The organism is Cellulomonas sp. ES6 (assembly GCF_030053835.1).
Lineage (GTDB): Bacteria > Actinomycetota > Actinomycetes > Actinomycetales > Cellulomonadaceae > Cellulomonas.
Genome location: NZ_CP125655.1, coordinates 396261 through 511603, shown reverse-complemented (window position 1 = coordinate 511603; position 115343 = coordinate 396261). Strand labels below are relative to the sequence as shown.

At 75.4% G+C, this 115343-nt stretch carries 101 protein-coding genes (2 of these 101 cut by a window edge); 66 read left to right on the top strand and 35 right to left on the bottom strand.

Annotated features, from left to right (window positions below; translation table 11 throughout):
- The 5 genes in view from P9841_RS02435 to P9841_RS02415 are tightly spaced (at most 52 nt apart) and all read left to right on the top strand, a layout consistent with a single transcriptional unit that may run on beyond the window.
- Window positions 1–936: the 3' portion of an ABC transporter substrate-binding protein gene (locus P9841_RS02435; protein WP_283320531.1), read on the top strand. The gene continues 768 nt to the left of window position 1, outside the view; 936 of the gene's 1704 nt are visible here — the last part of the coding sequence; its start codon lies off the left edge, out of view; it ends in the stop codon at window positions 934–936.
- Window positions 937–988: 52 nt separating this feature from the next.
- A complete protein-coding gene (locus P9841_RS02430; RefSeq protein WP_283320530.1) occupies window positions 989–1978 on the top strand; it encodes an ABC transporter permease in 990 nt (329 codons plus the stop codon).
- 9 nt (window positions 1979–1987) lie between these two features.
- A complete protein-coding gene (locus tag P9841_RS02425) occupies window positions 1988–2980 on the top strand; it encodes an ABC transporter permease (RefSeq protein WP_283320529.1) in 993 nt (330 codons plus the stop codon).
- Window positions 2977–3888 (top strand): ABC transporter ATP-binding protein, encoded by a 912-nt coding sequence (locus tag P9841_RS02420; protein WP_283320528.1) that lies wholly within the window; start codon window positions 2977–2979, stop codon window positions 3886–3888. The genes P9841_RS02425 and P9841_RS02420 overlap by 4 nt, the downstream gene beginning before the upstream one ends.
- Window positions 3885–4781 carry an ABC transporter ATP-binding protein gene (locus P9841_RS02415; protein ID WP_283320527.1) on the top strand — a complete coding sequence of 299 codons (897 nt, stop codon included), beginning with the start codon at window positions 3885–3887 and terminating at the stop codon, window positions 4779–4781. The genes P9841_RS02420 and P9841_RS02415 overlap by 4 nt, the downstream gene beginning before the upstream one ends.
- Before the next feature lie 53 nt (window positions 4782–4834).
- Here P9841_RS02415 and P9841_RS02410 read toward each other — a convergent pair whose 3' ends face one another.
- Together P9841_RS02410 and nhaA are read right to left on the bottom strand one after the other, a co-directional pair.
- Window positions 4835–5938 carry an acyltransferase family protein gene (locus tag P9841_RS02410; RefSeq protein ID WP_283320526.1) on the bottom strand — a complete coding sequence of 368 codons (1104 nt, stop codon included), beginning with the start codon at window positions 5936–5938 and terminating at the stop codon, window positions 4835–4837.
- A 53-nt stretch (window positions 5939–5991) separates the two neighbouring features.
- Window positions 5992–7320, bottom strand: a complete 1329-nt coding sequence (gene nhaA / locus P9841_RS02405) for a Na+/H+ antiporter NhaA (RefSeq protein WP_283320525.1) — start codon at window positions 7318–7320, stop codon at window positions 5992–5994.
- Window positions 7321–7556: 236 nt separating this feature from the next.
- Between nhaA and P9841_RS02400 the strand changes: the two genes are divergently transcribed.
- The 3 genes from P9841_RS02400 (at window position 7557) to P9841_RS02390 (ending at window position 13226) form a co-directional block, all read left to right on the top strand.
- Entirely contained in the window at window positions 7557–9062 is a 1506-nt protein-coding gene (locus tag P9841_RS02400) for a DUF3375 domain-containing protein (RefSeq protein WP_283320524.1), read from the top strand.
- A gap of 82 nt (window positions 9063–9144) precedes the next feature.
- On the top strand, window positions 9145–9858 hold the full coding sequence (locus tag P9841_RS02395) for a DUF4194 domain-containing protein (RefSeq protein WP_283321831.1): 714 nt from the start codon (window positions 9145–9147) through the stop codon (window positions 9856–9858).
- Complete coding sequence (locus P9841_RS02390; RefSeq protein ID WP_283320523.1) at window positions 9855–13226, top strand: ATP-binding protein; 3372 nt, start codon at window positions 9855–9857, stop codon at window positions 13224–13226. The genes P9841_RS02395 and P9841_RS02390 overlap by 4 nt, the downstream gene beginning before the upstream one ends.
- A 50-nt stretch (window positions 13227–13276) precedes the next feature.
- Here the strand turns inward: P9841_RS02390 and P9841_RS02385 are convergent, their stop codons facing one another.
- Window positions 13277–14527 carry an MFS transporter gene (locus tag P9841_RS02385; protein ID WP_283320522.1) on the bottom strand — a complete coding sequence of 417 codons (1251 nt, stop codon included), beginning with the start codon at window positions 14525–14527 and terminating at the stop codon, window positions 13277–13279.
- A 120-nt stretch (window positions 14528–14647) separates the two neighbouring features.
- Here P9841_RS02385 and P9841_RS02380 point away from each other — a divergent pair, with 120 nt between their 5' ends.
- Entirely contained in the window at window positions 14648–15526 is an 879-nt protein-coding gene (locus P9841_RS02380; RefSeq protein WP_283320521.1) for an SDR family NAD(P)-dependent oxidoreductase, read from the top strand.
- 112 nt (window positions 15527–15638) lie between these two features.
- Window positions 15639–15869 (top strand): hypothetical protein, encoded by a 231-nt coding sequence (locus tag P9841_RS02375; RefSeq protein WP_283320520.1) that lies wholly within the window; start codon window positions 15639–15641, stop codon window positions 15867–15869.
- 131 nt (window positions 15870–16000) lie between these two features.
- On the opposite strand, the gene P9841_RS02370 is transcribed toward P9841_RS02375, so the two are convergent.
- Window positions 16001–16456 (bottom strand): universal stress protein, encoded by a 456-nt coding sequence (locus tag P9841_RS02370; protein WP_283320519.1) that lies wholly within the window; start codon window positions 16454–16456, stop codon window positions 16001–16003.
- A 152-nt stretch (window positions 16457–16608) separates the two neighbouring features.
- Here P9841_RS02370 and P9841_RS02365 point away from each other — a divergent pair, with 152 nt between their 5' ends.
- Window positions 16609–17829 carry a coiled-coil domain-containing protein gene (locus P9841_RS02365; protein WP_283320518.1) on the top strand — a complete coding sequence of 407 codons (1221 nt, stop codon included), beginning with the start codon at window positions 16609–16611 and terminating at the stop codon, window positions 17827–17829.
- Window positions 17830–18127: 298 nt separating this feature from the next.
- On the top strand, window positions 18128–19342 hold the full coding sequence (locus tag P9841_RS02360; RefSeq protein ID WP_283320517.1) for a M15 family metallopeptidase: 1215 nt from the start codon (window positions 18128–18130) through the stop codon (window positions 19340–19342).
- A gap of 62 nt (window positions 19343–19404) precedes the next feature.
- Here P9841_RS02360 and P9841_RS02355 read toward each other — a convergent pair whose 3' ends face one another.
- The 3 genes from P9841_RS02355 to P9841_RS02345 form a co-directional block, all read right to left on the bottom strand.
- Window positions 19405–20466 (bottom strand): YihY/virulence factor BrkB family protein, encoded by a 1062-nt coding sequence (locus P9841_RS02355; RefSeq protein WP_283320516.1) that lies wholly within the window; start codon window positions 20464–20466, stop codon window positions 19405–19407.
- Between the two features lie 105 nt (window positions 20467–20571).
- Entirely contained in the window at window positions 20572–21081 is a 510-nt protein-coding gene (locus P9841_RS02350; protein ID WP_283320515.1) for a winged helix-turn-helix domain-containing protein, read from the bottom strand.
- A 349-nt stretch (window positions 21082–21430) separates the two neighbouring features.
- Window positions 21431–23263, bottom strand: coding sequence for a metallophosphoesterase family protein (locus P9841_RS02345; RefSeq protein ID WP_283320514.1), 1833 nt, complete (start codon window positions 23261–23263; stop codon window positions 21431–21433).
- A 157-nt stretch (window positions 23264–23420) separates the two neighbouring features.
- Between P9841_RS02345 and P9841_RS02340 the strand changes: the two genes are divergently transcribed.
- Window positions 23421–24767, top strand: coding sequence for a cytochrome P450 (locus tag P9841_RS02340; protein WP_283320513.1), 1347 nt, complete (start codon window positions 23421–23423; stop codon window positions 24765–24767).
- Between the two features lie 394 nt (window positions 24768–25161).
- Here P9841_RS02340 and P9841_RS02335 read toward each other — a convergent pair whose 3' ends face one another.
- A complete protein-coding gene (locus P9841_RS02335) occupies window positions 25162–25926 on the bottom strand; it encodes a fructosamine kinase family protein (RefSeq protein ID WP_283320512.1) in 765 nt (254 codons plus the stop codon).
- Between the two features lie 35 nt (window positions 25927–25961).
- Between P9841_RS02335 and P9841_RS02330 the strand changes: the two genes are divergently transcribed.
- Window positions 25962–27002 (top strand): aminoglycoside phosphotransferase family protein, encoded by a 1041-nt coding sequence (locus P9841_RS02330; protein ID WP_283320511.1) that lies wholly within the window; start codon window positions 25962–25964, stop codon window positions 27000–27002.
- A 21-nt stretch (window positions 27003–27023) separates the two neighbouring features.
- Here P9841_RS02330 and P9841_RS02325 read toward each other — a convergent pair whose 3' ends face one another.
- Complete coding sequence (locus tag P9841_RS02325) at window positions 27024–27530, bottom strand: Lrp/AsnC family transcriptional regulator (protein WP_283320510.1); 507 nt, start codon at window positions 27528–27530, stop codon at window positions 27024–27026.
- Between the two features lie 122 nt (window positions 27531–27652).
- Between P9841_RS02325 and ald the strand changes: the two genes are divergently transcribed.
- The 4 genes from ald (at window position 27653) to P9841_RS02305 (ending at window position 33125) form a co-directional block, all read left to right on the top strand.
- A complete protein-coding gene (gene ald, locus P9841_RS02320; RefSeq protein WP_283320509.1) occupies window positions 27653–28765 on the top strand; it encodes an alanine dehydrogenase in 1113 nt (370 codons plus the stop codon).
- A gap of 110 nt (window positions 28766–28875) precedes the next feature.
- Window positions 28876–29433 (top strand): GNAT family N-acetyltransferase, encoded by a 558-nt coding sequence (locus tag P9841_RS02315; RefSeq protein WP_283320508.1) that lies wholly within the window; start codon window positions 28876–28878, stop codon window positions 29431–29433.
- A 66-nt stretch (window positions 29434–29499) separates the two neighbouring features.
- Complete coding sequence (locus P9841_RS02310) at window positions 29500–31575, top strand: M3 family metallopeptidase (protein ID WP_283320507.1); 2076 nt, start codon at window positions 29500–29502, stop codon at window positions 31573–31575.
- 200 nt (window positions 31576–31775) lie between these two features.
- Window positions 31776–33125 carry a M20/M25/M40 family metallo-hydrolase gene (locus P9841_RS02305; RefSeq protein ID WP_283320506.1) on the top strand — a complete coding sequence of 450 codons (1350 nt, stop codon included), beginning with the start codon at window positions 31776–31778 and terminating at the stop codon, window positions 33123–33125.
- A gap of 27 nt (window positions 33126–33152) precedes the next feature.
- On the opposite strand, the gene P9841_RS02300 is transcribed toward P9841_RS02305, so the two are convergent.
- Entirely contained in the window at window positions 33153–33401 is a 249-nt protein-coding gene (locus P9841_RS02300; RefSeq protein ID WP_222172403.1) for a DUF5703 family protein, read from the bottom strand.
- Between the two features lie 63 nt (window positions 33402–33464).
- Between P9841_RS02300 and P9841_RS02295 the strand changes: the two genes are divergently transcribed.
- Entirely contained in the window at window positions 33465–33779 is a 315-nt protein-coding gene (locus P9841_RS02295) for a primosomal protein (RefSeq protein ID WP_283320505.1), read from the top strand.
- Between the two features lie 45 nt (window positions 33780–33824).
- On the opposite strand, the gene P9841_RS02290 is transcribed toward P9841_RS02295, so the two are convergent.
- A complete protein-coding gene (locus P9841_RS02290; protein WP_283320504.1) occupies window positions 33825–34787 on the bottom strand; it encodes an aldo/keto reductase in 963 nt (320 codons plus the stop codon).
- Between the two features lie 82 nt (window positions 34788–34869).
- Here P9841_RS02290 and P9841_RS02285 point away from each other — a divergent pair, with 82 nt between their 5' ends.
- Complete coding sequence (locus P9841_RS02285) at window positions 34870–35751, top strand: undecaprenyl-diphosphate phosphatase (RefSeq protein ID WP_283320503.1); 882 nt, start codon at window positions 34870–34872, stop codon at window positions 35749–35751.
- Here P9841_RS02285 and P9841_RS02280 read toward each other — a convergent pair.
- Together P9841_RS02280 and P9841_RS02275 are read right to left on the bottom strand one after the other, a co-directional pair.
- Window positions 35717–35908: a hypothetical protein gene (locus P9841_RS02280; protein ID WP_283320502.1), complete on the bottom strand. Its 192-nt coding sequence runs from the start codon at window positions 35906–35908 to the stop codon at window positions 35717–35719. The genes P9841_RS02285 and P9841_RS02280 overlap by 35 nt on opposite strands.
- 56 nt (window positions 35909–35964) lie before the next feature.
- The gene (locus tag P9841_RS02275) at window positions 35965–36945 is read right to left on the bottom strand and encodes a CorA family divalent cation transporter (RefSeq protein WP_283320501.1); all 981 of its coding nucleotides are present in this window, start codon (window positions 36943–36945) and stop codon (window positions 35965–35967) included.
- Window positions 36946–37073: 128 nt separating this feature from the next.
- Between P9841_RS02275 and mshC the strand changes: the two genes are divergently transcribed.
- Window positions 37074–38327, top strand: coding sequence for a cysteine--1-D-myo-inosityl 2-amino-2-deoxy-alpha-D-glucopyranoside ligase (mshC, locus tag P9841_RS02270; protein ID WP_283320500.1), 1254 nt, complete (start codon window positions 37074–37076; stop codon window positions 38325–38327).
- A gap of 27 nt (window positions 38328–38354) precedes the next feature.
- Here mshC and P9841_RS02265 read toward each other — a convergent pair whose 3' ends face one another.
- Window positions 38355–39218: a PAC2 family protein gene (locus tag P9841_RS02265; RefSeq protein ID WP_283320499.1), complete on the bottom strand. Its 864-nt coding sequence runs from the start codon at window positions 39216–39218 to the stop codon at window positions 38355–38357.
- A gap of 50 nt (window positions 39219–39268) precedes the next feature.
- On the opposite strand from P9841_RS02265, the gene P9841_RS02260 reads away from it, so the two are divergent.
- The 4 genes from P9841_RS02260 to P9841_RS02245 are packed head-to-tail and all read left to right on the top strand — an operon-like array spanning window position 39269 to window position 43514.
- Window positions 39269–40963, top strand: coding sequence for a bifunctional 3'-5' exonuclease/DNA polymerase (locus P9841_RS02260; protein WP_502848293.1), 1695 nt, complete (start codon window positions 39269–39271; stop codon window positions 40961–40963).
- A 60-nt stretch (window positions 40964–41023) separates the two neighbouring features.
- On the top strand, window positions 41024–41638 hold the full coding sequence (locus P9841_RS02255) for a TetR/AcrR family transcriptional regulator (protein WP_283320497.1): 615 nt from the start codon (window positions 41024–41026) through the stop codon (window positions 41636–41638).
- A gap of 41 nt (window positions 41639–41679) precedes the next feature.
- Entirely contained in the window at window positions 41680–42606 is a 927-nt protein-coding gene (locus P9841_RS02250; RefSeq protein ID WP_502848290.1) for a DMT family transporter, read from the top strand.
- Window positions 42603–43514, top strand: coding sequence for a 3-methyladenine DNA glycosylase (locus P9841_RS02245; protein WP_502848288.1), 912 nt, complete (start codon window positions 42603–42605; stop codon window positions 43512–43514). Before P9841_RS02250 ends, P9841_RS02245 begins: the two co-directional genes overlap by 4 nt.
- A 33-nt stretch (window positions 43515–43547) precedes the next feature.
- Here P9841_RS02245 and P9841_RS02240 read toward each other — a convergent pair whose 3' ends face one another.
- Window positions 43548–44741 carry an ROK family transcriptional regulator gene (locus tag P9841_RS02240; RefSeq protein ID WP_283320495.1) on the bottom strand — a complete coding sequence of 398 codons (1194 nt, stop codon included), beginning with the start codon at window positions 44739–44741 and terminating at the stop codon, window positions 43548–43550.
- 115 nt (window positions 44742–44856) lie between these two features.
- Here P9841_RS02240 and P9841_RS02235 point away from each other — a divergent pair, with 115 nt between their 5' ends.
- The 6 genes from P9841_RS02235 (at window position 44857) to P9841_RS02210 (ending at window position 52464) form a co-directional block, all read left to right on the top strand.
- The gene (locus tag P9841_RS02235; protein WP_283320494.1) at window positions 44857–46389 is read left to right on the top strand and encodes a sugar ABC transporter ATP-binding protein; all 1533 of its coding nucleotides are present in this window, start codon (window positions 44857–44859) and stop codon (window positions 46387–46389) included.
- The gene (locus tag P9841_RS02230) at window positions 46386–47438 is read left to right on the top strand and encodes an ABC transporter permease (protein WP_283320493.1); all 1053 of its coding nucleotides are present in this window, start codon (window positions 46386–46388) and stop codon (window positions 47436–47438) included. The genes P9841_RS02235 and P9841_RS02230 overlap by 4 nt, the downstream gene beginning before the upstream one ends.
- 91 nt (window positions 47439–47529) lie before the next feature.
- Window positions 47530–48594: a substrate-binding domain-containing protein gene (locus P9841_RS02225; RefSeq protein ID WP_283320492.1), complete on the top strand. Its 1065-nt coding sequence runs from the start codon at window positions 47530–47532 to the stop codon at window positions 48592–48594.
- A gap of 103 nt (window positions 48595–48697) precedes the next feature.
- Window positions 48698–49840: a Gfo/Idh/MocA family protein gene (locus P9841_RS02220; protein WP_283321829.1), complete on the top strand. Its 1143-nt coding sequence runs from the start codon at window positions 48698–48700 to the stop codon at window positions 49838–49840.
- Window positions 49841–49909: 69 nt separating this feature from the next.
- Window positions 49910–50914: a sugar phosphate isomerase/epimerase family protein gene (locus tag P9841_RS02215; RefSeq protein WP_283320491.1), complete on the top strand. Its 1005-nt coding sequence runs from the start codon at window positions 49910–49912 to the stop codon at window positions 50912–50914.
- Between the two features lie 80 nt (window positions 50915–50994).
- Window positions 50995–52464 (top strand): RNB domain-containing ribonuclease, encoded by a 1470-nt coding sequence (locus tag P9841_RS02210; protein ID WP_283320490.1) that lies wholly within the window; start codon window positions 50995–50997, stop codon window positions 52462–52464.
- A 63-nt stretch (window positions 52465–52527) separates the two neighbouring features.
- On the opposite strand, the gene P9841_RS02205 is transcribed toward P9841_RS02210, so the two are convergent.
- Complete coding sequence (locus P9841_RS02205; RefSeq protein ID WP_283320489.1) at window positions 52528–52743, bottom strand: hypothetical protein; 216 nt, start codon at window positions 52741–52743, stop codon at window positions 52528–52530.
- Between the two features lie 501 nt (window positions 52744–53244).
- Here P9841_RS02205 and P9841_RS02200 point away from each other — a divergent pair.
- Together P9841_RS02200 and P9841_RS02195 are read left to right on the top strand one after the other, a co-directional pair.
- Window positions 53245–58650, top strand: coding sequence for an FG-GAP-like repeat-containing protein (locus tag P9841_RS02200; protein ID WP_283320488.1), 5406 nt, complete (start codon window positions 53245–53247; stop codon window positions 58648–58650).
- A gap of 200 nt (window positions 58651–58850) precedes the next feature.
- Window positions 58851–59528: an HAD family hydrolase gene (locus tag P9841_RS02195; protein ID WP_283320487.1), complete on the top strand. Its 678-nt coding sequence runs from the start codon at window positions 58851–58853 to the stop codon at window positions 59526–59528.
- Between the two features lie 82 nt (window positions 59529–59610).
- Here the strand turns inward: P9841_RS02195 and P9841_RS02190 are convergent, their stop codons facing one another.
- Complete coding sequence (locus tag P9841_RS02190; RefSeq protein ID WP_502848283.1) at window positions 59611–60525, bottom strand: RecB family exonuclease; 915 nt, start codon at window positions 60523–60525, stop codon at window positions 59611–59613.
- Between the two features lie 63 nt (window positions 60526–60588).
- On the opposite strand from P9841_RS02190, the gene P9841_RS02185 reads away from it, so the two are divergent.
- From P9841_RS02185 to arc, 3 genes are all read left to right on the top strand, one after another.
- Window positions 60589–61704, top strand: a complete 1116-nt coding sequence (locus P9841_RS02185; protein WP_283320486.1) for a site-2 protease family protein — start codon at window positions 60589–60591, stop codon at window positions 61702–61704.
- 11 nt (window positions 61705–61715) lie between these two features.
- Complete coding sequence (locus tag P9841_RS02180) at window positions 61716–62780, top strand: tRNA (adenine-N1)-methyltransferase (protein WP_283320485.1); 1065 nt, start codon at window positions 61716–61718, stop codon at window positions 62778–62780.
- A 141-nt stretch (window positions 62781–62921) separates the two neighbouring features.
- Window positions 62922–64550: a proteasome ATPase gene (gene arc / locus P9841_RS02175; protein ID WP_283320484.1), complete on the top strand. Its 1629-nt coding sequence runs from the start codon at window positions 62922–62924 to the stop codon at window positions 64548–64550.
- 63 nt (window positions 64551–64613) lie between these two features.
- On the opposite strand, the gene P9841_RS02170 is transcribed toward arc, so the two are convergent.
- The 9 genes from P9841_RS02170 to P9841_RS02130 all read right to left on the bottom strand — a co-directional run bounded on the left by P9841_RS02170 (window position 64614) and on the right by P9841_RS02130 (window position 72468).
- Window positions 64614–65459: an ABC transporter permease gene (locus P9841_RS02170; protein ID WP_283320483.1), complete on the bottom strand. Its 846-nt coding sequence runs from the start codon at window positions 65457–65459 to the stop codon at window positions 64614–64616.
- Window positions 65459–66211, bottom strand: a complete 753-nt coding sequence (locus P9841_RS02165; protein ID WP_459349134.1) for an ABC transporter ATP-binding protein — start codon at window positions 66209–66211, stop codon at window positions 65459–65461. The genes P9841_RS02170 and P9841_RS02165 overlap by 1 nt, the downstream gene beginning before the upstream one ends.
- A 53-nt stretch (window positions 66212–66264) precedes the next feature.
- The gene (locus P9841_RS02160; RefSeq protein WP_283320482.1) at window positions 66265–67107 is read right to left on the bottom strand and encodes a DUF4097 family beta strand repeat-containing protein; all 843 of its coding nucleotides are present in this window, start codon (window positions 67105–67107) and stop codon (window positions 66265–66267) included.
- A 106-nt stretch (window positions 67108–67213) separates the two neighbouring features.
- Window positions 67214–67738, bottom strand: a complete 525-nt coding sequence (locus tag P9841_RS02155) for a histidine kinase (protein ID WP_283320481.1) — start codon at window positions 67736–67738, stop codon at window positions 67214–67216.
- 120 nt (window positions 67739–67858) lie between these two features.
- Window positions 67859–69049, bottom strand: a complete 1191-nt coding sequence (locus P9841_RS02150) for an ABC transporter permease (protein WP_283320480.1) — start codon at window positions 69047–69049, stop codon at window positions 67859–67861.
- Window positions 69046–69747: an ABC transporter ATP-binding protein gene (locus tag P9841_RS02145; RefSeq protein ID WP_283320479.1), complete on the bottom strand. Its 702-nt coding sequence runs from the start codon at window positions 69745–69747 to the stop codon at window positions 69046–69048. Before P9841_RS02145 ends, P9841_RS02150 begins: the two co-directional genes overlap by 4 nt.
- A complete protein-coding gene (locus tag P9841_RS02140; RefSeq protein WP_283320478.1) occupies window positions 69744–71108 on the bottom strand; it encodes a peptidoglycan-binding domain-containing protein in 1365 nt (454 codons plus the stop codon). Before P9841_RS02140 ends, P9841_RS02145 begins: the two co-directional genes overlap by 4 nt.
- 2 nt (window positions 71109–71110) lie before the next feature.
- On the bottom strand, window positions 71111–72019 hold the full coding sequence (locus P9841_RS02135) for a hypothetical protein (protein WP_283320477.1): 909 nt from the start codon (window positions 72017–72019) through the stop codon (window positions 71111–71113).
- 86 nt (window positions 72020–72105) lie between these two features.
- Complete coding sequence (locus tag P9841_RS02130) at window positions 72106–72468, bottom strand: peptidase inhibitor family I36 protein (RefSeq protein WP_283320476.1); 363 nt, start codon at window positions 72466–72468, stop codon at window positions 72106–72108.
- A 428-nt stretch (window positions 72469–72896) separates the two neighbouring features.
- Here P9841_RS02130 and P9841_RS02125 point away from each other — a divergent pair, with 428 nt between their 5' ends.
- From P9841_RS02125 to P9841_RS02050, 16 genes are all read left to right on the top strand, one after another.
- Window positions 72897–73622 (top strand): DUF4956 domain-containing protein, encoded by a 726-nt coding sequence (locus P9841_RS02125; protein WP_349306920.1) that lies wholly within the window; start codon window positions 72897–72899, stop codon window positions 73620–73622.
- Window positions 73619–74404, top strand: a complete 786-nt coding sequence (locus P9841_RS02120; protein ID WP_283320475.1) for a VTC domain-containing protein — start codon at window positions 73619–73621, stop codon at window positions 74402–74404. Before P9841_RS02125 ends, P9841_RS02120 begins: the two co-directional genes overlap by 4 nt.
- A 75-nt stretch (window positions 74405–74479) precedes the next feature.
- The gene (locus tag P9841_RS02115) at window positions 74480–76363 is read left to right on the top strand and encodes a carbohydrate-binding domain-containing protein (protein ID WP_283320474.1); all 1884 of its coding nucleotides are present in this window, start codon (window positions 74480–74482) and stop codon (window positions 76361–76363) included.
- Between the two features lie 59 nt (window positions 76364–76422).
- Entirely contained in the window at window positions 76423–78027 is a 1605-nt protein-coding gene (gene dop / locus P9841_RS02110; protein WP_283320473.1) for a depupylase/deamidase Dop, read from the top strand.
- Window positions 78028–78162: 135 nt separating this feature from the next.
- A complete protein-coding gene (locus P9841_RS02105; RefSeq protein ID WP_222172431.1) occupies window positions 78163–78366 on the top strand; it encodes a ubiquitin-like protein Pup in 204 nt (67 codons plus the stop codon).
- Window positions 78367–78369: 3 nt separating this feature from the next.
- Window positions 78370–79221, top strand: coding sequence for a proteasome subunit beta (prcB, locus tag P9841_RS02100; protein WP_283320472.1), 852 nt, complete (start codon window positions 78370–78372; stop codon window positions 79219–79221).
- Window positions 79218–79934 (top strand): proteasome subunit alpha, encoded by a 717-nt coding sequence (prcA, locus tag P9841_RS02095; RefSeq protein ID WP_283320471.1) that lies wholly within the window; start codon window positions 79218–79220, stop codon window positions 79932–79934. Before prcB ends, prcA begins: the two co-directional genes overlap by 4 nt.
- A gap of 15 nt (window positions 79935–79949) precedes the next feature.
- Window positions 79950–81311, top strand: a complete 1362-nt coding sequence (gene pafA, locus P9841_RS02090; protein ID WP_283320470.1) for a Pup--protein ligase — start codon at window positions 79950–79952, stop codon at window positions 81309–81311.
- A 70-nt stretch (window positions 81312–81381) separates the two neighbouring features.
- Window positions 81382–82275: an FKBP-type peptidyl-prolyl cis-trans isomerase gene (locus tag P9841_RS02085; protein WP_283320469.1), complete on the top strand. Its 894-nt coding sequence runs from the start codon at window positions 81382–81384 to the stop codon at window positions 82273–82275.
- A gap of 3 nt (window positions 82276–82278) precedes the next feature.
- Complete coding sequence (gene hisF / locus P9841_RS02080) at window positions 82279–83049, top strand: imidazole glycerol phosphate synthase subunit HisF (RefSeq protein WP_283320468.1); 771 nt, start codon at window positions 82279–82281, stop codon at window positions 83047–83049.
- A gap of 70 nt (window positions 83050–83119) precedes the next feature.
- The gene (gene coaE / locus P9841_RS02075; RefSeq protein WP_283320467.1) at window positions 83120–83749 is read left to right on the top strand and encodes a dephospho-CoA kinase; all 630 of its coding nucleotides are present in this window, start codon (window positions 83120–83122) and stop codon (window positions 83747–83749) included.
- A complete protein-coding gene (gene pcp, locus P9841_RS02070) occupies window positions 83746–84402 on the top strand; it encodes a pyroglutamyl-peptidase I (protein WP_283320466.1) in 657 nt (218 codons plus the stop codon). The genes coaE and pcp overlap by 4 nt, the downstream gene beginning before the upstream one ends.
- Window positions 84403–84505: 103 nt before the next feature.
- Entirely contained in the window at window positions 84506–86611 is a 2106-nt protein-coding gene (gene uvrB / locus P9841_RS02065; protein ID WP_283320465.1) for an excinuclease ABC subunit UvrB, read from the top strand.
- 37 nt (window positions 86612–86648) lie between these two features.
- Window positions 86649–87098, top strand: coding sequence for a VOC family protein (locus P9841_RS02060; protein WP_283320464.1), 450 nt, complete (start codon window positions 86649–86651; stop codon window positions 87096–87098).
- 194 nt (window positions 87099–87292) lie between these two features.
- Complete coding sequence (locus tag P9841_RS02055) at window positions 87293–88333, top strand: TerC family protein (RefSeq protein WP_283320463.1); 1041 nt, start codon at window positions 87293–87295, stop codon at window positions 88331–88333.
- A 4-nt stretch (window positions 88334–88337) separates the two neighbouring features.
- Window positions 88338–89342, top strand: coding sequence for a TerC/Alx family metal homeostasis membrane protein (locus tag P9841_RS02050; RefSeq protein ID WP_283320462.1), 1005 nt, complete (start codon window positions 88338–88340; stop codon window positions 89340–89342).
- Window positions 89343–89382: 40 nt separating this feature from the next.
- Here the strand turns inward: P9841_RS02050 and P9841_RS02045 are convergent, their stop codons facing one another.
- A complete protein-coding gene (locus P9841_RS02045; RefSeq protein WP_283320461.1) occupies window positions 89383–89679 on the bottom strand; it encodes a YciI family protein in 297 nt (98 codons plus the stop codon).
- Window positions 89680–89817: 138 nt separating this feature from the next.
- Here P9841_RS02045 and P9841_RS02040 point away from each other — a divergent pair, with 138 nt between their 5' ends.
- The gene (locus P9841_RS02040; protein WP_283320460.1) at window positions 89818–90975 is read left to right on the top strand and encodes an acyl-CoA dehydrogenase family protein; all 1158 of its coding nucleotides are present in this window, start codon (window positions 89818–89820) and stop codon (window positions 90973–90975) included.
- Between the two features lie 64 nt (window positions 90976–91039).
- Here the strand turns inward: P9841_RS02040 and P9841_RS02035 are convergent, their stop codons facing one another.
- From P9841_RS02035 to P9841_RS02025, 3 genes are all read right to left on the bottom strand, one after another.
- Window positions 91040–92332, bottom strand: coding sequence for a DUF4190 domain-containing protein (locus P9841_RS02035; RefSeq protein ID WP_283320459.1), 1293 nt, complete (start codon window positions 92330–92332; stop codon window positions 91040–91042).
- 148 nt (window positions 92333–92480) lie between these two features.
- The gene (locus tag P9841_RS02030) at window positions 92481–93206 is read right to left on the bottom strand and encodes an MBL fold metallo-hydrolase (protein WP_283320458.1); all 726 of its coding nucleotides are present in this window, start codon (window positions 93204–93206) and stop codon (window positions 92481–92483) included.
- Complete coding sequence (locus P9841_RS02025; RefSeq protein WP_283320457.1) at window positions 93203–95125, bottom strand: glycoside hydrolase family 15 protein; 1923 nt, start codon at window positions 95123–95125, stop codon at window positions 93203–93205. Before P9841_RS02025 ends, P9841_RS02030 begins: the two co-directional genes overlap by 4 nt.
- 100 nt (window positions 95126–95225) lie before the next feature.
- On the opposite strand from P9841_RS02025, the gene uvrA reads away from it, so the two are divergent.
- Window positions 95226–98087 carry an excinuclease ABC subunit UvrA gene (uvrA, locus tag P9841_RS02020; protein ID WP_502848268.1) on the top strand — a complete coding sequence of 954 codons (2862 nt, stop codon included), beginning with the start codon at window positions 95226–95228 and terminating at the stop codon, window positions 98085–98087.
- Here uvrA and P9841_RS02015 read toward each other — a convergent pair.
- Entirely contained in the window at window positions 98077–98607 is a 531-nt protein-coding gene (locus P9841_RS02015) for an OsmC family protein (protein ID WP_283320455.1), read from the bottom strand. The two genes, uvrA and P9841_RS02015, sit on opposite strands and share 11 nt — an antisense overlap.
- Before the next feature lie 173 nt (window positions 98608–98780).
- On the opposite strand from P9841_RS02015, the gene uvrC reads away from it, so the two are divergent.
- The 9 genes from uvrC (at window position 98781) to P9841_RS01970 (ending at window position 108116) form a co-directional block, all read left to right on the top strand.
- Window positions 98781–100940 (top strand): excinuclease ABC subunit UvrC, encoded by a 2160-nt coding sequence (uvrC, locus tag P9841_RS02010; RefSeq protein ID WP_283320454.1) that lies wholly within the window; start codon window positions 98781–98783, stop codon window positions 100938–100940.
- Window positions 100937–101884 carry an RNase adapter RapZ gene (gene rapZ, locus P9841_RS02005; protein ID WP_283320453.1) on the top strand — a complete coding sequence of 316 codons (948 nt, stop codon included), beginning with the start codon at window positions 100937–100939 and terminating at the stop codon, window positions 101882–101884. The genes uvrC and rapZ overlap by 4 nt, the downstream gene beginning before the upstream one ends.
- 4 nt (window positions 101885–101888) lie before the next feature.
- Window positions 101889–102887: a gluconeogenesis factor YvcK family protein gene (locus P9841_RS02000; RefSeq protein ID WP_283320452.1), complete on the top strand. Its 999-nt coding sequence runs from the start codon at window positions 101889–101891 to the stop codon at window positions 102885–102887.
- A 69-nt stretch (window positions 102888–102956) separates the two neighbouring features.
- Complete coding sequence (gene whiA / locus P9841_RS01995; protein ID WP_283320451.1) at window positions 102957–103937, top strand: DNA-binding protein WhiA; 981 nt, start codon at window positions 102957–102959, stop codon at window positions 103935–103937.
- Between the two features lie 247 nt (window positions 103938–104184).
- Window positions 104185–105189 (top strand): type I glyceraldehyde-3-phosphate dehydrogenase, encoded by a 1005-nt coding sequence (gap, locus tag P9841_RS01990; protein WP_222172452.1) that lies wholly within the window; start codon window positions 104185–104187, stop codon window positions 105187–105189.
- Window positions 105190–105337: 148 nt separating this feature from the next.
- Window positions 105338–106525: a phosphoglycerate kinase gene (locus P9841_RS01985; RefSeq protein WP_283320450.1), complete on the top strand. Its 1188-nt coding sequence runs from the start codon at window positions 105338–105340 to the stop codon at window positions 106523–106525.
- Window positions 106526–106529: 4 nt separating this feature from the next.
- A complete protein-coding gene (gene tpiA, locus P9841_RS01980; protein WP_283320449.1) occupies window positions 106530–107318 on the top strand; it encodes a triose-phosphate isomerase in 789 nt (262 codons plus the stop codon).
- Between the two features lie 188 nt (window positions 107319–107506).
- Window positions 107507–107749: a preprotein translocase subunit SecG gene (gene secG / locus P9841_RS01975; protein WP_222172455.1), complete on the top strand. Its 243-nt coding sequence runs from the start codon at window positions 107507–107509 to the stop codon at window positions 107747–107749.
- A gap of 10 nt (window positions 107750–107759) precedes the next feature.
- Complete coding sequence (locus P9841_RS01970) at window positions 107760–108116, top strand: RNA polymerase-binding protein RbpA (protein ID WP_222172456.1); 357 nt, start codon at window positions 107760–107762, stop codon at window positions 108114–108116.
- A gap of 287 nt (window positions 108117–108403) precedes the next feature.
- Here the strand turns inward: P9841_RS01970 and pgl are convergent, their stop codons facing one another.
- From pgl to tal, 4 genes are read right to left on the bottom strand one after another with little or no spacing between them, the layout of a single operon-like run.
- Window positions 108404–109183, bottom strand: coding sequence for a 6-phosphogluconolactonase (gene pgl, locus P9841_RS01965; RefSeq protein WP_283320448.1), 780 nt, complete (start codon window positions 109181–109183; stop codon window positions 108404–108406).
- Window positions 109180–110097, bottom strand: coding sequence for a glucose-6-phosphate dehydrogenase assembly protein OpcA (locus P9841_RS01960; RefSeq protein WP_283320447.1), 918 nt, complete (start codon window positions 110095–110097; stop codon window positions 109180–109182). Before P9841_RS01960 ends, pgl begins: the two co-directional genes overlap by 4 nt.
- The gene (gene zwf, locus P9841_RS01955) at window positions 110094–111635 is read right to left on the bottom strand and encodes a glucose-6-phosphate dehydrogenase (protein WP_283320446.1); all 1542 of its coding nucleotides are present in this window, start codon (window positions 111633–111635) and stop codon (window positions 110094–110096) included. Before zwf ends, P9841_RS01960 begins: the two co-directional genes overlap by 4 nt.
- Window positions 111632–112750 (bottom strand): transaldolase, encoded by a 1119-nt coding sequence (gene tal / locus P9841_RS01950; protein ID WP_283320445.1) that lies wholly within the window; start codon window positions 112748–112750, stop codon window positions 111632–111634. The genes zwf and tal overlap by 4 nt, the downstream gene beginning before the upstream one ends.
- A gap of 328 nt (window positions 112751–113078) precedes the next feature.
- Between tal and P9841_RS01945 the strand changes: the two genes are divergently transcribed.
- The 3 genes in view from P9841_RS01945 to P9841_RS01935 are tightly spaced (at most 29 nt apart) and all read left to right on the top strand, a layout consistent with a single transcriptional unit that may run on beyond the window.
- Complete coding sequence (locus tag P9841_RS01945) at window positions 113079–114035, top strand: heme o synthase (protein ID WP_283320444.1); 957 nt, start codon at window positions 113079–113081, stop codon at window positions 114033–114035.
- 26 nt (window positions 114036–114061) lie between these two features.
- The gene (locus P9841_RS01940) at window positions 114062–115165 is read left to right on the top strand and encodes a site-specific tyrosine recombinase XerD (protein ID WP_283320443.1); all 1104 of its coding nucleotides are present in this window, start codon (window positions 114062–114064) and stop codon (window positions 115163–115165) included.
- Window positions 115166–115194: 29 nt separating this feature from the next.
- A protein-coding gene (locus P9841_RS01935; RefSeq protein ID WP_283320442.1) for a ParA family protein crosses the window boundary here: on the top strand, window positions 115195–115343 show its start. Its footprint extends 718 nt past the window's final position; only the first 149 of its 867 coding nucleotides appear in the window; it begins with the start codon at window positions 115195–115197; its stop codon lies off the right edge, out of view.

The following is a 115343-nucleotide window of genomic DNA, read 5'->3' as shown; positions in this document are numbered from 1 at the left end:
GACTGGCAGACCGGCCCGGTGCCCGACATCCAGAACGTCGCCGACAACTACCCGGGCTACGACGCCCTGACCGCGCACCAGAACCAGATGGTGCTCGCGACCTGCTCCAACGCCGACCTCGGCTGCACCGGGCCGCAGACCGACCCGGCCGTGCGCCACGCGCTGTACCTGGCGATGAACCGGGACCAGCTCAACAACCTCGCGTTCCAGGGCACGGCGGCCGAGATCTCGCCGACCTTCGCGCTGGTGCCGAGCCAGGAGCAGTGGATCGCCGACTCCGTCGCCGAGCCCGTCTCGTCCGGCAGCGCCGACCCCGACGCGGCCGCCGCCGTGCTCGAGGACGCCGGCTACGCCCGGGGCGACGACGGCGTCTACGCCAAGGACGGCCAGCGCGTCAGCCTGAACATCGAGGTCGTCACCGGCTGGACGGACTACATCACCGCGGTCGACGCGATCGCCGCCCAGGCGAAGGAGGCCGGCATCGAGGTCGTCTCCACGCAGTCGTCCTGGAACGAGTGGACGGACAAGCGGCTCAAGGGCAACTTCCAGCTCGCGATCGACTCGCTCTGGCAGGGACCCGCGCCCGACCCGTACTACGTCTACCAGTACTTCTTCACGAACCCGACGCCCGTCGGGGAGTCCGCCGGCAACGCCTACGCGCGGTTCAGCGACCCGGCGGTGGACGCCGCGATCGAGAAGCTCCAGACGCTCGACTTCGACGACCCCGCCCGCACGGACGAGTTCGCGACCATCCAGGACGCGATCGTGGAGGACATGCCGTACATCCCGATCATGACGGGCGGCACGACCAGCGAGTGGAACGTCCAGAAGTTCAGCGGCTGGCCCACCGAGGACGACATGTACGCCTTCCCGGCGGTCTGGTCGGCCCTCGACGCCGCGCAGATCTTCAAGGCCCTCACGCCGACCGGGGAGTAGCAGCGATGACGTCGTCGTCCCCGAGCCGGACCACCCCGAGGGAGGCAGTGTCGTGAGGTACGTCCTGCGCAAGCTGGGCTTCTACGCCGTGGCCCTGTGGGCCGCCCTGACCCTGAACTTCCTCATCCCGCGGCTGCTCCCGGGCAACCCGGTCGACATCCTGCTGGCCAAGCTCCAGCAGCGTGGCGGCACGGTGACCCCGGAGACCCGCGAGGCGTACGCGCTCCTGCTCGGGGGCGACGACTCCATCCCGCTCCTCCAGCAGTACGGGCTGTACCTGCGCAACCTGCTGCACGGCGACCTCGGCGTCTCCGTGTCGTACTACCCGGCGTCCGTGACCGACGTGATCTCGACGTCCATGCCCTGGACGATCACGCTGGTCGGGATCGCGACCGTGATCGCCGCGGTGATCGGCGTGCTGCTCGGGATGTTCGCCGGCTGGCGGCCCGGCACGTGGCTCGACTCGCTCGTGCCGGGCACCACCCTGCTGGCCGCCGTGCCGTACTTCTGGCTCGCGCTGATCCTCGTCTACCTGCTGTCACGGACCTGGGGCCTGCTCCCCGGGCAGGGCGGCTACGACGTGGTACTCGACCCCGGGTGGAACGCCGAGTTCATCGGATCGGCGATCTACCACGGCACGCTGCCGGCGCTGACCATCGTCATCGCGTCGCTCGGCGGCTGGCTGCTCGGGATGCGCAACATGATGGTCTCGACGCTGTCGGAGGACTACATCCTCACCGCGCGGGCCAAGGGCCTGACCGACGGCCGCATCCAGCGGCACTACGCCGCGCGCAACGCCGTGCTGCCGTCCATCGCCGGCTTCGCGATCTCGCTGGGCTTCGTGGTGTCGGGGTCGGTGATCACCGAGCAGATCTTCTCGTACCCCGGCATCGGGTCCCGGCTGCTGAACGCCGTCACCAACAACGACTACGCGCTGATGCAGGGCGTGTTCCTGTTCATCACGCTGGCCGTGCTCGGCGCGAACCTGCTGGTGGACCTGCTGTACGGACTCATCGACCCCCGCACGCGGGCCAAGGGCTAGGAGACGCGCGTGACGAACCTGACCCCGGCCACCGAGCCGGACATCGCCGACGCCACCGAGCAGCGAGCGCAGGTGGAGGCCGAGGAGGGCCACCGCCGCACGTCGTCCTGGCGGCTCATGCTCCCCACCATGACGCCGTGGCTGGCCGTCGGCCTGGTGCTCGTCGTCGGCATCGCCGTCTTCGGCATCGTCGGGCCGTCGCTCGTCGGCGACCCGAGCACCATCCGCGACATCGGCCTGACCGGCCCGTCCGGCGAGCACCCGCTGGGCACCACGCAGACCGGCCAGGACGTGCTGTCCCAGCTCGCGTGGTCCACCCGGGGCTCGCTGCAGATCGGCCTGCTCGTGGGCGTGCTGGCGACGCTGCTGTCCACGCTGGTCGGCATCTACGGCGCCTACCTCGGCGGCATCGCCGACGAGGCGTTCTCCCTGCTGTCGAACGTGTTCCTCGTGATCCCCGGCCTGCCGCTCGTGATCGTCATCGCGGCGTTCGTCCCGCGCGAGGCCCGCGGGTGGTGGACGATCGGCATCGTCCTGGCGCTGACCAGCTGGGCCGGCTCGGCCCGGGTGCTGCGCGCGCAGACGCTGTCGGTGCGCAGCCGCGACTACGTCGCCGCCTCCCGGGTGTCCGGCGAGCGCTCCTGGCGGGTCATCACCGTGGAGATCCTGCCGAACCTGCTGCCGGTCATCGCCTCGCAGTTCGTGTTCGCGGTGATCGCGGGCATCCTCGCGGAGGCCGGCCTGTCGTTCATCGGGCTCGGGTCGTCCGGGTCGCAGACCCTCGGGACGATGCTGTTCTACGCCCAGAACGGCTTCGCGCTGTCGCTCGGCGCGTGGTGGTGGTTCGTGCCGCCCGGCCTCATGATCGCGCTGTTCGGCATGGGCCTGTCGCTCATCAACTTCTCGATCGACGAGGTCATCAACCCCAAGCTCAAGACCGTCCGGCTGCACCGCAAGCAGATGCGCCGCATCGCCCGCATGGAGAAGGAGGGCCGGGCATGAGCATGCCGACGCCGGTCACCGGCCGCCACGCCGACGGGGCCACGGGCCGCCGCACCGTGCTCACGGTGCGCGACCTCGACGTGGTCTACGAGGTCACGCCGCCCGTGCACGCCGTGAAGCACGCCGACCTGGAGCTGCACGCGGGGGAGATCCTCGGGCTCGCCGGGGAGTCCGGCTGCGGCAAGACGACCCTGGCGTACGCGATCAACCGGCTGCACCAGCCGCCGGCGCGGATCGCGGCGGGCGAGGTGACGTTCCACGACCGGGACGGCACCGACGTCGACATCCTGGGCCTGTCCGACGAGGCGCTGCGGCGGTTCCGCTGGGAGACGCTGTCGATGGTCTTCCAGGGGGCGATGAACGCGCTGAACCCGGTGACGTCCGTCCGGGCGCAGCTCGCCGACACCATGCGGGCGCACCGCCCGGGGATCGGCCGCAAGGAGGTCGAGGCGCGGTCGGTGGAGGTGCTCGAGCGCGTCGGCGTCGACCCGCGCCGCCTGTCGTCCTACCCGCACGAGCTGTCCGGCGGGATGCGGCAGCGCGTCATGATCGCCATGGCGATGCTGCTCGAACCGCAGATCATGATCATGGACGAGCCGACCACGGCCCTCGACGTCGTGGTCCAGCGCGACATCCTGCGGGAGATCGTGCGCCTGCGCGACGAGCTCGACTTCGCGGTCGTCTTCATCACGCACGACCTGCCGCTGCTCCTGGAGATCAGCGACCGCATCGCCGTGATGCTGGGCGGGGAGATCGTCGAGCTCGACAGCGCCGACCGGCTCTACACCCAGGCGCAGCACCCGTACACCCGCCGGCTCCTCGGCTCGTTCCCGAGCCTGTCGGGCGAGCGCGGCGACTTCATCCGCACAGGCGTGCTCGACGACGAGCAGGACGGAGCCAGCGCATGACCAGCGTCGAGGTGGTCGACCTGACCAAGGACTACACGATCCGCGAGGGGCTGCGGCGCTCGACGCTGCGGGCCGTCGACGGGGTGAGCTTCGACCTCGTGCCGCGGCGCACCGTCGCGCTGGTGGGGGAGTCGGGGTCCGGCAAGTCCACGATCGCGAAGCTGCTCACGCGCCTCGAGAAGCCGACGTCGGGGGAGATCCGGGTGACGCTCGACGACCGGACGCCGGTCGTGGGCTCGGTGTACCGGCGGCACGTGCAGATGGTGTTCCAGGACCCGTTCGCGTCGCTCAACCCGTTCCACACCATCGAGCACCACGTCGCCCGCCCGCTGCTGCTGCACCACCGGACGCGCGGCGCCGAGCAGACCCGGGAGCGCGTGGCGCAGATGCTCGAGCGCGTGAACCTCACGCCCGCGCACGCGTTCGCGCAGCGCCGGCCGCACGAGCTCTCCGGCGGGCAGCGGCAGCGCGTGGCGATCGCCCGGGCGCTGGCACCCGGGGCGCAGGTGCTGATCGCCGACGAGCCCGTGTCGATGCTCGACGTGTCGATCCGGCTCGGCGTGCTCAACCTGCTGGCCCGGCTGCAGCGGGAGGACAACCTCGCGGTCCTGTACATCACGCACGACCTGGCGACCGCGCGGCACTTCTCCGACGAGATCCTCGTGCTGTACCGGGGCCGGGTCGTGGAGCGCGGGCCGTCGGACGCCGTGATCCTCGACCCGCACCACGACTACACCCGGCTGCTCGCCCAGGCGGCGCCCGACCCGGAGCGCGTCGGCAAGGTCGTGGCGTCCGAGCTGGGGTTCGACCGCACCCGGATCGACAACTCGCGCTGCTACGACCACACCACCGGCGAGTGGACGGTGCACCCGGGGGCGCGCGAGGCGGCCTGAGGGGCGTGACGGGGCGGGCCCGGACGCGGCGCCGACCGCGACCGGGCACGGGGTCACGCGCGCAGGGGGACGGCGGCGCCCGCCGGCGCGGGGTCCCGCGCCTCCCACCGGCGCCGCAGCGCGGCGGCGGGACGCTCGACCGCCCACCAGCTCACCGTCGCGGCAGCGAGGGTGAGCGCGGCGCCGAGCAGGCCGGCGCCCGGGCTCCGGGGGTCGCCGAGCCACTGCTGGATCGGCAGGTTCCACAGGTACGCGGCGTACGACACGGTGCCGAGCGCCACCAGCAGCCGCAGCGGCGCGCGCGCCGGACCGGACGGCAGGGCGGTGGGCCCGGACGCGAGCAGTATCAGCGCCGCCGACACGGCCGCCGTCAGCGGGATGACGAGCAGGTACATCGCGGCGGAGGCGCTCAGCCCGGGAAGCAGCGCGAGCGCCGCCAGCACGGCGAGCAGCGCGACGCCCAGCCCCCGGCGCGTCCCGGCGGTGCGGGGCAGCAGCCGCGCAACGCGCTCACGCCCCAGGCGCAGCCCGCAACCGGCGAGCAGGGCCACGGACCAGGAGGTCGGCAGCGCGTACACGCGCGCCACGTCCGGCCACTCGTAGCCGATCGTGGCGGCGCACGCGGCGAGCGAGCCGAGCATCCCGACCAGCACGACCGCGCGCGCGGCCCGGTGCCGCCACGCGAGGGCGAGCACGAGCGGCCACAGCAGGTAGAACTGCTCCTCCGTGGCGAGCGTCCACAGGTGGAAGAACGTGCCGCTGCCGTGAGGGAGCAGGGGCAGGTTGCTCGTGTACGTCAGGGCGGCCAGGACGGTCTGCCCCAGCAGCTCCCGGCGCCCGAGCAGCCCGACCGCCCCCTCCACCACGAGGTAGCCCGAGAGCACCAGCAGCAGCGGGGGCAGCAGCCGCAGCGTCCGGGCGCCGAAGAACCGGCCGTACCGGATCCGCCCGTGCCGCTCCAGGTCGCGCAGCAGCAGCCCGGTGATGAGGTAGCCGGAGAGCGTGAAGAACAGCGTCACTCCCACCATGCCCGCGGAGCCGAACGTGCGGGAGTCGGCGTGGGTGAGCATGACGAGGGCGATCGCCACGCCGCGCAGCGCGTCGAGCATCGGCCGTCGCGTGCCCGTGATGCCGTCCGTGCCCCCTGCATCCCTCACGCTGCGTCACGTTATGCCCCGGATGTCCGAGTTGTGTGTATATGCCCGCTAGTTCACCCGTGCGGCGGACGGGGAGCGCCCGGGCCGCCGTGCGACTCGGCCGGCCGCACGCCCGGGCCGGTCGTCCCGCCGCCCACCGCGGGCTGCACCGCGTCGACCACGCCGTCGGCGTTCTCGTCGCGGGCCCGAGCCCGCCGCGCGTCCCGGCGCAGCAGCACCGCGGCGGCCGTGGCCGACAGCGCCGTGCCCGCGAGCACGGCGATCTTCGCGGCCCCGGCCCGGCCGTCGTCCCCGGCGAACGCGAGCTCGGCGATCAGCAGCGAGACGGTGAACCCGATGCCGGCGAGCAGCCCGACGGGCAGCAGGTCGCGCAGCCCCACGCCGTCCGGGAGCCGCAGCGGCGACACCCGGGTGACCACGGCGACCGCCCCGACGATGCCGACCACCTTGCCCAGCACCAGGCCCAGCACGACCCCGGGCACCACCGGGTCGCCCAGGACGCCAGCGAGGCCCGCGCCGCCGACCAGGGTCACGCCGGCGGCGAAGAACGCGAACAGCGGGAGCGCCACGACGGCCGACCACGGCCGCATCGCGTGCTCGTAGCGCTGCACCCGGGTGACGTGCTCGGCGTTCACCGGCCGCGCGGGGACGGTCAGGCCCAGCAGCACGCCGGCGATCGTCGCGTGCACCCCGGAGGCGTGCATGCAGGCCCACGCCACCAGGCCGAGGGCCCACAGCAGCCACGGGTGCACGTACGGGGACCGGGCGACGAGCGCGAACAGCACCACCGCGCCGACGGAGCCCGCGAGCGGGCCCGCCGCCACGCCGTCGGAGTAGGACACCGCGATCACGACGATCGCGAGCAGGTCGTCCACCACCGCGAGCGTCAGCAGGAACGTCCGGATCGCCACCGGCAGGCCGCGGCCGAAGATCGCCAGGACGGCGAGCGCGAACGCGATGTCGGTCGCGGTCGGCACCGCCCAGCCCGCGCGGGACGGCGCGTCACCGGCGACGCCGACCACCGCGAGGTACACCGCCGCCGGCACCAGCATGCCGCCGACCGCCGCCACGACCGGGACGGCGGCCCGCCGCGGGTCCCGCAGGCTCCCGGCGACGATCTCGTGCTTGAGCTCCAGGCCGACCACGAAGAAGAACACCGCGAGCAGGCCGTCCGACGCCCAGTGGGCGAGGTCGAGGTCGAGGTGCCACGCCTCGATGCCGACCACCAGCGACGACACCTCGTGGTAGGCGTCGCGCCACGGCGAGTTCGCCCAGACCAGGGCGAGCACGGCGGCGGCGATCAGCAGGGCCCCGCCGGTCGTCTCGGCGGACGCCCAGCGGCGCAGGCCGGTGGGGGCGGGCAGGTGCGTCGGGTGCGGCATGGGGTGCTCCTGGGGCGCGTCGCGTCCCCGCGTGGAGGGTCGCCGCGCGGGGAGCCGACCAGACTTCCCGGCACACCGAGAGTCCAGGCTAGAGGGCGGGCCGCCGGGGCGCACCGGGAGTCCGCGAGCCGGACGGAGCCCGAGCGCGCCGGAGACGGCCCCACGGGACCGGGACGGCGGCCGGACGGCGGCCGGGTGTCACGACGTGCGCTCCGCCTCACCTACGCTGTCCGGCGATGATCACGCGAGCCGAAGGGGCGTACCAGGGCGCCGTCCGGGCCTTCCAGAACCCGATGCTCGACCTGCTGCACAAGCGCCACGCCCCGCTCGTGGTGTCGCTGCTGTCGCTCGTGTTCACCCCGGAGCGCCCGCAGGTGCCCGTCGCGGACGCCCACACCGAGGTGGCCGACGCGCTCGACCAGCTCCGCGCGGCGGGATACGGGGACGACCTGCCCGTCGGCACCGCGCGCGACCTGTGCCGGCAGTGGGCCGACGCCGGCTGGCTGGTGCGGCAGGTGCTGGACGACGACGTGGAGACGTACCGGCTGTCCGCGCACGCCGTCGGCGCGCTCGAGGTCGCGGGCCGGGCCGGTGGCGGACGGGCCCGGGTCTCGCAGTCGCGCGTGCGGACGCTGCTGGACGCCGTCGAGCACCTCGCGCAGGAGGCCGACCCCGACGTCCTGGTGCGGCTGTCGCGGCTCGAGGCGGAGATCGCCCGGCTGCGCGCCGAGGCCGAGCGCATCGAGCGCACCGGCGAGGTCGAGCGGGCGGACGACGAGCAGCTGCTCGAGGAGGCGGAGAACGTCCTGCACCTCGTGCGGGAACTCCCGGCCGACTTCGCCCGCGTCGCGGAGTCGATCAAGGCGATGCAGCGCGACGTCGTCACCGCCCTGCGCCAGGACGAGCGGCCCACGGGCGCGGTGCTGCGCGAGTACCTGGAGCGCGGCGAGCACGTCATGGAGTCCACCGTGGAGGGCCGGGCGTTCTCCGGGGCGCTGCGCCTCATCGGGGACCCGCAGCGGCTGGACACGCTGTCCGCGCAGCTCGACGTGGTGCTGCGCCACCCGTTCACGCGGATGCTCCCCGCGCCCCAGCGCGCCGAGCTGCGCGACCTCGGGCGGCGCATCGAGCGCGGGCTGGAGCAGGTGTTCGCCGCCCAGCGTGAGGCGTCGGCCGTCATCACCGCGCAGGTGCGCCACCACGACCCGCTGCGGGACCGGCAGGTCGACGAGCTGCTCCGCGACGTGATGACCGGGTTGCAGCACTGGCTGCCGGGCTCCCGCCGCGGGCAGGCCGTCGAGCCGCTGCGGCGCCTGCCCGTCGCGGAGGTCGAGCACCTGCGCCAGTCCGCCGGGGACCTGCGCCCGCCCGAGCCGCCCGCGCCGCTGCACGCCTGGGAGGACGACGAGGACGACGACGCGTCCGCGACGCTGGCCCGCGCGTGGGGCGGTCCGCACTACGCGGAGCTGCGCGCCCACCTGGCGGCGTGGGCCGCACGGGCCGGCGGCGGGGCGGACGGCGGGGTGGAGCTGGACCTGGCCGCCGCGTTCGGGGCCGCGCCCGCGGACCTGCGCCGCCCCGTGGACCTGCTGGGCCTGCTCGAGATCGCCGACGCCCACGGCATGACGGACACCGGCGCCGTCGCGTACGTCGAGGCGGTGCGCCCGGACGGCAGCCGCCGGCGGTTCGCGTTCGAGGGTGTCACCACACGGATGGAGGACGGCAGCGATGACCGGCACTGACACGAGCGCGCCGATCGAGGTCGGCGTCACGGACCTCGACGGGGAGCGCGACGCGTCCGGCGGCTTCATCCCGCCGGTCGCGATGGAGGACGACCCCGCGGAGCTGTTCGCCGGCGACTCCGGCACGCTCGACGCCGACGTCCGCCGCGTCCTCGTGCGGCTGCTCCAGCGCCGGTTCCTGCTGGCGGAGCGGAACCCCGCGCAGTGGCGCACGCTGCTCGCGCACCAGCAGGTGATCGAGTCGCGGCTGCACGACCTGTTCGTGCACCTGGTGGTCGACCACGACCGCGGCATCGCCTACAAGCGGCAGGTCCGCTCGGCGGAGCTCGACGTGCCCGTCCTGCTGCGCGACGAGCCGTACAGCCGCGCCGAGACGCTGGTGCTGGTGCACCTGCGCACGGTCTTCCAGCGCGAGCGCGGGGCGGGCGAGAGCTCGGCGCGCGTGGACGTGGAGGAGCTCGAGCAGACGGCCCTGACCTACTACGACCCCGACGACACGAACGTGGCCTCCCGCCAGCGCGAGATCCGGGGCGCGGTCGCCCGGCTCGCCAAGGAGGGCGTCATCGAGGAGGAGTCCGAGGGGCGCTACCGGGTGACCGCCCTGGTCGAGATCGTCCTGAGCAACGAGCGGCTCACGGAGCTGCGCGCGTGGCTGCGCAGCCCCGCCGCGACCGTGCCGCAGGACGGGACGCCGGAGCCGGCGGACGAGGACGCCCCGGACGACCACGCCGCACCGCAGGACGACGCAGCGCCGCAGGACGACGCCGCACCGCAGGACGAGGAGCCCGCCCGATGACCATGGTCGACACGCTGTTCGGCCTCATCCCGGCCGCCTCGACGGGCCAGCAGTGGCTCGCCCGGGACCTGCAGCTCGTGAACTGGGGCGGGTACGACGGCCACCACCGGGTGCGCCTCGCGCCGACGGCGACGCTGCTGTCCGGCGGGTCGGGCTCGGGCAAGTCGACGCTGATGGACGCGTACATCGCGCTCCTCATGCCCCACACCACGCCGTTCAACGGCGCGTCGAACGGCGGCGTCGTGGGCCGGCCCCGCGGCAAGGACCAGCGCAACATCCTGTCCTACGCCCGCGGCAAGCTCGACGAGTCCCGCACCGAGGACGGCACCCGCCAGCGGGTGCTGCGCGGCGACGGCCAGGACACCTGGTCGGCGATCGCGATGACGTGGGCGGACCAGTCGGGCCGCGAGTTCACGGCCGTGCGCGCCTGGTACGTCCCCGCGGCGGCGCGGACCCTGGAGGACGTCACCGCGGTGCGGGCGACCCGCGAGGGCGGCTTCGACCTGCGCGACCTCGAGCCCGCGGCGGCCGACCGGTTCGGACGGGCGGCCGTCGCGGCGGCGGGCCTGGGCGCGTTCGACACCGACCGCGAGTTCACCGCGCGGCTGCACTCGACCCTCGGGATCGGTGCGACCGGCGACGGCGGCAAGGCCGTCGGGCTGCTCGGCCGCATCCAGGCCGGCCAGCAGATCACGACCGTCGACGCGCTCTACAAGGCGATGGTGCTGGAGGAGCCGAGCACGTTCGCGACCGCGGACGCGGTCGTCGAGCAGTTCGACAAGCTGTCCGGCACCCGCGAGCAGATGATCACCGCGCGGCAGCAGGTCAAGGCGCTGGAGCCGATCCGCGCGCACCGCGCCGCCGCCGAGGAGGCCGCCGAGCGGCTGCGCGTCATCGCGTCGGTCGGTTCGTTCGACGACGACGCCTCCCCGGCCGCGCTGTGGCGGCACGACCGCCGCCTCGGCCTGCTGCGTGCCGTCGAGGCCGACCTGCAGCACCGGCACGACGGGGCCCGGCGGGAGGCCGACGAGCTCGCGGCGCGCATCGCGGCCGCCCGGGCGGAGCTCGAGGGCGTCAAGGAGACCCTGTGGGTGTCCGGCGGCGACCGGCTGTCCCGCGCCCAGCGCGAGCTGCGCGCCACCGACGACCGGCACGCCCGCGTCTCCGTGGCCCGCGCCCGGCTCGACGAGGTGCTGGCCGACGTGCTCGGCGTCGGGGTGCCGACCGCGGCCGACTTCGAGGCGCTGGCCGAGCAGGCCCGCACCGCGCTGGCCGACGACGGCGCGAAGCAGGACGCGCGCGAGCGCCTCGGCGCGGCCATGGCCGAGCGCAAGGACGCCCGCGGCGAGCTCGCCGGCCTGCGCGCCGACCGGGCGGAGGCGGAGCGGCAGCAGGGCAGCATCCCCGGCGACCTGCTGCGGGCGCGCGCCGCGCTCGCCGAGGCGGCGGGGCTGACCGCCGACGAGCTGCCCTTCGTGGGCGAGCTGCTCGAGGTGCGGACCGAGCACGAGCCGTGGCGCGACGCGTTCAACCTCGCGCTCGGCGGCTTCGCGACGACGCTGCTGGTCGACGCGGCGCGTCTGGGGGCGTTCCGCCGGGCGATCGACGCCGTGCGGCTCGGGAGGCGCCTGCGGTACCAGGGCGTCCCCACCGGGCAGCGCTCCGACGTCGCGCTCGACCCGCGGACGCTGCCCGGGCGGCTCGAGCTGCGGTCCGGGCCGTTCAGCGGCTGGCTGCGCAACGAGCTCGCGGACCGGCACGCCTACGTCTGCGTGGACACGCCCGGCGAGCTCGCGCAGCACACCAAGGCCCTGACGCGCGCCGGCCAGGTCTCCGAGGGGCTGCGGGGTGCGCACGGCGGCCAGGGACGCGCGAACGTCCTCGGCTTCACCAACACCCGGCGGCTCGCGCAGCTCGACCGGGAGATCGAGCTGGCCGAGCGGCGCGTCGAGCTCGCCGAGCGCGACGTCGAGGCCGCGTCAGCCCGCCTGGACGAGCAGGACGCCCGCCGCCGCGCCTACGAGGCCGTGGTCGCGGTCACCTGGGAGCAGGTGGACGTCGCCGCCGTGGACGCCGAGCGGGCCCGCTGGACGCAGGTCATCGAGGACGTCACGTCCGGCAACCCCGAGGTGGTGCGCCTGCAGCGGCGCGCGGACGAGCTCGACGTCACCGTCGCCGCGCTCACCGAGAAGCTGGGCCGCGCCAAGGGCGACGCCGAGCGGCTCACCGCCTCCTGGTCGGACACCACGGACGAGGTCGACCGCGCCCAGCAGGCGCTCGACGACGCGCAGGACGCGGGCACGACAGCCGAGCCGGAGCAGCGCGCCTACCTCGAGCAGCTGCTCGGCGGTGCCGGGGCGGACGTCCCGGCCGACGCCGCGCCCGTCCAGGCGCTCGCCGCGTTCGACGGCACGGTGGCGCACGCCGCCGAGCTGCTCCGGGCCGACCGCCAGGCGGCCGAGGGCGTGGTCGGCGCGTCCCGGGACGCGCTGCGCCGCACGTTCGAGACCTTCGTCGAGCGGTGGCCGGACCCGAACCTCGGCACCGACCCCGAGGAGTCGTACGGGGACTTCGAGCGGATCCTCACCGAGCTCGAGACCAGCGCGCTGCACGAGCTCGAGGGGGAGTGGCGCCGGAGCCTGCTGCGGCTGTCCGGCAACGACCTGACGGACCTGCACAACGCGCTCGCCCGGTCCGTGCGGGAGATCAAGGAGCGCATCCGGCCGGTCAACGACATCCTCGCGGACCTGCCGTTCGCCGACGACGACCACCGCCTGCGCATCGACGCCCGCGACACCCAGTCCACCGTCGTCGCCCGGTTCCGCAAGGAGCTGCGCGACCTGCGCGAGGAGCTGTCCACCGAGGCGACGGACGCGGAGCGCGAGCGCCGCTACCTGCGCATGGCGAAGGTCGTCGACCGGATCCGGCGCACCGCCCCGGACTTCGCGGACCTCGTCGACGTGCGCCGGCACGTGCGGCTCAGTGCCGAGAAGACCGACCTGGACGGCAACCACGTGGCGCTCTACGACCACATCGGGGAGAAGTCCGGCGGTGAGTCCCAGGAGCTCGTGGCGTTCATCGTCGGCGCCGCGCTGCGGTACCAGCTCGGCGACGCCGGGGCGGAGCGCCCGCGGTACGCCCCGGTGTTCCTGGACGAGGCCCTCATCAAGGCCGACGCGCGGTTCACCGGGCGGGCGGTCGGCGCGTGGCGGGGCCTGGGGTTCCAGCTCGTCATCGGCGCGCCGAACGACAAGTTCAGCGCCCTGGAGCCGCACGTCGACCTCAAGTACGTGGTCCTGAAGGACGCCGCGGGTCGCTCGCGCACGAAGCCGATCGCAGGGCTCGCGGACACCCCGGCACCCGCCTGACGCCGCGGGGCGTGCGCGTGCCCGGGGACGGGCCCGCGCGTCGGGCGGGGTCAGCCCTCCGGGAGGGGTGCCTCGCGCTCGTCCGCGTGCGCGACGTGCCGGAGCTGGCGCCAGATGAGCGCGACGAACAGGGCCGACCCCGCGAACGCGAACCAGAACGGCGCCGCCACGCCGTACCGCTCCGCGAGCACCCCGCCCAGCCCGGACCCGAGGACGAGGCCGCCGAAGACACCCACCGTGTTGACCGCGCCGACGCGACCCTGGAGCGCGCGCGGGACGGCGCGCTGCCGCACGGTGACCGACGTGGTGCCCCAGACGAACGCGTGCGCGCCGAAGACGAAGAAGATGGCGAGCGCCACGGCGGGCTGCCGGGTCAGCGCGAGGCCGAGGTGCGTGAGGGTCTCGACGACGAGCCCGATCCGCATGAGGTTCCCGAGCGAGACGCGTCGCGTGATCCACCCGTAGGCCGCCGTGCCGGCGAGCCCGCCGACGGCGCTGACGGTGGTGAGCAGCCCGAAGCCGACGGACCCGAGCCCCAGGCGCTGCGTGGCGTACAGCACGAGCACCGACCAGGCGGCCCCGAAGGTGATGTTGAACGTGAAGATCGTCAGCACCAGGGTCCGCACGGCGGCGTGGTGGCGCACCCAGCGCAGCCCCTCCACGATGTCCCGGCCGAGGTGCTGCCGGGCGGCCGGGTCGGGCCGGTGCGGCGGCAGGACGATCCGCGCGACGAGCACGGCCGCCGCGGACACGATCAGCGCCTGGCCCGCGGCCGGCCACGCGGCCCCGGCGGCGAACAGCGCGGCGCCCACGGGCGGGCCGGCGAGCTGGTTGAGCGTGATGAAGCCCGTCTGCAGGCGGGCGTTCGCCACGGCCAGGTCGTCGCGCGCCACGAGCATCGGCAGGAACGTCTGCGCGGCGTTGTCGGCGAACACCTCGGCGGTCCCGAGGAGGAACAGCAGGCCCAGGACGAGGCCGACGGTGGCGTGGCCGCCGGCCACCGCGACGGCGAGCGTGGCGAGGACGACCGCGCGGGCCACGTTGACGACCAGCACGATCCGGCGGCGGTCCCAGCGGTCGGCCAGAGCTCCCGCGAGCAGGCCGAACAGCAGCGGGGGCAGCCACTGCAGGGTCGCCCCGAGTGCCACGAGCCGCGCGTCGGAGGTCAGCGAGGCCACGAGCAGCGGCCCGGCGGCGAGCGCGATGCCGTCGCCCACGTTGCTGACCCACGACGACGCGAGCAGCCACCGGAACGGCACGCCGAGCCGCGGGGGCGCGACGGCGTCGACGAGGCGGCTCACAAGGGCGAGATGCTAGCCGCTGCCTGCGACACCCGGCCGGGTGGCAGCCCGCCGGGGCGGCGCCTAGCGTCGCGGGGAGCGGGTCGGGTCGGGGCCCCCGGGACCTCAGCGGGAGCAGCCATGTCCGAGACCACGCCCGGAGCCGCCACCGACGTGACCGACCCCGTCGCGTCGGCGCGCGCGACCGCCGGCCCTCCCGCGGTCCGCCCGCTCGCCGTCGTGACGGGTGCCTCCAGCGGCATCGGCCTGGAGCTCGCCCGCCGGTTCGCCGAGGAGGGGTTCGACCTGGTGGTGGCGGCGGACGAGGCGGAGCTGGCCGTCGCCGCGGACGCCCTCGGGGCCTCGGGGGCCGCCGTCCGGCCCGTCCGGGTGGACCTCGCGACCGCGGAGGGCGTCGACGCGCTGGTCGCCGAGGTGCGGGCGACCGGGCGTCCGGTGGACGCGCTCGCGCTCAACGCCGGCACCGGTCGCGGCGGCGCGTTCGTCGAGACGCCGCTGGAGGGCGACCTCGCCGTGATCGCGCTGGACGTCGTCGGCACCGTGCGGCTCGCGAAGGCGCTGGTGCCCGAGATGGTCGGGCGCGGCGCCGGCCGGGTCCTGGTGACCGCGTCGACGGCCGCGCTCGTGCCGGGTCCCTGGTACGCCACCTACGCGGCCTCGAAGGCGTTCGTGCACTCGTTCGCCCAGGCGCTGCGGCACGAGCTGTCCGGCACGGGCGTGACCGTCACCTCGCTGCTGCCCGGTCCCACCGACACCCGGTTCTTCGAGCGCGCGGGCATGGAGGACACCCCGGTGGGCCGCGGACCGCAGGACGACCCGGCCGACGTCGCCGACCAGGCGTTCGAGGGGCTGGTGGCCGGCAAGGCCGAGGTCGTCGTGCGCTCGTTCCAAGCCCGGCTGCAGGCCGTCGCGGCGGCCGTGCTCCCGGACCGGGCGAAGGTCGCCGTGCACGGCGCGTCCACCCGGCCCGCCGGGGACGACGGCGCCGTCGACGCCTGATCCCGTCCGGTGGCAGGCCGCGTCGCCCGCGCCTAGCGTCGACGGGGCCGGATGTCGGCCCCACCCGCCCCGCCCGGCCCCGCTGCCGGGCGCCCCACCAGGAGGTCATCGCATGTCCGCCTCGCAGGCCGACGAGATCGAGCGCGCCCGCGTCACCGAGGAGCAGCCCCCGCCGCCCCCGGCCGCCCGCGTGCTGCTGTTCCTGTTCTGCTTCACCCTGATGCTGGGCGGGTTCTGGCTCATGGGCTTCGCCGTCGACCACGCGTCGATCGCCGGGTTCACCGCGGGCATCGTGGTCAGCGGGCTGGGGTTCTTCCTGGCCCTGCACCGCCCCCGGCGCTGACGGTGTTCTTCACCGACCGCGGCTACGTCACGCTCGACACGGCGGTGGCGTGGGCGTCGGGGCTGCTGCGGGCGGCCGGCTGAGGAGGCGCTCCTCGGACGGGGGCGCGGCCGGGGCGCGGCGCGGTGGGGTCAGGGCACGACGGTGACCGGCCAGCGCGCGTTCCGGACGAGCCGCACCGCCAGCGAACCGGCGACGCGGTGGCCGATGCTCGCGGACGACCCGACCACGACGCTGTCGGCGCGCACCTCGTGGGCCACGGCCGACAGCACCTGGTACGGGTCCCCGGCGCGGACGACGAGCTCGGCAGGGATGCCCTCGGCGGCGCCGAGCGCGACGATGCCCTCGACCTGACGCTGCACGTCGTCCTGGTGCAGCACGGCCGCCGCGATGCCGGTGCCCGTGCTGTCCATGAGCGACGCCAGGCCCCCGGCGGGCTCCCGCGCGTAGACCAGGACGAGCCGGCTGCGCTGGCGCCGCGCCACCCCGGCCGCGTAGGCCACCGCCCGCAGGGACGGGTCCGACCCGTCCACCCCGACCACCACGGCCGACGGTCCGTCGCGGCCGATCTCGAACCCACCCGGCACCGTGCCACCGTCCTCCCGCGCGTCCCGGCCGAGGCTATCGCCGGTGCGTGGCGCCGGGGACGCCGTCCGCGCCGCGGGACGCGCCGGTCCACGCCACGGTGTGTGGCCGGGCCGGACGCGGTCCGGCAGGGTGGGCCGGGGGAGGAGGACCCGTGGCGGACGAGACGGAGGCGGACCCGGGGCTGGTGCGCGCGGCAGCGGACCTGTACGGCGTGCCGCCCGCGCGGTTCACAGCGGAGCGGACTGCTGCCGTACGGGCGGCCCGGGCTGCCGGCGACCGCGAGCTGGCGCGCGCCGTGGCGGGGCTCCGCAAGCCGTCCACCGCGGCCGCGGCGGTGAACCTGCTGCTGCGGCACCACCCGGAGGACCTCGCACGGCTGCTGGACCTCGGGGTGCGGCTGCGCGAGGCCCAGTCCGCGCTCGCCGGTGCCGACCTGCGCGCGCTGCACGCCCAGCAGCAGCAGGCTCTGGCCTCTGTCGTCCCCGTGGCGCTGTCCCTCGCCGCCGACGGCTCCGCTCCGGGCGGTGCGGCCGCCCGCGGGCAGGTCGAGGCCACGCTGCGTGCGGCGATGGGCGACCCGGACGCCGCGGCTGCGGTCGCGACGGGGCTGCTGGTGCGCGACCTGTTCTCCTCCGGGTTCGAGCCCGTGGACGTCACCGGCGCGACCGCCGTCCCCGGGGCACCCGCGCTGGAGGGTGCGCCGCAGCGGCGCACGCCGTTGCGGGAGGTGGGCGACCCGGTGGCACCCGACGAGCGGCCGGCGCGGCCCGCGTCCCGCCGGCGCGGGCGGCTGATCACGGCGGAGGAGCCCGAGCGGCCCGGCGGCGGGCCCGCCCGGGTGGTCCGCGGGGACGGCGCCGGCTCGACGGGGCGGGGCACACCGGCCGCGCGGGGGACGGCGGGGAGCCGGCAGGCGGAGCGGGCGCGCGGGGCGGAGCGGGCCCGGGAGGCGGAGCAGGCCCGCGGGGCGGAGCAGGCCCGGGAGGCGGAGCAGGCGCGCGAGGAGGAGCAGGCGCGCGAGGCGGCGCGCGCGCAGGAGGCCGCTCGGCGCCGGGACGCGGCGCGCCGTGCCGCCGACGCGGACGTCGCGCTCGCCCGCGAGGCCGCTGCCGCCGACCGGGCGGCGCGCGACGAGGCCGACGCGCGGGTCGAGGCGGCGGATCGACGTGCCGCCGAGCTCGCGGACGAGGTCGAGTCGACCCGGGCGGAGATCGCGCGGCTGCGGGAGGTGCTCGCCGAGGCCGAGGGCGCCGCGAGGGAGGCCGGCCTGGAGCTGCGACGGGCGAGGTCCGCGCGCACGTCCGCCCACCGGGCCGCCGAGCGGTCCGAGGCGCGGGTGCGGTCGGCGGAGCGTGCCCGCGACGACGTGTGAGCGCGACGACGCGTGAGCCCGGCGACGCCGGACCGGGCCGGTCGCCCGCGTCACGGCGGCCGCGGACCGGCGGGCGTTGACACCCCTGCGGGGCGTTCCTAGCGTGAGGAGGACGGCTCGCCGCGCGAGCCGCCGCGGGGCCGGGATCCCGGTCGCCGCGTCCGTGCGGGACGCTCCGCCCCGCGCACTCCCGGGAGCCGCGATGGTCGCGAGGTCCGGTCGGGCGCCCCGCCACCGGCGGGAGGGACGGGCGAGCCTCGGACCGGCGGCGAGGGTGCTGCGCGGCACGGCGCGCGGCGTGACGGTGGTGGGCCTGGCCGTGGCCGCCGCCGCGGGCGGTGCGGGCGGCAGCGGTGGCGGCGGTGGCGGGGCGGGCACGGAGCGGGCCGTCGCGGCCGAGCGCGGCGTCACCGGCCCCGGAGGACCGCAGCGCACCGCGGGGTCGACGTCCCCCGTCCCGTCGTCGTCCCCCGCACCGTCGTCGTCCCCGGTCCCGTCGTCCGGCGGCGCCGCCGACGCGGAGGGCCTCCGGCTCGGCGCCCAGGCCCGGGCCCAGGCGCAGCGGGTGGCGACCGAGTCGCTGCTGCTGGCCCGGGCGGCGCTGCAGGCCGCCGACGGCGTCGACGCGCTGCGGATCGCCCCGGCACCCCGCCCGGGCCTCGCCGACCTCGACGACGCGGTGACCACGCTGCGCGACGCGTCCGCGCGGCTGGGCGGGGCGGTCGCCGTGGCGCACCCGGTGCCGGTGGGACGGTCGGCCGGTCCGTCTGCGCAGGTGTCCGGCCCGTCCGGCCCGTCCGGCCTGGACGGCGCTCCCGGCACGGCCAGCGCGTCCGGCGCGGACGGCGACCCCGCCCCGACGGCGGGCACGCCCGGGGAGCGCGTCGCGGTGGCGGCGGACGTCCGCGCGGCGGCGGCCGACGTCTTCCGGCTGTCGTTCGCGGTCGAGCGGGCCGGCCCCGCGCCCGGGCCGGTCGCGGTCACCGACGGGCTCACCGCCCTGGAGGCGGCCGCGGCGGACGCCGGCCGGCGCGCGGAGGCCTTCGCGCGGGCGGCGGCCCCGGGTGCCGGCTCGCCGTCAGCGGCGTCGGGGCCGCTGCGCGCCGACGGGACGCTGGACCCGGCGCTGCTGTGCCCGGTGCCGTTCGCGGAGGGCGCCCGCCTGCGCTGCGACGCGGTCGACGCGCTCGTGGCGCTCGACGCGGAGTTCCGCGCGGAGCACGGCTCCTCGCTCCCGGTGGGGGACACCTACCGGACCTTCGCGGCGCAGGTGTCCGTGCGGCAGGCCAAGGGGTCGCTCGCCGCGCCGCCCGGGCGCTCGCACCACGGCTGGGGCGTCGCGGTCGACTTCCGGGGCTTCGGAGGTGTCGGCCGGTTCGACTCGCCGCTCTACCGGTGGATGGCCGAGCACGGGCCGGAGCACGGCTGGGTCCACCCCGAGGCGATGGGTCCGGGCGGGTCCGGCCCCCAGGAGCCGTGGCACTGGGAGTTCGTGGGCACCGGGGCGGGGTGAGCGCCGCCGCCCGTCCGCCCGTCCGCTCGTTCGTTCGTTCGTTCGTCAGGACGGTGCGCAGGTCACCGCGGCCGGCGTCCGGCGCGGGACTGCCGCAGCTCGCGCCCCCGCCGGACGTCCTCCTCGGCCTTCGCGCGGCGCTTGTCGCTGGCCCGCGTGTCGCGCGGCGGGAGCTGGATCGTGCGTTCCGCCGCGATGCCGCCCTGCAGCTCGCGTCCCCGCTCCACCTCCGCGTCCATCTCCGCGCCGAACAGCAGCGCGAGGTTCGTCAGCCAGAGCCACAGCAGCAGGATGATGACCCCCGCCAGCGAGCCGTAGGTGCTGTCGTACGACCCGAAGCTCGCCACGTAGAACCCGAACGCCGCCGAGGCGAGCAGCCAGACGACCACGGCGACCCCCGCGCCGGGGCTGATCCAGCGGAACCTCGGCTGCTGCACGTTCGGCGTCGCGTAGTAGAGGATCGCGACCGCCAGCACCACCAGGACGAGCGCGACCGGCCACTTCGCGATGTTCCACACGGTGACGGTGGCGTCGCTGACCCCGATCGCGTCCCCGACGGACCGCGCGACGTCCCCGGACACCACCAGCGCCAGGACGACGGCGACCGCGAACAGCACGAGCACGAGCGTCACCAGCAGCAGGACCGGGCGCAGCTTCCAGATCGGGCGGCCCTCGTCGATCTCGTACACCCGGTTCATGCCCCGGCTGAAGGCCGCGACGTACCCGGACGCGGACCACAGCGCGAGCACGAGCGACAGCACGAACGCCAGGCCGGCGCCGGGGCTCGCGGCGATGCCGGACAGGATCGGGTCGAGCGTGTCGGCCGCGCCCTCCGGCCCGGACTCGCGGACGGTGCGCAGCACCTCCTCGACCAGCTGCTCGCCGTCGCCGACCAGGCCGAGCACCGAGACCAGGGCGAGCAGCGCCGGGGCCAGCGCGAGCACCGCGTAGTACGTGAGGGCCGCCGCGAGGTCGGCGCACTGGTCGTGCTGGAACTCCCGGACGGTCGTGCGCAGCACGTAGCGCCAGGACCGCCGCGTGAGGTCGTCGGGGGAGTCCGGCTTGCGCGGGTCGTCCGGGTCGGGCGTGGTGGTCCGCTCGCTGCTGGCGTCGTCCTGCGACACGGGTCCTCCTGCGGGTGCGCCGGGTGGACGGGGCGCTCGTCCCGCACCCCACGCCAGCGTCGCCCCGAGCGCGGGGTCCCGCCACCGCAGCCCCGGACCGCGCCGTCAGCCCTCCTGGACGCGGAGCCCGTCGATCGGGTTCAGCCGGTAGCCGACGCCGCGCACGGTCGTGATCAGCCCGTCCAGCTCCGACTTCGCGCGGACCCGTCGCACGTGGACGTCCACCGTGCGGGTGCCCTCGGCGAGGTCGCGGGTGCGCCACGCCGCCCCGTACAGCTCGGAGCGGCTGACGACCCGGCCGGCGGACCGGGCCAGGTACGTGACGAGGTCGAACTCCTGGCGGGTGAGGTCCACGGCGCGGCCGTCGACCAGCAGCCTGCGCCCGGGCACGTCGACCACGACCGCCGGTCCGACGGGGAGGGCGGCGAGCAGGGCCTCGAACCGGCGCAGGTCGTCGGACACGGCAGTGCGGGCGGGCTCGGGGACGGCCGCCCGGCGCAGGGCGCGGGGGTCGTGCGGTGCGCGGGACGGGGCGGTCGCGGGACGCGGCGCCGTCCGGGGCGCGGTGACGGGCAGGGGACGGGCGGACGGGAGGGCGGGGCTCAGGACGGACACGACGGTGCTCCTCGGGCGGGCCGCCGGCGGTGACGCGCGGCGGGCGGGACGGTGGTCCCGCGGGGTGGCTGACGGCTGGGGAGGCGGTCAGGCCCGACAGAGCGCACGCGCGCACCCGCGCCGCAGCGGGCGGCAGGCGAGGTGCGCGGTCGACATGGCGGCGAGTCTCGCACGGTGCCGGCCACCCCGTCACCGCCCGCGGCCGGTGCGTCTCACGGGCCGGACGCGCGTGTCGTGGCGGTGTCCCCGTGCCGCCGTGCGGGCGGGCGCCGGGCGCGGTCGGCGAGGACGGAACCGGGCGGCGCGGCACGCAGGGTCCGGGAGGCCCCGCAGGGAGGGAGGAGGCCGGTCAGCCGCCCGGGGGCTCCGTGACGTCCTGCGTCGGGGTGCCGGCCGGGGCCTCGTCCTCGTCGGCCTCCGGGTCGGGGTCCGGGACGACGACCGGCCAGCGCTCCCGGTCGTGGACGGTCGCGCTCGCGTCGGTCCCGATCTCGACGAGCTGCCAGTCGAGGATGCGGCGCGCGTCGGGGTCCCAGCGCAGCAGCGTCATCTCGGCTGTCCCCTTGAGGGGGCCGATGCGGGGCTCGTTCTCCTGCGCGCCGGCGGTCGACGACGAGATGTAGCGGATGCCCTCGCCGACCTGCTCCGGGTCCGTGCGCGTGTGCATGTGGCCGGACACCAGGGCGGGCACGCAGCCGTCGGCGAGCATCGCGGGCGCCGAGCGCGGGTTGTGGAACAGCACGAGGTCGACTCCGGCGCCGTCGTCGCACGCGACCTGGGACAGGCGGGCGCCGACCTCCGCGTACGACTCGTCCTGGGTCTGCTCGACGATCAGCCGGGTCGCCTTCGGGTCGTGGTCGCCGAGGATCCGCAGGCCGCGGGCCTCGATCACGGCGCCGTCGAGCACGGTGGCGCCCGCGCGCGCGTACTGCGCGGTGGTCTCGGCCGAGTCGTGGTTGCCGGGGGCGGTGATGAGGTCGACGCCGTCGGGGATCGCGCGCGCGAACGTGCTGACGCAGTACTGCTCGACGGAGGTGCCGTTCATCGTGGTGTCGCCGGCGTCGAGCACGATCTGCGCCCCGGACAGCTCCGCCATCGACGTGATGAGCGGGGCCATGCCGACGTTGCAGTGCAGGTCCGACACGACGAGCAGCGTGACCGGCTCGGCGTCGGCGTCCTGCGACGGGGACGGCGTCGGCGACGCCGGGGAGGCCGACGCCGCGGGGGAGCGGGAGGCGTCCGGCGAGCCGGAGGGTCGGGCGCTCGGGCCCGCGCTCGGTGACGGGCGGGCCGCGGCGGCCGCCTCGCGGTCCTCCCAGTCCGCCCACGCGGCGACGAGGGCGTCGTCGGCCTCCTGGTAGAACTCGTCGTTCTCGCGCAGCGCCCGCACGACCAGCCCGCCGTAGGTGTCGACGATGCCCCCGAGCCGCCCTGTGATGCGCGCGCCCTCGAGCGGCGTGCCGTCGAACACGGCGGACGCGGCCTGCGCGTCCTCCTCGGCGCGCGACCGGTCCTCGTCGCTCGACGTCAGCAGGGCACCGACGAGCACGACGGCCGTGGCGCCGCCGACGATCTGCCGCCGGTGCGGTGCGATCCGTGCCCCGAGCTCGTGCCGGCGGGCGGCCCCCAGCAGCGCCCGGCCGCCGAACCACACGGCGAGCAGGACGGCGAGCGCGACGAGCGAGCGCCGGCCGGCGTCCGCCGCCAGGGCGCGCGCCGCGTCCTCGACGGTGGCCTGCGGGCCGGTGAAGAACTGCAGGTAGGCGTTCAGGTCGCCGGTCAGCGCCTGGAGCGTGTCGACACCCTGCAGCGCGTCCACGTCGGCCGGGATCTCCTCGACCACCACCCGGGTGCCGAGCCCCAGCGGCAGCGGCGAGTCGATCCGCAGGGTGCCGAGCGGCCCGAGGTCGATCGTGATGGTCGAGTCCGTGGTGACCTCGTACCGGGCCTCGTGCGGGCCGAGGCTGAGGTCTGCGCTCGCCGTCGTCACGCCGAACCCGAGCGCGACGAGCACCGCGACCAGGCCCAGCACGATGCGCGGCAGCCACCGGCGGGCACGTCCGCCCGACGCGCCGCGGCGGGCCGGACCCGCCGGGCCGGGCACGGAGGGGGCCGGTCCCGGCTGCCGCGGACCGGAGGGCCGGTCGGCGGGGTCGGGGGTGGGGGTGCTCGGGTCGGACATCGGTTCCAGGCTAGACGCGCAGGTCCGGGCCGTCGCGGCGGTGCCGACGCCCGGGCGCTCCCGGTGCGGGCCCGGGCGGGCCGTGCTACCCCTGGGAGAGCGCCCTCCCGGCGACCGGGCGGGGCTGTCCGTGGTCCCGACCTCGCGAGGAGATCCCGTGCCCGACGCCCGCGCCACCGCCCCGCCGGCCCCGCCCGGTGCCGTCAGCCCGCGCACGCCCGTCGACCTGGGAGCGACCCGCAGCCTCGCCGTGGCCGCGCGCGTGCTCGGGCCGCTCGTCGCGCAGGGCGCCATCGTGCGCCGGCCCCGCGTGACGGCCTGGGCGGAGCGTCGGCAGACGGACCGCAGCGCGGCCGCGCTGCTGCGTGCGCTGCGCGACGAGCACGGCGGGGCGCCCGTCGTGCTCGACCTCGGCCCGCGGCGCATGGTGCTCCCGCTGCACGCCGACGACGTCGGCGCCCTGCTCGCTCGGTCCCCGGAGCCCTTCAGCCCCGCGTCGCGGGAGAAGCGGGCGGCGCTGCGGCACTTCCAGCCCGACGCCGTCCTCATCCAGCCGTCGGCCCTGCGCCCCGAGCGGCGTCTGCTGAACGAGCAGGCGCTCGACACGTCGGAGCCCGTGCACCGTGACGCCGAGGCGCTGCTCGCCGCGGTCGACCGCGAGGCGGAGGCGCTCGCCGCGCAGGTCCGGGCGGCGGGGGTCCTGGACTGGTCCGCGTTCGCCCCCGCGTTCTGGCGCATCGTGCGCAGCGTGGTGCTGGGCGCGGGCGCACGGGACGACGAGCGGGTGACCGACGTGATCTGGGCGCTGCGCGAGGACGCGAACTGGGCGTTCCTCAAGCCGCGCCGGTCCCGCCTGCGGCACGAGCTGGCCGACCGGCTGCGCGCCTACGCGGACCGGGCCGAGCCCGGCAGCCTCGTCGCGCGCGCGGCGCAGTCGCCCGCCGGTGCCGATCCGGCGGGCCAGGTGCCGCAGTGGCTCTTCGCCTTCGACGCCGCCGGCGCGGCCGTGCTGCGCGCCCTGGCCGTCGCGGCCTCCCGTCCCGACGTGCGGGAGCGGCTCCGCGAGGAGGCGGCGTCGGGCGCCGCGATGCAGCCGTACGCCCGGGGCAGCGTCCTGGAGTCGGTGCGGCTGTGGCCCACGACGTTCGTCGTGCTGCGCGACGCCACCGCCCCCACGGTGTGGGGCTCCCGGGAGCTGCCCGCGGGCACCGGGTTCGCGGTCGTGAGCGCGTTCGTGCACCGCGATCCCGACCGGCTGGCCTTCGCACACGGGTTCGAGCCCGCGGCGTGGCTGGACGGCCGCGCCGACGCCGACTGGGGCCTGCTGCCCTTCAGCGGCGGCCCGGTGTCCTGCCCCGGCAGGAACGTCGTCCTGCTCGTCGCGGGGCGGTTGCTCGCGCGCCTGGCGGAGCTGGACCTGACGTTCCCGCGGGCGCGCCACCTGGCGCACGACCCGCTGCCGGCCACCTTCGACCACTTCGGCGCGCGGTTCCTGAGCCGCTGACCTCGGGATACCCGTCCGCCGGACGGCGCCGGACGGCCGCCGGGCGCCCGCCGGAATAAACCCTGGCCCCCGTGCGCTCTACCCTGCGAGACTCGGGCTCCCGGTCCGCGCGGTGGTGGCAGCATCCCACCGCGGGAGGGACCGGCCCGGACGCGGAGCACGCTTCCCTCACGAGGGTTGGACGGACGCGGGACGGGTGGCTCGTCACCGACGGTCCTCAACGAGGCCGGGACGGTTCAGGTCGCGCGGGAGAAGGACAAGCGGGCGCGACGGACGGTGGCGTACGGATGCTGCCACCTGGCGCCGGCGGCCCCGGAGCGGTGCACCCCCAGGGTGCCGCCGCCCGGGGCCGCCGTGGTGCCGGACCCCGGCACCGGCCGGGGCGAGCGGTGGGTCAGACGTACGGCGCGACGAGCCGGCGGAGCTGCGCGGCGTAGCCGCCGCCGAAGAGCACCGCGTGCATGCCCACCGGGTACACCTGGTGCAGCGCGACCCGGCGCTGCCAGCCGCGGCGCAGCGGGTGGACCTCCTGGTACGCGTCCAGGAGCTCGTCGAGGTGCGGGCAGCCGAACAGGGCCAGCATGGCGAGGTCCGTCTCGCGGTGGCCCCCGTGCGCGGCCGGGTCGATGAGCGTCGCGCCCACAGGCGTCCACAGCACGTTGCCCGACCACAGGTCGCCGTGCAGCCGCGCAGGGGGCTCGTCGTCGTCGAGGTCCCCGCCCCGCAGCACCTCAGCCAGCCGCGCGAGCGCCTCCAGGTCCGCGGGCGGGAGCGCGCGCCGCCGCGCGGCGAGCTCCGCCATCGGCTCGATCCGGCGGTCCGCCAGGAACGCGCCCCACCGGTCGTGGTCGCCCGCCGGCATCGGCAGGGGCTGGTCGAGCGGGCCGAAGAACCCGTCGCGGTCCCAGCCCGGCGGCGGGGAGCCGAACCGCGGCGCGCCGGCGTCGTGGGTCACCGCGAGCCGCGCGCCGAGCTCACGGGCCGCGCGGCGGCTGGGCGCGACCTCGGGCAGGCGCTCCAGGTCGAGGTGATCGGCCCCCACGCCGAGCACGGGGACGACGGGCGCGCCACCGCGCACGGCCAGCCAGCGCAGCCCCGCCGCCTCGCACGCGAAGAACCCCGCCGGCGCCCCGGCGCGCTGCTTGCGGTACGTCTCCATGCGGCCGGCCCTCGTCCACCTCTAGCGTGTCGCCCGTGTCCCGCGAGTCTGGCCCGTCCGGCGCCGCCGCCGCATCCGCTGCCGGTGTGGCGCGCCCGGCCGGCGACGGCCTCCCGGCACCGGAGCTGCCGGCGGCGCTGCTCGGCGGAGCGGGCCGGAGCCCGGGCGGCGCGCAGTGGCTCGCACGGCTGCCGCGTCTCGTCGACCGCGCGGTGCGCCGCTGGGACCTGACGCTGGGGGACCCGTTCCCGTCGGGCTCCGTCTCGTGGTGCGCGCCGGCGACCGGGCCGGACGGCGCCGACCTGGTGCTCAAGGTGTCGTTCCCGCACGACGAGGCGCGCCACGAGGCGACCGTGCTGCGCGCGTGGCAGCGGGCGACGGCCGGGGGGCCGGGCGCGCACGCCGCCGGCGGCGCGGTGCGGCTCGTCGCGCACCACGAGCCCGACTGGGCGCTGCTGCTGGAGCGTGTCCGGCCGGGGACGCCGATGCGGGCGGTCCGCACGCCGGTGGCCGCGCGGCTCGCGGCGGGCGCGGACGTGCTGCGGGTGCTGCACGCGGCACCCGTGCCGGCGGGGCTGCCGGCGCTGCGTGACGTCGCCGCCGGGTGGGCCGACCTCGCGGAGCAGCGGGCGGCCGAGGCCGCCCGGGCCGGCGTCCGCGTGGACACGGGCCTGCTGCGGGCGGGCGCGGAGGAGCTGCGCCGCCCGGAACCGCCGCGGGTGGTCGCCCTGCACGGCGACCTCAACCCCGGCAACCTGCTGCGCGGGCCGGACGGCTGGGTGGCGCTGGACCCGAAGGCGCTGCGCGGCGACCCCGCCTTCGACCCGGCGCCGCTCATCGAGCAGGTGGGGGACCCGTGGCGCTCGTCGGACCCGGCGGCCGCGCTCACGGACCGGACGCGGCTGGTCGCCGACCGGGCGGGCCTCGACGCGGCCGCCGTCGCGGGGTGGGCGCTCGCCCGCGGCACCGACCACGTCTGGTGGGACTGGGCTCACGGCGCGTCCGCCCGCCGCGTGCGCGCGCTGCAGGACAGGGCCCGCGTCCGGGCGGCCGTGCGGGACGCGCTCACCGGCTGAGCGACGCCGACGGCGCCCGCGTCAGGCTCCGACCGCGCCGCGCAGGTGCTCGAACACCAGCGACGTCTCCGTGGACGCGACGTCCGGCCGGTCGCTGAGCCGCTCGACCACGAACCGCCGCAGCTCGTCGGAGTCCCGGACCGCGACGTGGAGCAGGAAGTCGTCGGCGCCGGCGAGGAAGTAGACGTCGAGCACCTCCGGCCGCGCGGCGACCGACCGGGCGAACGGCTCCAGCGCGGCCCGCGACCCGGCGGCCATCCGCACCGCGACCATCGCGCGCAGCCCTCGCCCGAGCGCCTCCGGGGCGACGTCCGCGTGGAACCCCCGGATCACCCCGGCCTGCCGCAGGGCGCGCACCCGGGCCAGGCACGTGGAGGGGGCGATCCCGGCCGCTGCGGCGAGCGCGTTGTTCGGCATCCGCCCGTCCTGCTGCAGCAGGCGGATGAGCCGGCGGTCGACGGCGTCGAGGCGAAGATCGTTCGGTCGTGTGACCGACGTCGCACCAGCGGTTGCAGGATGTTCGGCCATGGGGGCAGCGTAACGAAGCGACACACGCCGTTACGCGGCCGATACACCACGAAGTTCAGTCTGGTGCCCGCGCAGGTCCGACCGGCCCTGCGGCAGCCGCACGAGCCCCAGGAGGCGTCGTCATGAGGGTCGGTATCCCCGCCGAGATCAAGAACCACGAGTACCGCGTCGCCATCACCCCCGCCGGGGTGCACCAGCTCGTCGCCCGCGGGCACGAGGTGCTGGTGCAGGCCGGCGCCGGCTCCGGCTCGGCGATCGCCGACGCCGACTATGTCGCCGTCGGAGCCCGCATCGTCCCGACCGCCGCCGAGCTGTGGGCGTCCTCGGAGCTCGTCTGCAAGGTCAAGGAGCCGATCGCCTCGGAGTACGGCTACCTGCGTCCGGACCTGGTGCTGTTCACCTACCTGCACCTCGCCGCGGACCGCCCCCAGACCGACGCCCTGCTCGCCTCGGGTGTCACGTCCATCGCCTACGAGACGGTCCAGCTGCCCGACGGGTCGCTGCCGCTGCTGGCCCCCATGAGCGAGGTCGCCGGGCGGCTCGCCCCGCAGGTCGGCGCGTACCACCTGATGCGCAGCGGCGGCGGGTCCGGCCGGCTGCTCGGCGGGGTGCCGGGCGTCGCGCCGGCCAAGGTCGTGGTGATCGGTGGCGGCGTGGCCGGCCAGCACGCCGCGGAGGTCGCGCTCGGCATGCGCGCCGACGTCACGGTGCTGGACCTGTCGGTGCCGCGGCTGCGCGAGCTCGACGTGGCGTTCGGCGGGCGGGTGCGCACGCTCGCGTCGTCGGCCCTCGCGGTCCAGGAGGCGGTCGCCGACGCGGACCTCGTGGTCGGCGCCGTCCTCGTGCCGGGGGCGCGGGCGCCGAAGCTCGTCACGGACGAGATGGTCGCCGGCATGCGGCCGGGGTCCGTGCTGGTCGACGTCGCCGTGGACCAGGGCGGGTGCTTCGCCTCGACGCGGCCCACGACGCACGACGAGCCCACGTTCCGGGTCCACGACGCCGTCTTCTACTGCGTCGCGAACATGCCCGGTGCGGTGCCCGTGACGTCGACGCGCGCGCTCACCAACGCCACGCTGCCGTACCTGACGGCGCTGGCCGACCTCGGGTGGCGGGACGCCCTGGCGGCGGACCCGGCGCTGGCCGGGGGCCTGTCGACGCACGCCGGCGAGCTGTACCACGCCGGCGTCGGCGCGGCGCACGGGCTGCCGGTGCGGGGGCAGGCGCTCGTCGTCTGACACCCCGCGGCCCGCGCGGCGCCCAGGGGGTCGCCGCGCGGGCCGGCCGTCCCGCCGCGGCGACCCGAAACCCGGTGCGTGCCCGGCGTCGTCGCTGGCAGAGTGGCCGGATGGACCCGTTCGAGCTGACCGACGGCGTGGTGCTGCTGCGCACCCCCGGCCCGGAGGACGTCGACCGCATCGCCGAGATCTGCCAGGACCCCGACGTCCAGGAGTGGACGACCGTCCCGAGCCCGTACCGGCGCGAGGACGCCGAGGGCTTCGTCGGCGGGTACGTGCACGACGGCTGGGCGAAGGGCACCGCCTGCACCTGGGCGGTGCGGGACGCCGCCGACGGCACGCTGGTCGGCATGGTGGGGCTCGTCATGGAGGGCGCGGGCTCCGCCGAGATCGGGTACTGGCTCGCGCCCGACCGGCGCGGGCAGGGCCTCATGTCCCGCTCGGTCGACCTCGTGGTCGGGGCGGCGTTCGGCCGGCTCGGCCTCGTGCGCCTGTCGTGGCGGGCGTTCGTCGGCAACCGGCCGTCGCGGCGCGTGGCCGAGCGTGCCGGCTTCCGCGTCGAGGGCGAGCTGCGCGGCGGCGGGGTCCAGCGGGGGGTGCGCCGCGACGAGTGGGTCGGCACCCTGCTGCGGGACGACCCGCGCCCGGCGGGAGCCCGCGCGGCCTGACGTCCGACACGCCCGGCCGGGCGGCCCGGCGCGCCGCCGTGCCGGTCGGCGCACCAAGATGAGGGGATGACCTCCCTGCTCGACGCCGACAACCCGTTCGCCGCCCCGTCCTCCCTGCCCTACGGCCTGCCCGACTTCACCCGCATCCGCGTGGAGCACTTCCGCCCGGCGCTGCTCGCCGGCATGGCGGAGCAGCGGGCCGAGGTCGAGGCCATCGCGTCCTCGTCGGAGCCTCCGACGGTGGAGAACACCCTGGCCGCCCTCGAGCGGTCCGGGCGGCTGCTGCACCGCGCGGCGACCGTGTTCTTCAACCAGTCGTCGTCGGACTCCACGCCCGCGCTGGAGGAGCTCGAGGAGGAGATCGCCCCGCTGCTCGCCGCGCACAGCGACGCGATCCACCTGGACCGCCGCCTGTTCGCCCGGGTCGAGGCGCTGCACGCCGCCCACGGGTCCGGCGAGCTGGAGCTCGAGCCCGACACCGCCTGGCTGCTGCACCGCCAGCACACCGCGTTCGTGCGCGCCGGCGTCCGGCTCGACGACTCCGCGCAGGCCCGCCTGCGCGAGCTGAACGCCGAGATCACCCGCCTGGAGACGGTGTTCGGGCGGCTGCTGCTCGCCGACACCAACGCCTCGGCCGTCCTCGTGACCGACGAGGCCGAGCTGGACGGCCTGCCGGAGGACGCCCGCGCGGCCGCCGCCGAGGCCGCCGCCCGCCGGGGCCACGACGGTGCCTGGCTGATCGACCTGGTGCTGCCGACGCAGCAGCCCGCGCTCGCCCAGCTGCGCCACCGCGGCCTGCGCGAGCGGCTCCACACCGCGTCGGTGTCCCGCGGCGGGCGGGGCGGTGAGCACGACACCCGCGCCACCCTGCTGGCGCTCGCCCGGCTGCGGGCCGAGCGGGCGCAGCTCCTGGGCTACCCGCATCACGCCGCGTACGTCGCGGAGGACGCCACGGCGAAGACCCCCGAGGCCGTCGCGGAGATGCTCGCGCGCCTGGCGCCGGCCGCCGTGGCCAATGCCCGCGCCGAGGCGGCCGACCTGACCGAGGCCCTCCGGCGTGACGTGCCCGGCGCGACCCTGGAGGCCTGGGACTGGGCGTACTACGCCGAGCAGGTCCGCCAGGAGCGCCGCTCGCTCGACGAGTCCCGGCTGCGCCCGTACCTGGAGCTCGACCGCGTGCTGCACGAGGGCGTGTTCCGGGCGGCGCGCGAGCTGTACGGCCTGTCGTTCACCGAGCGCCCCGACCTCACCGGCTACCACCCGGACGTGCGGGTGTTCGAGGTCACGGACGCCGACGGCTCCGGCCTCGGGCTGTTCCTCGGCGACTACTGGACGCGCGACTCCAAGCGCGGCGGGGCCTGGATGAACAACCTCGTCGACCAGTCGACGCTGCTCGACGAGGCGCCGGTGGTGGTGAACAACCTCAACATCCCGAAGCCGCCCGCCGGCCAGCCGACGCTGCTCACCTGGGACGAGGTCATCACGCTGTTCCACGAGTTCGGGCACGCGCTGCACGGGCTGTTCTCGGCGGTGCGGTACCCGTCGCAGTCGGGCACGGAGGTGCCGCGCGACTTCGTGGAGTACCCGTCGCAGGTCAACGAGATGTGGGCGTGGGAGCCGTCGCTGCTGCGGGCGTACGCGGTGCACCACGAGATCGGTGAGCCGATGCCGCAGGAGTGGGTCGACACGCTGATCGCGACGCGGCAGGACGGCGAGGGCTTCGCGACGACGGAGTACCTGGCCGCGGCCCTGCTGGACCAGGCGTGGTACCGGCTGTCGCCGCAGGACGTGCCGACGGACGTCGAGCAGGTCGGGCCGTTCGAGGCGGCGGCGCTGGAGGCCGCGGGGGTGGCGTTCGCGCCGGTGCCGCCGCGGTACCGGACGACGTACTTCAACCACGTGTTCGGCGGCGGGTACTCGGCCGGGTACTACTCGTACATCTGGTCCGAGGTCCTGGACGCCGACACGGTGACGTGGTTCGAGGAGAACGGCGGCCTGAAGCGGGAGAACGGCGACACCTTCCGGGCGAAGCTCCTCTCCCGCGGCGGCAGCGTCGACCCGATGCAGGCGTTCGCCGACCTCCGCGGCCGCACCCCCGACATCACCCCCCTCCTCACCCGCCGCGGCCTCACCCCGTCCTGACCCACCCCCACCCACCCACCCGCTCCGGCCCCCACCCGCCCCACCCGCCGCGGACGCACTCCGAGGTCGTCAGATCCGGCCGAGGTCGTCACGCCCACCTGACGACCTCGGCCGGATCTGACGACCTCGCGCGGCCACCGGGCGTCCGGCGCGGCCACCGGGCGTCCGGGGCGGGGGTGCGCGCCGGTACGGTGGACGGCATGACCTCCGCACCCGCCCCCCAGCCGCAGGACCCGCACGACGCCTCGGCGGCCGAGGGCGAGGTGGTGCGGATCGCGCAGGAGCTGATCCGGATCGACACGTCGAACTACGGCGACGGTTCCGGGCCGGGGGAGCGGGCGGCGGCCGAGCACGTCATGGCGCTGCTGCACGAGGTCGGCCTGGAGCCCGAGCTGTTCGAGTCGGCGCCCGGCCGGGCGAACGTCGTGGTGCGGCTGGAGGGCGAGGACCGCTCGCGCCCGGCGCTGGTGCTGCACGGCCACACCGACGTCGTGCCGGCGGAGGCGAAGGACTGGAAGGTCGACCCGTTCGCCGGCGAGGAGTTCGACGGCATGGTGTGGGGCCGCGGCGCCGTCGACATGAAGGGCATGGACGCGATGATCCTGGCGGTCGTCCGCCAGATGGCCCGCGAGGGCCGGCGCCCGGCGCGGGACGTGGTCGTCGCGATGTTCGCCGACGAGGAGGCCGGCGGCCGGTTCGGCGCCCGCTACGCCGTCGACCACCGCCCCGAGCTGTTCGAGGGCGCGACGGAGGCCGTGTCGGAGGTCGGCGGGTTCTCCGTGGACGTGCAGGGGCGGCGCGCGTACCTGCTGCAGACCGCCGAGAAGGGCATCGCGTGGCTGCGCCTCGTCGCGGACGGCACCGCGGGGCACGGCTCGGCGGTGAACCCGGACAACGCGGTGACGGAGCTCGCGGCGGCGGTGGCCCGCATCGGCGCCTACCAGTGGGACGCCCGCCTGACCCCGACGGTGCTGGCGCTGCTCGAGGGCGTGGCCGACCTGACGGGTCTGCCGCTGGACGTGGACGACCCGCTGGCGATCGACCGCCTGATCGGGGCGCTCGGCCCGGCCCGCCGGTTCGTCGGCTCGTCCATCCGCACGCTCGCGAACCCGACGCAGCTCCAGGCCGGCTACAAGTCGAACGTCATCCCGGGTCGCGCGACCGCGACGATCGACGTCCGCCCGCTGCCCGGCGACCACGAGGACGTGCTGGCCACCGTGCGCGAGCTCGCCGGCCCGCACGTGCGGGTGGAGCCGGAGCACCTCGACATCGGTCTGGAGGTCCCCGCGACGGGCGCGCTCGTCGACACGATGACGGACGTGCTGCGCGCGCAGGACCCGGAGGCCGTCGTGCTGCCCTACATGCTGTCCGCGGGCACCGACAACAAGTCGCTGGCCCGCCTCGGCATCACCGGCTACGGCTTCGCGCCGCTGCGGCTCCCGGCGGACCTCGACTTCACCGCGCTGTTCCACGGCGTCGACGAGCGCGTGCCCGCCGACTCGCTGCGGTTCGGCGTCCGGGTGCTCGACGGGCTGCTGCGGGAGGCCTGAGCCCCCCGCAGCGCCCCGCCGGAGGGGTCAGTCCCCGAACGCCCCGAGCGTCGACCGGACCCGGATGATCCGGCGCCGCAGCCACACCTTGCGCTCCCCGCCGGAGTAGAGCAGCGTCCGCGCGAGCTCCCAGCGGCCGTACTCCGCCTCGTCGGTGAGCAACCGGCGGGCGTCGTTGCGGCTCGTGCTGCGGGGGATCGTGAGGACGCGGTACTCGTACTGCCGTGCCGCCTCGGGGGAGTCGGGCCGCTTCGCGCCCTGGTCCGTGCGTGCCATGCGCACCGCCTTCCGCTGACGTCGTGGGTGCCATTGTGCCTGGTGCGGCGCTACGGTCATCGCATGGCTATCGACCCGCGCGCGGCGCTGGACCGGCTGATCGCTGCCCTCGAGGCGCACTACACGGCCGTGGCGACCCGGCGGGGCGAGGACGACCCGGCCGTGGACGACGCGTACGACGTGCTCGCGGACGCCTTCGAGGCGTACGACGACGCGCTCGGCACCGTGCACGGCGAGGCCACGCCGTTCTACCTCGCGGAGGAGGACGACGAGGACGAGGACGAGGACGACGACGCCGCGGAGGAGGACGACGACCTCGACGACCTGCCGGAGTACGGCTACGACGACGAGGACGACGCGGTCCGTCCCGGCTCCTGACCGCCGGTCCCGTCCGGCCCGGCGCGCGCCCGACGCCGGGCGGGTTCAGCGGCGCTCGGGGTATCCCAGGGCCGGTGCGCTGACCTCGTCGAGCGCCCGCAGGATCTCCGGCGGCAGCTCGACGTCCTCGGCCGCGAGCGACGCGCGCAGCTGCGCGGGCGTCCGCGCCCCCACCACGGCGGACGCCACCTGCGCGCGCACCCGCAGCCAGGCGAGCGCGACCTCCAGCGGCGCGCGCCCGAGCCCGTCGGCGGCCGTGACGACGGCCTCGACGACGGCGGCGGCGACCGACCCGAGGTAGGGCTCGACGAACCCGGCCAGGTGGGGGGACGCGGCGCGCGAGTCGGCGGGGACCGTGCGCCGGTACTTGCCGGTGAGGACCCCGCGGCCGAGCGGCGACCACGCGAGCACGCCGACGCCCAGGTCGGCCGCCGCGGGGAGCACCTCCCGCTCGATGCCCCGCTGCAGCAGCGAGTACTCGGCCTCGACGGCGGCGAGCCCCGGGTCGTCGCCGAGCAGCGTCGCCGCGCGGGCGACCTGCCAGCCGGCGTGGTTCGACAGCCCGACGTAGCGGGCCCGCCCCGAGTCCACCGCGCGCCGCAGGGCGCCCACGGTCTCCGCGAGGGGCGTGCGCGGGTCGGGCGTCTGCACCAGCCACAGGTCCACGTGGTCGGTGCCCAGGCGGCGCAGCGAGGCGTCCAGCGTGTCGAGCAGGGCGCCCCGGGACGCGTCCACGACGCCCCCGTCCGGGGTCCGGCGCACGCCGGCCTTGGTGCACAGCACGACGTCCTCGCGGGCGACGACGTCACCGAGCAGCGACCCCAGCAGCTCCTCCGCGCCGCCGTCCGCGTACGACGCGGAGGTGTCGACGAGGGTGCCGCCGGCCTCCGCGAAGTCACGGAGCTGCTCGGCGGCGTCCTGCGCGTCGGTGTCCCGGCTCCAGGTCAGCGTCCCGAGGCCGAGGTGGGAGACCCGCAGGCCGGTCCGTCCGAGCTGGCGCTGTTCCATGCGCCCGAGGGTAACGGGGCGCGCAGCGCCAGCCGCTATCGTGGCGCCTCGTGGCTGCGCGCATCGAGAACGGGACCGTCGCATGAACGTGTTCGAGGCGGTCGTCCTGGGGCTCGTGCAGGGACTCACGGAGTTCCTGCCCGTGTCGTCGTCGGCGCACCTGCGGATCGTCGGCGAGCTGATCGGGTCCGGCGACCCGGGCGCGGCCTTCACGGCGATCACGCAGATCGGCACCGAGACGGCGGTGCTGCTGTACTTCCGCCGCGACATCGTGCGGATCTGCACGCACTGGTGGCGGGCGGTGCGCGGCGACCTCGGGTCGGACTGGCGGTCGCGGCTCGGCGCGCCGGCGGACGGCGAGGCGGACCCGGACGCGCGCATGGCCTGGTTCATCGCCCTGGGCTCCGTGCCCATCGTGGTGCTCGGCCTGCTGTTCCAGGACGCGATCGAGAAGCCGTTCCGCAACCTGTGGCTGATCGTCCTGACGCTGGCCGGGTTCGCCCTCGTGCTGGACTGGGCGGACCGGCGGGGGCGCCGCAGCCGGCCGCTCACCGGGCTGACGCCGCGGCACGCCGTGTGGTTCGGCCTGGCGCAGGCGATGGCCCTCGTGCCGGGCGTGTCCCGGTCCGGCGGCACCATCACCGCGGGCCTGCTGCTCGGCTACACCCGCGAGGCCGCCGCCCGGTACTCGTTCCTGCTGGCGATCCCCGCGGTGCTCGGTTCCGGGCTGTACCAGGCCGCGTCGAGCGTGGGGGACTTCGGCACCCCCGGGACCCCCGGGCTCGGCGTGACGATCGTCGCGACGCTCGTGGCGTTCGTGGTCGGCTACGTCGTGATCATCGGGTTCCTGAAGATCGTCTCGACGTACTCCTACCGGCCGTTCGTGGTCTACCGGATCGGCCTGGCCGTGGTCGTGGCGCTGCTGCTCGTCACCGGGGTGCTCGACCCGCTCGCCGGCGCCTGACGCGGCGCCAGCCCCGCACCTCGAGCACGAGCGCGACCAGCAGGGCGACCAGGGCACCGGCCCACAGCACGGCCGCCGCGTCGCGCCCGGCCGGCGTCAGCGCGACGACCACGAGGGCCGCGGCGACGACCAGCAGCCAGGGGACGGGACGGGGCACGGTCGGCTCGCTTCCGGCGGGGGCGTGAGGGTGTGCCAGCGTAGCCGCGCGCCGGCTCACAGCCAGCCGGAGCGCTTGAACAGCCGGTAGAGCACGAACGCCGCGCCGGCCATGAGCAGCACCGAGAGCGGGTAGCCGGCGAGCCAGTGCAGCTCCGGCATGTGGTCGAAGTTCATGCCGTAGATGCCGGCGATCAGCGTCGGGACGGCGATGATCGCGGCCCAGGCGGAGATCTTGCGCATGTCCTCGTTCTGCCGGACGGAGACCTGCGACAGGTGCACGTTCAGCATGTCGCCGAGCAGCCGGTCGTGGCTGTCCAGGTGCCGGTCGACCTTGCCGAGCGCGGTGTCGAGCCGGCGCATCCACCGCATGGTGCGGGTCTCGCGGCGGCTGTCCTCCTGCTCGGCGACCAGCTCGGGGAACGCCGCGAGCAGCGGGACCAGGGCGCGGCGTGCCTCGGCGATCTCGCGCTTGAGGTCGTACACCACCTCGGCCGGGTCGACCGCGGCGGGCGTGAAGACGATCTGCTCGACGTCCGCCACGGCCTCGCCCACGCCCGACTCGACGTCGCCGGCGCGGCGCACGAGCGACATCAGCACCGCCGCGAACACGTGGCTGGGGACGTCCTGCGGCAGCCGGTCCGGGTCGGCGAGGTGCTCGAGCACGTCGGAGAGCAGGCCGCCGGGGCCCTCCTCCGCGGTGATCGTCACGTCGTCGACCACCAGGGCCGCCCAGGTGCCCGTCCGCACGTCACGGGTCCGGGCGTCGTACGTGAGCGTCGGGCTCACGAGGAACCGGCCACCGCCGGGCAGCCGCCGCAGCTGCGGGTGGTGCGGGTCCCGCGGGCCGCCGCCGTCCACCGACCGCCGGATCACCGAGTCCGGGACGCCCGCCTGCCGCGCGGCGTCCGCGAGACCGCCCACCGAGTCCACGTGCACCCAGGCGGCCGGCGGGTCGGCGGCCGCCAGCAGCGCCAGCAGCCCGTCCGGCGGTGTCGCCGTCCAGCCGTCGTCGCCGTGGACCCACGCATGCTCCATGCGGCGGATTGTCCCGGCGTCGGCCCGCGCGCGCCCGGCGACGCGCCGCCCCGGGGGCCGCGGTCACCCGGCCGCGCGGCCCCGGACGCGGGCGGCAGCACCGCGGGGCGCCGACTACGCTCGACGCCGTGCTCACCTGGCCCGCCCCGCAGATCCCGCAGCTCCCCGGCCAGGGAGGGCCCGTGCGCGTGCGCGACACCTCCAGCGGCGAGCTCGTCGTCGCGGCGCCCGGTGCCGACGCGACGCTGTACGTGTGCGGCATCACGCCCTACGACGCGACCCACCTGGGGCACGCGGCCACGTACGTGGCGTTCGACCTGCTGGTGCGGGGGTGGCTCGACGAGGGCAAGCGCGTGCGCTACGCGTCGAACGTGACGGACGTGGACGACCCGCTGCTGGAACGCGCCGAGGCGACGGGGGTCGACTGGCGGGAGCTCGCGGCGGACCAGACCGCGCTGTACCTGGAGGACATGACCGCGCTGGGCGTCGTGCCCCCGGACGTGTACACGGGCGCCGTCGAGGCCGTGCCGGACGTGGTGGCGGCCGTGGACGCGCTGGTGGCGTCGGGCGCGGCGTACGTCGTCGGGGTCCCGGACGCCCACGGCGAGGGGGCGGGCGACGTGTACGCCGACCTGTCGGCCGACCCGGCGTTCGGCCAGGTCGCACGGCTGGACCGGGCCACGATGCTCACGCTGTTCGGCGAGCGGGGAGGCGACCCCGACCGTCCGGGCAAGCGCGACCCCCTCGACCCGCTGCTGTGGCGGGCGGCGCGCCCGGGCGAGCCCTGCTGGGACGGCGGCGACCTGGGACGCGGGCGCCCGGGCTGGCACATCGAGTGCGCGGTGATCGCGCGCGACGGGCTGGGCCTGCCGTTCGACGTGCAGGGCGGCGGGTCCGACCTGCGGTTCCCGCACCACGAGATGAGCACGTCCCACGCCCGGCTGGTCGACGCCGGCCACGGCGCGCGGACGCACGTGCACACCGGGATGGTGGGCCTGCACGGCGAGAAGATGAGCAAGTCGCTGGGCAACCTCGTGCTGGTCTCCGAGCTGCGCGCCCGGGGTGTGGACGCGATGGCGGTGCGGCTGGCGATCCTCGACCACCACTACGCCGCCGACTGGGAGTGGACCGACGACGTGCTGGTCTCCGCGCAGGCGCGCCTGGAGCGGTGGCGCGCCGCGGTGTCGGGCAACGGCGGCCCGTCCGCCGACGCCACCCTCGCCGAGGTGCGTGCCGCGGTGGCGGACGACCTGGACGCGCCGCGGGCGCTGCGGGCCGTCGACGCGTGGGCGGACGCCTCGCTCGCGGGCGCCGAGGACGAGCAGGGGGCGCCGGGCGTGGTCGCCCGCGCCGTCAACGCGCTGCTGGGCGTGCGGCTCTAGCCCCGGCGGCGCCGCGGGCGGTCGGGCTCAGCCGCCGATGCCCTTGTCGCGGCGCCGCAGGTAGCGCTCGAACTCCTGGGCGATCGCCTCGCCGCTCGCCTCGGGGAGCTCCGCGGTGTCCTTGGCCTCCTCGAGCTGGCGGACGTACTCGGCGATCTCCGTGTCCTCGTCCGCGAGCTCGTCGACGCCCGCCTGCCACGCGGCGGCGTCCTCCGGGAGGTCGCCCAGCGGCACCGCCTCGCCGGTGAGGGCCTCGATGCGGTGCAGCAGCGCGAGCGTGGCCTTGGGCGACGGCGGGTGCGCGACGTAGTGCGGCACGGCCGCCCACAGCGACACGGTGCGCAGCCCGCGCGCGGCGGCCTCGTGCTGCAGGACGCCGACGATGCCCGTCGGCCCCTCGTACGAGTTCGCCTCGAGGCCGAGCGCGTCCCGGACCCCCGGCTCCTCGCTGGTGGCGGTCACCGGGATGGGACGGGTGTGCGGGACGTCCGCCAGCAGCGCGCCCAGCGTGACGACGGTGGTCGCGCGCAGCCCCTGGGCGATGTCCAGCAGCTCGCCGCAGTAGCGCCGCCACCGCATCGAGGGCTCGATGCCGTGGACGAGCACGATCTGGCGCCGGGACCGCGGGGCCGTGGCGACGGCGACCGCGGTGCTCGGCCAGGTGATCTCGCGGCGGCCGTCCGCGCCCGCGGCGATCACGGGGCGGTTGACCTGGAAGTCGTGGTACTCCTCCGGGTCCAGCTCGTCGACCTGCTCCGCGCCCCACACCTCGTGCAGGTGCTCGAGCGCCTGGCTCGCAGCGGAGCCCGCGTCGTTCCAGCCCTCGAAGGCCGCCAGGAGGATCGTCTCCTGCTCGGGGAGCCCCGCGGGGCCGCTCGCCTGCTCGGTCATCGTGCCAGCGTAGGACGTGCACGGCCCGGGTGTCGGACCGTGCAGCGAGAATGGACGGCGTGCCGTTCGTCCTCGTCGCCGCCGACCCCGACCGGCCCGGTGGCGCCGTGCTGCGGGAGGTCGCCGGCGCCGCCGAGGCGGTCGCGGGGGAGGCGGGCCCCCCGGAGCGGGTCGCCGGACCGGACCTGCCGGCCGCGGTGGCGGACCGGGAGCGGACCCGCCCGCGGTGGGTGTGGGACGACACGGAGCACTGGTACCCGGCGCTGCTCGCCGCCGGGGTGCGCGTGGAGCGGGCGCACGACCTGCGCCTGTGCCACGTCGTCCTGCGCCGCAGCACCCGCTGCGCGGGGACGGCGTTCGCCGCGGAGCCGGACGGCCCGTGGGACCGCGCCGCGCCCGCGGCCGAGCAGCAGGACGCCGCGGAGCCCAGCCTGTTCGACGACCTGCCCGGACCGGAGCCCGCCGACGCGCCGGACGTGCCGGGCGAGCTCGGCCGGCAGCTCCGCGCGCTGCAGGAGTGCGGGGACGACGGCCGGCTGCGGCTGCTGCTCGCGGCCGAGTCGGCGGGGGCGCTCATCGCGGCGGAGATGCGGCACGACGGGCTCCCGTTCCGCGCGGACGTGCACGATGCCCTGCTGACGCAGCTGCTCGGTCCCCGGCCGCGCGACGGCGAGCGCCCGGCGCGGCTGGCGGAGCTCGCCGGGCAGGTCGCCGCGGCGCTGGACCGTCCCGGTCTCAACCCGGACTCCCAGCCCGAGCTGCTGCGGGCGCTGCGCGCGGCCGGGCTGGACGTCGAGTCGACGCGGACCTCCGAGATCCGCGCGCAGGACCACCCCGTGCGCGAGCCGCTGCTGGAGTACAAGAAGCTCGCCCGGCTGCTGTCCGCGAACGGCTGGGCGTGGATGGACCGCTGGGCGCGCGACGGCCGGTTCCGCCCCGACTACGTGCCCGCCGGCGTGGTGACCGGGCGGTGGGCGAGCAGCGGCGGCGGCGCGCTCCAGCTGCCGGCGGGCATCCGGGCTGCCGTGCGCTCCGACCCGGGCTGGCGGCTGGTCGTGGCCGACGCCGCGCAGCTCGAGCCGCGGGTGCTGGCGGCGATGTCGGGCGACGAGGCGATGGCGGCCGCCGGCCGGCACGCGGACCTGTACGCGGGCGTGGTGGAGGCGGGCACGGTCGCGGACCGGCAGCAGGCCAAGTACGCGATGCTCGGGGCCATCTACGGCGCGACCACCGGCGCGAGCGCGGTGCTCATGCCGCAGCTCGCGCGCGCCTACCCGCGGGCCGTCGCGCTGGTCGAGGAGGCCGCGCGGGCGGGGGAGCGCGGCGAGCAGGTGACGACGTGGCTCGGCAGGTCCTCGCCGCGCCCGCCGGCCGCGTGGCTGGCGGCGCGGCAGGCGGCCTCGGCGGAGGGTGCGGCGCCGGAGGACGTCCGCGAGGTCCGCCGGCGTGCGCGCGACTGGGGCCGCTTCACGCGGAACTTCGTCGTGCAGGGGACGGCGGCGGAGTGGGCGCTGTGCTGGATGGCGGAGCTGCGGCGCCGGCTGCGCGAGCTGCCCGGCCGGCCGCACCTGGTGTTCTTCCTGCACGACGAGGTGATGGTGCACGCGCCCGTCGACGTGGCGGAGCAGGTCGCCGTGATCGTCCGGGAGGCCGCGGTGGAGGCGGGCCGGCTGCTGTTCGGGCCGACGCCGGTGGAGTTCGCACTCGACGTCTCGGTGGTGGACACGTACGCCGACGCCGTGTGACGATGCGGCGGTGGGTAGACCGATCTACCTACTGACGGCGCGACGGACGGAGGCGGGGCGATGACGGGGACCGGGCACGCGGCAGGCCCGACGGTCGGCGTCCGGCGACGCCCGGCACGGGACCGGCTGCTGGCGGCGGCCGCGCGCCGGTTCTACGCCGACGGCATCGCCGCCACCGGCATCGACGCGATCACGGCCGACGCGGGCGTCGCCAAGATGAGCCTCTACAACAACTTCGCCTCCAAGGCCGAGCTCGTCGAGGCGTACCTCGTCGCCCGGCACGCCGAGTGGCTCGCCCTGTACCGCGCCCGGCTCGCGCGGGCCGGCGACGACCCGCGCGCCGGCGTGCTCGCGGTCTTCGACGCCTACGCCGACCACGCGCACGCGGGCTACGTCCACGGGTTCCGCGGCTGCGGCCTGCTCAACGCCGCCGCCGAGCTGCCCGTCGGCGACCCCGGGCGGGCGGCGGTGCGCGCGCACAAGGAGGAGGTCGAGGGCATCGTCGCCTCCCACCTCGCCGCGCTGCTCCCGGACGACCCGGGGCGCGTCGCGGACCTCGCGGAGCACCTCGCGTTCCTGCTCGAGGGGTCGATGGCCCGCGCGGGCCTCGAGGGCGACGACCACCGGCTGGGCCGGGCGCGCGCCCTGGCGTCGGACCTGCTGGCGGGTCTGTGACGGGGGCGGTCGCCGCGCGCACGGGGCTCGGGTCCCTCGCCGTGTTGGCGGCCTCCGTGCTGTGGGGCACGACCGGGACGGCCGCGACGTTCGCGCCGCAGGTCGGCCCGCTGGCGATCGGCGCCGCGGCGATGGGCGTCGGCGGGCTGCTGCAGGCCGCGCTGGCCGGCCGGCTGCTGCGCGTGCACGCCGGGGCGCTGCGCGCGCGGCACCGGCTCGTGCTGCTCGGCGGGCTGGCGGTGGCCGTGTACCCGCTCGCGTTCTACTCGTCGATGCGCCTGGCCGGGGTCGCCGTCGGCACGGTGGTGTCGCTCGGGTCGGCCCCGCTGGCGTCGGCGCTCGTCGAGCGGGTGGTGGACCGGCGACGGCTGACCCGGCGCTGGGTGCTGGCGGCGGGGGTGGGCCTCACGGGCGTGGTGCTGCTCTGCGCCGCGGAGGCCGTGGGGACCGCCGATGCGTCGCCCGGGGCCCCGGGCGCGGGGGCGTCGGCCGCCGGCGTGGGGCTCGGCCTGGTCGCCGGCGCGACGTACGCCCTCTACTCCTGGGTCGCGCACCGGCTGATGCGCGCCGGGGTACCGTCGCGGGCGTCGATGGGTGCCGTGTTCGGCGTGGGCGGGACCCTGCTGCTTCCGGTGCTGGCGCTGACCGGGGCGCCGCTGGTGGCGTCGTGGCCGAACGCCGCGGTCGGCGTCTACATGGCTCTCGTGCCGATGCTCACCGGGTACGTGCTGTTCGGCTGGGGGCTCGCGCACGTCGCGGCCAGCACGGCGACCACGCTCACCCTGCTCGAGCCCGCCGTCGCGGCGGTGCTCGCGGTGCTCGTGGTCGGTGAGCGGCTGCCCGCCGCCGGCTGGGCCGGGGTCGCCCTGGTCGTGGCCTGCCTCGCGGTGCTGACGGTGCCGGCCGTCCCCGGCCGCGCGGCCGGGCGGCGCCTGCGGTCGCGGGGCCTCCTACCCTGGACGTCGTGACCGCCACCGCCCTGCCCGACCCCGCGCCGCCGACCGCGCCGCAGGTCGTGGACGCCGCCGCCTGGCGGGCGGCCGCGGACGCCCACGCGGCACGCGCCGACGCGCTCACGGCGGCCCACCGCGACCGCCGGGCGCGCGGGGAGCGGCACGCGGTCGAGGACTTCCTGTTCGAGTACTACCCGGCGAAGCCCGCGCAGCTCCGTCGCTGGCACCCCGGAGCCGGTGCCGGACTGGCCCCCGGTGCCGACGGCCCCGCGCCGCACGCCGGCTGGCGCTGGTACCGCGCGGACGGCGACGGCGTCGTGACGCTCGACCTCGACGCGTTCCTCGCCGACCGCGGCGACACGGTCCGGTACGTGCACGCGCTGCTGTCCGCGACGGCGGCCCGCCCCGCCGCGACGGGCTGCTTCGGGCTGCACGAGTGGGCGATGGTCTACCGGCAGGACGGTGCCGGCCGGCGGCACGCTCTCCCGCTGCGCCTCGGGTCCGCCGGGACGGACGCGGTCGTCGAGTCGCACCGCATCCGGTGCACCCACCTCGACGCGTTCCGGTTCTTCACGCCCGCGGCGCGCCCCCGCAACGCCACGCAGCCGACCCGCGAGTCCCAGGTGCGCGACGAGCAGCCCGGGTGCCTGCACGCGAACATGGACCTGTACAAGTGGGCCCTGAAGCTCGGCCCGCTGGTGCCGGGCGCCCTGCTGCTCGACGCGTTCGAGCTCGCCGCGGAGATCCGCCGGACGGACATGCAGGCGTCCCCGTACGACGTCACGGCGTACGGGCTGGAGCCCGTGGCGATCGAGACGCCCGAGGGCAAGGCGGAGTACGTCCGGCGGCAGCGCGGCTTCGCCGAGCGGGCGGCGGGGCTGCGGTCGGCGCTGGCCGCCGTGGCGGGGGCGGCCGTCGCCTGATCCGCCCGGAGCGCCGGGCCGGCAGCTCCCGCGTCAGGCGATGCGCGACTCGACCAGCGCGTCGACCGCCTCGGGCGCGAGCACGTGGTCGACCGCCATCGCGGAGGCGCCGAGGATGCCGACCTGCGACCGCGCCTGCGACGTGACGATGCGCAGGTGCTGCGTCGCGAGCGGCAGGGAGCGCTGGTAGACGACCTCGCGGATGCCGGCGATGAGGTGCTCGCCCGCCTCCGCCACGACGCCGCCGATGACCACCAGCGACGGGTTCAGCAGGCTGACGCACGCCGCGAGCACCGAGCCGATCTCGCGGCCGGCCTGCCGCACGGCGCGTCCCGCGGCGAGGTCACCGGCCCGGACCAGGGCGACGACGTCGGCGCCGTCGCGCGCGGGCAGCCCGGCCGCGGCGAGCTGCTCGGCGAGCGCCCGCCCGCTGGCGACCGCCTCGAGGCAGCCGAGGTTGCCGCACCGGCACGGCACGTCCGCCGCACCGGGCACCGCGATGTGGCCGATGTCGCCCGCGGCCCCCTGCGCGCCGCGGCGCAGCCGGCCGTCGGAGATGATCCCGGAGCCGATGCCGGTGGCGACCTTGACGAACAGCATGTCGTCGACGTCCGGCCACGCGGAGCGGTGCTCGCCGAGGGCCATGAGGTTCACGTCGTTGTCGACCAGCACCTGCGCCCCGAGCTGCGCCGCGAGGATGCCGGGCACGTCGACGTCGTCCCAGGCGGGCATGATCGGCGGGTTGATGGGCCGGCCGGTGGAGTGCTCGACGGGCCCGGGCAGCCCCACGCCGACGGACACGAGGTCGTCGGGCTCCCGGCCGGCCTGCGCGAGCAGCGTGCGCCCGTGCTCCACGACCCAGCCGAGCACGACGTCCGGGCCGTCGGCGATGGGCAGCGGCGCCTCCGCCTCGGCCAGCACGGTGGAGGCCAGGTCGGTGACGGCCATGCGGGCGTGGGTGGCACCGAGGTCGACGGCGAGCACCACCCGGGCGCTCGGCCGGAACGCGAAGGTGGTCGGCGGCCGCCCGCCGGTGGACGACGCCTCCCCGGCCGGCGCGATGAGCCCGGCGGCCAGCAGCTGGTCGACCCGGGTCGTGACGGTGGAGCGCGCCTGGCCGGTCGCGGCGGCGAGGTCGGCGCGGGTGCGCGGCGCCCCGTCGCGGAGCAGCTGGAACAGATCGCCCGCGCCCGTGTGCCGCTGGGGGAGCCTCACGACGTCCTGCATGGCGCTTAGTGAACCACGAACTCGGCCCACTTCTGCGCGTCACGGTTCGGTAACTCCGACGATAGGCGTCGCACTTATGATTGACGGGCGACAAAAGTGGGCCTACGTTCGCCCCATGGTCAACGAGGACCCTCCGCGGGAGGACCCGCAGCCGCTGCTGCGGATGCGCGGCATCGTCAAGCAGTTCCCCGGAGCCCGGGCCCTGGACGGCGTCGACCTCGACGTGCTGCCGGGGGAGGTGCACTGCCTGCTCGGGCAGAACGGTGCCGGCAAGTCGACGCTCATCAAGGTGCTGGCCGGCGCCCACCAGCCCACCGAGGGCGAGGTCCTCGTCGACGGGCAGGTCGTCACGATCCCGCACCCCGTGGCCGCCCTGCGGCTCGGCATCGCGACGATGTACCAGGAGCTCGACGTGGTCGGCGGCCTCACCGTCGCCGAGAACGTGTACCTCGGCCACGAGCTCGCGACCGCCGGCGTCTCCCGGCTGCGCGACGCCCGCCGCCGCACCCGCGAGCTGCTCGCCCGGCTCGGCCACCCGGAGATCTCGCCCGGGCAGGAGGTCGGCTCGCTGCCCGCCGCCGCCCAGCAGGTCGTCTCCATGGCGCGGGCCCTCTCGCACGACGCCCGGGTCATCGTGATGGACGAGCCGTCCGCGGTGCTCGACTCCGACGAGGTGCAGAACCTGTTCCGGGTGGTGCGCGAGCTCACGGCGTCCGGCGTGGCCATCGTCTACATCTCGCACCGCATGGAGGAGATCCGCGCGATCGGCGACCGGATCACGGTGCTCAAGGACGGCCGGACGGTCGCCCGCGACCTGCCGGCGCGCGAGACGCCCACCCGGGACCTCATCCGGCTCATGACCGGCCGGGCGGTCGAGTACGCGTTCCCGCCCGCGCCCGGGGTCGCGCCCGACGCACCCGTGGTGCTCGACGTGCAGGGGCTCGCGCTGCGGGGGGCGTTCGAGGACGTGACCTTCCAGGTCCGCGCCGGGGAGATCCTCGGGCTCGCGGGCCTGGTGGGGTCGGGCCGGTCGGAGATCCTGGAGACCGTCTACGGGGCGCGCCGGGCGACGGCCGGGAGCGTCGAGGTCGCCGGCCGCCGGCTGCGCCCCGGGGCGGTCCCGGCCGCGGTGGCCGCCGGCGTCGGGCTGGCCCCCGAGGAGCGCAAGGCCCAGGGCCTGCTGCTGGACGAGCCCGTCTACCGGAACATCACGCTCTCGACCTTCGGGCGGTTCGCGCGCGGCGGCCTGCTCGACGAGCGCGCCGAGCGGGCGGCGGCCCGGGAGCAGGCCGAGGCGCTCGACCTGCGTCCCGCCGGCGTCGACCGGGCCATGCGCACCCTGTCCGGCGGCAACCAGCAGAAGGCGATGCTCGCGCGCTGGCTGGTCCACGGCTGCCGCGTGCTGCTGCTCGACGAGCCGACCCGCGGGGTGGACGTCGGCGCGCGCGCCGAGATCTACGGCCTCGTGCGCCGGCTCGCCGACGAGGGCGCGGCCGTCGTCGTCGTGTCCAGCGAGATCCCGGAGGTGCTCGGCCTGGCGGACCGGGTGCTCGTCGTCTCCGAGGGGCGGGTCGTCCACGAGGGCCCCGCCGCCGCCATCGACGAGCACGCCGTGCTCGACCTCGTCATGGAAGGGAGTGCCGCGTGAGCGAGCACCAGGTCTCGACGCCGACGGCGGACGAGTCGGTCCGGGTCGAGCGCGCGGCCCCGTCGCCCGGCCGGACCCGGCGCGGCCCGGCCTCCGGCGGCGCCGCCCGCACCCTCGGCCTCGTCATCGCGCTCGCCGCGATCGGCGTGGTCGGCTACGTCACCGCCGGCAGCAGGTTCGCCAGCGTCGACAACCTCCTCGTCGTCCTGTCGACCGCCTCGATCATCGGGGTGATCAGCATCGGCATGACGTTCGTCATCACGGCCGGCGGCATCGACCTGTCGGTCGGGTCGGTGCTCGGCCTCGCGTCGGTGTGGGCGACCACGCTCGCGACCCAGACCATGGCCGAGCAGTACGGCTGGATCGTCATGGTCGGCTGCGCGCTGCTCGTCGGCGTGGCGGCCGGCCTCGTGAACGGCGTGCTCGTCGCCTACGGGAGGGTGGTCGCGTTCATCGCGACGCTCGCCATGCTCGTCGCCGCCCGGGGGCTCGCCGAGCTCATCGCGCAGCGTCGCACCCAGCTCGTGACCGTGTCGTCGTTCTCGTCCACGTTCAAGGGCGACCTGCTCGGCGTGCCGAAGATCGTCTGGATCTTCGCCGCCGTCGCGGTCGCGGGCTGGTTCCTGCTGAACCGCACGACGTTCGGCCGCCGCACGGTCGCCGTCGGCGGCAACCCGGAGGCCGCCCGGCTCGCCGGCATCGCGGTCCGGCGGCACACGATGCTGCTGTACGCGCTGTCCGGCCTCGCCGCCGGGATCGCGGGGGTCATGATGCTGGCCCGCACCGGCGCGGGGTCCTCCACCAACGGCCAGCTCTACGAGCTGGACGCGATCGCCGCGGTGGTCGTCGGCGGCACGCTGCTCGCCGGCGGCCGCGGCACCATCGTCGGCACCGTCCTGGGCGTCCTGATCTTCGCGACGCTCACGAACATCTTCGTCCAGAACAACCTGGACTCCTCGGTCCAGGCCGTCGCCAAGGGCGCGATCATCATCGCCGCCGTCCTGCTGCAGCAGCGCTTCACGACGCGCTCCGCACCCCGCACGACCTAGCCGCCGGCGGCCCGGCGCACCGCGTCGCGCCCGCTCGGAGGCCCACCGCACGACACCCACCCGCCCGCTGGACATCGTCGAAGGAGATCCCATGTCCGCTCGCCCGACCCTGCGCCGCCGCCGCACGCTGGCGTCCGTCGCCGTGCTGTCCGTCGCCCTCCTGACCGCCTGCACCTCCAACACCCCGGCCGAGGAGGACGACGGCGACGCCGACGGCGGCACCACCTCCCAGCAGGCCGTGTCCGACAACGACGAGGCCGGCGAGGAGGTCGTCATCGGCTTCTCCGCCCCGGCGGCCGACCACGGCTGGATGGGCGCCATCACCACCGCCGCCCAGGAGGAGGCCGAGAAGTACTCCGACGTCGAGCTCCGCGTCGCCGAGGGCACCAACGACGTCAACCTCCAGATCAGCCAGATCGAGCAGTTCATCAACGACGGCGTCGACGCGATCGTGCTGCTGCCGTTCGACGGGGCCGCGCTCACCGACGTCGCGACCAAGGCGATGGATGCCGGCATCCCGGTCATCAACGTCGACCGCGAGTTCTCCAGCCCGTTCGCCTCCCGCGCCACCGTGCTGGGCGACAACTACGGCATGGGCGTCTCCGCCGGCACGTACATCTGCGAGCAGCTCGGCGACGACCCGGGCGCCGTGGTGGCCGAGATCGCCGGCATCGACTCGCTGCCCCTGACCCAGGACCGCAGCCAGGGCTTCGCGGACGCGCTCGACGGCTGCGGCCTCGAGGTCAGCAACCGCGTCGCCGCGGACTTCACCGTCCAGGGCGGGGAGCAGGCGGCGGCGAACCTGCTGCAGGCGGCGCCGGAGATCGACGCCATCTGGAACCACGACGACGACCAGGGGGTCGGCGTCCTGGCCGCCATCGAGAACGCCGGCCGCGACGAGTTCTTCATGGTCGGCGGCGCGGGCTCCGCGAACGTCATGCGGGAGATCCAGTCCGGCGACTCCGTCCTGCAGGCGACCGTCATCTACCCGTCCACCCAGGCGGCGGACGGCATCCGCCTGGCCCGGCTCGTCGCGCACGAGAAGTCGCTGAGCGACCTCGCGTCCTCCGGAGTGCCGCGCACGGTGCAGCTCTACGCACCCGTGGTGACCGCGGACAACGTCGACCAGTACATCGACTCGGCGTTCGAGTCCTGACCGGCGGGCGACGGGGCCGGGCGCGTGCCGGCCGGCCCCGTCGCCCCCAGCAGAGGAGGGTCTCGTGACGGACGGGACGACGACGGCGCCGCTGCGCGTCGGGATGGTCGGGTACGCGTTCATGGGCGCGGCGCACTCGCAGGCGTGGCGGACCGCGCCCCGGTTCTTCGACCTGCCGCGGACGCCGGTGATGCGGGTGCTCGGAGGCCGCGACGCGGGCGCGGTCAAGGCGGCCGCGGACCGGCTCGGCTGGGAGGAGTCCGTGACCTCGTGGCAGGAGCTGGTCGCCCGGGACGACGTCGACCTGGTCGACATCTGCACCCCCGGCAGCACGCACGCCGAGATCGCGGTCGCGGCGCTGGAGGCCGGCAAGCACGTGCTGTGCGAGAAGCCGCTCGCGAACACCGTCGCGGAGGCCGAGCTCATGGTCGCCGCCGCGGAGGCCGCCGCCGCGCGGGGAGTGCGCTCGATGGTCGGCTACACCTACCGGCGCGTGCCGGCGGTGCAGCTCGCCCGCACCCTCGTCGAGCAGGGTCGCATCGGCACGGTCCGCCACGTGCGGGTGCAGTACCTGCAGGACTGGCTGACCGACCCCGAGGCGCCGCTGTCGTGGCGGCTCGACAAGCAGGCCGCGGGCTCGGGCGCGCTCGGCGACATCGCGTCGCACGCGGTGGACCTCGCCCAGTACGTGACCGGTGAGCGGCTGACGGGCGTCTCCGCCCTGCTCGAGACGTTCGTGCGGGAGCGCCCGGTCGCCGCGGACTTCTCCGGTCTGCACGGCACGGCGGGCACCGAGCGGGGGCCGGTGACCGTCGACGACGCCGCGGTGTTCCTGGCCCGGCTCTCCGGCGGCGGGCTCGGCGTCTTCGAGGCCACCCGGTTCGCGACCGGGCGCAAGAACGCCCTCCGGCTGGAGGTCAACGGCGAGCGCGGGTCCCTCGCGTTCGACTTCGAGGACATGAACGTCCTGCACGTCCACGACGCCACCGAGGACGCCGCCGTCGCGGGGTTCCGCCGCGTGGTGGTGACCGAGCCGCAGCACGCCTACATCGCGCACTGGTGGCCCGCGGGCCACGGACTCGGCTACGAGCACGCGTTCACGCACCAGGTGGTCGACCTGGTCGGCGACATCGCCGCCGGCCGCGACCCCCGTCCGTCGTTCGCGGACGGGCTCGGGGTGCAGCGCGTGCTCGAGGCCGTGGAGCGCAGCGCCGCCGACGACAGCCGCTGGGTCCCGCTGCCCTGACCCCTGCCCTCGTGGATCGCCCTCGCCGCGACCCACCGCGACCCCGCCACCCGAGAAGGAGCGCGCACCATGGCACGACCCGTCACGCTGTTCACCGGCCAGTGGGCCGACCTGCCGTTCGAGGAGGTCGCCCGGCTCGCCTCCGAGTGGGGCTACGACGGCCTCGAGATCGCCTGCTGGGGCGACCACCTGGACCCGTGGCGCTGGGACGACGACGCCTACGTGCAGAGCCGGCTCGACGTCCTCGAGCGGTACGGCCTGCAGGTCTGGGCGATCTCGAACCACCTCAAGGGGCAGGCGGTCTGCGACGACCCGATCGACCAGCGCCACCGCGACATCCTCCCGGACGTCGTGTGGGGCGACGGCGACCCCGAGGGCGTCCGGCAGCGTGCCGCGACGGAGATGCAGCACACCGCCCGGATGGCCGCCCGCCTCGGGGTGAAGACGGTCGTGGGCTTCACCGGGTCGTCCATCTGGAAGTACGTCGCGATGTTCCCGCCCGTCTCCCAGGAGGCCGTCGACGCCGGGTACCAGGACTTCGCCGACCGCTGGAACCCGATCCTCGACGTCTTCGACGAGGTCGGCGTGCGGTTCGCGCACGAGGTGCACCCGTCGGAGATCGCCTACGACTACTGGACCACCGTCCGGACGCTGGAGGCCATCGGGCACCGCGAGGCGTTCGGCCTCAACTGGGACCCCAGCCACATGGTCTGGCAGGACCTCGACCCGGTGGCGTTCCTGTGGGACTTCCGCGACCGGATCTACCACGTGGACTGCAAGGACACGAAGAAGCGGATGTCCAACGGGCGCAACGGCCGGCTCGGGTCGCACCTGGCGTGGGCGGACCCGCGCCGCGGCTGGGACTTCATCTCCACCGGGCACGGCGACGTGCCGTGGGAGGACGCGTTCCGGGTGCTCAACACCATCGGGTACGACGGGCCGATCTCCGTGGAGTGGGAGGACGCCGGGATGGACCGGCTGCTCGGCGCGCCCGAGGCGCTGGCGTTCGTGCGGCGGCTCGCGTTCGACGCCCCCGACGCGGCGTTCGACGCGGCGTTCTCGCAGCGCGGCTGAGGGCCGGGGCCGGGCGGGCCGGCGGGCGTCCGGGGCGCCGGCCCCGGGCGGGGTGCGCGCGGTCGGCCTAGGCTCGCCGCGTGCGCCACGTCCGCCTCCGCCCCGCCGCCGGGGACGCCCGTGCGCGACGCGTCGACGCCGCCGTGCGGGCGGGGCTCGCCGCGCTGCGGGACGAGCTCGACGTGCCGGGGGAGTTCGCCGCCGCCGTGCTCGCCGAGGTGGACGAGGTGCTGGCCGCCGGGCCGTCGGACCGCGGTCCCGAGCGGGAGGACGCGCGGGACGTGCCGTTCGTGACGATCGACCCGGCCGGCTCGCGCGACCTCGACCAGGCGCTGCACCTCGAGCGGCGCGGCTCCGGGTACCGCCTGCGCTACGCCATCGCGGACGTCGCCGCGTGGGTGCGGCCGGGCGGCGCGGTGGACGCGGAGGCCCGGCGCCGCGTGGTCACGCTCTACGGCCCCGACGGTCGCGTGCCCCTGCACCCGCCGCGGCTCTCCGAGGGAGCGGCGAGCCTCCTGCCGGACCAGGACGCCCCCGCGCTGCTGTGGGACCTCGACCTGGACGCCGACGCCGAGCCCACGCGCGTCCGGGTGCACCGGGCGGTCGTCCGCAGCAGGGCGCAGCTCGACTACGTTGGCGTGCAGCGCGCTCTCGACGCCGGCACGGCGGACGGCACGCCGGAGCTGCTCCGGGAGGTCGGGCGGCTGCGCGTCGCCGCCGAGGTCGCACGCGGCGGGCTCACGCTGCCGACGCCGGACCAGGAGGTCGAGGTCGACGGGGCGGACCGGTGGACGCTGACCAGCCGGGCGACCCTGCCGGTCGAGGACTGGAACGCCCAGGTGTCGCTCCTCACCGGCATGGCGGCCGCCCGCCTCATGCTCGACGGCGGCGTGGGCGTCCTGCGCACCCTCCCGCCGGCCGACCCCCGGGACGTCGAGCGGCTGCGCCGGACGGCGCACGCGCTCGGGGTGCCGTGGCCCGACGGCGCCGGGCACGCCGAGGTGGTGCGCGGGCTCGACGCCTCGGTGCCGGCGCAGGCGGCGCTGCTCACCGAGGCGACCACCCTGCTGCGCGGCGCGGCGTACGTGGCGTTCGACGGCGAGGCCCCCGAGCAGCCGCAGCACGCCGCGATCGCCGCGCCGTACGCCCACGCGACCGCGCCGCTGCGCCGGCTGGTCGACCGGTTCGTGGGGGAGACGTGCGTCGCGCTGTGCGCGGGGACCGACGTGCCGTCGTGGGTGCGCGAGGCGCTGCCGTCGCTGCCGGACGTGATGGCGGGCGGCGACCGGCGTGCCGCGGCGTACGACCGGGGCTGCGTCGACCTCGTCGAGGCGGCGCTGCTCAGCGGCCGGGTCGGGGAGGTGTTCGGCGGGGTGGTGGTCGACGTGCGCGACGACGGGACGTCGGGCGTCGTGCAGCTGCGCGAGCCGCCGGCGCGGGGGCGCGTCGAGGGGGACGCGCTGCCGCTGGGGACGGACGTGCGGGTGCGGCTGGCCGAGGCGTCCGTCGACCGGCGCACCGTGCGCTTCGCGCTCGACACGGGACGCTGACCGCCCCGCGCCGGTCGGACCCGCCCGCCCGCGGCGTGGGCGGACGGGAGTCCGGGGGGCAGGTCAGGCCGGGTCGCCCGGGCCGGGCGCCGGGGTGACGGGCGTGGGCGGTGCCGCCACGGCCTGCGACTGCCGGAGCGCGGCCTCCCGGCGGTCGACCTCGCGCGCGTCGAGGAACCCGTCCCGGACGGCACGGCGGACCACGAGATACAGCACGAACAGCAGCACCGCCGGCACCAGCACGTACACGAGCAGCACAAACGCGGTCATCGAGGCCATGGCCCGACCGTACCGGCCGACGTCGCCCCCGCGGAGGTGCTCCGCGGGCCTCACCGGCGAGGAGCCGCTGTCACGGGCTCCGGCCGCCGGCGGACGGATCGCGCGGTTCCCACAGGAACGTCGAGGCCCCGTTGACCCGCCTCGCGCCCGGGGTCATCCTGGCTGCCACAGGCACCACGGCAGCGTCGCCGAGCACGGTCGCCTGTGTGTGCAGCAGTGCCGGGCGCCGCACCCGGATCGGATGGCATCAGTCGTCCGCGGTGCTCGCCCCCGGCACGGGGGACGCCTCGGCGGACGGCTCGATGACGAGTCGTTCGAGGAGGAACGGTGCGAGACGGAGCTCACCAGGGCCGGGGCGGGGACTCACAGGACCGAGGAGTCCACCGGAGAGGGAAGCGGCTCGTCGCGGTCGGCGCGGCGGTCGCCCTCGCGGGGTGCGGGGTCCTCCTGGCACCACCCGCGACGGCGGCTCCGACGCTGCTCGACCGCGACGGCGACGGGGTGCCGGATGCCGCGGAGGCCCTGACCGGCATCGTCTGGACGAACGACGGCAGCTCGACCACCGTCACCGAGTCGGATCGGGCGGGCGGCTTCCTGCCCGGCCCCACGGTCGACACGACGGACGTCGTCGACGCCGGCATCGGGCCCACCGAGCACTCCGGGCTGGCCGACTTCGACGGTGACGGCCTCGACGACCTGTTCTGGGGCGGCGACGCCACGGGCACGGTCAACGACAGCTTCTCCGTCCAGCTCCAGGAGCCCGGGTCGACGTTCGCGGCGGCGGTGGTCTCGAACATCCCGAACTCCGGCATCGGGACGAGCGCGACGGACTCGACCGTGCTCGCGGACGTCACCGGCGACGGGATCCCCGACGTCGTCCTGCTCAAGGCGTCGGCCAACCCCGACGCGGTCACCGTCTACCCGGGCACGGCGGCCGGGACGTTCAGCGTCGCGACGCGGACCACCGCGACGCTCGGCGGGAACCAGGACTTCGGGTCCTCGACCACCGACGTCACCGGACTCGCCGACGCGAACGGTGACGGTGCGCTCGACGTCGTCAACGCCCGCGCCAACAGCGTCGCGTTCTACGCCGGCGACGGCACGGGCGGGTTCGCCGCGACGCCGACCGTGTCGAGCGTGACGGGCGTGCTCGGTGCGACCGGTTCGGCCGCGACGACCGGGTTCGGCGACGTCGACGGCGACGGTGACGCGGACGTCGTGTCTCAGACGACGAGCTCTCCGTACCGCATCGTGGTGACGCTGGCCTCCGGCTCCGGCGCGTTCGGCCCGGTGGTGTCGACGTCCCTCTCGGCGGGCGGCTTCGGGTTCGACTCGAACCACGCCACGATGGTCGGCGACGTCACCGGCGACGGCCTCGCCGACGTCGTCGTCGCCGACGCGTCGGGCTCCCGCGTGGTGGTGCACCCGGCCACGACGGGCGGCCAGTTCGCGACGACCCCGACCACCACGGCCGGCGGCCCCGCGTTCGACGCCGGCATCACGACGTCGGAGTTCACGGGGCTCGCCCGGATCGGCACCGACACCGACGGCGACGGGACCCCCGACGTCTCCGACGCCGACGACGACGGCGACGGGGTCCCCACCCTCGACGAGGACCTCGACGGCGACGGCGACCCCCGCGACGACGACTCGGACGGGGACGGGCTCCCCGACTACCTCGACACCGTCGTGCACAGCGCGGACGCCGACGGCGACGGCGTGGGCGACACCCTCGAGTGCCGCGCCGACATCCTCTGGGTGGCCGACGGGTCGACCTCGGTCTACAGCGGCGTGGGCGTCGCCTCCAGCTACCGGTCGAACGGGGACGGCACGTTCCAGCAGGCGGTCGACGACCGCGGGAGCGCGCTCTCCTTCGTCGACCTCGGGATCGGCACGAACGAGAACACCCTCGTCGCGGACGTGACCGGCGACGGGCAGGACGACGTCGTCTACGCCAGCAACACGGGCAACCTGGCGCGGGTGTACCCGCGTGACGCGGTCGGGCGGAGGTTCAGCTCGGTCGTGCAGACCCCCGGGCTCGCCGCCCCGTTCGGGTCGGGACCGCAGCAGGCGACGATGGTCGGCGACGTGAACGGCGACCGGTTCGCCGACCTCGTGCAGGCCGACGAGGCGGGCGACCGGATCTGGGTCTACCCCGGTGCCGCCTCCGGGGTGTTCAGCTCCACGCCGGTCGTGACCACGGTCCCCGGGTCCGACTTCGGGCAGGACGCGGAGGTCCAGACGACGCGTCTCGCGGACGCCGACGGCGACGGCGTGCAGGACATCGTGTTCGTCTCCCGCGGGACGACGTACCGCTACGCCGACACGTACCTCGGCAACGGGGACGGGACGTTCGCGGCCGCCGTGCGCACACCGAACCCGAACTTCGCGGTCGGGTCGGACACGTCCTCCACGCGGCAGACCCTCGTCGCCGACGTCACCGGCGACGGCCTGGCCGACATCGTGTCGGTCGACGACGGGTGGGCGTACACCGTCGTCTGGAAGGCGCTCGGTGGCGGGAGGTTCTCGTGGAACCAGATCCGCGGGCCCCTCGCGTCGGCAGTCGGCTGGGGGTCGTCGGCGAGCGAGTCGACGCTGCTGCGGGACGTCGACGGCGACGGCCTCGCCGACCTCGTCTACGCCAACGCGACGAGCGACACGTCGCGGACCCACCTCGCGATCGGCCGGGGCGCGTTCTCGCCCACCGGGATCGTGACGTCGCTCGCCGGCTCCGACTTCGGGGCCAGTGCCGTCGAGATGACCGCGATGGCGACCTCGGGCGCCGACACCGACGGGGACGGACTCGTGGACTGCGCGGACGTCGACGACGACGGCGACGGCGTCCTCACGCGCGACGAGCTGACCGCGCTGGGCGTCGTCCACGACCTGGACGGCGACGGCACCCCCGACTACCTCGACACCGACGACGACGGCGACTCGCTGGCGACGGCCGACGAGGACGTCGACGGCAGCGGTGACGTGCGCGACGACGACACCGACGGTGACGGCGCCGCGAACTACCTCGACGCGGACGACGACGGCGACTCGCTGGCGACGGCCGACGAGGACGTCGACGGCAGCGGTGACGTGCGCGACGACGACACCGACGGTGACGGCGCCGCGAACTACCTCGACGCGGACGACGACGGCGACGGCATGCCGACCGCCTGGGAGGCCGACCACGGCCTGGACCCGCTGGACCCGGCGGACGCCGGGCTCGACCTCGACGGCGACGGGCTGACGAACCTGGAGGAGTACGGCCGGGGGACCGATCCGCAGGAGGCCGACACCGACGGCGACGGGATGCCCGACGGCTGGGAGGTGGACCACGGCCTCGACCCGCTGACGGACGATGCCGGGCTCGACGCGGACGGCGACGGCCTGACGAACCTGGAGGAGTACGGCCGGGGGACCGACCCCCAGGAGGCCGACACCGACGGTGACGGGATGCCCGACGGGTGGGAGGTCGACCACGGCCTCGACCCGCTGGACCCGGCCGACGCCGGGCTCGACGCGGACGGCGACGGCCTGACCAACGCCGAGGAGCACGCCGCCGGTACCGACCCCCAGGACGCGGACACCGACGGGGACGGCCTGCCCGACGGCTGGGAGGTCGACCACGGCCTGGACCCGCTGGACCCGGCCGACGCCGGGCTCGACCCCGACGGTGACGGGCTGACAAACCTGGAGGAGTACGGCCGGGGGACCGATCCCCAGGAGGCCGACACCGACGGCGATGGGATGCCCGACGGGTGGGAGGTCGACCACGGCCTCGACCCGCTGGACCCGGCCGACGCCGGGCTCGACGCGGACGGCGACGGCCTGACCAACGCCGAGGAGCACACCGCGGGCACCGACCCCCAGGACGCGGACACCGACGGCGACGGCCTGCCCGATGGCTGGGAGGTCGACCACGACCTGGACTCGCTGGACCCGGCGGACGGTGCGCTGGACCCGGACGGGGACGGCCTGACGAACGTCGAGGAGCACGCCGCCGGCACGGACCCGGGCGCGGCCGACACCGACGGCGACGGGATGCCCGACGGGTGGGAGGTCGACCACGGCCTGGACCCGCTCGACCCGGCCGACGCCGCGCTGGACCCCGACGGCGACGGTCTGACGAACCTGCAGGAGCTCGGCCTGGGGACCGATCCGCAGGACGCCGACACCGACGGTGACGGGGCCGGCGACGGCGCCGAGGTGGCGGCGGGGACGGACCCGCTCGTCGCGAACACGGGGGACACCGACGGTGACGGCCTGCCCGACGTCGACGAGATCACCGTCCACGGCACCGACCCGAGCTCGCCCGACACGGACGGTGACGGGATGCCCGACGGCTGGGAGGTCGACCACGGCCTCGACCCGCTCACGGACGACAGCGGGCTCGACCCGGACGGTGACGGTCTGACCAACGCCGAGGAGCACGCCACCGGCACCGACCCGCAGGACGCCGACACCGACGGTGACGGCCTGCCGGACGGGTGGGAGGTCGACCACGGCCTGGACCCGCTGGACCCGGCGGACGGCGCGCTGGACCCGGACGGGGACGGCCTGACGAACGTCGAGGAGCACGCCGCGGGCACCGACCCCCAGGCCGCGGACACCGACGGCGACGGCCTGCCCGACGGGTGGGAGGTCGACCACGGCCTCGACCCGCTCGACCCCGCGGACGCCGCGCTGGACCCCGACGGCGACGGCCTGACCAACGCCGAGGAGCACGCCGCCGGCTCGGACCCGGGCTCGCCCGACACCGACGGCGACGGGATGCCCGACGGGTGGGAGGTCGACCACGGCCTGGACCCGCTGGACCCGGCGGACGGTGCGCTCGACCCGGACGGTGACGGCCTGACGAACTACGCCGAGCACGGTGCGGGGACGGACCCGCAGGACGGCGATACCGACGGCGACGGGATGCCGGACGGCTGGGAGGTCGACCACGGCCTCGACCCGCTGGACCCGGCCGATGCCGCGCTGGATCTGGACGGCGACGGCCTGACCAACGCGGAGGAGCACGCCGCGGGCACCGACCCCCAGGCCGCGGATACCGACGGCGACGGGATGCCGGACGGCTGGGAGATCGACCACGGCCTCGACCCGCTCGACCCGGCCGACGCCGCGCTCGACCTGGACGGCGACGGCCTGACCAACGCCGGGGAGCACGCCGCCGGCACCGATCCCGGGGACCCGGACACCGACGGTGACGGCGCGTCCGACGCCCTGGAGAGCGTCGACCTCGACCAGGACGGCACCCTCGACGCGCTCGACGACACGCTCACGGTGGCGCGGAACGCGGTGGGGGACGGCGTCGTGGCGGTGGCGGTCGACGCGTGCACGATCGATCGCGCGGGCCACGCGACCGAGGCGGGCACCGGCACCGACGATCCCGCGTACGCCTACCCCGTGGGGGTGTTCGACTTCCGGCTGGCGTGCGTCACCCCCGGGGAGTCGGTCGGCGTCACCCTCTACCTCGCGACGGTCGCGGATGCCTCCGGCTGGACGTCGCGGAAGCTCGTCCACGCCTGGGGCGACGGGCCGTCGCTGGTCGCCGGCACCACGACGGCCGCCACGGGCACCGTCACGACGCTGTCGTACACGATCACCGACGGCGGGCCGTGGGATGCGGACGGCGCCGTCGACGGCGTGATCATCGACCCGCTCGGACCGGGTGTGGCCGAGGTGCCGCCCGACGGCGGCCCCGGAGACGGCGGGACGACCGGTGGCGGTGGCGGGGGAGCCGGCGCCGGTGGCGGCGGGACGGACGGCGGCCCGGCAGCGCGCGGCGGTCCGGGCCTCGCCGTGACCGGCGGGACCGTCCTCGGATGGGGATTCGTCTCCGTCGCGGTGGCGCTGATCGTCGCGGGAGGGCTGCTGGTGCGGCGGCCGGGGAGTCGCGGCTCGCGAGGCTGACTGCGTGCCGGCGCGCGGGGCTGACTGCGTGCCGGCACGCGGTCGACCGGGCACGGGTCGTCCGGGCGCGGTTCGGGCGCGGGTCGCGCGTACGGACCGCGGCGGACAGGCGCCCGGACGACCGCCGTTCACCGCCCGGCCTCCCCGGCCGGTTAGCCTCGAGGGACTGCCGCCCGGCACCTCGACGACAGGAGCACCTCGTGACCCGCCACACCGACCTCCCGGCCGCCGTCCTCTGGGACATGGACGGCACGCTCGTCAACACCGAGCCGCTGTGGATGGCCGCCGAGACCGAGCTCGTGGAGTCGTGGGGCGGCACGTGGACGCACGAGGACGGGCTCACCCTGGTCGGCAACCCCATGAAGGTCTCCGCGGAGATCCTCCAGGGCCGCGGCGTGGGCCTGCCGGTCGACGAGATCGTGGACTTCCTCAACAAGCGGGTCGCCGCCGCGGTCGCGGAGCAGACGCCGTGGCAGCCGGGGGCACGCGAGCTGCTGTCCGCGCTCGCCGAGGCCGGCGTGCCGCAGGCGCTCGTGACGTCGTCCTACCGCGAGCTCGCCGAGCCCTTCGCTCAGGTGGCGGCGGTGTTCGCGGCGGTCGTGGCCGGTGATGAGGTGCAGCGGCCGAAGCCGGACCCGGAGCCGTACCTGCTGGCCGCCGAGCGGCTGGGCCTGGCGGTCACGGACTGCGTGGTGGTGGAGGACTCCCCGGCGGGCATCACGTCGGGCGTCGCGTCCGGCGCCCGGGTGCTGGCCGTCGAGGTCTTCCGTGAGCTGCCGGACCTGCCGGGTCTGAGCACGACGTCGTCGCTCGAGGACGTGACCGTGGCCGACCTGGTGCGGATCGCGCAGGGCAGCGTGCTCGACCTGCTGCGCTGACCGGGCTGCCCGGCGCTGACCGGGAGCCCGGCGCTGTCCGGGCTGCCCCGCGCTGACCAGGACGCCCCGCGGTCGCCCGCGGTCAGGAGGCGCGGGCGACCGGGGTGATCCCGATCGCGCGCTCGACGGCGCCCTCCGGGATCTCCGGCGGGGTGCCGCCGAACGCCGGGCACACGGCCTGGTGCGCGCACCAGTCGCAGAGCCGGGACTTGCGGGGCCGCCACTCGCCGGTGCGCGCCGCCTCCTCGATCTGCGCCCACAGCGCCCGGAGCCGCTGCTCGAGGGTGCGCATCTCCGCCTCGGACGGCGCGTGCCGCAGGATCTGGCCGTCGCCGAGGTAGACGAGCTGCAGCAGCGCGGGCAGGACGCCCCGCTCGCGCCAGAGCACGTAGGCGTAGAACCGCATCTGGAACAGCGCGGAGCCCTCGAAGCCCGGGTTCGGCGACTTGCCCGTCTTGTAGTCGACGACCCGCAGCGCGCCGTCGGGGGCGACGTCCAGCCGGTCGACGATGCCGCGGAGCTGCGGGCCGTCCTCCAGCAGCGTCGTGACGGCGAGCTCGCGGTCGCCCGGCTGCAGCCGGTTCGGGTCCTCGAGGGTGAAGTACGTGTCGAGCAGCAGCCGCGCGCTCCCGAGCCACGCCTCCCGCTCCTGCTCGTCCGCGAACAGCGTCACGACCTCGGGCGAGCGCTCCAGCAGCCGGTCCCACGCCTCGGGGACCAGCGCGTGCGCGGCCGCCGGCGTCCGCTCGCCGAGCGGCAGGTCGTACAGCCGCTCCAGCACGCTGTGCACCAGCGTCCCGCGGGCGGCCGCGGAGCTGGGCGGCTCGGGCCGCTTGTCCACGACGCGGAGCCGGAACAGCAGCGGGCACTGCTGGAAGTCGTTGGCGCGCGACGGCGACAGCCCGGGCACGCGGGGCTCGGGCGCGACCTCGACGTCGCCGGCGTCGGAGCCGTCGACGGACACGGGCGCGAGCAGCTGCGGGTCGGTCGTCGTCACGCGGACGAGACTACGGCCGACCACCGACACCCCCGGTCAGCCGCGCCCCGTAACCTGTCGCCCGTGGCAGACAGAACGCGGGGCTGGGTGATCGGCCGGGTCGCCGGGTCGCCGGTCGTCCTGAGCCCGAGCAGCCTGCTGGTCGTGGCGGTGATCGCGGTGGTCTTCGCGCCCTCCGTGCGGATGCGCGCACCGGGTCTCGGCACGGGGTCGACCTACGTCGTCGCGCTCGTGGTCGGCCTGCTCCTGCTGCTGTCGGTGCTGGTGCACGAGCTCGCCCACGGCCTCACGGCGCGCGCCCGCGGCCTCCAGGTGCGCGAGTACGCCCTGACGCTCATCGGCGGGCACACGGCGTTCGGCGGCCGCATCACCCCGGGTACGCAGGCCCTCGTCGCGGTGGTCGGCCCGATCGCGAACCTGCTGCTCGCGGGGCTGTTCTGGGTCGCCGGCGGCCTGGTCGACCCGCGGGGGCTCGCCGCGCTCGTGCTGTACGCGGCGGCGTACTCCAACGCCTTCGTCGGCCTGTTCAACCTCGTGCCGGGCCTCCCGCTCGACGGCGGCATGGTGCTGGAGGCCGCCGTGTGGGGCGCGAGCGGCGACCGCCGCCGGGGCGCGCTGGTCGCCGGCTGGTCGGGCCGCGTGGTCGCCGTCGGGTTCGCGGTGTGGGTGGTGGCGCTCCCGCTGACGCGCGGCGCCACCCCGGACCTGTGGTCCGTGGCGTGGGGGGCGCTGATCGGCGCGTTCCTGTGGACGGGCGCGTCCGAGGCGATCCGCGGCGCGCGCCGGGGGCGTGCGGTCGACGCGCTGCACGTCGGCTCGGTCGGGGTGCCGGCCGTCGCGCTGCCGGCGACGGCGGTGCTGGCCGAGGCCGACGCGGCGCGCGGGCGGACGGGCGCGAACGCGGTGGTGCTGCTCGCACCGGACGGGCGACCGGCCGCGTACGTCGACCCGCAGGCCGCGAACGCGGTGCCCCCCGCCGAGAGGGCCGGCGTGCCGCTGACGGCCGTGGCGGTCACGCTGCCCGCCGGGGCCGTCGTCGACGCCGGGCTGCACGGTCCCGCGCTGGTGCAGGCCGTCGCGGCGGTGTCGCGGTTCGCGCCCGTGATGGTGGCCGTCCACGAGGGACGTGTCGTGGCCCTGCTGCGCAGCGCGGACGTCGCCGCCGCCCTGCGCTCCTAGACTCGACCCCCGTGACCGACGACACCGCCCCCGCGACCGCCCCCCAGCCGACGGGCGCCGACCAGCGCCGCGGCCTGCTCCGGGTGGGGGAGCGCGTCCAGCTCACCGACCCGCGCGGGCGGCTGCACACCATCACGCTCGCGCCGGGCGCGACGTTCCACACCCACAAGGGCTACTTCCGCCACGAGGAGCTGATCGACGCGCCGGAGGGCACCGTCGTGACCAGCAGCGGCGGCGTCGAGTACCTCGCCCTGCGGCCGCTGCTGTCCGACTACGTGCTGTCGATGCCGCGCGGTGCCGCCGTCGTCTACCCGAAGGACGCCGGGCAGATCGTGCAGATGGCGGACATCTACCCGGGCGCCCGGGTGGTCGAGGCGGGCGTCGGGTCCGGCGCGCTGACGATGTCGCTGCTGCGCGCGGTCGGCGACGGCGGGCGGCTGCACTCCATCGAGCGGCGCGAGGACTTCGCGGCCATCGCCCGGGGCAACGTCGAGACGTTCTTCGGCGGCGCGCACCCCGCGTGGCGGCTGTCGGTCGGCGACCTGGCGGACGTGCTCCCGACGGCGGAGGCGCCCGGCGAGGTGGACCGCGTGGTGCTCGACATGCTCGCGCCGTGGGAGAACCTCGACGCGGTCGCGACCGCGCTGGCGCCCGGCGGCGTGCTCATCGCCTACGTCGCGACGGCCACGCAGCTCTCCCGCCTCGCGGAGGACGTGCGGGCCGACGGCCGGTACACCGAGCCGCAGGCGTGGGAGTCGATGGTCCGGGGCTGGCACCTCGAGGGGCTGGCCGTGCGGCCGCAGCACCGGATGATCGGCCACACCGGGTTCCTGCTGACCACCCGCCGGCTGGCCGACGGCGTCGAGCCGCCGCTGCGCAAGCGCCGGCCCGCCAAGGGCTCGCAGCCCGGCGAGGCCGCCCTGGTCGACGAGGTGGGGGACGTGGTCAGCAGCCGGTCGTTCCAGGACGTGCCCGACGCGGAGTGGACGCCCGAGGCCCTGGGCGAGCGGGCGGTGTCCGACAAGAAGGTGCGCCGGGTGCGCCGCGACGTGGGCCAGGCCCCCGAGGCGGACTGACCCGCCCGGCCCGACGTGCCCGACCTCCCCGACCCGGGCGCCCCCGGCGAGGCGTCCGCCCAGCGATTGACACGGGTGGTTAGGGTCGGTCCACGAATGCCGCACAGCGCCGTGGGGTCGACACGGATCGGAGGCACCGCGATGACCGAACCGACAGCTCGCGACCTGCAGCGCGAGCTCGCCCTGCTGGGCGCGAAGAACGAGCGGCTGTCCGACGCGCTCGTCGCCGCGCGCGACCAGATCATCGAGCTCAAGCGCCAGATCGACGACCTCGCGAAGCCCCCGGGGACGTTCGCGACGTTCCTGACCGCCCGCGAGGACGGCACGGTCGACGTCGTCTCCGCGGGTCGCAAGATGCACGTCGGCGTCAGCCCGGCGCTGGACGTCCACCGGCTGCGGCCGGGCCAGGAGGTCATGCTCAACGAGGCGCTCACGGTCGTCGAGGCCGGCGGCTACGAGCAGGTCGGCGAGCTGGTGACCGTCAAGGAGCTGCTGGGCCGGGACCGCGCCCTGGTCGTCGGACGCGGCGACGAGGAGCGGGTCGTCCGGCTCGCGGGCCAGGTCATGGACGGCACGGTGCGGGTCGGTGACGCGCTGACCGTCGAGGCGCGCAGCGGCTTCGTGTTCGAGCGGGTGCCCCGGGCGGAGGTCGAGGACCTCGTGCTCGAGGAGGTCCCGGACATCGACTACGCCGACATCGGGGGCCTCGGGCCGCAGATCGAGCAGATCCGCGACGCCGTCGAGCTGCCGTTCCTGCACCCGGAGCTGTTCCGCGAGCACGGCCTCAAGCCGCCGAAGGGCGTGCTGCTGTACGGCCCGCCCGGGTGCGGCAAGACGCTCATCGCCAAGGCCGTCGCCCACTCCCTGGCGGCGACGGCGGCGGTCGCGCGCGGCGAGGAGGTCACGGAGGCGAAGTCGTACTTCCTCAACGTCAAGGGCCCCGAGCTGCTCAACAAGTACGTCGGCGAGACGGAGCGGCACATCCGGCTGATCTTCTCCCGGGCCCGAGAGAAGGCGTCCCAGGGGCACCCGGTCGTCGTGTTCTTCGACGAGATGGAGTCGCTGTTCCGCACCCGCGGCACCGGCGTCTCCAGCGACGTGGAGACGACGATCGTGCCGCAGCTCCTCGCGGAGATCGACGGCGTGGAGCGCCTGGAGAACGTCATCGTCATCGGCGCGTCCAACCGCGAGGACATGATCGACCCCGCGATCCTGCGGCCCGGCCGGCTCGACGTGAAGATCAAGATCGAGCGCCCCGACGCCGAGGGCGCCCGGGAGATCTTCGCGAAGTACCTCACCCCGGACCTGCCGATCCACGCGGACGACCTGCGCGAGCACCACGGCTCGGCCACGGACGCCGTCGAGGCGATGATCTCGCGGGCCGTCGAGCGCATGTACTCCGAGAACGAGGAGAACCGGTTCCTCGAGGTCACCTACGCCAGCGGCGACAAGGAGATCCTGTACTTCAAGGACTTCAACTCCGGCGCGATGATCCAGAACGTCGTGGACCGCGCCAAGAAGTCCGCGATCAAGGACCTGCTCGCCACCGGCCAGCGCGGCCTGCGCGTCGAGCACCTGCTGACGGCCTGCGTGGACGAGTTCAAGGAGAACGAGGACCTGCCGAACACCACGAACCCGGACGACTGGGCGCGCATCTCCGGCAAGAAGGGGGAGCGCATCGTGTTCATCCGCACGATCGTCCAGGACAAGAAGGGCGAGGAGGCCTCGCGCCGCATCGAGAACGTGACGAGCACGGGGCAGTACCTGTAGCGGCTCGCGCGGGACGCCGGACGGCGCCGGTCGAGGAGTTCTCGACCGGCGCCGTGCCGCGTGTCAGGCTCGCTCGCGCCGGTAGAGCGCCCGCGACCAGGCGTACCCGGCCCCGCCGACCACGACGCACCAGCCGAGGGCGAGCAGCGTCGTCGGGGTGTCGGGCGCGGTGCCGGTGAGCAGGGCGCGCGTGGTCTCGATGACGGGGGTGAACGGCTGGTACTCGGCGAACCAGCGGACGGCCGCCGGCATGGTGTCGACCGGGACGAACCCGCTGCCGAAGAACGGGAGCACCGTCAGCAGCATGGGCGTGTTCGACGCGGTCTCGACCGAGCGGGCGGACAGGCCGAGCGCCACGCACAGCCACGTGAAGGCGGCGGTCGCCACCGTCAGCAGGCCGGCCAGCGCGAGCCAGCCGAGCGGCCCGGCGTGCGGGCGGTAGCCGATCGCGACCGCGATGCCGAGCACGAGCGCGACGGCGAGCAGGCCCTGGACGACCGTGCCGAGCACCGGCCCGCCGAGCACGGCGCCGGGGGACACGACCATCGTCCTGAAGCGCGCCATGATGCCGCTGGTCGCGTCCATGGCGGAGGTGATGGCGACGCTCTGGGCCGCCCCGACGACGGCGAACAGCAGGATCGCCGGGGTGATGTAGTCGAGGTACGCCGCGCGGCCTTCGGCGCCCGGCGCCGCGCCCGGGACGACGCCCGCGCCGAACGCCCCGCCGAACACGTAGACGAACAGCAGGAGCAGGGCGACCGGGATCGCGACGGTGAACCCGGTCAGGCCCGGGTAGCGCACCGCGCGGAGCAGGTTGCGGCGCAGCATCGTCAGGGTGTCGGCCACGGGCCGGGTGGTGGGGGCGACGGACGGGCGCGGCGCGTGGGCCGCAGCGGTCGCGGCGGTCATCACGCCACCTCCGTCGCGGCGGTCGGCTCGGTCAGGCGCAGGAACACGTCGTCGAGGGACCCGGCGTCGTGGGCGGACTTGAGCTCGGCCGGCGTGCCCTCGGCGACGACGCGCCCGCCGTCCAGGACGGCGACGCGGTCGGCGAGCAGGTCGGCCTCCTCGAGGTACTGCGTCGTCAGCAGGATGGTCGTCCCGCCGGCCACGAGCGCGCGGACCTCGTCCCACAGCGCCCGGCGGCTGCGCGGGTCGAGGCCGGTCGTCGGCTCGTCGAGGAACACCACGGCCGGGTCGCCGACGAGGGTCATCGCCAGGTCGAGCTTGCGGCGCATGCCGCCCGACCAGGTGGACACGGGCTTGCGCGCGGCGTCCGTCAGCCCGAACCGGGTCAGCAGCGCCCCGGCGCGCTCCCGGCCCTCGCGGCGCCCGAGGTGGTGCAGGGCGGTCATCAGCCGCAGGTTCTCGGTCCCGGTCAGCAGGTCGTCGACGGCGGAGACCTGCCCCGTCACGCCGATGGCGGCCCGGACGGCCTGCGGCTCGGCGACGACGTCGTGGCCGGCGACGCGGACGGTGCCGGCGTCCGGCGCGAGCAGCGTCGCGAGGACGCCGACGGTGGTGGTCTTGCCGGCGCCGTTGGGCCCGAGCAGGGCGGTCACGGTGCCGGCGGGGACGGCCAGGTCCACGCCGTCCAGGACGACGTGGTCGCCGTAGGACTTGCGCAGGCCGCGGACGTCCACGGCGAGGTCGGTGTGCACGGCGGTCTCCTTCCGGGTCGGGTGGTGCGGTGAGCGGTCGCGGGTCGCGCCCGTCACGGACGGCGGACGACGACGTCGCCGTAGCCGGTGGACGCGTGGACCTCGGCGGTGGCCTCGTCCTCGACGGGGCCGGCCGCGGGGGTGAGCTGGTTGCGCACGGCGCCGTGCTGGGACGCGACGTCGAGCCAGGCGGCCGTCCCGTGGGGGACCCCGACCTCGATCGACCCGTAGGACGTGCTGAGGTCGACGCTGCCCGACTCCACGCGCTCGACGCGGATGCCGGCGTGGGCGGAGCGGGCGGTGAGTGTCCCGGTGACGCGGCCGACCGCGATGTCGCCGTGGGCGCCGACGACCTGCAGCGTGCCGGTCACGGCGTCGACGGTGGTGGTGCCGTTGCTCGCACGTACGGTGCCCTCGCCGGCGACGTCGGCCAGGCGGACCGAGCCCGCGCTCGCGCGGACGGCGACCGGGCCGGTCACCCGGCGCACGACGACGGTGCCGGCGGCGGCGCGCAGGTCGACCCGGTGCGCCTCGTCGACGCGCGCGTCGCCGGCGCTCAGCGCCAGCTCCACGGCGCCGAGGCGGCCCTCGGTCAGGACGCTGCCGGCCTTGCCGCGCACGTCGGAGCCCTCCGGGAGCTCGACGGTGACGGACGCGGTGCCCGCGCTGAACGGCAGCAGGTACTGCTTCCAGGCGCCGGGCCAGTCGACCGTGACGGTGCCGTCGTCGTGCTGGACCCGGACCTCGGCGGCCGCGCGGCGGCTGCCGGAGGACGACGGGTCGGCGGGCAGGACGGTCACGACGACGTCGTCGCGCTCGCCGGCGACGACGTGCAGGGCGGCGACCGGGACGTCGACGGCGAGGACGACCGGGGCGGGTGCGGGGAACGTGGGCATGACGGCTCCAGGGGCGGTGTGCGGGGACGACGACGGGCGCGACGGCCGGGCCTGACGGGCCGGCCTCGCGGTGGGGCGAGGGAGCGGGTGGGCGGGGGTCCGCCGGTCAGCGCACCCAGCCGGTCAGCCGGGTGCTGCCTGCCGGGTCGGGCCGGGGTCGCAGGGAGGGTCGGTCGGGCTGCGGCTCGAGAGCGGCGGCGACCGCCCGCACGAGCCAGGAGTTGACGGAGAGGCCGTCGCGGGCGGCGGCGACCTCGACCTGCGCCTTGAGGTGGTCGGGCAGGCGCAGCGTGGTGCGGGTGGTGGTGCCCTCGTCCGCCTCGGGGGCCACGGGGCCCGGCGCGGCGGCCGGCGGGACCACCGGCGCCGGCGCGGACGGTGCCGGTGCGGCGGGGGAGTCCACGACGAACTCCGGGTCGCCGCCGCGCAGCCGGACGTCCACGGAGCCAGGCGCGAGCTCCGCCGAGATCTCACCGGCGGCGGTCGACAGCGCGTCGAGCAGCACCAGGCGCACGGCGGCGTCGAGCGGTGCGGTGAGCTGCTCGGCCAGCCGGCGGGCGTCGTCGCCGGCGGTCCCGGCGGCGGTGGCGAGGCGGTCCCGGAGGTCCTGGACGTACGGGTCGAGGTGCATGACGTCAGCATGACACCATCGGTGGTGTCATGCAAGGGCCATGTGGTGTCACACGTGGTGTCGCGGCACGACGAGGCAGCGCGTCGTGTTCATCCGGCCCGGCCTCGCTCGGCGCTGGTGTCAGTCGTGCCGGACGGCGAGCGCGGGGCTGATGCGCGACGCGCGGGACGCGGGGTGCAGGGAGGCGACCACCCCGACGGCCAGCCCGAGCGCCGGCGCGGGGAGCGCCCACGTGGGATCCAGGTCGACGGACCACGAGCTCGCGGCCGCGACGACCACGACGACGGAGAGCCCGACCGCCGTGCCGGCCGCGCCGCCGAGCAGTCCCGTCAGGGCGCCCTCGGCGACGACGACGCGGGTGACCTGGCCGCGGGAGGCTCCGAGCGCGCGGCGGAGCCCGATCTCCGGTGTCCGGGCGGTGACGGCGCTGGCCGTCGAGTTGGAGATGAGCAGCGCCGTGATCGCGAGCAGGAGGGCCCCGATCCAGGCGACGAGACGGGCGAACTGGGCCGACACGCCCTGCCGGAGGGACTCGAGCGCGACCACCGGTGACGTCACGAGCAGGTCGGGTCGGTCCGGTCGCACGACGGCCCGGACGACCTCCGCGACGGACGGGCCGCCGCCGACCTCCGAGCGGACCAGGAGCGTGGCGCGCGCGTCCGAGCCCAGGCGCTCGACCCCCTGGAGGTACGGCACGACGATGCTCGCGGCGAGGGCCTCGTCCCGGGTGGTGAGGTAGCCCACGACCTGCACGGTGGCCCCGTCGATCTGCACCGTGAGGCCGGTCGGGTCATCGACCACGGGGACGCCGAGCGCGTCGGCGGCAGCCAGTCCGAGCAGGGCCACGGGCTCGGAGCCGTCGAGGAGCCAGACGGGGGCCTGGCCCGCGCTGCTGTCGCGTGCTGCGAGGTACCCCGACGTCGCGGCGAGGACCGGGACGTCCACGGGTCCGGTCCCGGGCAGCCGCGTGACGAGCCCGTCGACGAGGCCGTCGAGCTCGAGGACGCGCCCTGCCTCCCGGACGAGCGTGAGCTCCCGGACCCGGGCCTCGGTGTCGTCCGGGAAGACGTCCTCGGCACCACCGGCGCGCGCCGACGCCGCGGCGGAGACGGTCAGCGAGTCGACGGTCGAGGCGGCGAGGTCGGCGGCGATCTGGTCCCGCGCGGTCGCCGAGATGCCTGCCGACGACACCAGCGCGCCTGTCGACAGCGCGACACCGACCAGGATCGTCACCGCTCGCGACCTCGCGACCACGAGCTCGGCCGTGACGTCGTCCACCAGGTCGGTCCAGGAGGTCCGCAGCCGGCTCACCGGCGGTCACCTGGGTCCGTGTCGTCCGACGGGAGCAGCTCCCCGTCACGGAGCCGCAGCGCGCGGTCCGCCCAGCGCGCGACGCGGTCGTCGTGGGTGATGACGACGACGGCGACACCGTCCTGCGCCTGGCTGTCGAACAGGTCCAGCACGGACGAGGCGTTGTCCGGGTCGAGGTTCCCGGTCGGCTCGTCCGCCAGGATCACCGCCGGTCGGGAGACGAACGCGCGGGCGAGGGCGAGGCGCTGCTTCTCGCCCCCGGAGAGCAGGCGTCCCTCGGCGTGCGCGCGAGCGGAGAGTCCCACCCGCTCGAGCGCCGCGGCCACCTGCTGCCGGCGACCGGAGCGGTCCGTGCCGAGGACGGCCAGCTTGAGCGCGACGTTCGCGGCGCACGAGCGGCGGCCGAGCACGTGGTGGTCCTGGAAGACGAAGCCGAGGTGGACCGCGCGGAACGTGTCGCGCTCCCGCCGGGAGAGCGAGGTCGTCTCGCGACCGAGCAGCGAGAGACGCCCGGCGGTCGGCTCGTCGAGCAGTCCCAGCAGGTTCAGGAGGGTCGACTTGCCGGCACCGGATCGCCCGGTGATCGCGACCCGCTCGCCGTGGTGCACCGCGAGGTCGACGCCCGTGAGCACGGGGACGGGAGGTGAGGCGTCGTAGGTCTTGGCCAGGCCGGCCGCGTGCAGGGCGGGTGCCGTCACGGTGCCCGACCGAGCAGGACGTGGTCGCCGACCTCCAGCGCGCCGTCCTCCGGGAGCTCGAGCAGCGCGAACCCGTCAGCCGTCCGGCTGACGACGACGGGCACCGCCCGGGTCTCGGGCACGTCGGGATCGGCGGGACGCGGCTCGACCAGGAGCACGAACGACCCGTCGCCCTCGCTGCGGACCGCCACGATCGGCACCGCCGGGCCGGACTCGATCTCGGGGACGCCGTCCGGCACCGCGACCACGGCGGCTCCCGGGTCGATCGTGACCGGGGCGTCTGCCGGGAAGGCCAGGGTGACGTCGAACCCGGGCACCCGGTCGTCGTCCTGGTCGGAGGTGAACTCGCCCCGCGCGACGACCGTGGCGGGCATGCTCGCTCCGGGGTCGTCGACGGCCTGCACCTCCACGCTCGTCCCGACCGGGAAGGCGTCGTCGTGCTCGACGCCGACGCGCAGCACCGCGGACGGTGCCCCGGCGCGCAGCCGCACGGCGGGGGTGGTGGTGTCCACGAGCGTGTCGGGCGCCGCGGCGTGCACCACGGTCGCCGTCCCGGTGGGGATGCGGACGATCTCGGCCGCGGGCAGCGGCGTGTCCGCGGCGGCGGCCGTGTCGGCGGCCTCCTGCCGCGCCGAGGCGACGAGGGCGGCAGCGGCAGACAGGTCGGCCTCGGCCTCGGACGTGGCCCCGCTCGTCCCCGCCTCTCGGACGACGTCGTCCCGGATCTGCCTGGCTCGTCGTTCGGCCGCGACGGCCGCCTCGAGCGCGATCCGGGCGTCCTGCGCGGCCAGCACCAGGTCGTCGGCGGCACCGGGCGGGTCGGCCCCGGCCTGCCGGTACAGGTCCCGGACGGCGGCGGACGTCCGGGGCCCGAACTGGCCGTCGGCTCCCCCGGAGTACAGGCCGAGGCCCGTCAGCGACTGCTGGAGCGCGGCGACGTCCGCCCCGCTGTCGCCCGGGACGAGGTCGCGGTAGAGGCGGAACGGCAGCTCGAGCACGAGGACGGGTCTGCCCGAGACCTCGGCGACGCGCGCGCCTGCCGGCACCACCTGGCCGGCCTCGACCGGTGCCGCGGTCACGACGGCGACGGAGTCCCCGTGGCCGGACGGTGCGTCCACGATCGCGCCGACCTCGAGCGTCCCCACCGCCTGCGGACGATCGACCGGGAACTCCCGCCACTCGACCTCCAGCGTGGTGGTCGAGGCGCGCTCGGAGTTCGCCGAGGCGGCCTCCCACGGCGACCGCACCAGCGAGCCGACGACGAAGGCGCACAGCGTGACGGTGAGCGAGCACACCAGCCACCACAGCAGCCACCCGCGGCGTGGCGGCGCTCCGTCGGAGGCGGAGGGACGGCCCGGCATCCTCACCGGGACGCCTCCGACAGCAGGGTGGCCGCGAGGTCGAGCGCCTCGTCGACCGATCCCCGCTGCTCCGCGAGCTCGTGCGCGTACCGGCGGATGATCGGCGCCTGGAGGCCCGCCTCGATGTCGGCCATGCGGCGGGTGAAGTCGACGGAGTCCTTGCAGCGCACCACGGAGACGGCGAGCTCGATCTGCGCCTGCGTGATCTCTCTCCCGTTCGCCCCCTCCGGCAGCCACGGTGCGTCGTCCGCCGGTTCGAGGCCCTCGGCGGCGTAGCAGCGCGCGAGCTCGTCGATGAGCGCGCGGGCCCCGTCCTCGTCCGGCAGACCGTCCCGGACCGCCTCGACGGCGTCCGTCCAGGAACCGGTGACGATCGTGGCATCCAGCAGGGCCTCCACGTCGTCGTCCGCGTTGCAGGCGTCGATGACGGCCCAGTCGTCGTCGGTCAGCTCGTCGTCCGCTCCGGCCCCGGGCGCGACCTCGGTGGCGCCGGCGGGCTCGGGCGCGCCGGCGATCTCGTTCGCCGCCATGTCACGCAGCGACATCGGTGGCACGAAGGCGAACCGCGCGGCCTGGTCGGCCGTCCACGGTCCGAAGTAGTGCTCCGACGCGTAGACCGGGTCGTCGCTCAGGGGCGGCGGGTCGAAGGTGACGCCGGAACCCGCGGCGCACAGCGCCACGGCAGCGGACGCGCCTGTCGCCAGGATGTCGTTCTCGTAGAAGTCCGGGACCAGGCGGTCGAAGGGGAGGACGACGGCACCCGACGCGGGGTCGAGGTCCACGGTGAGGTCGATCCCGAGCGCCGCGACGTCCTCGCTCGTCGCGTCCGGCGCACCGGCGCAGGCGGCGAGCGCCAGCACGAGGCTCGTCGCCGTCAGGTACCGACCAGGTGATCTGCGCGAGTCCGGCACGGCGGGCTCCCTCTCCTGTTCGTGATCGATGGGGACGGCTCGCGGGGCGGCGGCGCGCGCACGCGGCCGCCGCCCCGCGGGTCCCGTCAGCAGCCCGTGAAACGCGTCGCGTCGATGTTGTCGTCGAACGAGACTCCCGGCTTGTCGCCGGCGCCGTTGCGCAGATCCGGGTCGCGGTAGTTCGTCTTCATGAGCGTCCGCGAGAACAGGCGGAACGTCCCGCCGCCCGGCGAGTTCGTGAGGATGTTCCAGCTCGTGTAGAAGTCCGTGTACTTGCACGTGCCGCCATTGACCGAGACGGACGTCGCACGATTGTGGAAGCCCTGGGACGCCCAGTTGGCGGTGACCTTCTGGGTGCCGAACATCGCGCCGTCGAAGTCGAGGTGCTCGTACCCGCAGACGTATCCCTTGGCGCACAGGCCGTCACCGGCGCTCGCCGGGACTGCCATCACTCCGAGTGCCGCCGCTGTGGCGATGGCGATCATCGTCGTGCGGATAGTGCTCGTGCGCAGCATCTCCTGCTCCGTCCTCCTGCCGGACCCCCCGGTGGGCGACGATAGGGGCCTGCGCTTCCGCTGAGTGGTCCGGTCGTCGCGATGGGGTGGAGTGCGCGGTTCCGGTGAGTGGCCTGGTCGTCGCGATGGGGTGGAGCGCGCGGCTCGCTGAGTGGTCGGGCGGTGGTGACCGGGTGGCGCACGCGGCCTGACCGGGCGCTCGTGCGAGCGAGCGGCTGAGCGGTCGCCCCGACCGGTTCCCGAACCCAGGGGCCAGGATCCACACGGCGTCCTGGCGCCGTCCACAGCAGCGGCACAGCACTGCGCTGCTGGATGGTCGTACCCGGTTCACCGGGTGTTCACCCCCGACCCGTGAGGTGCCTGTGCTCCCCGAGACCCTGCCCGTCGCCGTCCTGTTCGTGGCCGACCTCGTCGCGATCGGCCTGCTGACCTTCGCCGTCTACTTCCCCCGGCACCGCCGGCGCGACCTGGTGGTCGCGTTCCTCGGCGTGAACGTCGGCGTGCTGGCGGTCGCCGGTGCGCTGGCCGGCGCGACCGTCGGAGCCGGCCTGGGTCTCGGCCTGTTCGGCGTGCTGTCGATCATCCGGCTCCGGTCCTCCGAGATCGACCAGCGCGAGGTCGCCTACTACTTCGCGTCCCTGGCGCTCGGGCTGATCGGCGGGCTGGGCGGCTCGCTCGGCGGGACCGCCCTGGTGCTCATGGCGCTCGTGGTGCTGGCGCTCGTCGTCGGCGACCACCCGCGGCTGCTGCGGCGCTACCGGCAGCAGGTCGTCGTGCTGGACCGGGCGGTCCCGGACCACGACGCGCTGGTGGCGCACCTGGAGGGGCTGCTCGGTGCACGGGTGCACGGCGTGACCGTGCAGCGGCTCGACCTGGTCGACGACACCACGGTGGTCGACGTGCGGTTCTCCGAGAACCGGGCGCGCGCGGCCGGTGCGTCGGGCGGCGCGGCGTCCTGGGCGGTGCGGCGCGGCTCCGCGGCGGAGGGCGGCGCACAGCCGCAGCCCGCCCCGCAGCAGGCCTGGTCCGCCGCCTCCGACTCCGCCGGTGCCTCCGGTGCCTCGAGCCTGTCGGAGGTGGCCCGGTGACCACGGACCTGACGACCGCGGACCCGACGACCCTCGACCACCTGCCCGGTGTGGGGCTCGACGAGCTCCAGCTCACCGCCGCGCTGCAGACGCGGGTCGACCGCAAGTACGTGCTCCCGGTCGCGGCGCTGCCCGACCTGCTCGGCGCGCTCCCCGCCGGCACCCGGCGACTCGTCATCGACGGCCGCGACGCGTTCGGGTACGAGTCGGTGTACTTCGACACCCCGGAGCTCGACGCGTTCCACCTGGCGGCCGGGCGCCGGCGCCGGCGGTACAAGGTACGGACCCGCACCTACCGGGACACCGGCGGCTGCTGGCTCGAGGTGAAGACCCGCGGCCCGCGCGGCACGACCGTCAAGGAGCGTCGCGAGCACGACGCGGCGGCCGCCGGCGCGGTCGGCGACGCCCTCGGCTTCGTCGAGGACACGCTGCGTCGGCAGGGTCTGCGGGCCGACGGGCTCGACCTGCACCCGACCCTGACCACCCGCTATCGCCGCCGGACGCTGCTGCTCCCGGACGGTGCCCGGACCACGGTCGACACCGGCCTGGAGTGGCACGGGCTCGAGCTGCACCGGGCCGCGGGCGCCTCGGCCGCCGTGCCGGAGCATGTCGTCGTCGAGACCAAGAGCGTCGCCGGGGCCTCCGCCGCGGACCGCGCGCTCTGGTCGCTCGGGCACCGGCCTTCCCGCATCTCCAAGTACGCGACCGGGCTGGTGGTCCTGGACCCCACGCTCGCCGGACGCCCCTGGCGCCGCACGCTGCGCCGCACCCTCACCCCCTGACCCGACCCGCGGCGACCTGCGCCGGCCCGACCGGCTGCCCGCGTCCGCCGTCCCCACCCGACCCCGGAGGTTCCCATGCGCCGACCCCACCACCGCGTCCTCGCCCTCGCCGCCCCGGCCGTCCTCGTGAGCCTGCTCCTCGCGGGCTGCTCCGTGGACGCGCTGGCCGGCTCCGGCACCACGACGACCACGACCACCGCCGAGGACGGCACCGCGACGACGGTCACGGACGTCGCAGCCGGCTCGACCGCCGAGCAGGTGCTGGCCGCGGACGCCGAGGTGCACGAGGTGGCCGACGCGGGGAGCGCCGCGGCCTCGATCACGCTGGACGGCAGCTCCGCGAGCGTCGACGGCGACTCGGACGGCGTCACCGTCGACGGCTCGACGGTGACGATCACCGCGGGCGGCACCTACACCCTGAGCGGCACGCTGTCCGACGGCCAGGTGGTCGTCGACGCCGGCGACGAGGTCGTGCACGTGGTGCTGGACGACGTCGACGTCACGTCCACGACCGGCTCCGCGCTGGCGGTCGTGTCCGCCGGCTCCGTGGTGGTCGTGCTCGCGGACGGCTCGCAGAACGCGCTGACCGACGCCGCCACGTACGCCGACACGTCGGACGACGCCCCGAACGCGGCGCTGTTCAGCAGCGCCGACCTCACGATCACCGGCGACGGCTCGCTCACGGTCGCCGGCAACGCGAACGACGGCATCACCTCGAAGGACGGCCTGGTGGTCGAGGGCGGCACGATCACCGTCGACGCCGTGGACGACGGCATCCGCGGCAAGGACTACCTGGTCGTGGACGGCGGCACGCTCGACGTGACAGCCGGCGGCGACGGGCTGACGTCCGACCAGGACTCCGACGCCGCGAAGGGCTTCGTCGTCCTGGCGGGCGGCGACGTCACGCTCACCACCGGGGGCGACGGCGTGGACGCGGCGACGGACGTGGTCGTCACCGGTGGCACCGTCACGGTCGAGGCCGGCGGCGGCAGCGGCACCGAGCCGACCGACGAGACGTCGACCAAGGGCCTCAAGGGCGGCGCGTCGGTCGTCGTCGGCGGCGGCACCGTGACCGTCGACTCCTCCGACGACGCCCTGCACTCCGACGGCATCGTGTCGGTCACCGACGGCGACCTCACGCTGTCCACGGGCGACGACGGCGTGCACGCCGACCTGGCGCTCGACGTCAGCGGCGGCACGCTCGAGGTCGTCACGTCGTCCGAGGGCCTGGAGGCCGAGGCGATCACGATCGCGGGCGGCGACCTGGCCGTCACGGCCTCGGACGACGGGCTCAACGCCTCGGAGGCCGGCAGCAGCACCGCCGAGGGCGGTGGGGGAGCCGCGGGCGGTCCGCAGGGCGAGGCCGCGGGCGCCGCGACCCTCACCATCACCGGCGGCACGCTCGCCGTCGACGCGGGTGGTGACGGGCTCGACTCGAACGGCTCCCTGACGATGTCGGGCGGCGTCGTGGTCGTGAACGGGCCCACGAACGACGGGAACGGCGCCCTGGACTCCAACGGCACGCTCGCGGTGACGGGCGGCACGCTCGTGGCGGCCGGCTCGTCGGGCATGGCGGAGGCCCCCGACGCGGACGGTCAGGGATGGGTCTCCGCGACCTTCGACAGCGCGCAGCCCGCCGGTACCACGCTGGCGGTCGTCGACGCGGACGGCACGGTCGTCGCGACCTTCACCCCGGCCAAGGCCCTCAGCTCCCTGGTGGTCTCGTCCTCGGCGATCACCGCCGGCGAGACGTACACGGTCGTCTCCGGGGCGCAGTCCTCGGGCGACGTGGTCGCGGGGTACAGCGAGAGCGGGGACGCCTCGGGCGCCACGGAGCTGCTGACCGTCACCGCCGGCGAGCACACCGCCGGCAGGGGCGGCGGGGCGATGGGCGGGGGGCCCGGCGGCGACGGCGCCACCCGCGGCGGCGGGATGCCCGGCGGCGGCGCGGACGCCTGAGGGGACCGGCCCGCCCGAGGGCCCGGGGCCGACGGCTCCGGGCCCGTAGGCTGGCAGGCGTGACCGTGCGCCGCGTGATGGGGATCGAGACCGAGTACGGCGTGCTGCAGCCCGGCCGCCCCACCGCCAACCCCATGCTGCTGTCCAGCCACGTGGTGGCGGTGCACGCCGCCGCCCGCGGGGCCGGCCGCACCAGGGCCCGGTGGGACTACGACGACGAGGACCCGCTGCAGGACGCACGCGGTTTCCACCTGCAGCGCGCGGCGGCGCACCCGTCGCTGCTGACGGACGACCCGGCCCGGCCCGCACCGTCGGGCGACGGCCCGCAGGAGGTCGCCCGCTCGCTGGTGGAGGAGTACGAGGACCCCGGTGCGGCGAACGTCATCCTCACCAACGGCGCGCGCCTGTACGTCGACCACGCCCACCCCGAGTACTCGTCGCCGGAGGTGACCAACCCGCTCGACGCCGTGCGCTGGGACCGGGCGGGCGAGCTCGTCATGCTGGCCTCGGTGCGCGCCCTGGCGTCGACCGCCGCGCTGCCCGACGTGGCGCTCTACAAGAACAACGTCGACGGCAAGGGCGCGACCTACGGCACCCACGAGAACTTCCTCGTCGACCGCGCGGTGCCGTTCGCGGACCTCGCCGCGCGGGTGATGCCGTTCCTGGTGACCCGCCAGGTCTTCACGGGCGCCGGCCGCGTCGGCCTGGGCCAGCGGGGCGAGGAGGCCGGGTTCCAGCTCTCCCAGCGGGCGGACTACATCGAGGCGGAGGTCGGCCTCGAGACGACCCTGCGCCGCCCGATCGTCAACACCCGTGACGAGCCGCACGCCGACCCGGACCGCTGGCGCCGGCTGCACGTCATCATCGGGGACGCGAACCTGCTGGAGGTGCCGACGTACCTCAAGCTCGGCACGACGTCCCTGGTGCTGTGGCTGGTCGAGCGCATCGCGTCCGGCGCCGCCGCCGACCTGGCGACCGCGCTGGACCGCCTGGCGCTCGCCGACCCGGTGCGCGCCGTGCACACCGTCAGCCACGACCTCACGCTGACCGCGCGCCTGCCGCTCGCCGACGGGCGCCGGCTGACCGCGCTCGAGGTGCAGCGCGAGTATCTCGCGGCCGTCCGCACCGCGCTCGGGCGGGGCGCCGCGGAGGTCGACGCGCAGACCGCGGACGTCGTCGCGCGCTGGGGCTCGCTGCTGGAGCGGCTGGGGTCGGACCCCGCGTCGTGCGCCCGGGAGGTGGAGTGGCTCGCCAAGATGCGGCTGCTCGAGGGGCTCCGGCGGCGCGACCACCTGGACTGGGACCACCCGCGCCTCGCCGCCGTCGACCTGCAGTGGTCCGACGTGCGACCCGAGCGCGGGCTGTACCACCGGCTCGTCGGCGCGGGAGCGGTCGAGCGCCTCGTGACGGACGAGGCGGTCGCGTCGGCCGTGTCGCACCCGCCGGAGGACACGCGCGCGTACTTCCGCGGCGAGACGATCGCCCGCTTCGGCACGCACGTCTCGGCGGCGTCCTGGGACTCGGTCGTCTTCGACGTCCCCGGGGCGCCGACGCTCCGGCGCGTCCCCATGCGCGACCCGCTGCGCGGCACGCGGGCGCACGTCGAGGGCCTGCTGGCGGGCTCGCCGGACGTCGCCAGCCTGCTGGAGGCGCTCGGCTCCTGACGCCCCCGCCGGCCGGTGCGGGGCGGCGGCCCCGTGGCGCACGCGAACCCGCGCCGACCAGGGCCTAGGGTGGTGCCACTGCGGTGCCCGGTCCAGCTCTCCGGGCCCCGTCCGGACTACCGCCGGAGGTGGACGATGGCCGACCGATCAGGTCAGGAACGCGCTCGGGACCGCCGCGAGGACGACGAGCCGGTCGACGGCCCGGACGTCGAGCAGGCGACCGCGGCGGCGCAGCAGCGCGACGCGGAGGTCGACGCGCTCCTCGAGGAGATCGACGACGTCCTGGAGACCAACGCCGAGCAGTTCGTGCGCGGGTTCGTGCAGAAGGGCGGGCAGTGACGCGTGCCGACCGACCCGCTGAGCCCCGCGGGGCGGCTGCCCGGCGCCTTCACGACGCCCGGGTCGTCGTCCTTCGTCGACTTCCTGTCCCAGCACGCCCCGGACCTGCTGCCGGGCCGGCGCCCGGCGCTGCCGGTCGGTGAGGTGCCCGCCCCGCACGCCACCACGATCGTCGCGCTGACGTTCGACGGCGGGGTGGTCATGGCGGGCGACCGGCGCGCCACGATGGGCTCGCAGATCGCCTCGCGGGACATCGAGAAGGTCTTCCCGGCCGACGACTACTCGGCCGTCGGGATCGCCGGCACCGCCGGGCTGGCCGTCGAGCTGGTCCGGCTGTTCCAGCTCGAGCTCGAGCACTACGAGAAGATCGAGGGCACGCTGCTCTCGCTCGACGGCAAGGCGAACCGGCTCGCCACGATGATCCGGGGGAACCTCGGGCTCGCGATGCAGGGGCTCGCGGTGGTGCCGCTGTTCGCCGGGTTCGACCTGGACCGCGGCAGCGGACGGATCTTCTCGTACGACGTCACCGGCGGGCGCTACGAGGAGCACCAGCACCACAGCGTGGGCTCGGGGTCCGTGTTCGCGCGCGGCTCGCTCAAGAAGCTCTGGCAGCCGGGGCTCGACGCCGACGCGGCGGTCCGCGTGGCGGTGGAGGCCCTGGTGGACGCCGCCGACGACGACTCGGCGACCGGGGGACCGGACCAGGCGCGCCGCATCTGGCCGGTCGTGGCGACCGTGACCGCCGCGGGCTACCTGCGGGTGCCGCAGGACGCGCTCGGCGAGGTGGTGGCCCGGGTGCTGGCCGACCGCGCCGAGCAGCACGCCCGGGCCCGGCAGGAGGGTGACCCCGCATGAGCATGCCGTTCTACGTCTCGCCCGAGCAGCTCATGAAGGACCGGGCGGACTACGCGCGCAAGGGCATCGCCCGCGGCCGGTCCGTCGTGGTCCTCGCCTACGAGGACGGCATCGCGTTCGCGACCGAGAACCCGTCCCGGGCGCTGCACAAGGTGTCGGAGATCTACGACCGCATCGCCTTCGCGGCGGTCGGCAAGTACAACGAGTTCGAGAACCTGCGGGTGGCCGGCGTGCGGTACGCCGACCTGCGCGGCTACTCCTACGACCGCCGGGACGTCAACGCCCGCGGGCTCGCGAACGCGTACGCCCAGACGCTCGGCACGGTCTTCACCACGGAGTCCAAGCCGCTGGAGGTCGAGCTCGTCGTCGCGGAGGTGGGCGCCGACGCCGCCACGGACCAGATCTACCGGCTGTCGTACGACGGGTCGGTGGCGGACGAGCGCGGGTTCGTGGTCATGGGCGGCCAGGCCGAGCGGCTGCGCGACGAGGTGGCCGGCGCGTGGGTGCCGGGCATGCCGCTCGCCGACGTGCTCGGTCTCGCGGTGCGCGTGCTCGGCACGCCGTCCGACGGCGCCGACGAGGACGACCGCCGCGTCATCCCCGCCGCGCAGCTGGAGGTCGCGGTGCTCGACCGCACCCGGCCGCGGCGGGCGTTCCGGCGCCTGTCCGGCGTCGTGCTGGAGGACCTGCTGGCGTCCGCCGGCGGGGCCTGAGGCCGGGAGGCGAACGTGGACCGACGGATCTTCGGCCTGGAGACCGAGTACGGCGTGACGTGCGCCGCCGACGACGGGCGGGGCCTGTCCGCCGACGAGGTCGCCCGCTACCTGTTCCGCAAGGTCGTGGCGTGGGGCCGGTCGTCGAACGTGTTCCTGCGCAACGGCTCGCGGCTGTACCTCGACGTCGGCTCCCACCCCGAGTACGCCACGGCGGAGTGCGACGACTGGCGCCAGCTGGTCACGCACGACCGGGCGGGGGAGCGGATCCTCGAGGGGCTGGTCGCCGACGCGCAGCAGCGCCTGGAGCACGAGGGCCTGTCGGGCCGGATCCACCTGTTCAAGAACAACACCGACTCCGCGGGCAACTCCTACGGATGCCACGAGAACTACCTGGTGCGGCGGCAGGGCGACTTCTCGCGGCTGTCCGACGTGCTCGTGCCGTTCCTCATCACCCGGCAGGTCCTGACGGGCGCGGGCAAGGTCCTGACCACCCCGCGCGGCGCGGTGTTCTGCCTGTCGCAGCGGGCGGACCACATCTGGGAGTCCGTGTCGTCGGCCACCACGAGGTCGCGGCCGATCATCAACACCCGCGACGAGCCGCACGCCGACGCCGAGCACTACCGCCGGCTGCACGTCATCGTCGGGGACTCCTCGATGTCCGAGACGACCACGATGCTCAAGGTGGGGTCGACCGACCTGGTGCTGCGCCTGGTCGAGGCCGGCCTGCCGATGCGGGACCTCACGCTGGAGAACCCGATCCGCGCGATCCGGGAGATCAGCCACGACGTCACGGGCATGCACCCGGTGACGCTCGCGAACGGCCGGACGGTCACCGCCGTCGACCTGCAGGAGGAGTACCTGGGCCGGGTGCAGGACTGGGTGACGTCCGAGTCCGACCCGACGCCCGAGGTCAAGCAGGTGCTCGACCTGTGGGAGCGCGGGCTGCGGGCGCTGCGCACCGGGGACCTCTCGCTGGTGGAGCGGGAGCTGGACTGGGTCATCAAGTACCGCCTCATCGAGCGGTACCGGGCGAAGCACGGCCTCGACCTGTCGGACGTCCGGGTCGCGCGGATGGACCTCGCGTACCACGACATCTCCCGCACGGAGGGCCTGTACAACCTGCTCGCGCAGCGCGGGCTGGTCGAGCGCGTCACCACGGACGTCGAGGTGTTCGAGGCGACCTCGGTGCCGCCGCAGACCACCCGCGCCAAGCTGCGCGGGGAGTTCGTGCAGGCCGCGCAGGAGGCCCGGCGGGACTACACGGTCGACTGGGTGCACCTCAAGCTCAACGACCAGGCGCAGCGCACCGTCCTGTGCAAGGACCCGTTCCGCAGCGTCGACGACCGCGTCGAGAGGCTCATCGAGTCGATGTGACCGTCCGGGAGGCGGTCCGCGGCCCCGTACAGTGGGCGGCGGATCGTGCAGGACGCTGGGAAGGAACGACGTGCGACGTCTCGTGGCCGCGTGCGCCGCTGCGGCACTGCTGCTCGCGGGGTGCGCCTCGCAGGAGCCCGAGCCCCCCGAGGTGGTCGTGTCCGGTGACGCCGGGCAGGCGCCGACCGTCACCTACCGGACGCCGCTGCGGGTCGCGGAGCCCCTGCACGAGGTGGTCTGGGAGGGCACGGGCCCGGAGCTCGAGGACGGCCGCCCGGTGCTGCTGGACTTCTGGCTCGAGGACGCCTCCGACGCCACGCTCGTCAAGGAGTCCTACAGCTCCAGCCCCACCCCGCGGCTCCTGACCGAGGAGGACCTCGGCAAGGACCTGTACGCCACGCTGTCCGGCCAGCGCGTGGGTGCGCGGCTGCTGCAGATCAGCCCCGCGTCCGACACCGGCTCCTCGTCCTACCCGACGGTGACCGTGCTGGACGTCCTGCCGGTGCGGGCGGACGGCGAGCCCGTCGAGCCGCGCGAGGGTGTCCCCGCCGTGCAGCTCGACGCCGACGGCGCGCCGTCGATCACGCCGACCGGGACGGAGCCGCCGCCCGACCTGGTCGTCCAGCCGCTGCTCCGCGGGACCGGCCCCCAGGTGTCCGAGGGCGACGTCGTGACGGTGCAGTTCACCGGGTTCGTCTGGGCGACCGGCGAGCCGTTCGACTCGACGTGGACCACGGGCAGCCCCTCGACGTTCTCGCTGGACGACGTCCCGGCGTGGTCGGAGGCGCTGGTCGAGCAGACCGTCGGCAGCCAGGTGATGCTCGTCGTGCCGCCGGCGTACGCGCTCGGCGCGACGCAGAGCGAGGAGCTCGCCGGGCAGACCATCGTCTTCGTCATCGACCTGCTCGCGACCCGCGCGCCCGCGTCCGACGACGCCGGCGACGACGCGACCGGGGGGGAGTGAGCCGTGTCCGTCGCGCTGCGGGTGGTCCCGTGCCTGGACGTCGACGCCGGCCGGGTGGTCAAGGGCGTCAACTTCGAGAACCTGCGGGACGCGGGCGACCCCGTCGAGCTCGCCCGCCGGTACGACCGCGAGGGCGCCGACGAGGTGACGTTCCTCGACGTGTCCGCGTCGTCCTCGGACCGCGAGACGACGTACGACGTGGTGCGCCGCACCGCCGAGCAGGTGTTCGTGCCGCTGACCGTCGGCGGCGGCGTGCGCTCCGCGGACGACGTCGACCGGCTGCTGCGCGCCGGCGCCGACAAGGTGGGGGTCAACACCGCGGCGATCGCGCGGCCGGAGCTGATCGCCGAGATCGCCGAGCGGTTCGGCTCCCAGGTGCTCACGCTCTCGGTGGACGCGCGGCGCGTGACCGGGGACGTCCGCACCGACTCGGGGTACGAGGTCACCACGCACGGCGGGCGCCGCGGCACGGGCATCGACGCCGTGGCCTGGGCCGCCCGGGCCGCGGAGCTGGGCGCCGGGGAGATCCTGCTCAACTCGATGGACGCCGACGGCACCACCGCGGGCTTCGACCTGGAGATGCTGCGGGCGGTCCGGCGGGAGGTGCGGGTGCCGCTCATCGCCAGCGGCGGCGCGGGGACCGTCGAGCACTTCGCGGAGGCGGCCGCGACGGGCGCCGACGCCGTCCTCGCGGCCAGCGTGTTCCACTTCGGCACGCTGACGGTCGGCGCGGTCAAGGCGCACCTGCGGGAGCGGGGCTTCGAGGTCCGCTGACGCCCGGCCGCCCGGACGCCGGGGCCGACCCCGGGTGCGGCGAGGCGTCGCGGCACGGCACGATGGGGTCATGCAGCGCATCGGCCTGACCGGAGGGATCGCCGCGGGCAAGTCCGTCGCCGCGACGCGGCTCGAGCAGCGCGGGGCGGTCGTGATCGACTACGACGTCCTGGCCCGGGAGGCGGTGGCGCCGGGCACGCCCGGCCTCGCCGAGGTCGTGGAGGCCTTCGGCGACGGCGTCCTGGCGCCGGACGGCACGCTCGACCGCCCCGCCCTCGCGACGGTCGTGTTCGCCGACCCGGAGGCCCGCGAGCGGCTCAACGCCGTCGTGCACCCCGTGGTGCGGCGGCTCGCGGCGGAGCGCGAGGCGGCGGCCGCCGCCGCGGACGCCGGCGCCGTGGTCGTGCACGACATCCCGCTGCTCGTGGAGTCGGGGTACGCGGGGTCGTTCCACCTGGTCGTCCTCGTGCAGGCGCCCGCGCTGCTGCGGGCGGAGCGGCTCGTGCGGACGCGGGGCATGGACCGGGCGGAGGCCGAGCGGCGCATCGCCGCCCAGGCGACGGACGCCGAGCGCGAGGCCGCCGCGGACGTCGTGCTCGACGGCTCGGGCGCCCCGGCGGACCTGGAGGCCCAGGTCGACGCCCTGTGGGACCGGCTCGCCGCGGAGCGCCGGGACGAGCGCGAGGTCGACGCCCCGTGACCGCGACGGTCCTGCTGACCGGGTTCGAGCCCTTCGAGGGACAGCCGGTGAACGCGTCCTGGGCGGCGGTCCGCGCGGTCGCGGGCGGCTGGTCCGAGACCGACGAGGGGGCCGTGCTCGTCACGGCGCTGCTGCCGGTGTCGTTCGCCCGGGCGCCGCGGCGGCTCGCCGAGCTGCTCGCGCAGGTCCGGCCGGACCTCGTCGTGTGCGTGGGGGAGGCCGGCGGGCGGTCGGCCGTCGGGGTGGAGCGCGTCGCCGTCAACGTGCAGGACGCGCGGATCCCCGACGAGGACGGCGACCAGCCGGTGGACGTGCCGGTCGTGCCCGGCGGGCCGGTCGCGCACCTGTCGTCGCTGCCGGTGAAGGCGTGCCTCGCGGCGGTGCTGGAGGCCGGGGTGCCGGGCGAGGTGTCGAACACCGCGGGGACGTACGTGTGCAACACGGTCGCGTACGCGCTGGCCGACCAGCTCGCCGGGGGCCGGGTGCCCGGGGCGCGCGGCGGCTTCGTGCACGTGCCGCGGCTGCCCGAGCAGGTGCCCGCCGGGAGCGCGTCGCTCGACGCGGGCAGCGCCGCGACGGGCCTCGGGGCCGTGGTGCGGGCCGCGCTGCGGACGACGCAGGACGTCCCGATCGCGGCGGGCACGCTGGCCTGAGCCGTCCGGCGCGGCCGCGCGGGGTGCGTCGCGACCGCACGCCCTGCGCGAACCCGGCGCCCCGGCCGGGGCGCGTGTCGGACCCCGGACGTACGGTGGACGCATGCGTCCCGTGACCGACCTGCAGCGCACCGTCGCCCCCTTCGAGGTGGTGTCCGACTACCGCCCCTCCGGCGACCAGCCGGCCGCGATCGACGAGCTCGCGCGCCGCATCCGGGCGGGGGAGAAGGACGTCACCCTGCTCGGCGCCACGGGTACCGGCAAGTCCGCCACGACGGCCTGGCTGATCGAGCGGCTCCAACGCCCGACGCTCGTCATGGCGCCCAACAAGACGCTCGCCGCCCAGCTCGCGAACGAGTTCCGGGAGCTGCTGCCGAACAACGCGGTCGAGTACTTCGTCTCGTACTACGACTACTACCAGCCCGAGGCGTACATCGCGCAGACGGACACCTACATCGAGAAGGACTCGTCCATCAACGACGAGGTCGAGCGGCTCCGGCACTCCGCGACGTCGTCCCTGCTGACGCGGCGCGACGTCGTGGTCGTCGCGTCGGTGTCCTGCATCTACGGCCTCGGCACCCCGCAGGAGTACGTCGACCGCATGGTCACGCTCGACGTCGGTGACCAGGTGGACCGCGACCAGCTGCTGCGGCAGTTCGTGTCGATGCAGTACGCGCGCAACGACATGGCCTTCACGCGCGGCACGTTCCGCGTGCGCGGCGACACCGTGGAGATCATCCCGGTGTACGAGGAGCTCGCGATCCGCATCGAGTTCTTCGGCGACGAGATCGAGGCCATCCAGACGCTGCACCCGCTGACCGGCGACGTGGTGCGCGAGGAGCGGCAGGTCCACGTGTTCCCCGCGACGCACTACGTCGCGGGTCCGGAGCGCATGGAGCGCGCGATCAGCGGCATCGAGCTCGAGCTCGAGCAGCGTCTGGCGGAGCTCGAGCGGCAGAACAAGCTGCTCGAGGCGCAGCGCCTGCGCATGCGCACGACCTACGACATCGAGATGATGCGGCAGATCGGGTCGTGCTCCGGCATCGAGAACTACTCGCGGCACATCGACGGCCGTGCCGCCGGCACCGCGCCGAACACCCTCCTGGACTACTTCCCCGAGGACTTCCTGCTCGTCATCGACGAGTCGCACGTGACCGTCCCGCAGATCGGCGCGATGTACGAGGGCGACATGTCGCGCAAGCGGAACCTCGTCGACTTCGGCTTCCGGCTGCCGAGCGCCATGGACAACCGCCCCCTGCGGTGGGAGGAGTTCGTCGAGCGCATCGGGCAGACGGTCTACCTGTCCGCCACCCCGGGCGACTACGAGCTCGCCCAGTCCGACGGGGTCGTCGAGCAGATCATCCGGCCCACCGGGCTGGTCGACCCCGAGGTCGTCGTCAAGCCGACCAAGGGACAGATCGACGACCTGCTCGACGAGATCCGCCAGCGCGTCGAGAAGGACGAGCGCGTGCTGGTCACGACGCTCACCAAGAAGATGGCCGAGGACCTCACGGACTACTTCCTGGAGAAGGGCGTCCGGGTGCGGTACCTGCACTCCGAGGTGGACACGCTGCGGCGCGTCGAGCTGCTGCGCGAGCTGCGGATGGGCGAGTACGACGTGCTGGTCGGCATCAACCTGCTGCGCGAGGGCCTGGACCTGCCCGAGGTGTCGCTCGTCGCGATCCTCGACGCCGACAAGGAGGGCTTCCTGCGCTCCGGCAAGTCGCTGATCCAGACCATCGGCCGAGCGGCGCGCAACGTGTCCGGCCAGGTGCACATGTACGCCGACAAGATCACGCCCGGCATGGCCCTCGCCATCGAGGAGACCGAGCGCCGGCGCGAGAAGCAGATCGCGTACAACACCGCGCACGGCATCGACCCGCAGCCGCTGCGCAAGCGCATCGGCGACATCACCGACCTGCTCGCGCGCGAGGACGCCGACACCGCCGAGCTGCTCGGCGGCAACGGCCGGCAGTCCAGCCGCGGCAAGGCGCCCGTCCCCGGGCTCGGCTCCAAGGCGCAGCCGGCCACCGAGCGCACGAAGCTCGCCGGTGCCGCCGCGGGCGAGCTCGCGGACCTCATCCAGGAGCTGTCGGACCAGATGCACGCCGCGGCGGGGGAGCTGCAGTTCGAGCTGGCGGCCCGGCTGCGGGACGAGATCTCGGGGCTCAAGAAGGAGCTCCGGCAGATGCACGCCGCGACGGCCTGACCCCGTCCGCCCCACCCGCCCGTCCTCGGAGGCCGCCATGTCCCTGCAGGTCCAGGTCGTGATCGACTGCCACCACCCCAGCGCGCTCGGCCGGTTCTGGATCGCCGCGCTCGACTACGTCGAGGAGCCGCCCCCGCCGCCGTTCGCGAGCTGGGACGAGGCGATGGACGCGTGGGGGATCGGCCCGGACGACGACCGGGACCCCGCCTACGCGATCGTCGACCCCGCCGGGGCCGGCCCCCGGGTGTTCTTCCAGAAGGTCCCGGAGGACAAGGTCGTCAAGAACCGCGTGCACCTGGACGTGCGCTGGTCCGACGCGCAGGGCGTGGACCGGCAGGACCGGGCGGCGAAGCTCGCCGCGGCGCGGCAGCACGCGGAGGCGCTGGTGGCCGCCGGCGGGATGGTGCTGCGCGAGGTCGACGACCCGCGCGAGGGCGCGTGGGTGGTCATGGCGGACCCCGAGGGGAACGAGTTCTGCGTGGCGTGACGCGCCGCACCCCCGTCCCGTGCTGTGCGTGTGGGACTGATGACCTATGCTGGCGCACGCAGTGGAGGGGAGTATCCCGACACGACGCCCCCGTCATCACGGTCGCCTCCGTAGCCGGCCCGGGGCCGTCGGCCCGGTCAGCACCGGGTGGGAGAGACCTCCGGTACTCAGTCGTCTGTACCGGAGGGTGATCCATGTCCGTGGACCTGTGGGTCTGGATCGCGACAGGTGTCGCGATCGTCGGGATGCTCGTGTTCGACTTCTTCGCGCACGTCCGCACGCCGCACGCGCCGTCGTTCCGTGAGGCCGCGACGTGGTCGACGGTCTACATCGTGCTGGCGATCGTGTTCGGCATCGGGCTCGGCATCGTGTGGGGCTGGGACCACGGCACCGAGTACTTCGCCGGGTACGTGACCGAGAAGAGCCTCTCGGTCGACAACCTCTTCGTCTTCCTCATCATCATGACGAAGTTCGCGGTGCCGCGGGAGTTCCAGCAGAAGGTGCTGCTGGTGGGCGTCGCGATCGCGCTCGTGCTGCGCACCGTCTTCATCCTCGTGGGTGCCGCCGCGATCGAGCAGTGGTCCTGGGTCTTCTACCTGTTCGGCGCGTTCCTGGTCTACACCGGCATCAAGCTCGCCCGGGAGAAGCACGACGAGGACGAGCTGTCCCACGCCGGCGAGCGCAAGGACGGCCTGGCGGTCACGCTGCTCAAGCGGGTCCTGCCGACCACCGAGGAGTACCACGGCGACCGGCTGACCACGCGCATCGACGGCAAGCGCCTCATCACCCCGATGCTGCTCGTCATGGTCGCGATCGGCGCCACCGACGTGCTGTTCGCGCTCGACTCGATCCCCGCGATCTACGGCCTCACGCAGGAGCCGTACATCGTGTTCACGGCCAACGCGTTCGCGCTGCTGGGCCTGCGGCAGCTGTACTTCCTCATCGGCGGCCTGCTCGAGCGCCTCGTGTACCTCAACAAGGGCCTCGCGTTCATCCTGGCGTTCATCGGCGTGAAGCTCGTGCTGCACGCGATGCACGTCAACGAGCTGCCCTTCATCAACGGCGGCGAGCACATCGACTGGGCCCCCGAGATCCCCACGTGGCTCTCGCTGCTCGTGATCCTCGGTACGCTCACCGTCGCCACGATCGCGAGCCTCGCCAAGACCCGGCGCGACCGCGACGCCGCGCCGGCCGCCGTGACCGCCGCGCAGGAGCCCGCCAGCAAGGAGCACTGACCCGTTGGACGTCTCGCCGCTCGTCTGGTGCGTGTCGCTCGGCCTCGCCGCCGCCGTCCTGATCGTGGACGTCGCGGTGGTGGGCCGGCGGCCGCACATCCCGTCCACGGCCGAGTGCCTGCGCTACCTCGGGGTGTACGTGGGGCTGGCGGTGGCGTTCGCCGTCCTCGTGTGGGCCGTGTGGGGCGCCGACCCCGCCGGGGAGTTCGTCGCCGGGTGGCTGACGGAGTACTCGCTGTCGGTCGACAACCTGTTCGTGTTCCTGCTGATCATGTCCCGGTTCGCCGTGCCCCGGCAGTACCAGCAGACCGCGCTGCTCGTCGGGATCATCCTCGCCCTGGTGTTCCGGGGGATCTTCATCGGCATCGGGGCGGCGGCCATCGCGTCGTTCTCGTGGGTGTTCTACCTGTTCGGGGCGTTCCTGGTGTGGACGGCCGTCAAGGTCGCCCGGGAGGGCGTGGGCGACGAGGAGGAGGCGGAGGACTACCGGCCGCCGGCGCTCGTGCGCCTCGTGCAGCGCGTCCTCCCGACGAGCAGCGAGTACCACGGCGTGCGGCTCACGGCGAAGGTCGACGGCCGCCGGCACGTCACGCCGATGCTCCTGGTGCTCGTGGCGATCGGCGCGACCGACCTGCTGTTCGCCTTCGACTCGATCCCGGCGGTGTTCGGCCTCACGCAGGAGCCGTACCTGGTGCTCATGGCGAACGTGTTCGCCCTCATGGGGCTGCGCCAGCTCTACTTCCTGCTCGGCGGGCTGCTCACCCGGCTGCGGTACCTCAACATCGGCCTGGGGGTGCTGCTCGGGTTCATCGGCGTGAAGCTGGTGCTCCAGGCGCTGCACGAGAACGCGCTGCCGTTCGTGAACGGCGGGGAGCCGGTGCCGTGGGCGCCCGAGCTGCCGACGTGGGTCTCGCTGGCGGTCATCGTGGTGACGCTCGGGGTGACGGCCGTGACGAGCATCGCGGCCTCCCGGCGGGACGAGCGGCGCGAGGCCGTCCGGGCGGACTGACCCGGCGGCCCGCCGCGGCGGCCCGCGCCCGGGGAGGTGCTCAGCCCGCCAGGCCGGCCGCCCACGGCCCGATGACCGGGTTCCACACCCGGACCTCCACGTCGGCGATCACGCCGGCCGCCGCGAACGGGTCGTCGGCGAGCACGGCGTCCAGCGCGGCGCGGTCGGCGACGCGGAGCACGAGCAGCGCCCCCGGCGCGCCGTCCGTGAACGGGCCGGAGCCGAGCAGCTCCCCGCGGTCCGCGACCTGCTGGAGGTAGCCGCGGTGCCGCGGACGCACCTCGTCCTGGACGTCGGTGCGCGAGTCGTAGGTGTACCGGACGGCGAAGACGGTCATGGGGCCATCCTGCCCGAGCGCCCCACGGTCCGGGACCGGCGTCCACCCCGCGGCGCGGCCGTGCCACAGTGGGGCCATGAGCCGCACGTGGTGCCTCCCCGTCCCGAACGTCCCCGGCCGGCGAGCGGGTGGTGCGTGATGGTCGCGCGCAGCCTGCTGACGGACGCGCTGCTCGCCGGGGTGGCCGAGCGCGCCCCGGTCCACGACCGCCAGAACACGTTCCCGCACGAGGACCTCGCCGAGCTCCGCGCGGCCGGGTACCTCGCGGCGTTCGTCCCCGAGCGGCTCGGCGGCGCCGGCCTGACCCTCGAGGAGGTCGCCCGGGAGCAGACCCGTCTCGCGGCGGCCGCGCCGGCGACCGCCCTCGCCGTGAACATGCACCTGGTGGTCACCGGCATGGCGAAGGTGCTCGCCGACCGCGGCGACGACTCGCTCGCGTTCGTGCTGCGCGAGGCCGCGGCGGGGGAGGTGTTCGCGTTCGGGAACTCGGAGGCCGGCAACGACCTGGTGATGTTCGGCTCGCGGACCCGCGCGGAGCGCCAGCCGGACGGCGGCTACCGGTTCACCGGGACGAAGATCTTCACGTCCCTGGCGCCGGTGTGGACCCGGCTCGCCACGTTCGGGCTGGACGAGGCCCACCCCGAGGGCCCGCGCCTGGTGCACGCGGTCGTGGCGCGCGAGGACGGCGGCGTCGAGACCCGGGACGACTGGGACACCCTCGGGATGCGGGCGACGCAGTCCTGCACGACGGTGCTCGCCGGCGCGTACGCGGCTCCCGGCCGGGTCGTCCGCGCGCTCCCTCCGGGACCGAGCGCGGACCCGTACGTGTTCGCGCTGTTCGCGGTGTTCGAGATCCTGCTGGCCGCCGTGTACACGGGCATCGGGCGGCGGGCGCTGGAGCTCGCCGTCGCGGCGGCGCACCGCCGGACGTCGATGAAGCACGACGGTCGCAGCTACGCGCAGGACCCGGACATCCGGTGGCGCGTCGCCGACGCGGCCATCGCGCAGGACGGCATCGAGCCGCAGGTGTGGGCGCTCGCCCGGGACGTCGACGAGCGGGTGGACCACGGCTCGCTGTGGTTCGCCAAGGTCGTCGGCCTCAAGGTCCGGGCGACGGAGACGGCCCGCGAGGTCGTGGACCGGGCGGTGCGGGTGTCCGGCGGCGGCACGTACGTCAGCGGCGACGAGCTCGGGCGGCTGTACCGCGACGTGCTCGCCGGGATGTTCCACCCCTCCGACGACGAGTCGGCGCACGCGACCGTGGCCACCGCGTGGCTGGGGCCGGTCGAGCGCTGAGGTGCCGGACGGACGAGGGCCCGGGGCGTGACGCCCCGGGCCCTCGGTCACGGCCGTCCCGTCGTCAGGACGTCGCCATCAGGTCCTCGCAGATCGCGTAGGAGTCGGAGCGGTTGCCGCAGGTGCCCCCGAAGTCCTCGTACTCGGACCCGCTCGGTGCGGACCAGTAGAGGTCGTCGCACGCCCCGGCGTCGCCGGCCTCGCACGCGTCCCACAGGGCGTCGAGGTCCGGGTCGTCCCCGTACGACTTGGCCCCGTCGACCGTGCCGCCCGTACCGGTGTCGCACAGGTCGCCGCCGGTGGTCTCCCCGCCGCACGTGTCCCCGAACTCCTGGTAGTCGGTGCCCGAGCCGGACGAGAAGTACAGCTCGTCGCACGCGGCCATGTCGCCGCCGTCGCAGGCGTCCCACAGCGCGTCCAGGTCGGGGTCGTCGCCGTACGTGAACGCGCCGATGTCCGTGCAGCCGCCACCGCCCTGCGTCCGGCCGCCGCACGTCCAGCCGAAGTCCTCCTCGTCGGTGCCGACGTTCGACTCGTCGTACAGGTCGTCGCACGCCGCCATGTCGCCCGCCGCGCAGTCGGTGCGCAGGTCGTCCATGCGGGCGTCGTAGGAGCGGACCGCCACGAGCACGATGATCGCGATCGCGATCGCTCCGAGGATCTCCAGCGCGCCCAGGACGATGCCGGCGATGGCGAGCCCGCGGCCCTGCGTGCCGTTCTTCTTGGTGCGGTTCAGGCCGAGGATGCCCAGGACGATCGGCACGACGCCCATCATGAGCACGCCGGTGACGAGCGCCGCGATGGAGACGCCGTCCGTCCCGCGGGCCTGCGGTGCGGGGTACTGCCCGCCGCCGTACGGGGCCTGCGGGTAGCCGCCACCGGGGGGCGGCGGGTAGCCGCCCGCCCCCGGGCCGGCCGGGAACCCGCCTGCGGGCTGCGCGGGACCGGTCGGCTGCGGGTACCCGCCGTACCCGGGCTGGCCGGCCGGGCCGTACCCGGGCTGCGGTGCCGGGGGCTGCTCGCCGCCGGGCTGCGGGTACCCCGCCTGCGGCGAGCCGGGCTGCCCGTACCCGGGCGCGCCGTACCCGGGCGCGCCGTACGCAGGCGGGCCGTACCCGCCGTCGGGGCCGGAGCCCGGCTGCTCGGCGGCCGGATCCCCGGCGGGCGGAGTCCCGGGGGCGGAGGGCCAGGACGCCGTCGGGGCCTCGTAGCCGGAGGGGGCCGGTCCGGCGGCGGCGTCCGCCTCGTAGCCGGAGGGGGCGGGCGCCGCGGGGCGCTCGTCACCCGCCCCCGGTGCGGACCACGGGGACGGCTCGGGGCCCTCCTGGCCGGGCGTGGCGGTGCCGTCGTTCGACATGGGTGTCCCTCCGGTGCTGCTGACGATGCCGTCGGTCACTATCGCAGACCACGACGCGGCCGGGACGCCGGGTTCGTACCGATTGTGCACCGTGGTCCACGCTCCCGGCAGGGGGTCCGCGGGTCGGGCCGGGAACCGGCCGCCGCGCTCACCAGCCGCGTGCGCGCCAGGCCGCCAGGTGGGGACGCTCGGCGCCGAGCGTGGTGTCGCGCCCGTGGCCCGGGTACACCCACGTGTCGTCCCCGAAGCGGCCGAACACCCGCTGCTCCAGGTCCGTCATGAGCGCCGCGAACGCCGCCGGGTCCGCCGTGCGGCCGGGGCCGCCCGGGAAGAGCGAGTCCCCGGTGAGGAGGTGCACGCGGCCCGGCACCGCACCGTCCGCCCGCACCCGGTCCGGCTCCCGGTAGGCCAGCGCCACCGCGCCGGGCGTGTGCCCGCGCAGGGCCACCACCTCCAGTGCGACGGCTCCGACCGCCAGCACGTCGCCGTGCCGCAGCGGCCGCGGGGGCGTCGTGCCCGCCCCCGCGGCGACGGCGGCGGCGTCGTCCGCCCCGGCGGCGTGCGCCGCGCCCGTGGCGTCCAGCACGGCGGCGAGGGCCCCGAGGTGGTCGGCGTGACGGTGGGTCGTCACCACGAGGTCGAGCCGTCCCGCGGGCGAGCCGTCCCGCACGAGCGCGAGCAGCCGCCCGGGCTCCGCGGCCGCGTCCACGAGCAGCTGGGCGCCCGTGCGGCGGCAGACCAGCGTGTAGGCCGCGTTGTCCATCGGCCCGACCGACACCTTCCGCAGCACGACCTCGTCGAGCACCCGCACGTCCGCCGGCCCGCCGGTCACGACGTCGCCCGTGTAGCCGGACGCCGCCACGGGCCCGGTCACGGCCGGTCCGCCGTCCCGGACGGCTGCGCGGACGCGCCCCGGACGAGCGCCTCGTCCAGGCTGTGCGCGGCGCGGACGAGCGCGAGGTGCGACAGGGCCTGGGGGAGGTTGCCCATCATCCGCCCGGTCCCCGGGTCGAACTCCTCGGCGAGCAGCCCGAGGTCACCCGGCAGCGAGGTCAGCACGTCGAGGACCGCCGTCGCCCCCGCCACGTCCCCCTGCCGGGCGAGGGCGTCGGCGAGCCAGCCGGAGCAGGCGAGGAACGGGTGCTCGCCGCCGCGCAGGCCGTCGTCCGTGCGGTCCGTCCGGTACCGGTGCAGGAGGCCGGGTGCGACCTCGAGCTCGTCGCGGACGGCGGTGACCGTGGCGAGCAGCCGCGGGTCGTCGGGCGGCAGGAACCCGACCTGGACGAGCTGGAGCAGGGAGGCGTCCGTGTGCTCGGCGCCGTAGTGCTGCACGAACGTGCCGCGGCCGGCGTGCCACCCGTGGGCCAGCACGTCGGCGTGCACCGCGTCGCGCTCGCGCCGCCAGCGCTCCACCGGCCCCGGGAGCCCGTGCTCCTCGACGGCGCGGACCGCCCGGTCGAGCGCCGCCCACGCCATGACCTTGGAGTGCGTGAAGTGCCGCGGCGCGCCGCGCACCTCCCAGATCCCGGAGTCGGGCCGGCGCCACGCGCCGCACAGGTGGTCGACCAGGCGGACCTGGAGCGACCACGAGTCGGCGCTCTCCTCGACCCCCGCGGCCCGGGCGAGGTGCAGTGCGCACATCACCTCCCCGAGCACGTCGTTCTGCACCTGCCCGACGGCCGCGTTGCCCACGCGCACGGGACGCGAGCCGGCGTAGCCCGGCAGGTGGTCGAGCGTCCGCTCGGGCAGATCCCGCGAGCCGTCCACCCCGTACATGATCTGCACGTCCTCGGGGTCGCCCGCGACGGCGCGCAGCAGCCACTGCCGCCACGCCTGGGCCTCGGAGCGGTACCCGTGCTCGAGCAGGGCCTCGAGCGTCATCGCGGCGTCGCGCAGCCAGCAGTACCGGTAGTCCCAGTTGCGCTCGCCGCCCAGGTCCTCCGGCAGGGACGTCGTCGCGGCGGCCACGATGCCGCCGGTCTGCGCGTCGGTCAGCAGGCGCAGCACGAGCAGGGACCGGACCACCGCGGCCCGGTAGCGCCCCTCGTACCGGGCGGCGCGCGCCCACGCACCCCAGCGGTGCTCGGTCGCCTCGACGCGGTGCTCGAGGCGGGGCGCGCGCGGCACGGGCAGCCACGACGGCGCCCACGTGAGCGACAGCTCGAGGCTCTCGCCCTCGGACATGTCCACCTCGTCGACGTGCGCGCGGTGGCCGCCCGCCGTGCGCTGCGGCCGGGGCAGCCGGTCGCCGCGCAGCAGCAGGCTGTCGGGGCCCGCCACCGCCTGGACGGCCTCGCGCCCGTCGGGGTCGGTGACGCGGTGCACCCACGGCGTGACCGCCCCGTAGCCGTAGCGGACCACCCACTCGTGGCGCACCCGCACGGTGCCCTCCGTCACGGTCAGGTGGCGCACCAGGTCGCACCGGCCGTCTCCCAGCGGCATCGCGTCGAGCAGCACCGCCGTCCCCGTCGGCGTCCGGAACGTCGTCTCGAGGACGAACGAGTCGCCGAGGTAGCGGCGCCGCACCGACGTCGCGTCCGGTGCCGTGAGCAGCCAGCGCCCGTGCTCCGGGCCGCCGAGCAGCGCCGCGAACCCGGCGGGGGAGTCGAACCGCGGGGCGCACCACCAGTCGACCGACCCGGATCGGGAGACCAGCGCCGCGGTGCGGCCGTCGCCCAGGACGGCGTACTCCGCGAGGGGGGTCGCCGGGTCCGGCGGCGCGGCGGGGGCGAGGGGGGCCCGGGGTGTCGGCTCGGGCGTGGCGTCGGTCACGGCGGGGGGCTGCGCGGGCACCGCCCCATCATGCGGCGACCTGCGACGTCGCGCGAGCACGCTGCCGCACGCCGTTCGAACACATGTGCGGTTGTCGGAGGTCCGCCGTAGCATGGCGCGCGTGAACGATCGACTGGTGGTCCAGGGGGCCCGCGAGCACAACCTGCGCAACGTCGACCTGGACCTCCCGCGCGACAGGCTCATCGTCTTCACCGGGCTGTCGGGGTCGGGCAAGTCGTCGCTGGCGTTCGACACGATCTTCGCGGAGGGCCAGCGGCGGTACGTCGAGTCGCTGTCCGCGTACGCCCGGCAGTTCCTCGGGCAGATGGACAAGCCCGACGTCGACTTCATCGAGGGGCTCTCGCCCGCGGTGTCGATCGACCAGAAGTCGACCAACCGCAACCCGCGGTCGACCGTCGGCACCATCACCGAGGTCTACGACTACCTGCGCCTGCTGTTCGCGCGCGCCGGGACGCAGCACTGCCCGGTCTGCGGGGAGCGGGTGACCGCCCAGACCCCGCAGCAGATCGTCGACCGGCTGCTCGAGCTGCCCGAGGGCACGCGGTACCAGATCCTGGCGCCGGTGGTCCGCGGCCGCAAGGGCGAGTACGCGGACCTGTTCAAGGAGCTGCAGGCGAAGGGCTTCGCCCGTGCGCGCGTGGACGGCGAGGTGGTCCAGCTCGCGTCGCCGCCGACGCTCGAGAAGAAGCTCAAGCACGACATCGAGGTGGTGGTCGACCGCCTCGTCGCCCGCGAGGGCGTGCAGCGCCGGCTGACCGACTCCGTGGAGACGGCCCTCGGGCTCGCCGGCGGGCTGCTCGTGGCCGAGATGGTGGACCTCGACGCGGACGACCCGGAGCGCGAGCGGCGGTTCTCCGAGAACCGCGCCTGCCCCAACGACCACCAGCTCACGCTGGAGGAGATCGAGCCGCGGACGTTCTCCTTCAACGCGCCGTACGGCGCGTGCCCGGAGTGCACCGGCATCGGCTCGCGCCTGGAGGTCGACCCGGAGCTCGTGGTCCCGGACGAGGACCTCTCGCTGCGCGACGGGGCGGTGGCCCCGTGGGCGCAGATCTCCTCGGAGTACTTCGAGCGGGTGCTCTCCGCGCTGGCGGACGACCTCGGGTTCTCGATGGACAAGCCGTGGCGCGCCCTGCCGGAGCGTGCGCGCAAGGCCGTGCTGTACGGCGAGAACCACCAGGTGCACGTGAAGTACCGCAACCGCTGGGGGCGCGAGCGGCAGTACTCCACCGGCTTCGAGGGCGTCGTGACGTTCCTGGAGCGCCGCCACTCCGAGACCGAGTCGGAGTGGAGCAAGGAGAAGTACGAGGCCTTCATGCGGGAGGTGCCGTGCCCCGTGTGCGAGGGCGCGCGCCTCAAGCCCGAGGTGCTCGCGGTGCTCGTCGGCGGCAAGTCCATCGCCGACGTCTGCGCCCTGCCGATCCGGGAGGCGAAGGGGTTCCTCGACGCCCTCGAGCTCGGGGTGCGCGAGCGGCAGATCGCCGAGCAGGTGCTCAAGGAGATCCAGGCGCGGCTCGGCTTCCTGCTCGACGTCGGCCTCGACTACCTCTCGCTCATGCGCGCCGCCGCCACGCTGTCCGGCGGCGAGGCGCAGCGCATCCGGCTGGCCACCCAGATCGGCTCCGGCCTGGTGGGCGTGCTGTACGTCCTGGACGAGCCGTCGATCGGCCTGCACCAGCGGGACAACCGCCGCCTCATCGACACGCTCACCCGGCTGCGCGACCTCGGCAACACGCTCATCGTGGTCGAGCACGACGAGGACACCATCCGCACCGCGGACTGGATCGTCGACGTCGGCCCGGGCGCGGGGGAGCACGGCGGCCGCGTCGTGCACTCGGGCGACCTGAAGGGCCTGCTCGCGTCGCGCGAGTCGGTCACGGGGGCGTACCTGTCCGGCCGGCGGTCGATCCCGATGCCCGCCACGCGCCGGAAGGTGGACAAGAAGCGCCAGGTGACCGTGCACGGCGCGCGCGAGCACAACCTGCAGAACGTCGACGTGACGTTCCCGCTCGGGACGCTCACGGCGGTGACCGGCGTGTCCGGCTCCGGCAAGTCGACGCTGGTCAACTCGATCCTCTACACCGTCATGGCCAACGAGCTGAACGGCGCGCGCCGGGTGGCCGGGCGCCACAAGCGCGTGTCCGGTCTCGAGCACCTCGACAAGGTCGTGCACGTCGACCAGGGCCCGATCGGCCGCACGCCGCGGTCGAACCCCGCGACGTACACCGGCGTCTGGGACCGGATCCGCAAGCTGTTCGCCGAGACCACCGAGGCGAAGGTGCGCGGCTACACGGCCGGGCGGTTCTCGTTCAACGTCAAGGGCGGCCGCTGCGAGGCGTGCTCCGGGGACGGCACCCTCAAGATCGAGATGAACTTCCTCCCGGACGTGTACGTCCCGTGCGAGGTCTGCCACGGCGCCCGGTACAACCGCGAGACGCTCGAGGTGCACTTCAAGGGCAAGACCGTCGCCGACGTGCTCGACATGCCGATCGAGGAGGCCGCGGAGTTCTTCGCCGCGGTGCCGGCGATCAGCCGCCACCTGAGCACGCTGGTCGACGTCGGGCTCGGCTACGTCCGCCTCGGCCAGCCGGCGCCCACCCTGTCCGGCGGCGAGGCGCAGCGCGTCAAGCTCGCGACCGAGCTCCAGCGCCGGTCGACCGGTCGCACCGCGTACGTCCTGGACGAGCCGACGACCGGCCTGCACTTCGAGGACATCCGCAAGCTGCTGGGCGTGCTGCAGGGCCTCGTCGACAAGGGCAACTCGGTGATCGTCATCGAGCACAACCTCGACGTCATCAAGAACGCCGACTGGATCATCGACATGGGCCCCGAGGGCGGGTCCGGCGGCGGCACGGTCGTCGCCGAGGGCACCCCGGAGCACGTGGCGACCGTGCCGGCCAGCCACACCGGCCGGTTCCTGGCCGAGGTGCTCGAGCCGGCGCGCGAGGCCGTCAGCGCGTGACGTCCGCGGCGCCGGCGGCCTCCAGGACCGCCGGCGCCGGGTCCGTGCGCACCGGGAAGCTCACGGACCGCGCGATGAAGCAGTGCTCGTGCGCGCGCCGGTGCAGGTCCGCGAGCTGCGCGTCCAGGCCGGACGGGTCCTCGTCCGCGGGCACGGCGCCCCCGGGCCGGATCGTCACCTGCGGCCGCAGCACCACCTCGGTGAACTGGCCGTGCCCGGCCGCCTCCACGCGCATCGTGCCGCCGGCGCGGTCCGTGTAGGCGACCACGACGACGCCGGCCGCCGACGCCAGGTGCAGGAACCACAGCATGTGGCACTGCGCGAGCGCCGCGACCAGCAGCTCCTCGGGGTTGTGGCGGGCGGGGTCGCCGCGGAACGCCGGGTCCGACGAGCCGAGGATCGGCGCCTTGCCGTCGACCCGCACCTCGTGGTCGCGCGCGTAGGCGCCGTACCCCGTGGTGCCGGTCGCGCCGGCCCCCGTCCAGACGACGTCGGCGGTGTATGTGTGCAGCAGGCCCATGCCTCAGCGTAGGCGAGAGCCCCGGCGCCTCCGCCACCAGGTGACGCCCGCCACCGCCGCCACCACGGCGCTGCAGCCGGCCCGCAGCAGGTCCCGGGCCGGCGCGGGGGTGGCACCCCGCGGGGTCCGGCCGGGGGCGGTTCGTGTCGGTGGGCCGAACTAGGCTGCTGCATATGGCTGATCCCGCGACCTACCGCCCCGCCCCGGGCGAGATCCCGGACTCGCCGGGCGTCTACCGGTTCCGCGACGAGCACGGCCGGGTCATCTACGTGGGCAAGGCCAAGAGCCTGCGGCAGCGGCTGAACAGCTACTTCCAGGACGTCGCCGGCCTGCACCCCCGCACGCAGCAGATGGTCACCACGGCCGCGTCGGTGCAGTGGACCGTCGTCGGCACGGAGGTCGAGGCGCTCGCGCTGGAGTACTCCTGGATCAAGGAGTTCGACCCCCGGTTCAACGTGAAGTACCGCGACGACAAGTCGTACCCGTACCTGGCGGTCACGCTCGCGGACCAGTTCCCCCGGGTGCAGGTGATGCGGGGCGCGAAGCGGCCCGGCACCCGGTACTTCGGCCCGTACGCGCACGCGTGGGCGATCCGGGAGACGGTCGACCTGCTGCTGCGCGTGTTCCCGGTGCGGACCTGCTCGGCGGGCGTGTTCAAGCGCGCGCACCAGCAGGGCCGCCCGTGCCTGCTGGGGTACATCGAGAAGTGCTCGGCGCCGTGCGTCGGACGGATCTCGCAGGAGGACCACCACGTGCTGGCGGAGGAGTTCGCCGACTTCATGGCGGGCGACACCGCGCGGTTCACGCGGCGGCTCACCGCGCGGATGAAGGAGGCCGCGGCGGACCTCGACTTCGAGCGCGCCGCGCGCCTGCGCGACGACATCGCGGCGCTCGAGCGGGCGACCGAGAAGAACGCCGTCGTGCTGTCGGACGGCACCGACGCGGACATCTTCGCGCTCGCCGGCGACGAGCTCGAGGCCGCGGTGCAGGTGTTCCACGTGCGGGACGGGCGGATCCGCGGTCAGCGCGGCTGGGTGGTCGAGAAGGTCGAGGACGTCACCGACGCCGAGCTCGTCGAGCACCTGCTCCAGCAGGTCTACGGCGACGCGCCGGGCGGCGAGGCGGGCGCGACCGCGGGCGCCGTCCCGCGCGAGGTGCTCGTCCCGGTGCTGCCGCCGGACCTCGACCAGGTGCAGGCCTGGCTGTCCGGCCTGCGCGGGTCGCGGGTGCACGTGCGGGTGCCGCAGCGCGGGGAGAAGCACGAGCTCGCGGGCACCGTCCGGAAGAACGCCGAGCACGCCCTCGCCCTGCACCGCACCCGCCGCGCGGGCGACCTCACCACCCGGAGCCAGGCGCTGCGGGAGATCCAGGAGGCGCTGGGCCTGGAGTCCGCGCCGCTGCGCATTGAGTGCTACGACGTCTCGCACAACCAGGGCACCTACCAGGTGGCGTCGATGGTCGTGTTCGAGGACGGCCTCGCGCGCAAGCCCGAGTACCGGCAGTTCAGCATCCGCGGCCCGGAGGGCGACGGCGCGCGCGACGACACCGCGGCGATGCACGAGGTCATCACGCGGCGGTTCCGGCGCTACCTGGCGGAGCGCGAGCAGTCCGGCGACCTCGAGCTGGGGCTGGGGGAGGACCAGGTCGCGGAGGCGCTGGCCGACACGGACGCCGGGCCCGTGCGCTCGGGCCCGGTCGACGCGACCACCGGCCGGCCGCAGCGGTTCGCGTACCCCCCGAACCTGGTCGTGGTCGACGGCGGTCCGCCGCAGGTCGCCGCGGCCGCGGCGGCGCTGGCCGAGCTCGGCATCGACGACGTCGCGCTCTGCGGCCTGGCGAAGCGGCTCGAGGAGGTGTGGCTGCCGGGGGAGGAGTACCCGGTGATCCTCCAGCGGTCCTCCGAGGGGCTGTACCTGCTGCAGCGGGTCCGCGACGAGGCCCATCGGTTCGCCATCAACGCGCACCGCAAGAAGCGCAGCAAGGGCATGACGACGTCGGCGCTGGACGACGTGCCGGGTCTCGGGCCCGCCCGGTCGGCCGCGCTGCTCAAGCACTTCGGGTCCCTCAAGCGGCTGCGGGCGGCGAGCGTCGAGGAGATCGCGTCCGTCCCGGGGATGGGCGCGCGCACCGCCGCCGCCGTCGTGGCCGCGCTCGGTGGGGCGGCACCGTCCGGACCGGGCGCCGTCGCGCAGGCGGAGGCGGGGGCCGGGCGCGGTGCCACCCCGGAGGGTGCCGCCGCCGACGGCGCCGCGCCCGATGCCGCCGACGGCGCCGCGCCGCAGGTGCCCGCCCCCGCTGCCGGGACCGACCCGGCTGGCATGCTGGGGTCATGAGCGACGAGACCTCGCCGATCACGGTCCCCAGCGGCATCCCGGCCATCGAGGCGGCGGCGGAGGCGCCGCGCGTCCGCCAGCCCCACCTGCTGATCATCACCGGCATGTCCGGCGCCGGGCGCACCCGCGCCGGCGCCGTCCTCGAGGACATGGGCTGGTACGTCGTGGACAACCTGCCCGCGCAGATGCTGACGCACCTCGTGGGGATGCTCACGCACGGCGGGCCGCCGAGCGCGGACCTGCGCCTCGCGGCGGTCGTCGACGTGCGGGGCCGGGAGTTCTTCGCCGACCTGCTGGCCGTGCTCGCGCAGCTGCGGGAGTCCGGCGTGGACTACCGGATCCTGTTCCTCGACGCCTCCGACGAGGTGCTGGTGCGGCGGTACGAGCAGGTCCGCCGGCCGCACCCGCTGCAGGGCGAGGGGCGCATCCTCGACGGCATCGCCGCCGAGCGGACCCTGCTGTCGGACATCCGCGAGCGGGCGGACGTGCTCATCGACTCGTCGGAGACGAACGTCCACGAGCTCGGCCGCATCGTGCGGTCCGCCGTGACGTCCGGCGAGCAGGACGACGTGCTGCGGGTCAACGTGGTCTCGTTCGGCTTCAAGTACGGCATCCCGCTCGACGCCGACCACGTGGTGGACGTGCGGTTCCTCGCGAACCCGTACTGGATCACCGAGCTGCGCCACCTGTCCGGCCGGGACGCCCCGGTGCGGGACTACGTGCTGGGCCTGCCGGGCGCGCGCGAGTTCGTGGAGCGCTACGTCGACGCGCTCGAGCCCGTCCTCGCGGGGTACCTGGCGGAAGAGAAGCGGTACGTCACCGTCGCGGTCGGCTGCACGGGCGGCAAGCACCGCTCGGTCGCGATCAGCGAGGCCATCGCGGAGCGGCTGCGCGCGCGGGGGCAGCGGGTGACCGTCGCCGCGCGCGACCTCGGCAAGGAGTGAGCCGGTGAGCCCCGTCCGCGACGGGCAGCCGGCCTTCGTCGCGCTCGGCGGGGGCCACGGCCTGTCCGCGACGCTGTCGGCGCTGCGCCGCGTCACCGACCGGCTGACCGCCGTGGTCACGGTGGCCGACGACGGCGGCTCGTCGGGCCGGCTGCGCGACGAGCTCGGCGTGCTCCCGCCCGGGGACCTGCGCATGGCGCTGTCGGCGCTGTGCGACGACTCCGACTGGGGCCGCACGTGGCGCGACGTCCTGCAGCACCGGTTCACGTCCAGCGGCGACCTGGACCGGCACGCGGTCGGCAACCTGCTGATCGTCGCGCTCTGGGAGCTGCTGGGCGACACCGTGGACGGCCTGGACTGGGTGGGGCGGCTGCTCGGCGCCCGCGGGCGGGTCCTGCCGATGGCGGCGGTGCCGCTGGAGATCGAGGCCGACGTCGAGCGCCCGGACGGGTCCGTGGGCGTGGTGCGCGGCCAGAGCCACGTCGCGTCCTCCCGGGACCGCATCACGCACGTGCGGCTGCTCCCGGAGGAGCCCCCGGCGCTGCCGGAGGCGGTCACGGCCGTCGACGAGGCCGACTGGGTCGTCCTCGGGCCGGGGTCCTGGTACACCTCGGTCATCCCGCACCTGCTCGTGCCCGACCTCGCGGCGGCGCTGCACCGGACGCCCGCCCGGCGCATCCTCGTGCTGAACCTCAGCCCCGACGCCGAGACCGCGGGCATGGGGCCGTGCGAGCACCTGGACGCGCTGCGGCAGCACGCGCCGGACCTGCGGGTGGACGCCGTCATCGCGGACCCGGGCTCGGTCGACGACGTCGACGAGCTGGAGGAGCGCACCCGCGCGGCCGGCGGGCGGCTGCTCATGCGGCAGGTGCGGCGGGGCGATGGCACGCCGCGCCACGACGCCCTGCGCCTGGCCGCGGCGATCAGCGACGTGGTGGAGGGGTACCTCGGCGACGTGGGCGCCGCGCGCCGCCGCACGCCGCCCCCGGCGACCCGGCCGTGACCCGGTCGTGAGCGAGGGCACCTCCCGGTCCGGGCGTCCCGGCGCGCCCGGGATGGCAGGATGGCCCGCATGGCTCTGACGGCACAGGTGAAGGACGAGCTTGCGCGGCTCCAGGTCGACAAGACGTCCTGCCGGAAGGCGGAGGTGTCGGCCACGCTGCGGTTCGCGGGCGGTCTGCACATCATCTCGGGGCGCATCGTCATCGAGGCCGAGCTGGACACCGGCGCGGCCGCACGTCGCCTGCGGGCGGCCATCTCCGAGGTCTACGGGCACACGTCGGACGTCATCGTCGTGCAGGGCGGTGGCCTGCGCCGCGGCAACCGGTACGTCGTGCGGGTGGTCAAGGACGGGGAGTCGCTCGCCCGCCAGACCGGCCTGCTGGACAACCGCGGACGGCCGGTCCGCGGGCTGCCCCCGCAGATCGTCGCGGCGGGCGCCCAGGAGGCGGAGGCGGCGTGGCGCGGTGCGTTCCTCGCGCACGGCTCGCTCACGGAGCCCGGCCGGTCCTCGGCCCTCGAGGTCACGTGCCCCGGCCCGGAGGCCGCGCTGGCCCTCGTCGGCGCGGCGCGCCGGCTGCAGATCCCCGCCAAGGCGCGCGAGGTCCGGGGCATCGACCGGGTCGTGATCCGGGACGGGGACGCGATCGCCGCGATGCTGGCCCGGCTCGGCGCCCACGACACGCTGCTGGTGTGGGAGGAGCGGCGGGTCCGGCGCGAGGTCCGGGGCACCGCGAACCGGCTCGCCAACTTCGACGACGCGAACCTGCGGCGCTCCGCGCGGGCGGCGGTGGCCGCCGGGGCCCGGGTCGAGCGGGCGTTCGAGATCCTCGGGGCCGACGTCCCGGAGCACCTGCGGGAGGCCGGCGAGCTGCGGCTGGCGCACAAGGAGGCGTCGCTGGAGGAGCTCGGCAAGCTCGCGGACCCGGTGCTGACCAAGGACGCCGTCGCCGGCCGGATCCGCCGCCTGCTGGCGACGGCCGACAAGCGGGCGTCCGACCTCGGGATCCCGGACACCGAGTCGGGTCTGAGCCCCGACCTGCTGGATCTCTGACCCCCACCGTCCGGGGCGCGCGGGAGCCGCGGACCGGGGCCGCGGGAACCACGCCCGCGCGACGGCACCGGCAGACCTAGGTCCCTGCGCCCGTGCGCGCGCGGGTATAGGCTCTTACCCATCCGGAGGCCTCGCGCGGGTCAAGTTCGTGTGACCACGGGGTTTCCGGGCGGCGCACACCGGCGTGCGCAGTCCATCACCGCAACAGTGTGTGCCGGCGCTTGCCGGCGCGTGCCGAGGAGGGCAAGTGACCATCAAGGTCGGCATCAACGGCTTCGGCCGCATCGGGCGCAACTTCTACCGTGCCATCGTGGCGTCGGGCGCCGACATCGAGATCGTCGGCGTCAACGACCTGACGGACAACAAGACGCTGGCTCACCTGCTCAAGTACGACACCGTGCTGGGCCGCTTCCCGCAGAGCGTCGACTTCGACGACGAGAACCTCATCGTCGACGGCAAGAAGATCCGCGCCCTCGCGGAGCGCGAGCCGGCGAACCTCCCGTGGGCCGAGCTGGGCGCCGACATCGTCATCGAGTCGACCGGCTTCTTCACGGACGCCACCAAGGCCAAGGCGCACATCGAGGCCGGCGCCAAGAAGGTCATCATCTCCGCCCCGGCGAAGAACGAGGACGGCACCTTCGTCGTCGGCGTGAACCACACCGACTACGACCCGGCGACGCAGCACATCATCTCGAACGCGTCCTGCACCACGAACTGCCTCGCCCCGGTGGCGAAGGCGCTCAACGACGCGATCGGCATCGAGCGTGGCCTCATGACCACGATCCACGCCTACACGGGTGACCAGAACCTGCAGGACGGCCCGCACCGCGACCTGCGTCGCGCCCGCGCCGCCGCGCAGAACATCGTCCCGACCACGACCGGCGCCGCCAAGGCCGTCGCGCTCGTGCTGCCGGAGCTCAAGGGCAAGCTGGACGGCTTCGCGCTCCGCGTGCCGACCATCACCGGCTCCGCCACCGACCTGACCTTCACCGCCTCGCGCGAGGTCACGGTCGAGGAGGTCAACGCCGCGGTCAAGGCCGCCGCCGAGGGCCCGCTCAAGGGGACGCTGGAGTACACCGAGGACGAGATCGTCTCCTCGGACATCGTCACCAACCCGCACCAGAGCATCTTCGACGCGAAGCTCACCAAGGTGATCGGCGACCAGGTCAAGATCATCGCCTGGTACGACAACGAGTGGGGCTACAGCTCGTCGCTCGTCAAGCTCACCGAGTACGTCGGCGCGCGTCTCTGACGTCAGCCCCGCACCGGTAGCAACGGTCATGCGTCCGCGTACGCCCGGGTCCTACGGCCCCGGCGTACGCGGACGCTGCTGTGACCGGGCCCTGCCGGCCCCCCTCGGTCGCCGCGCCGCGGTGGCCTCCCCAGCAAGGTAGGAGAGCATGAAGACCATCGAGGACCTCGGCGACCTGCGCGGCAAGCGCGTGCTCGTCCGCTCCGACTTCAACGTGCCGCTCGACGGCACGACCATCACCGACGACGGCCGCATCCGCGCCGCGCTCCCGACCCTGACCACCCTGCTGGACGCGGGCGCCCGGGTCGTCGTGACCGCGCACCTCGGCCGCCCGAAGGGCGAGCCGGACCCGAAGTACTCGCTGGCGCCCGTCGCGGCCCGCCTGGGCGAGCTGCTCGGCCGGCCCGTCGCGCTCGCCGAGGACGTCGTGGGCGACTCCGCCAAGGCCACCGTCGCGGCGCTCGAGGACGGCCAGATCGCCCTGCTCGAGAACATCCGCTTCGACGCCCGCGAGACCTCGAAGGACGACGCCGTCCGCGGCGAGCTCGCCGACGAGCTGGCCCAGCTGGCCGACGCGTTCGTCTCCGACGGCTTCGGCGTCGTGCACCGCAAGCAGGCGTCGGTCTACGACGTCGCGCTGCGCCTGCCGCACGCCGCGGGCACGCTCGTCCTCACCGAGGTCGAGGCGCTGCGCAAGGCCGTCGAGGACCCGGAGCGCCCCTACGTCGTCGTGCTCGGCGGCGCGAAGGTCTCCGACAAGCTCGGCGTCATCGGCAACCTCATCACCAAGGCCGACAAGCTCCTCATCGGCGGCGGCATGATGTTCACCTTCCTCAAGGCCCAGGGCCACGAGGTCGGCTCCTCACTGCTCGAGGAGGACCAGGTCGAGACCGTCAAGGGCTACCTCGCCCAGGCCCAGGAGGCCGGCGTCGAGATCGTCCTGCCCGTCGACACCCTGGTCGCGCCCGAGTTCGGCTCGGACGACTTCGAGGTCGTCGCCGTCGACGCGATCCCCGCCGACAAGATGGGCCTCGACATCGGCCCGAAGTCCGGCGAGCTGTTCCGCGACGCGATCCTCGGCGCCAGGACGATCGCCTGGAACGGCCCGATGGGCGTGTTCGAGCGCGCGGCCTACGCCGGCGGCACCAAGGCCGTCGCGCAGGCGCTCGTCGACACCGAGGGCTTCTCCATCGTCGGCGGCGGCGACTCGGCCGCGGCCGTGCGCCTGCTCGGCTTCGACGAGGCGGGCTTCGGCCACATCTCGACCGGCGGCGGCGCGTCGCTGGAGCTCCTGGAGGGCAAGACCCTCCCCGGCATCGCGGTCCTGGAGGACTGAACCCATGGCACGCACCCCCCTGATCGCGGGCAACTGGAAGCTCAACCTCGACCACCACGAGGCCGTGCACCTGGTGCAGAAGCTCGCGTGGACCCTCAAGGACGCCAAGCACGACTTCTCCGACGTCGAGGTCGCGGTCCTGCCGTCGTTCACCAACATCCGCTCCGTGCAGACGCTGGTCGACGCCGACAAGCTCGACATCCGCTACGGCGCGCAGGACGTGTCGCAGCACGCGTCCGGCGCGTACACCGGTGAGGTCTCCGCCGCGCAGCTCGCGAAGCTCGGCGTGACCTACGTGGCCGTCGGCCACTCGGAGCGGCGCGAGTACCACGCCGAGTCCGACGCGACCGTGGCCGCGAAGGCCGTCGCCGCGTTCGGGGCGGGCCTCGTCCCGATCGTCTGCGTCGGCGAGGGCCTCGACATCCGCAAGGCCGGCGAGCACGTGCCCTACACGCTGGCGCAGCTCGAGGGCTCGCTCGCGGGCGTCACCGAGGAGCAGGCGAAGACGGTCGTCATCGCCTACGAGCCGGTGTGGGCCATCGGCACCGGCGAGGTCGCCACCCCGGAGGACGCGCAGGAGGTCTGCGAGGCCATCCGCGGCAAGCTCGCCGAGCTGTACTCCGCCGAGGTCGCCGACGCCGTGCGCGTGCTGTACGGCGGCTCCGTGAAGTCGGGCAACGCCGCGCAGATCATCGGCAAGCCCGACGTGGACGGCGCCCTCGTGGGCGGCGCCTCGCTGGACGCCGAGGAGTTCGCGAAGATCGCCCGGTTCAAGGCGCACGCCGGCGCCTGAGCCACCCGGTGGCGGGGCGGACGGGGTCGTCACCCCGTCCGCCCCGGCACCGACCGGGGGACACACCCCCGGCCCGGCACCGCGTCGCTGGATTCCCCGGCTGCGCGTCGCCTACCCTGGACCGCGGTCCACACCCGACCAGGCCGTCCCGCGGCCCGGCATCCCGAGCAAGGAAGTCAGACACCGTCGTGACAGCCCTCACCATCGCCCTCCAGGTCCTCCTGGTGGTCACGAGCCTGCTGCTCGTCCCGCTCGTCCTGCTGCACAAGGGCAAGGGCGGTGGCCTGTCGGACATGTTCGGCGGCGGCATCACGTCCAGCGCCGGCAGCTCGGGCGTCGCGGAGCGGAACCTGAACCGCATCACCGTGGGCGTCAGCCTGGTGTGGGCGGTCGCCATCGTGCTGCTCGGCCTCGTCGAGCGCGTGAGCTGAGGGGGCGGACATGGCGAGCGGAAGCGCGATCCGGGGGTCCCGCGTCGGTGCGGGCCCCATGGGCGAGGCCGAGCGCGGCGACGCCGCCCCTCGGATCTGGATCTCCTACTGGTGCGCGAACGGCCACGAGACGCGGCCCTCGTTCGCCGAGGAGGCCGCCGAGGAGGCACCCGAGACCTGGGACTGCCCGCGCTGCGGGTTCCCCGCCGGGCAGGACCAGGCGAACCCGCCGTCGCCCGTCCGGAACGAGCCGTACAAGACGCACCTCGCGTACGTGAAGGAGCGCCGGTCCGCCGAGGACGGCGAGGCGATCCTCGACGAGGCCCTCGCCGCCCTGCGCGCGCGGCGCGGCGGCCGGCTGCGCTGAGGCAGCCGGCACCGCACGACCGAGGAGAACGGCCCCGCAGCGTGATGCTGCGGGGCCGTTCCCGTCCACGGCGCGGGGAGGCGCCCTGCTGACCGGGCACGGCGCCCGGTCCAGCGGGGCGCCCGGTGACCCGGCGCGGCGCCCGGTCCTTGCGAGATCGTCACTTCCGGCCGAGGTCGTCCCGTGGAGCTGACGACCTCGGCCAGACGTGACGACTTCGGCCAGAGGTGACGACCTCGTGGGCCGACGGCAGGGCGCGAGGGGGAGGACCCCGTGCGCGGCGGGGCTCAGCCCGCGCCGACCTCCGACACGGCGGCGGCGTCGACGAGCCACAGCGTGCGGTCGGTGCCCCGTGCACCGGCGGCGGGGGTCCGCTCCACGGGGGCGTCCGACAGGGCGGACGCGACGGCGCCCGCCTTCTCGGCGCCGGCCGCGACGACCCACACCTCCCGGGCTGCCCGCAGGGCCTCGAACGTCAGCGACACGCGCAGCGGCGGCGGCTTGGGGGAGCCGTGCACGCCCACCGTGGGGACGCCGGTGACGTCGAGCGCCTCGTGGCCGGGGAACAGCGACGCGACGTGCCCGTCCGGGCCCATGCCGAGCATGAGCACGTCGAACGCCGGCACGTCGGCACCCTCGGGGGCGAAGGCGGCGAGCTCGGCGGCGTACGCGGCGGCGGCGTCCTCCGGGGTCGCGACGCCGGCGGCCTCGTCCAGCGGGCGCACGGGGTGGACGTTCGCGGCGGGCAGGGCGTCGCCGAGCGCGTCGAGCAGCGCGTCACGCGCCTGGGTCTCGTTGCGGTCGGCGTCGCCGTCGGGCAGGAACCGCTCGTCGCCCCACCACAGGTGCACGCCGGACCAGTCCACGGCGTCGCGGGCCGGTGACGCCGCGACGGCCGCGAGCGTCCGGATGCCGACCGTGCCGCCGGTGAGGACCACGTGCACGGGAGCGGCCGCGGACTGCAGGTCGACCAGCCGGGTGATGAGACGCGCGGCGGTGGCCTCGGCGAGGACGGTGGCGTCCGGGTGGACCAGCACGGTGCGCGGGGCGCCCGCGCCGGCCGTCACGCGCCCACCTTCGTCAGGCCCTTGCGCAGCACCTCGCCGTAGACCTCGTCGGCGTCGAGGCGCCGGAGCTCCTCGGCCAGGCACTCGCGCAGCTGCCGGATGGGCAGGGCGATGCGGTGCTCGGGCTGGTCGGGCTGGCGCAGCGCGGCGGTCTTGCCGTCGGGCCGGTCCAGCACGATGGGCCCGGACCGGCGCTCGAGCCGCACCTGGGTGATCGCCGGGGCGTCGGCCTGGCGCTCGATCTCCACCGGGCAGTTCAGCGCCCACCCGAGCCACGCGGCCATGAGGTCGACGGACGGGTGCGTGCTCTCGCCGGCGACGACGGCGCGCTGCACGGACTCGAACGGCGGCTGGTCGAGCGTCGCGGCGATGAGGCCGCGCCACAGGGTGGTGCGCGTCCACGCCAGGTCGGTGTCGCCCTCGGCGTAGGTCTCCGCCAGCCGGTGCAGCGTCCGGGACGGGTTCGCGCACTCCGTGGAGTCCGTGATCCGGCGGCGGGCGAGCTGGCCGATCGGGTGCTGCGACGGGTCCTCCGGGACGTCGTACGGCCACCACGCCACGATCGGCGCGTCGGGCAGCAGCAGGGGCAGGACGAGCGTGTCGAGGTGCCGTGCCTGCGCCTGCGAGGGCTGCAGGATGACGACCTCGGAGGCCCCGGCGTCGCCGCCGAGCCGGATCTGGGCGTCGAGCTCGGAGTCCTCGCCCGGCCCCTCCTCGGTCAGGACGATGACGCGGCACGGGTGCTCGCGGGAGGCGTCGTTCGCGGCGGCGATCGCGTCCTCCGGGTCGTGCGGGCCGACGTCGATGATGAGCGTCAGGACCCGGCCCAGCGCGACGGCGCCGCCCTCGTCCCGCTCCTGCACCAGCCGCTTGTTGATGTCGCGGGTGGTCGTCTTCGGCAGGTCGATGATCACGGTCGCCTCCAGGCTCGTCCGTCGCGCTCCATCATGCGGTCGGCCGACTCCGGCCCCCAGGTCCCGGCGCGGTACGCGTCCGGCCGGCCCCTGCCCGCCCAGTAGGACGTGATGGGGTCGAGGATCTTCCAGGAGAGCTCGACCTCCTCGTGGCGCGGGAACAGCGGCGGGTCGCCGAGCAGCACGTCGAGGATGAGGCGCTCGTACGCCTCGGGCGACGCCTCGGTGAACGAGTGGCCGTAGCCGAAGTCCATCGTGACGTCGCGGACCTCCATCGCGGTGCCCGGGACCTTCGCGCCGAACCGCAGGGTCACGCCCTCGTCCGGCTGCACGCGGATGACGAGCGCGTTCTTGCCGAGCTCCTCGGTCGCGGTGGACTCGAACGGCAGGTGCGGCGCCTTCTTGAACACGACCGCGATCTCCGTGACGCGCCGGCCCAGGCGCTTGCCGGTGCGCAGGTAGAACGGCACGCCCGCCCAGCGGCGGGTGTCGACGTCGACGCGGATGGCGGCGAACGTCTCGGTGGTCGAGTTCGGGTCGAAGCCGCCCTCGTCGAGGTAGCCGACCACGCGCTCGCCGCCCTGCCAGCCCGCGGCGTACTGCCCGCGCGCGGTGTGCTTGCCGAGGTCCTTGGGGAGCCGGACCGCGGACAGGACCTTGATCTTCTCGGCGGTGAGGTCCTTGGCGTCGAACGTGACGGGCTCCTCCATCGCCGTGAGGGCGAGGAGCTGCAGCAGGTGGTTCTGGATGACGTCGCGGGCCGCGCCGATGCCGTCGTAGTACCCGGCGCGACCGCCGACGCCGATGTCCTCGGCCATCGTGATCTGCACGTGGTCGACGTAGTTGGCGTTCCAGATCGGCTCGAACATCTGGTTCGCGAACCGCAGCGCCAGCAGGTTCTGGACGGTCTCCTTGCCCAGGTAGTGGTCGATGCGGAACACGTCGTCCGGGCTGAACACCTGGGACACCACGTCGTTGAGCTCGCGGGCGGACTGCAGGTCGTGCCCGAACGGCTTCTCGATGACCACGCGCCGCCACGCGCCCTCGACCGGCTGCGACAGGCCGGAGCGGGCGAGCTGCTTGCAGACCACCGGGAACGCGCTGGGCGGCACCGACAGGTAGAACGCGTGGTTGCCCGCCGTGCCCCGCGAGACGTCCAGGTCCTCCACCGTCGTGCGGAGCCGGTCGAACGCGTCGTCGTCGTCGAAGGAGCCCTGGACGAACCGGATGCCCTCGGAGAGCTGCCGCCACGTCGCCTCGCGGAACGGGGTGCGGGCGTGCTCCTTGACGGAGTCGTGGACGATCTGCGCGAAGTCCTGGTCCTCCCAGTCGCGCCGGGCGAACCCGGTGAGCGCGAAGCCGGGCGGCAGCAGGCCGCGGTTCGTCAGGTCGTACACCGCGGGCATGAGCTTCTTGCGGGCGAGGTCGCCGGTGACGCCGAAGATCACGAGGCCGGACGGGCCGGCGATCCGGGGGAGCCGGCGGTCCCGCGGGTCGCGCAGGGGGTTGTGCTCGGGCGTGACCTTCGCGGGCCTCACGCGGTCACCTGGCCCAGGCCGTCCTGCACCGTCTCGAGGAGCTCCGTCCAGGACTTCTCGAACTTCTCGACGCCCTCGCGCTCGAGCTGGTCGGTGACCTCGTCGATCGAGATGCCCAGCGCGGCGAGGCCCTCGACGACGCGCTGCGCCTCGGCCTGCGTGCCGGTGACCGTGTCACCGCGGAAGTTCCCGTGGTCGGCGACCGCGTGGAGGGTGGCCTCCGGCATCGTGTTGACGACGCCCGCGACGACCAGCTCGTCGACGTAGCGCGTGTCGGGGTACGCCTTGTCCTTGACGCCGGTGGACGCCCAGAGCGGCCGCTGCGGCCTCGCGCCGGCGGCGGCGAGCGACTGCCAGCGCTCGCCCGCCACGACCTCCTGGTACACGCCGTAGGCGAGGCGGGCGTTGGCGATGGCGGCCTGCCCGCGCAGCGCCGCCGCCTCCGGGGAGCCGATCTCGTCGAGGCGCGGGTCGATCGCGGCGTCCACGCGCGAGACGAAGAACGACGCCACCGAGGCGATCGGGGCCAGGTCGTGCCCGTTCGCGCGGGCGCGCTCCATGCCGTCGAGGAACGCGTCGAGCACCGCCCGGTAGCGATCGAGCGAGAAGATCAGCGTGACGTTGACGCTGATGCCGTCGGCGAGCACGTCGGAGATCGCGTGCAGCCCGTCCAGCGTCGCCGGGATCTTGATGAAGACGTTCGGGCGGTCGATGGTCGACCACAGCGCCCGGGCGGAGTCGGCGGTGGCCTGCGCGTCGTGCGCCAGCCGCGGGTCGACCTCGATGGAGACGCGGCCGTCCACGCCGTCCGTCCGGTCGTGCACCGGGCGCAGCACGTCCGCGGCGTCCCGCACGTCGTCGGTGGTGATCGCGAAGACCGCGCCGTCCACGTCGGTGCCCTGCGCGGCGAGCTGCCGGAGCTGCTCGTCGTAGGCGTCACCCTTCGCGAGGGCGCCGGCGAAGATCGTCGGGTTGGTCGTCACCCCCACGACGCGGCGCTCGGCCACGAGCTGCTCGAGGTTGCCGGTGCGCAGCCGCTCCCGGGAGAGGTCGTCCAGCCAGACGGCGACGCCCGCGTCGGCCACCTGGTCGAGCGGCGTGGTGCCCTGAGTCATCGTCGTGCCACCTCGTTTCTCGTCCCGCACGGACCGCGGGACGTCGACGGACGGGTGCCCGGTCGGGGGGCCGGGCGCCGCTCACGCCGGGCGGTGGTCACCCGCGCCTGGCGTGCGGTTTCGAGCCTAGACCCGCGCACGGGCGATCGCCGGTCCGTCCACAGCAGGGAGGGGGCCAGGGCGACGGACGTCACACCTCTGGGACCGAGGTCCTATGCGCGTGACGGCCCCCTCTGCTGCCGAAAGGGCCGTACGATGGCCGGAACCATCCGCAGGCGGACCGCCGCGGGGCCGAGCGACAGGGGCGGAGGACCGGAGCGTGCGCACGATGAGCCCAGCCGCTCCCGCCGGGTCCTCCCGCCCGCCGGTGCGGCCGGCCGGCGCCGGCGCCGCTCCCCGCACGCTGAGTCGCCGCGTCGGCGCGTACGTCGCGCTGACGAAGCCGCGCGTGATCGAGCTGCTGCTCGTCACCACGCTGCCGACGATGATCCTCGCCCAGGGCACGTTCCCCCCGATCGGCCTCGTGCTCGCGACGCTCGTCGGCGGGGCGGCGGCCGCGGGCTCGGCGAACGTCCTCAACTGCTACCTGGACCGCGACATCGACCAGGTCATGAACCGCACGAAGCGCCGGCCGCTCGTGACCGGGGAGATCACGCCGCGCGCTGCGCTGGTGTTCGGCCTCGCGCTCGGCGTGGCGTCGCTGACGTGGCTGGCGCTGCTGGTGAACGTGCCCTCCGCGCTGCTCACCGGCGGCGCGATCCTCATCTACGTCGTCGGCTACACGATGATCCTCAAGCGCCGGACCCCGCAGAACATCGTGTGGGGCGGCGCGGCCGGGTGCATGCCCGTGCTCATCGGGTGGTCCTCGGTCACCGGGGGCGTGTCGTGGGCCGCGGTGCTGCTGTTCGGGGTGATCTTCTTCTGGACGCCGCCGCACTACTGGCCGCTGTCCATGAAGTTCCGCAAGGACTACGCCGCCGCCGGGGTGCCGATGCTGCCGGTCGTCGCCGCCGAGGCGAAGGTCGCGCGGGAGATGATCGCGTACACCGTGGCCATGATCGCGTGCTCGCTGCTGCTGGTGCCGGTCGCCGGCATGACCTGGGTGTACGCCGTCGTCGCGACGGTGCTCGGCGGGTGGTTCCTCTGGTCGACCATCGCGCTGTACCGTCGCGCGCAGGACCCGAGCCGCGGCAGGCTGCGCGCGATGTCGGTGTTCCACGGGTCGATCACGTACCTGTCGCTGCTGTCCGTCGCGGTGGCCGTGGACGTGTTCCTCCCGCTGTAGGCGGACGGCGGACCGGGAGGACGGCCATGGGGGAGAGCGGCACGTCCGCGCCCGCGCCGGCCCGTCCTGCCCCGGCCCGCCCCGCGCCCGAGGTCCCGCCGGCGCTGCGCGTCGCCCTCGACGGCTACCTCGCCCATCTCACCGTGGAGCGGGGGCTGTCCGCCAACACGCTCGCCGCGTACCGCCGCGACCTCGCGCGGTACGTCGAGCACCTCGCGTGCGCCGGTCGCGTCGGCATCGGGGACGTGACCGAGGGCGACGTCGAGGACTTCCTCACCGCGGTGCGCACGGGCTCCGACGGCCGGGCGGTGCTGTCCGCGTCGTCCGCGGCCCGCGCCGTGGTGGCGGTGCGGGGCTGGCACCGGTTCGCCGTCCTCGAGGGCCAGGCTCCCGACGACCCGGCCCGCGCCGTGCGCCCGCCCCAGCAGCCGCAGCGCCTGCCGAAGGCGATCTCGACGCACGACGTCGAGCGCCTGCTCGGGGCCGCCTCCCTGGGCGACGGCCCGGTGCCGCTGCGCGACCGCGCGCTCCTGGAGCTCCTGTACTCCACGGGTGCGCGCATCTCGGAGGCGGTCGGGCTGGACGTCGACGACCTGGACCTGACCCCCGGCCGCGCGGCCGTCCGCCTGTTCGGCAAGGGGAGCAAGGAGCGGGTCGTGCCCGTCGGCGCCTACGCGGTCGAGGCCGTCGAGGCGTACCTCGTGCGCGCGCGGCCGGCGCTGGCCGCCGCGGGGCGCGGCGGGTCGGCCGTCTTCCTCAACACCCGCGGGGCGCGGCTGTCGCGCCAGAGCGCCTGGGCGGTGCTGCGCACGGCCGCCGAGCGGGCCGGCCTGCCCGGGGCCGCGCACGTGTCGCCGCACACGCTGCGGCACTCGTTCGCGACCCACCTGCTCGCCGGCGGCGCGGACGTGCGGGTGGTCCAGGAGCTGCTCGGGCACGCCTCGGTCACGACCACGCAGATCTACACGAGGGTGACGCCGGACACGCTGCGGGAGGTCTACGTGACCAGCCACCCGCGGGCCCGCCGGGACCAGGCCCGGGAGCGGGCGGGCGAGCGGGCGGGCGAGCGGCCGGGGCAGCGGGCGGAGGGGCCGGACGGGGCCGCCGCCACCGGCGCGGGACGCGGCTGACCGGGTCGCCGCTCCGGTAGGTTGTGCGGGTGGCACGCGAGGAGACGACCGAGACCGTTCTCGACCCGGTGGGCAGGCCCCTGCCCGACTTCCCCGTCCCCGCTCCGCTCGCCGCGCACGGGCCCGCGCGGGTGATCGCCATGTGCAACCAGAAGGGCGGCGTCGGCAAGACGACGAC

Excerpts from the sequence above, each read along its gene's own strand:
- P9841_RS02420 (WP_283320528.1), top strand. The coding sequence starts at position 2,977 with ATGAGCATGCCGACGCCGGTCACCGGCCGCCACGCCGACGGGGCCACG.
- P9841_RS02415 (WP_283320527.1), top strand. The coding sequence starts at position 3,885 with ATGACCAGCGTCGAGGTGGTCGACCTGACCAAGGACTACACGATCCGC.
- nhaA (WP_283320525.1), bottom strand. The coding sequence starts at position 7,320 with ATGCCGCACCCGACGCACCTGCCCGCCCCCACCGGCCTGCGCCGCTGG.
- P9841_RS02400 (WP_283320524.1), top strand. The coding sequence starts at position 7,557 with ATGATCACGCGAGCCGAAGGGGCGTACCAGGGCGCCGTCCGGGCCTTC.
- P9841_RS02395 (WP_283321831.1), top strand. The coding sequence starts at position 9,145 with ATGGAGGACGACCCCGCGGAGCTGTTCGCCGGCGACTCCGGCACGCTC.
- P9841_RS02390 (WP_283320523.1), top strand. The coding sequence starts at position 9,855 with ATGACCATGGTCGACACGCTGTTCGGCCTCATCCCGGCCGCCTCGACG.
- P9841_RS02380 (WP_283320521.1), top strand. The coding sequence starts at position 14,648 with ATGTCCGAGACCACGCCCGGAGCCGCCACCGACGTGACCGACCCCGTC.
- P9841_RS02375 (WP_283320520.1), top strand. The coding sequence starts at position 15,639 with ATGTCCGCCTCGCAGGCCGACGAGATCGAGCGCGCCCGCGTCACCGAG.
- P9841_RS02345 (WP_283320514.1), bottom strand. The coding sequence starts at position 23,263 with ATGTCCGACCCGAGCACCCCCACCCCCGACCCCGCCGACCGGCCCTCC.
- P9841_RS02335 (WP_283320512.1), bottom strand. The coding sequence starts at position 25,926 with ATGGAGACGTACCGCAAGCAGCGCGCCGGGGCGCCGGCGGGGTTCTTC.
- P9841_RS02325 (WP_283320510.1), bottom strand. The coding sequence starts at position 27,530 with ATGGCCGAACATCCTGCAACCGCTGGTGCGACGTCGGTCACACGACCG.
- ald (WP_283320509.1), top strand. The coding sequence starts at position 27,653 with ATGAGGGTCGGTATCCCCGCCGAGATCAAGAACCACGAGTACCGCGTC.
- P9841_RS02315 (WP_283320508.1), top strand. The coding sequence starts at position 28,876 with ATGGACCCGTTCGAGCTGACCGACGGCGTGGTGCTGCTGCGCACCCCC.
- P9841_RS02310 (WP_283320507.1), top strand. The coding sequence starts at position 29,500 with ATGACCTCCCTGCTCGACGCCGACAACCCGTTCGCCGCCCCGTCCTCC.
- P9841_RS02305 (WP_283320506.1), top strand. The coding sequence starts at position 31,776 with ATGACCTCCGCACCCGCCCCCCAGCCGCAGGACCCGCACGACGCCTCG.
- P9841_RS02300 (WP_222172403.1), bottom strand. The coding sequence starts at position 33,401 with ATGGCACGCACGGACCAGGGCGCGAAGCGGCCCGACTCCCCCGAGGCG.
- P9841_RS02295 (WP_283320505.1), top strand. The coding sequence starts at position 33,465 with ATGGCTATCGACCCGCGCGCGGCGCTGGACCGGCTGATCGCTGCCCTC.
- P9841_RS02290 (WP_283320504.1), bottom strand. The coding sequence starts at position 34,787 with ATGGAACAGCGCCAGCTCGGACGGACCGGCCTGCGGGTCTCCCACCTC.
- P9841_RS02285 (WP_283320503.1), top strand. The coding sequence starts at position 34,870 with ATGAACGTGTTCGAGGCGGTCGTCCTGGGGCTCGTGCAGGGACTCACG.
- P9841_RS02275 (WP_283320501.1), bottom strand. The coding sequence starts at position 36,945 with ATGGAGCATGCGTGGGTCCACGGCGACGACGGCTGGACGGCGACACCG.
- P9841_RS02265 (WP_283320499.1), bottom strand. The coding sequence starts at position 39,218 with ATGACCGAGCAGGCGAGCGGCCCCGCGGGGCTCCCCGAGCAGGAGACG.
- P9841_RS02260 (WP_502848293.1), top strand. The coding sequence starts at position 39,269 with ATGGACGGCGTGCCGTTCGTCCTCGTCGCCGCCGACCCCGACCGGCCC.
- P9841_RS02255 (WP_283320497.1), top strand. The coding sequence starts at position 41,024 with ATGACGGGGACCGGGCACGCGGCAGGCCCGACGGTCGGCGTCCGGCGA.
- P9841_RS02240 (WP_283320495.1), bottom strand. The coding sequence starts at position 44,741 with ATGCAGGACGTCGTGAGGCTCCCCCAGCGGCACACGGGCGCGGGCGAT.
- P9841_RS02235 (WP_283320494.1), top strand. The coding sequence starts at position 44,857 with ATGGTCAACGAGGACCCTCCGCGGGAGGACCCGCAGCCGCTGCTGCGG.
- P9841_RS02225 (WP_283320492.1), top strand. The coding sequence starts at position 47,530 with ATGTCCGCTCGCCCGACCCTGCGCCGCCGCCGCACGCTGGCGTCCGTC.
- P9841_RS02220 (WP_283321829.1), top strand. The coding sequence starts at position 48,698 with ATGGTCGGGTACGCGTTCATGGGCGCGGCGCACTCGCAGGCGTGGCGG.
- P9841_RS02215 (WP_283320491.1), top strand. The coding sequence starts at position 49,910 with ATGGCACGACCCGTCACGCTGTTCACCGGCCAGTGGGCCGACCTGCCG.
- P9841_RS02205 (WP_283320489.1), bottom strand. The coding sequence starts at position 52,743 with ATGGCCTCGATGACCGCGTTTGTGCTGCTCGTGTACGTGCTGGTGCCG.
- arc (WP_283320484.1), top strand. The coding sequence starts at position 62,922 with ATGACCGAACCGACAGCTCGCGACCTGCAGCGCGAGCTCGCCCTGCTG.
- P9841_RS02170 (WP_283320483.1), bottom strand. The coding sequence starts at position 65,459 with ATGACCGCCGCGACCGCTGCGGCCCACGCGCCGCGCCCGTCCGTCGCC.
- P9841_RS02160 (WP_283320482.1), bottom strand. The coding sequence starts at position 67,107 with ATGCCCACGTTCCCCGCACCCGCCCCGGTCGTCCTCGCCGTCGACGTC.
- P9841_RS02155 (WP_283320481.1), bottom strand. The coding sequence starts at position 67,738 with ATGCACCTCGACCCGTACGTCCAGGACCTCCGGGACCGCCTCGCCACC.
- P9841_RS02140 (WP_283320478.1), bottom strand. The coding sequence starts at position 71,108 with ATGCCGGGCCGTCCCTCCGCCTCCGACGGAGCGCCGCCACGCCGCGGG.
- P9841_RS02130 (WP_283320476.1), bottom strand. The coding sequence starts at position 72,468 with ATGGCAGTCCCGGCGAGCGCCGGTGACGGCCTGTGCGCCAAGGGATAC.
- P9841_RS02115 (WP_283320474.1), top strand. The coding sequence starts at position 74,480 with ATGCGCCGACCCCACCACCGCGTCCTCGCCCTCGCCGCCCCGGCCGTC.
- P9841_RS02105 (WP_222172431.1), top strand. The coding sequence starts at position 78,163 with ATGGCCGACCGATCAGGTCAGGAACGCGCTCGGGACCGCCGCGAGGAC.
- prcA (WP_283320471.1), top strand. The coding sequence starts at position 79,218 with ATGAGCATGCCGTTCTACGTCTCGCCCGAGCAGCTCATGAAGGACCGG.
- coaE (WP_283320467.1), top strand. The coding sequence starts at position 83,120 with ATGCAGCGCATCGGCCTGACCGGAGGGATCGCCGCGGGCAAGTCCGTC.
- uvrB (WP_283320465.1), top strand. The coding sequence starts at position 84,506 with ATGCGTCCCGTGACCGACCTGCAGCGCACCGTCGCCCCCTTCGAGGTG.
- P9841_RS02060 (WP_283320464.1), top strand. The coding sequence starts at position 86,649 with ATGTCCCTGCAGGTCCAGGTCGTGATCGACTGCCACCACCCCAGCGCG.
- P9841_RS02055 (WP_283320463.1), top strand. The coding sequence starts at position 87,293 with ATGTCCGTGGACCTGTGGGTCTGGATCGCGACAGGTGTCGCGATCGTC.
- P9841_RS02045 (WP_283320461.1), bottom strand. The coding sequence starts at position 89,679 with ATGACCGTCTTCGCCGTCCGGTACACCTACGACTCGCGCACCGACGTC.
- P9841_RS02040 (WP_283320460.1), top strand. The coding sequence starts at position 89,818 with ATGGTCGCGCGCAGCCTGCTGACGGACGCGCTGCTCGCCGGGGTGGCC.
- P9841_RS02035 (WP_283320459.1), bottom strand. The coding sequence starts at position 92,332 with ATGTCGAACGACGGCACCGCCACGCCCGGCCAGGAGGGCCCCGAGCCG.
- P9841_RS02015 (WP_283320455.1), bottom strand. The coding sequence starts at position 98,607 with ATGGGCCTGCTGCACACATACACCGCCGACGTCGTCTGGACGGGGGCC.
- uvrC (WP_283320454.1), top strand. The coding sequence starts at position 98,781 with ATGGCTGATCCCGCGACCTACCGCCCCGCCCCGGGCGAGATCCCGGAC.
- rapZ (WP_283320453.1), top strand. The coding sequence starts at position 100,937 with ATGAGCGACGAGACCTCGCCGATCACGGTCCCCAGCGGCATCCCGGCC.
- whiA (WP_283320451.1), top strand. The coding sequence starts at position 102,957 with ATGGCTCTGACGGCACAGGTGAAGGACGAGCTTGCGCGGCTCCAGGTC.
- P9841_RS01985 (WP_283320450.1), top strand. The coding sequence starts at position 105,338 with ATGAAGACCATCGAGGACCTCGGCGACCTGCGCGGCAAGCGCGTGCTC.
- tpiA (WP_283320449.1), top strand. The coding sequence starts at position 106,530 with ATGGCACGCACCCCCCTGATCGCGGGCAACTGGAAGCTCAACCTCGAC.
- P9841_RS01970 (WP_222172456.1), top strand. The coding sequence starts at position 107,760 with ATGGCGAGCGGAAGCGCGATCCGGGGGTCCCGCGTCGGTGCGGGCCCC.
- tal (WP_283320445.1), bottom strand. The coding sequence starts at position 112,750 with ATGACTCAGGGCACCACGCCGCTCGACCAGGTGGCCGACGCGGGCGTC.
- P9841_RS01945 (WP_283320444.1), top strand. The coding sequence starts at position 113,079 with ATGAGCCCAGCCGCTCCCGCCGGGTCCTCCCGCCCGCCGGTGCGGCCG.
- P9841_RS01940 (WP_283320443.1), top strand. The coding sequence starts at position 114,062 with ATGGGGGAGAGCGGCACGTCCGCGCCCGCGCCGGCCCGTCCTGCCCCG.